This is a genomic window from Ochrobactrum sp. CGA5 (genome assembly GCF_006345815.1).
In the GTDB taxonomy this organism is placed as follows: domain Bacteria; phylum Pseudomonadota; class Alphaproteobacteria; order Rhizobiales; family Rhizobiaceae; genus Brucella.
Genome location: NZ_VCIG01000042.1, coordinates 55464 through 168632, shown reverse-complemented (window position 1 = coordinate 168632; position 113169 = coordinate 55464). Strand labels below are relative to the sequence as shown.

Genomic DNA, 113169 nt, shown 5'->3' with positions numbered 1-113169 from the left:
GATCGGCGCCGATCTTGTCGGCCAGTTGCAGACCATCGTGTCCCGCAACATTCCAGCTACGGAAGCCTGTGTCGTTTCCTGTACGCAATTCCATACTGGCAGCGCCTATAACATCGTGCCGGAAGTCGCCACGATCACCGGCACAATCCGTTACTTCGAACAGCGGGTCTGCGATCTCGCCGAAAGCCGCCTGCGAGAAATCTGTGCCGGCGTGGCAACAGGTTACGGCGTCACTGTCGATGTCGATATCCGCAATGTGTTTGATGTTCTGCGCAACGATCATGAATTGACCGACGCCTATATCGCGGCAGCGCGCGATGTGCTGGGCGAAGAAAACGTGACCGATGACTGCCCTGCCTTCATGGGCAGCGAGGATTTCGCGGACATGCTCGCCCGTGTGCCGGGCGCTTATATCAATGTGATGCATGGTGGCAAAGCTGCCCTTCACAACCCTGCCTTTACGCTCGATCCCGCGACATTGCCTATCGGATCATCGATCTATGCCCGGATCGTGGAAACTCGTCTGCCAGTAAATAAGGAACTTTCCGCATGAGTGCGCGTGAATTGCCGTTTGATCTCGATGACATGATAGCCCGCCTGCGCCCATGGATCGAAACAGAAAGCCCGACCTTCGATGCAACGGCCGTGAATCGCATGGTTGACGCCGCCGCCTATGATTTTGCCGCTGCCGGTGCGAGCGTCGAATTCATTCCCGGACGTATGGGCTTTGGTGGATCGTTGCGCGCCCGTTTTCCACATGCGGATCAGGGGAGTCCAGGCATTCTGGTTTCCGGCCATCTCGATACTGTCCATCCGCTCGGCGTCATCGATGTGAACCCCTATCGCCGCGAGGATGGCAAGATTTACGGTCCGGGCATTCAGGATATGAAGGGCGGCAATTTCGTGGCTCTTGAGGCAATGCGCCAGATCGTCCGTTCGGGACTGGCGGCAAAGCTGCCGGTGACATTCCTGCTGACGCCCGACGAGGAGGTGGGAACGCCTTCCACACGCGATCTGATTGAACAGGAAGCACTCAAAAACAAATATGTTTTGGTTCCCGAGCCGGCGCGTCGTGACGGCGGTGCCGTCGTGGGACGTTATGCGATTGCCCGCTATAATCTCGAAACGGTAGGACGTCCGAGCCATGCAGGCTGGCTGCTTAAGGAAGGACGCTCTGCAATCCGCCGCATGGCGGAAAAGATCCTGGAGATCGAAGCTCTCACGACGGATGACTGCACTTTCTCGGTTGGCGTCATTCATGCCGGACAATGGGTCAATTGCGTTTCTTCTAGCTGCAAGGCCGAAGCGCTCAGCATGGCGAAGACCCAGCAGGATCTGGAAGACGGTGTTTCTCGCATTATGGCGCTTGCTGGCGTAAAAGACGATGTGGAATTCATCGTCACGCGTGGCGTCACACGCCCGGTCTGGGAACACGGACAACCGCAGGATATGAAGCTCTTCAATTTCGCCAATGATATAGCGAAGGAGATTGGGTTCACGATGACAGCCCAGAGTTCAGGCGGTGGTTCTGACGGCAATTTTACAGGCGCACTTGGTGTGCCAACGCTCGATTCTATCGGCGTTCGAGGGGAAGGTCTTCACACCTTGGGTGAGCATATCTTCGAAGACAGCCTGATAGAAAGGGCGCGTCTCCATGCGGGCCTGTTTCTGCGGCTCAGCTAAACAAAGCGGGCACAGCCATGCGCGATGAGAAGCGACTTATAGCCCATGAGGTTCCGGGGCTGAAGGAAGATGTCACGATCAGGGTCGACCAGTGGGGTGTTGCCCACATTCGGGCGAACAATTCTCATGATCTCTTCTTTGCACAAGGCTGGAATGCTGCACGTGATCGTCTCTGGCAGATCGATATTGCGCGCAAGCGCGGTCTCGGCTTGCTGGCGCGCGATTTCGGTGCTGGCTATCTCGAACAGGATAGGGCGGCGCGGCTATTTCTCTATCGCGGTGATATGGCACCCGAATGGAAAGCCTATGGTTCGGAGTCGGAAGAAATCTGCTTCGCATTCGCCAATGGGATCAATGCCTATATCGATGCCTGCGATGCGGGTTCGATACCACTTCCGCCGGAATTTGGATTGCTGGGCCATCGTCCAGACCGATGGAAGGCAGAAGACGTGGTTCGTGTGCGAACCCACTCGCTGACACGCAATGCATCTTCCGAGTTGGTACGATCAAAGGTGATGGCCGCAGCAGGAAACGAACTTGGCGCAAGGCTTGATGGATTGCGCAAGCAGTTGTCTCATGGTGTCGTGCCGAAGCCGGCCGATGGGTTTGATCCGGCGATCATGACGGATCGTGTTTTGCGTGATTTCAATCTTGCTGTCAGTCCGGTAACGTTCTCCCGGAGCAGGCTTGCGGCCACGCTTGAGGAGGCGGCTCTCTGGACGACCGTTATGCCATCGGGTGAGATTGTCAGGGCTTCCTTCGAAGAAGGCTCAAACAATTGGGCGATCTCAGCTGAGAAGACTAGCACAGGACGCCCGATACTGGCGCTTGACCCGCATCGGACACATGTCCTGCCATCTATCCGTTACGTGGTGCATCTATCGATGCCTGGCCTTGATGTGATTGGCGCCGGTGAACCGATGGTGCCGGGTATATCGATGGGCCATAACGGGGTTGCTGCTTTTGGGCTTACTATTTTCGGCGCGGATCAGGAAGACATCTATGTCTATCGGACCCGTGAAGATGATCCTGAACAATATGCCTATCAGGATGGTTGGGAAAAAGTCGCGACCATCACGGAAACCATTCCAGTGAAAGGCTATCCAGACCAGTCGGTGACGCTCGAGTTTACCCGTCATGGCCCCGTCATTTATCGCGACGCTAAGAATAATCGGGCTTTTGGTTTGCGAACCGTCTGGATGGATGCAGGTATGGCGCCTTATATGGCCAGCCTCTCCGTTGTGAAGGCGAAGAGTTATGAGGAATACGCCGAAGCGTTGAATGGCTGGGGTTGTCCATCCGTCAATCATATTTACGCGGATAGGACCAACAAGATTGCATGGAAACCCTCGGGTGCGACGCCTCTTCGTGAGAATTGGGATGGCTTGTTACCTGTGCCAGGTGATGGACGCTATGAATGGAACGGCTATCTTGCACCGCAAGCAGGGCCGACTGAGGTCAATCCAGCGCGTGGTTTCATCGCTACAGCCAATGCGATGAACCTACCGAATGACTGGGCTTCTACCAGCCCGGCCATTGGTTTTGAATGGCTCGATAGCAGCAGGCATGACACGCTGCATCGGGAACTGTCGCGTGATACGCTGATTTCTCTTGAGGATTGCGTGCAATTGCAATGTTCGACATTTTCGCCAATTGCCGCACGCGCACTGAACTGCTTGAAATCGATGGGCTTGACCGGCAAGACACCAGCGTGGCGATTGCTTCGGAACTGGGATGGCGATCTGGCGGCAAGCTCAGCGCCCGCCGCTCTATTCGAGGTCTGGTTCAGCAAGCATCTCGGCCCGTTTGTCGCGCGTAGAGAAGGTGCAGAGCCCTACGTCATTCCGATGCTTGCGCCGTTCGATCCTCCAAGTATCGTGGAATGGCTGGAAGAGGCGGCGCCTAACCGCGAAGCCAATAAAGATATTGCGCAAAGTCTTGATGATGCCTGGGCAGAATGCACGTCATTGATGGGAGAGAAACCGGAGGAATGGTCGTGGGGCCGTGTTCATCAACTTAAGCTTTCTCACCCCTTGCAATCCCTGACGGATGAGGCTTGGTCGCCCGAGACTTTGGAGTTGGGCGGCAGCAGCTCCACCCTCAATTACGCCAATTACCGGCTCGCCGATTTTTCGGTTTTGGCTGGACCATCGGTACGGATGGTGATCGATGTGGGGGAATGGGACAACAGCCTGTTTGTCAACAATCCCGGACAGTCCGGCGTGCCGAGTTCACCCCATTATAAGGATCTTCTTGCCCGCTGGCATAATGGCTTCCATTGTCCGCTGGTCTATTCCCAAAAGGCTGTGGAGGCTGCAACCATACGTACAATCATGCTGAAAGCATAACCAGCTGGCATCGCTCAGCGCTCTGGGTTCTTCACCGAGAGAAGGGCGTGGTTGGTACACGCTAAATCTGGCAAATTATAAGCCATACTGGACATAACCGCAAACTTGTCCGTGATTTCTTGCGTTGAAAGCGCCTCAATCTATTCAAGAATGCCGAGTCTGTCAGTTGGCAGATTGCCTTGGCTTAACGGCGCAGGAAGAAAGATGCCACAACGTTGTGGCGCTAAAAGGCGAACGGATTCCTGGGCGAAGTAATGTCGTATCGCAACCGGTGCAACGTCGGTGCCAGGCTGAGGAAGCCAACCAGCGCAGCGCAAGTGCGCACCATCGCTCAACAGATGCTTGCTGTCATCTTAACTCGAATATCGCAATAATTTCAATGAGAACGAATGGTGGGCGTGACAGGGATTGAACCTGTGACCCCTACGATGTCAACGGCGGCTTGCTATTTCCCGATACTTCCCGGAATTTCACTAACTTACTGTATTTAATGAATAAAAATTTTATGCGCATCCTTGATCTTCCCGAATATTCTGTTCAAATCATGTGCTGAAAGTTGCTAATCTGTTGCTAGGATTTGATATGCCAATTACGAAAAACGACGTAGACGGCCTGACACCCGACACAATTTTGTGGGATGACGGCAGGGGTAGCGTGGCAGGTTTTGGGGTGAGGCGGCAGCGCGTCGCTCGAGTGTTTATTCTCAAGTATAGCGTTCGAGGGCGTTCGCGATGGATGTCTATTGGAAAGTATGGATCACCATGGACCGTTGAAACAGCTCGTCTCGAGGCAAAACGCCTTCTAGGCTTGGTAGCATCAGGTGGCGACCCGGCGGCCGCGAGAGACGAACAACGATCTGCTGAAGGTCCGTTGACTGTCGCGGAACTCTGCGACGATTATATGAAAGCTGCCCGTGCAGGTGCCATTTTAACTCGCTTTCACCGACCTAAGAAGGAGTCGACGCTTCAGATTGATGTGGGTCGCATTGAGCGACACATTAAGCCACTTATCGGAAAGAAGCATGTGATCGAGGTGGATTCTAAAGTTGTCAAGCGTCTGATCCACGATATCACGGTGGGAAAAACAGCTACGAGTATCAAAACTGGGACCCGCGGCAGAGCAATTGTAACTGGGGGTGCAGGTTCTGCTGCTCGCGTCGCGGATTTGCTGTCAGGGATTATGACATGGGCAGTCGATGAAGGCTTGATCCGCGACAATCCTGTTCACAGAGTTCGCAGATACCGAGGACAGCCACGGCAAAGATTCCTATCAGAAGTAGAACTGAAACAACTGGGAAAGGTGCTATCTGCCGGACGCGATTGTAATGAAAAAGCAATTCAGCGTTATGCTCTGACAGTCGTTCATCTACTTGTGTTGACGGGATGCAGACTAAACGAAATTGCTTCTTTGAGATGGTCTGAAGTCGATTTATCTCAGCGATGTTTGCGTCTCGGGGACACGAAGACGGGGCAAAGTCTCAGAGCAATTGGTAGCGCAGCAACGAAAATCTTATCGAACATCGATAAACTGTCTGGTTCAGACTGGGTATTCCCTGGAGCAAGGGGAGACGGCCCGTATCAAGGAACGAAACGTGAGGCTGCCCGAATATTTCAAACAGCGGAATTGGATAATGTCACTTGCCATACTCTCCGGCATACGTATGCGTCTTTTGCTTCGGGGTGTGGGTATTCTGATGGCACAATAGCTGGACTGTTAGGGCACAAGGGAAGAGGCGTTACTTCTCGCTATATACATCGTCCGGACAGCGCGTTGCTTGCGGCTGCGGAGGACGTCAGCGAGCATATCAAAGGGCTGTTGAACGTGACGTCTAACGACGCGAAATAGCCTAATTTATGACAACTGGCCAGCGGGTATACCTGTTCTAGCAGGCATTAGTTCGGCCTTGGGCGCGCTGCTAGACCGGGTTGAAGATGCTGCTCCCTTGGGCAGACGTTAGGTGGAATTGGCGAGCAAGATGGGCATTCTAGCCGGGCCGCCGAGATTTCAGAAAAAGGCCCTTGTTTGTCGTGTCCTGACTGTTCTTGAAGGCTTTATGGGGACATATTTGACAAACAATAAGAAACAGCCTGATTGTCGGTAACGCGCATTCAAGTCACCACCGGGGTGAATAAGGCATATACTAATTGGAACGCCGTGCGCAGGCCTTTTTACTGGGCGTTCTATGCCTCGTTCACGACCGGAGTAACTTCCCTAGCGCGGTTTCTCCTCCGGCTGCTGTTTCGGCGGTTAGGCCTATTGCGGTAGGCTGCCCGCCGATTGTACCGTCAACGGCTGCGTCTGCCCTTCATGAGCATGTAGGCCATTAAGGCCACCAGACCAACAGAAACCCACGCGGAGCGGTGCCTGGGACTTCTCGTGCGTATTGTACGACATGTTGGCCACGTTCACGTGCATCTTCGGCGAGAACATTTACAGCGTCTTTCGTTGATGCGAGCGCGTCATCAGTCGCGCTGGATAAATTGCTGAGATGATCTGACAGGCGGAAAGATAGGCTGCTGTCCTCTCTGCGCGTGCGTAGATCTGTTCGGAAAGCATGCTTTCGGGGTGCCATGCCATAAGATTCTCCTTTTAAATTATCGGACCGAAACGGCGAACAGTAAGGAATTGTTCGAGTTTTTGCATATTATGCCTGGCCATTAAGCGGCCATTTCCCGGCAAGTCGCGGCACATAGATCACAAGCGGCGACACATTCGTCCATCCCGTCGAGTGCCTCGCAGCTCTTGGAGCAGGCCTCGCATATTTCAGCACAGGCTCGACATACCGCTTGGTGCAAAGGCGTCCGCAAGAGCATGATATGGGCACAGCTCCTGCATATTTCGGCGCAAGTAAGCATGGTTCGAAAGTGTGTGGGTTCGACATGTTCCCCACCTTCTTCGAGGCAGTGTGTGGACGCCATTCCGATGCATGTCTGATAACAAGCTAAACATGCATCAATGCAGGCTTTCATCTCGTTATTGTTCATCGTTCCTCCTCCCTACTGTTCCTTCCTAAGGAACGCATCGAAACTATAACTGTTCCAAACGAAGATTTCTTGGTGCTGACCGCCCGGTGGCGCACTTGACTGGGGGCCAAGGTTTGATCCCGATACTTGCAACGAATTAAAGAGCAATTGACTCTTGATCAACAGTGCGAAGGCAAGCACGTCCAGACCAAACAGCCGTAGCACGGAAGCCGTAGTCTACCGCAAACTCTACGAGACATCCCGCGGGCAACGCTTACGTGCGCGACAACTGACCGCGGCATCCGTTGTGTGCCTATCGCTTGCAGCAAGAGGACGTCACGTCGTCACGTCAGCTACGGTATGTACCACGTGCGTAGATGGTCGACATGGATAAGACTTACAATAGACAAGAAAGTGTGTTCGAGGCGCTTTTGGAGGCGCTGATCGAAGTAATCGGGTATGTTGATAGGGCTGAACCCTTCAGGATTATTGTACTGGGTTGATGATCCCAGTGGCGCGCGAAAGCGTAGAGCCGCTGGCGGCGGTAACATCGCCGGGGCTGGTTTCTGCCAAGCATCAATCTCTGCTGCATTTCGTAGAGCAAGAGCCCTGGTCTGATGACGCCTTGATGTGGAGGGGCCTGAATTGTCATCGCCGACGCTCAATGAGGTCGGCGTAGCAAATTAATTGTGGTGATTATCAAACGCGCTAGAATGGCTATCTGCCCATTCGCTTCCGCCTGGAATTCCCAGAACTGAATTTGAAGAATGTCTATGGATTGCTTGAGCGCACCTTTCACCGAAAACAAAGGCGCTGCTTGCTGCGCAGAATGACTGAACCGCCTGACTATTCGTCGGCACGCACCTGTGCGTGCGAAATTAATCCGAAGATGAAAGTTCCTCCAACGACGTTCCCGAACAAAGTTGGGAGCCCGAATTTAAAGATGCTATCAAACGGGGTGACTTCTCCAATCATAAGTAAAAATAGCACCTCAATTGAACCCACTACGATGTGTGTTAAATCGCCGATAGCTATGAGGTATGTGATGAGAAAGATTAATGCTAGGTGCCCCTGCTTTGTACTGTGAAGCATCCAGACCAACGTAGCAATAAGCCAGCCTGACATTATTCCCTTACTGAATAGTTCATTGCTGCCGTTGGCTATAAGGTGCTTACCCATGTCAACAAACGTATTGGTCACTTCGTCCGAGAAAATCGGCATACTAACCATAACGAAGGCTGCAATTGCACCGCCAATCAAGTTCCCGAAGAGAACAATGGTCCACAACCTGATCATTTTCACGAAATGAGACAGCGTCGGCTCTGTCATAAAAGGCAAGACAGGAGTGATCGTATTCTCCGTGAATAGCTGCTGATTGGCGATGATGACGATGATGAACCCGACCGTGTATCCTGCGGAGCTCACAAGGAAGAAAAGATCGCTGTCTGGAAGGTAAGTCTCCAAAATTCCCCGAGCGATCATGGATGTGCTCATAGAAATTCCGCCTGCAATGGCTGACCAGAAAAGCGCCATTGCATCTCGGTTGATTTCCTTCTCACCATCACGTCGGATTAGCTCGTGGATGGCGGCTGACTTCGATGGAAGTCTTTCCTTCAGCCCGTCTGCCGTCGGCTCCGTCTCTTCCGAACTGGACATCCTGATCCCCTGACTATTTTCGCTTTCGGCAAATAGTGCGCTTCAGATGTTTGTCGATAGGACGGAACCCGAATGGTGGCGGTTCGTTTAGTCTGTCTTGGACAGGAGAAATGAATGCGTAAGTCGATATTGTTCTTAATTTTAGCCGTTGCTGTAATCTTGGGATTTATCTTCGCAACACCTTATTATTATGGGGTGTCTCCTCAGAACAGCGGCGAACAAGGCTCTTCTGAGGTTCAATAGGCCCTTCTTTCGTAAGATGCGGAGTGAAGATGTAAGGCAGTTCCATGATTTAAACTCGGAGTAGGAAAATGAAAAACTTAGTCATATTTGCGCTACTACTGATCGCCCCGAATATAGCAGTTGCACAGGAATCAGGTATGCCGACACAGTCAGGCACGCAAGAACCGGAGGTGCCAGGCAATCCGCCATCGTCTCCTAATCAGCCGCCGTCTGACCCAGATGCGGTTCACGTTCCGCTAAATTCCGAGCCACAGAAGCAGGACCGCGTGAAAAAAGAGGAAGACGAATGCGCACCGGGAAAGGATGCGAAGACCTGCGTTGAGCGCCAGCGCGGGCGAAAATAGAGCGCTGTTTGGGTGGTCCAGTTAGGCCCAAATATGTTGCACTATTAAGGACTATTTCACCGGATGTGCTTTTATGCGTATCAGAATATTCTCATGGCGAAACACGCTGACGTGAAAAAATTACACCGAGAAGATCCAATTGAACAGTATGGGCTGAATGATGGGCCAAGAAGATGACCAGCAAGAAAACACTTAAAATCAGAAACTTAAAGAAGCATATGGCGGAGAGGATGGGATTCGAACCCACGGTGGAGTTACTCCCATGCCGCATTTCGAGCGCGGTATTGTGCCGGGATTAAAGGTTAGACCTAACTATACGAACGGCTGTGGAAAGATCCTCTGTAAAAGACATGGCAAAAGTGCCGGTAGTGCACAGGTACAGTGAAGTGTATGACATATGGCAAAAGGGGAATTTTGCCATATGTAGTCGCGTCAAACTAGCGTTCATATTGACCGGAAAGGGGCCGACTGCGGACTGTCCGGTTCTCGCCGAAAATCCGAAGAAGCAGACATTCGGCATCCAACCCGATTGTAGTCATATTCGCTGTCGATCGGCAGCATGTCCGCGCTCAGGTGGTGACGGTCGATATATTCTGCCGCACCCCAAAGCGATCTCGTCCCTTCAGGTTTGTCAGGTTCTATCCGACGCATCACGTTCTCAAAAGTGGTAGTTGTCAATCGATTGCCTGCCCTCGATACTCTAAATCGACCGGAAGGGTCTCAATGAGATAGCCGGTTTTGGGCAAAGCCGTTGGTTTGGGTTTATGGGCTTCATAATCACGGATCAATAAACCCGAGCTTGCATAACCTTCTTGATTGGCAATGCGAGTTAGCGCCTGGTTCCAGGAATACCCTCTTCACGGCGAAGAAGTTTGGCTTTCCATTTCAGCTCATTAATAGTTGCAGATAGGCTATGTGAGCGCTCGAATAGAAAAAGCTCCAAGTCAGACCCTGTATGTTGAACACTTTCCCTTTGTAGGGGGACTGGGGTGTCGGACGAGTGTAATTTTAAAAACGAATATTTGGATTTCAAGGGAGTTCGGCCCGACCTGATCTTCTAGCAGACGATGAAGTGATTTCGATTGCAGCGGGTTGAAAGAGACTGCGAGCTTTGCGACATTGGAAATAGTAAACTTTACATTGACTTAAGAATTGGTGCCGCATCGGTTGCTAACTAATAGTGCACGAGGTTATTGATGGGTCCGGAGACGCTGTTCGATAAGTCGTTCTTCGAATGCTAACCGTCGACGAGGCGGCTAAACATAACGGACAATGCCAATGAATGCGGAGACGACGAATTCGGTTCGCTCGCTTTCGAACCGCAGGGGGACGCACTGACATGAAGCCGATAGGAATCATCGACTCTGAGCGTTTGCGGAACATTCCGAAAAAATCCCAAGCTCAGCACGAGTTTTGTTTCCATCTCCACGACCTCATGGCTGGCCTGCTAGTGCAGATGGAAATCCAGAAAGCGGGACATATCCATTTCGAGATCGAATCGGAGGACGATAAGCGTCTGCTTGAGAGCGGAGTCCATATCCTGGACTTCCTAGAAAAAACTGGCAGAGGGGAATTGGAGCGTCGTGCGGTGGTGAACCACGTCTGCAATGCGCTCTTTGCGGACATGCTTCACTTTATCTACGAAGCACTTCGCTCCTTGGAAAAAAGAAAATTCACGGTCGCGTTTTCGCTGCTCAGAAAACCACTCAAGGAAAGCCTGCTGATCGCGGCGCAAATGTGTGCGGACGAAAGAGCATTCTTCGACAAACTGAAAACGGATGCCAAAAACCTCCTGCGCAGAACCGAACTCGACGAAGCTGGTATCAAGAGCCTCCTTGAAGCAGCGATGACCGCCACGAAGGGCTCCAGTTTCACAAATCCCGATGCTGTCTACGATGCAGCCTTCAACTTCCAGAACGAAGCGGGATTTGCAGGACTCTTCGACAAGGCTACCCATTTGGTCACCGAGTTTCGGCGAAACCAGACAGAAGACTACAACCTGAACTTCATTTTCAAGAATCCACTGGATGATGACATCTATTCAGGTGGCACGTACTCGCAGCTGGCCATGCTGCTTTTGTTTTTGCACGTCATGCAGATCGAGCTTTATGGGCGCATGCGGGAGTCCAGTAAGAAGTATCAAAACTGGATGCTATTCACTTCGCTGGGAACGTACGAAGCTCTTTTCACCAAGGATCGATCCCGTATTACCAACTTCGTGAATTCGAACTTCGGGGAATTCATGCAGTGTCCGGTGTGCAACGCGCAGCTTCGCATCAAGAAGTCGGAAGCGCCGAGGCTATTTATCGCTGAGAGCATCGAGTGCGATGGATGCCTGACAAATCAACATTTTCCGTTTGGCTGGTTGCTCTCGAAAGTCGACCTCGATTTGTTCGATATTTAGATCGCTGGGTGGTGCGGAGGACAGAACGAGAACGAAAGCTATGCTGTAGACGCCAAGGACGATAATATACCGGACATGAGCGAGTCGACCGAGCATACACAGTCCGCCGAGCTTACCGCCGGCAGCGGATTCACCTATGAGGATAGGGTTGCTGGCGTCTATTTGGCGAGCCTGCTCGCAGAAACCGGTGCACCGAGCCTTGACGCATATGTCGTTGCGAGGGTGTCGTTCCAACAGTCGTCCTTCGGTCACCCACTCGACGATCTTATCGTAGATGCGAATGCCAACGATGGCTCCGCCGCGCAACTAAGCCTTCAAGTTAAGAGATCGCTTCGAATTGGGGCGGGAACGACCAATACCGACTTTCGAAGCGTCATCACAGCCAGTTGGGATACGTTGGCCAAGCCCGATTTTCGGGAGGGCATCGATCGATATGGCTGTGTGGTGGACACCATCTCGGCCGATCGTCTTCGCGCGCTACGAAATGTTTGTGACTGGGCACGCGCCAGCGCCGATGCAACACACTTTGCCAAACGTTTCGCAACAGACGGCCCCGCAAGCGCAACGCACCGCCAAATAAAGAATGCAATAGAGAGCATTCTGGCCGAGTACACAGGCGCGAAACTCGATGAAGCTCAATCGCATCGGTTTCTCAGGCATTTCGTGGCCATTCAGATGGATGCCTTGCATGAGGGCGAAGCCACCTCACCCCTGTTAGTTCAGCAGCTCCAAAGTGTTCTCGCCGATTCCAAGTCAGGACGCGGTCAGGACTTCTGGGAAGCCCTGCTGCGCCTCGCCAGCGAGAGCCGAGGACGGGCAGCTTCCCTTGAACGTCCTAACCTCTTGTTGGCACTTAAGGGACGATTCCAATTTCGCGGTAGCAGTGTATTGCGGAACGATATTGAGCTTGTAAAGACCATTGCCACGGACTGGCCGCAATCCATTGAAGTTCGGATTGGCGGTGTGGCGGTTCCACGCCCGAAACTACATGAAGCGCTGGACGAAGCCGCAAAAAATCATCGGTTCGTTCAAGTCCACGGGTTGCCAGGTACAGGCAAAACCGCCGCACTGAAACATCTTGCCCTGAACTGTCTGGCCGCGGGCCCGATTCTGTTTCTGACTCCCGACCGCTTGGCGGGGAACAGTTGGCAGGCCTTCGCGCAGTCCATCGGATTGTCCTGCCATGACCCGAAGACCCTGCTCGCGGAAATCGGGGCGCTAGGGACGCCCTATCTGTTCATAGACGGCATCGATCGCATTGAGTCGGCGCAACGCAACATTGTCACTGACCTGCTTCAACCGATCCTGCACTCCGAGGCGCTGAGCGACTGGCGCGTCGTTGTCACCGCTCGTGACATCGGGATTGAGCCGCTGCGCAACTGGCTCCCCGCTGAGCTTTTTGCCATGCAGGGTATCGGCATGGTGGAAGTCAGGCCATTCGATGACAATGAAGCCACCGCGCTTGCGGACGACCTGCCTGGTTTGCGTCCCCTGCTGTTTTCTACACCTCAGGTGCAGCAGATCGCTCGTCGTCCGTTCTTTGCATCGGTGTTGGCCCGAGAGCTGTCCTCTGGCGATACAATTTCGGCACCGCGATCGGAAATCGACCTGACACAACGCTGGTGGCGAGGCGGCGGCTATAACGCCTCCTCTTCCGAGGTCTTGCTGCGACAACGCGCGATCATTGACCTTGCGCGCGCTGCCTGCCGTCAGTTGGGACGGCCTTTTGCGCTTTCCCGGCTCAAGCATGCAACGATCGATACGCTTCAGGCGCTGATTGCGGACGGCATCATTGAGGAAGTTGAGGAAGGCCACAGCGCAAAATTCTCTCACGACATTTTTTTTGAATGGTCATTTCTTCACTCGCTTAAGGACGAAGACGATTGGATTGGGGCAATCAGCGCAGTTGGCGAACCTCCGGTACTCGGTCGTGTCGTTGAATTGCTGTCACAGTTGGAATTTGCCAACGAAGAGAATTGGCAATCAAACCTAGCGCGTATCGAGGCCTCAAACCTGAGAAGTCAGTGGATGCGCGCATGGCTACTGGGTCCACTCAGCGCGACAGATTTCAACGAACACGTGGAAGTGTTTGACCGGGTTGTCGACGCTGACAACTACCGATTGCTGGAAAAAGTGTTGGTTTGGTTTCAGGCGGAACGGACGCGCCCAAACGACTACATCCTATCGCACAACGCGGCGACCAAGGACCTCGATCGAAGTGAGATCATTCGATATGCCGACGCGCTCGGATGGCCATCCGACTTCACGATGTGGCAGCAAATGCTGGGCTGGATCTTTGCCAGGCTAGATGCTCTTCCGAAGACGCTCGTACCGCAAATTTTGCCGGTGTTTGAGGTCTGGCAGAACGCTCTTCGCGGAATTCCAAATGTCATCTCGGAGCGGATCGTCTCTCAAGCGTTCGCATGGCTTACAAGCATCGAGGCCGTTGAGTATCCTCGCCGCTTTTCAACGGATTTGGGGGAATGGGGTGATGTCGGCCGACGTGAAGCCCTTTCAGGGCTGGCATCCAAGCTTCGTTCCCTTGTGATTTTGTCTGCGGAGTCATACCCGAACGTGGTCAGTGACTATCTGGCTAGGTTTTCGACCCAGGAGCGTATCCATTTCGACGTCTATCAGGACATTATTGGATTCTCAGCCACGCTGGCGCAAACCCATGCCGAGGAGCTAGCGGCGTTTGCGGAGGCGCAACTCATAAAGGAGTTGCCGGAAGATACGCAAAATCGCCTGCGCCGCGAGGCACAGGAACACGCCGAAGAAAGGGAGCGACTACGTGCCAAACCGGAAAGTGAACTGACACAACTCGAACAGCGCATGTTGGACAGCCCACCGTCCCTTGGCCTGATTGGCGGCGTCTCTCACTGGGACTGGGATCATCTGGCGATCGACGACAGCAGGGGTACCTATTTTCCCGCTTCACCGCTTAGAGAACCATTTCGGTCATTGTTCCAACACAGCGCTGAAACCGCACTGCGCCTCACGCGCCGGCTTTGCAACCACGCCATCACCGCCTGGCGTCAATTGCATCGCCTCGATTACGATCGACGCGGTACACTCATTTCATCGGAGTTCGCTTTTCCCTGGGGCACGCAAATAATGTGGGGTGGCACCAGAGAATACCTTTGGGGCCGGGGTTGGTGGGGTCCTCAAGCCATCAAATGCGCTCTTCATGCAGTGGATTCGTGGGCCTTCGAGCAAATTGAGGCAGGCGCCGAACCGGACGAAGTAATCCGGCGCATCGTCGAAGGCCATGAAAGCGTCACACCGCTCGCCATCGCCGTTTGCATCGCTCTCGAAACAAAGCGCGTTTCTGAAGCGACGCTGCCGCTCGTGACCAACCAGCGTTTGTGGCACGCTGATGTCCAACGCTGGGTCAACGAACACGGCAGCTCACAGTCGATGTTGATCGGGTTCAGGGGGAAGCGCAGCGACCGACCCCATATCGAGGCCGTTCAAAAGGACTTTGAACGGCCATGCCGAAAAATGGAGCTGCGGCAATTGGCGCAGCTCTTTGTGCTTTGTGGCAACGATGCGCTTCGCGAAGCAGCACAGATAGCGATACAAAACTTCCCCAACGACCTGCCGTTCGAATACGAAGAGCAACGAAAAAACGATGTCCATGCTCAGCAATTGCGGGAAACCGCAGACAATTGGGCCGAGTGGGGCAAGTTGGAAAACTACCGCAGCCAAAAGCTCCCGGACGAGCCAGGCAAGCAGCTCGTCTACCTGGAGAACCCCAAGAGCGAAGAGCCTAAATCGGTAGAGGCTGCGCAGCGTCACGAACAAACCATGCGCGAAATGGCGCTGTTTAATTGGGTCACCGATACATTTCAGAACGGTACCATATCTGCACGGATGACTATCGGCGAGGCGTGGGAAACGGCAAAGGGTATCGACCACGCGCAAATGTTTACCCAGCGAGACAGCGGGGACATTAGCGATATGACGCGCGGCGCGGTAGCGGGAGCGGCAGCCGTCGCCTTCTGCTTTCCGGATGAGAGCAGCGACGATTTTCGGTCGTGGGCCAGGGATGTATTGGACCGTGCGTTCCGAACTCCTGAACCCGACGAAGACTGGTTCGCTGGCTCGATTATCCCGTGGCACCCGCTGCTGTTTGTTGCCAAGGCTCTGGCAAGCCAAGTTTCGCAAGAGTCCGAACATCACGAAGCAGCGGAACGACTTTTGGCCCTGACGGTGCATCCGTTAGATCAGGTAAGCCGTGAGGCGACCAAGCAGTGCCTTGCATGCTGGGACAGCGACCGGCGACTTGCATGGACCGGTCTCGATCTCGGATTACGCCTCTGCATTCGGCAACGGCCACCGCGCGGAAGTGGGGGGCGTTCGTTTGATGCTCAGCGTGAACAAACCGAGCGACTGGACGTCGCGCAAAGTTCGATCGAGGCATACCTCGCGTCTTCTGGCTACCCTGAACTGATCACCCCTCCAGCAGCGTGGGAGTTGGCCCCGCAAGAACGAATGAACTGGTTCGCTGAAGAAGGCGACGGCATTGACCAGGAGGACGATGACGCCGAAATGGTCTGGCAGGATCCTCGTCGCTACTGGGATTGGGATTCAGCTAGAGAAGTTCTTACGTTCATTCCAGTCGGCAAGCTCATGGTTGATGCTGAATTGCGTACGAAGTTCCTCACGCTGGCCGATAGCCTGCTGGATTGGACGTTGGAGCGAATGAACCCTAGCTGGCGAGAGGACGACCCGCACGGACGTGACGATAGGCATACCGACCTTCTTCAATGGATCGGTCAATTGTCGAACACACTTGCCTATGTCTGTACCCACCTCAGTGAAGAGGACGCGACCACTCGATATCTGTCAAAAATCTATCAGCTCGACGACGAGCAAAGCCTGTCGCTCCTCTCCGGCTTTGTCGATATTTTCATTTGCCTGACAGTGCTGGACGCCGATGAAGTGTCGCCTGATGCGATTGCCATTCTTGATTCCGCGTTGACCCGCGTCCTTCAAGACAGAACCTTCGAACGGCGTTCGTATCGGGAAGGCGAAGTCTACGGCTATGACCTTCCTCGTCTCATTCCGTCATTCATGTTCGTCCATGTCCCCAAGGCCGACATGGCCGCACGGTTTGCAAACGGCGACTGGTCAGAGATTGAAGTGGTGATGCCGCTCGTCGACAAGTTCATCAAAACGGCGGGTTGGGTGCCCTCTGTGGCAGAAGACTACCTTACACTTGTGGAAAGAGCTGCGGAACACTACCCGCCTGAGCGGTTTTCCGATCAGGTGATCGCAATTTTCGAGATGGAAGACCTGACCAGAGCGGGCTGGACCAACACCATGTTGCCCGCTCGTATCGCGGTCATGGTACAAAACCTGTCTGAGAAGAGGCAATCTCTCGATATCAGCCTAGCACAGAAGATGTTACGGATTCTGGATTTTCTGGTCGATATGGGCGACCGCCGCAGCGCTGCACTTCAGCTGAGCGAGACGTTCAAAAACATCAAGAGAGACATGCCTTTCACTGATGCCGCCCAGTGATAGGTGGGTTGCAGATGCAACCCTGCCCTTAGAATGGGATGTGAGGGGCAAGCAAAATCGCATGCGTTGGTGCGCGCGCAGTCGGGTCTGATGCAATGCGGCTTCCGACGGACCTCATCCTCCGCTCCGACATGCGCGTCAGATCGAGCGAATGTCCGCTTTTCAGGTGTTCAAGATCGGCTTCGAACGACTGAGATGAAGGCGCGTTACGGTCCGGCAGCTACCGACCTCATTGCAGACGATCGCGGACATTCTCCGGATCCTCGAAAGCAGCTCTTCGTGCAACGGATGAATATGACCAGATCGGGGCCGACTGCTTACAGTCCGCTTCCGATTAAGTGCCAGCAGACAACAGTCCCTTTAGTATGGCTTTTAATCAGACAAATAAAGCTACCGACAAATAGTCGCGTGAAAGAAGAGCCTTGGTTGCAATATTCGCTGCCTGATGACAAATTCTCGGCCGTGCAAAAAGGGGCAGTGAGCGAAAAATGACTTTGGTCGAAGGTGTGAGATTAATTGGCGATACCTCGGAATCCGATCCGATCTTTCAAGCCTGCCTTAATCAGCATGGTATGTATGAGACGATGCGTTTTGTTCTTCGGCTCAGTCCGGTAAATCATGCTTTAATTGAGAAACTAGACGATCACCCGATACGATTCGCCGATTTGTCGCCGGAGTTGATCGAAGCATTTTCTATATACCTGCATGAAACTGTGCATTGGTGGCAGCACGTCGGGTCGACTTCTGGCCTCGTATTAAGCCTCAGTTATTTAGCGCAAAGCCATTCGAATTTGAATGATCTTAAAGGTATTATCGCAACACTAGGATGTAAGAAGCCGCTTAAAGGGTATACAGATCAAATACTCCAACGGGAGGGTGAAGCTGCCCAAGCTAAGCTTGCTAGAGCCAATACTGTCGTCAATAACGCCCTAGATATTGAGCATTACAAGCTACTTGCCCTTGAGCCACGAGAAAAAGCCGAATGGCTACAGCAACAGACGCATTTTGAAGCGGCGGGGCACGACTATCTGATCACCTACGCTCAGGTTATGGGGTTGATCGAGTCCGTGGCGGGCGTGGGTATTTCACTCTTTGATGAAATGGAAACCATTGAGTCTTCACTCGAGCGTATGAAATCTCAAAAGATTGAGGGCTTTTATCATGGCTCACCCATTCGACTACCTGCCGTAGGGATGAAGGCAATCTATGAGGGGCAAGCGCGCTTCATCCAACTTCAATTGAGCCACGCCTTAGTGTCCGATCCTCCGTCGCTTGCCAGCATGAAGGATAACGGATCACTTTTTGGTATCTATTTGGAGGCATTTGAAGCGTTTCTAAGACTGACCGAGAGTGAGTGGCCTGATGCCATCGATTCTCCCACCGTTGGGCTTTTTTTGCTTATCTGTGACCTCTCAATAAATCCAACGAGAGGTATCCCCCTCAAAATTGAATCATACAAAGATTTCCTTCTGGACGTAGATGCTGGTAGTCGCTTCACGTTATTATGCCTTGTGGTCAAAGAGATGCCTCACCTAAAAAATGCGGTCATCGATTATTCGAGAGACGAATATGTCACAATCGCGAGTGAATTAACTAGAGCAGCTGGCTATGATGATCCGATTGAGGGCATCAGCGCTGTGATTAATTGGCTCAAAAGCGCACCCGAACTGCAACAACTCATGGAGGAATATCGGACATTTGAATACAATCCGATGAACGTGCCGATCCGGGTATTTGTCTCCCACTTTATTGCTTTCTACAGGGACAAACTTGCCCATCCAGAGTTTTTCTGCTGGCCGGGCATCTATTTGACTGGTCAGCGGCATCAGAAAGAAGCTGGGGAACTTTGGCTACGCCATCTATCGCTGTTTAGTGATCGTGGCGACAAGCAGGGGGTGTACCCACGAAAGCGGCCAGATAAGTCTGACGAAGCGATCATGGACATGTTTGAGAAGTTCTACGGGAACATGGCTCTCTACGATCTAACACGACAGTGGATTTTGCATGATGGAGCATTCGTCAATGACTTCCGCTGGTTGGCAGAGAACTACGATCAAGCTGGTGTAGAAGAGTGGGCAAATGACACCTTCAAGCAGGTTTACGGCGTGCATTTGAATGATTTTGAGATAGTCCAGTGAGTTTGTACATTCCAATCAAAATGCAGCGGATGCCTGACGGGTTGTTTCCTAATCCTGGCACCCCAAAAGCGGTCAGTCAGGAAACCACCCCGTCACCGACGTTTGTAATAACCTAAGCAGAACGGCCGCTTTTGGGACTCCCTAATGGTAGGCCAATGGCTGAAATGAAGGCGCAAAGCGGACTGGCAGCTTAGAGGCTACCGAAACCGCGTTCAGTCGGAGGCTATAGACCTTCAACGATATTACCTAGCTTGGGTATTTTCAGGCAAAATGAGGTTGGAATAAGTTGTTCCAAGCGCCAATGAAAGCTCGTAAATCGTTATGATTGTCGGGTTGCGCTGTCCCCTTTCAAGGCTGCTCAGATACTGCTGGCTGAAGCCTGAACGCTCCGCCACTTGTTCTTGGGTCAGGCCCTTTTCTCTTCGTATCCGGGCAAAATTATCGCCAACGATTTTTCGCACATCCATGCGTGGATTGTTGGCACTTTACATACTATAAGTTTATCAACTATAGTATGTAAAGTGGACATCAGATGGCAGCGCGGACGCTATGCTGTCGCGGCGTGTGCTGCGAGGAGGGACTCGATCACGTGAGGTAATAGTTGCGATGCGTTTAACGCGCTAACTGCGCTTCGGTTTTCGGCCCGCACGCATGGGCCGAGGCGCTTGAGCTCCGTCAGGCACTTTTGAAACTAAATCCACAATGTCTATCGACAACGCTTCAGCCAGTCGCTCGAGCAAATCGATAGTGGGGTTGTAGTCACCCGTTTCGATGCCGCTGATTGCGGTGCGATCAACATTTGCATCGACCGCAAGGTTCTCCTGCGTAATGCCCTGGTTTGAGCGTATTTGCCTTAAATTCCAAGCAATTCGGGTGCGTGCGTTCATGCCCGAACGCGACCACCTTGATCCTTATTAATCCATCGTATATATTCGACATATTAATCATAGGCGGCACCCTTCGGCACTTACGCACAGCTGAAGGCGTGCCGTTTCGTACATTTGGACACCATCTTGGGGGAGTAAACATGCATCATTATGTGAATGCCATGCGGCAGTATGCTGTGTTTTCGGGGCGCGCGACGCGGTCGCAGTATTGGCTGTTCAGCCTGGTATTGTTCGGAATGTTGATCATTGCCTTGATGATGGATCAGGTTTTTGGCGATACGACCACTGATGAGCCTGCGGGGGTAATTACCGGCTTGGTGTATTTGGCCCACCTGGTTCCGTCGATCGCTGTTGGCGTTCGTCGCCTGCATGATACCGACAGATCAGTTTGGTGGTTGTTGGCGGTGTTCGTGCCGCTGATTGGTCAGCTCGCCGTGCTGATTTTCATGTGCCTGCCATCGGCGCCAGGCCGAAACCGATTTGACCTCGCACCGGGATCCGAACCGGATGAACGATTTGCTGGATCCAAGCCTGCGACTCCAGCTTCGGGGGACTCTCTCGATCAGTTGGAAAAAATCGCATCGTTGCGCTCCTCTGGAGCGATCGACGAAGATGAATTCCAGCAATTGAAAGCCAATGTGCTGCCCCGCTCGTCCAGGTGAGGTGGGGCCATGGGGGAGCATTTTCTATCAAAGCGGCGGCGTTTGCCGCTGCTTGGCCTATCATCAACGATGACCTTAGCGTTATCAGAACATGCCTGGGCAGGGCAGGGTGATGCGCGATCATCGCTTCTGGCGTTTGCATTCATTGCTGCCATCATCGTTATCATGGCTGTAATATTCATCCCAACCATCGTTGCGTTTCGTCGACAACATCCGAACCGGTGGCTCATATTCGTCGTCAATTTTGCCTTCGGCGGCACGGTTGTCGGTTGGGTAGCCGCGTTGGTTTGGGCATTGCATTATGTGCACATTAGCGAAGACGGCAGCAATGGCGGAGAAAGCGGCATCAATCTCTTCGTCAATGACCCTGTTAATGTTCGCGTCGATCCCAGTATGAACGAGGATCAGAAGATCGCTTTGCCGGTTAGCCCGACAAGCAACCCAAATCCATCGAAGGACCATTCGGATGCTGAGACCGTGAATGCGTTGCAGCGTTTGAAGACGCTGTTCGAAAGCGGAGCGATTTCGGCTGAAGAATTTACAGCACTTAAGGCACCTATCCTCAAACGCTACATTCACAAGACGGGGTAAAATATGATCATGGAGCAGAATCATTCAGCGCCAGCGCTTGAGCTCGCACAAAGTTCGAACACTTTAAAGTTCGTTCTTGGTCAGGTTTTTTTACTCAGTTCATTCATTGCATCGCTGAGTTTTGCTGCGAGCGTCCTAGTGCCTTCAGTGAGCTACGCCAACGAACCGCAAATTATCTTCCAGGAAAACGGCTGGATCGCTTTTCCAAAGCAAAAAGACCCGGAAAAAGGCTGCGTCATGGGGCGTCACATCAAGAACAATGTGCACGCCATTATATATGTAAACAACAATGAGACTTTCCAGATTGGTTTGACGTCAGCTGATTGGCGCCTTGAACAAGGAACGGAGTGGAAGGGGGCGATTGCATTCGATAGCGACCGGTCAATAGCGACGACGGTGAGAGCGTCGTCACAAAACACAGTTGTCGTGCCATCAGGGGCGGGAGAAGACAGCCTTGAAAGCCGTATCCGTGCTGCAGCTAAGGTTCGTATAACCTTCAACAATGAAACCTTTAGCATTTCGCTCAAGGGCTCGAGCAACGCACTCGATATGCTTTGGTCCTGCGCCGAAGGCCGTATGGGGGCTTCGAGCTTCAGCTTGCCAATACAATCGGGATTTTACGCCATTGCTGACGGCAATTGTTCTGACGGTTTAGGGCCTAACGTCATTTATACCGATAGCAAATCGCTGAACTGGCCAAGTTCCGCTTGCCGTTTTGAGAATGTCGAGAAAATAAGCCAGTCGCAATATAGTGTGAAGCAAACCTGCGGGCGCAATCTCGATGACGTCGAGACGACCGAAGATATCTATACGATCCAAAGCGCGACGAGGTTTTCATTCAAGTACGGCGACCAATTGACAGCGCTAAACCGGTGTAACCCTAAAACCCTGCCGCAAGCTGCTGGGGTCACCTCGCCATTCTACGCATTGCCGACGACTGAAGAGATCGCCGAGTATGCTCGATCAAAGATTGAAGCCGATGATGAAAACGGCCCGCATTCAACAGAAACTGCAAATTCAACACCCAATCTTTCCGCCATTGATTGTCTCATTGCGGTCGGCGGCGAAACATATGCTGATGGCGCGTGCCAGTGGCGAGCCGATAAAAGTGGCAGCTTCTCTGTTTATTCGGGCAAGTACTCGGCTGCTGTGAATGTCGACCATGTCTCGACCGTTCATAGCGGATACTGGAACGCTGGCAAAGGTAGTTACAGTCAGCCCGATATTGCTATTGGTTATATGCAGCAGGACGGAGCTTGCTGGAAAAGCACAACAGCAACGATATGTGCCTGGAAAATTGGCGAGCGCCAGCGAGGGGGCGACCAACAATTTCCCGGAGAAAGTGTCGTCCAAAAAAGCATGACGGGGCGAATTGTCGTCGGTTCGACCGACAGTGCGTTCGAAATCACGGGGAGTGACGGCGGGAATTCCTACGGTTTCCTGACCCAATCTAATGTCGGCCAAGAAATCTTCAAAATCTGCCAAATGGACAATGAATGCCGGATTGAAGGCAATTTCAATGAAGAGCGAAAATGGATCGAAGCCGTCAGCCACGTCGAAAAAATGCCGTCTGCTCCGGGGAGCGTGCAGTCAGAGCAAACTTTGCTCGCAAAACACAGACCCGGGTGCATTTATTGTCAATTCTCCTACCGGCCAATCCGTCCTCGATGAACAGCAGCAAATGCAGATGAAGAAAGATAGCCCACTCATGTATTACATGTTTGGCATCGTAAACTACGGCCCTGGTAAGCCCGTTCAACTGGATCATGACGATATCGCTGTTGTGAAGAGCCAAGTCGGGCAGCAGCTTCGGGATGAGACGTCGGCACGTTTCCGGGATGATATCGCTGCGGCGAGGATCTTTGATGGCAGTTATTCCGTTTGTGGTTCAGTGAACGGTAAGAACCAGTTTGGCGCTTATTCTGGATATGCTCCCTTTTGGGGCATCTATAACGAACAAAAGAAGAGCTTCGATTTTGTTATTATCGGTAATACGGCGGTGCGTATGTGCCAGGAGACTGGTGTAACAAAGGCGACAAACATTCCGTTTTGATGTGGTTGGGTTTGGGTATGCTTTGTCAAATGGCATGACACGCATTTGGCAAAACCGTGTGAAAGCACGCGTCATTTTGTTCATACTCTTCCTCGAAGAATAAGCAGTGTCTCCAACGAGAAAAATGAAGTGGATACTACTAAGATATTGATATTGCTTCTATAATTATGGCTGCATCTTGACAAGCGATGAACTTTCGGCTTTAATGCCGACATCGTTTGTCAAGTCGAGGCCCAAAATGGCGCAGCACCGGCAAGCCCGCACGGTGAATACAACCCAGATAAAACAAGCGCTTCGAACAGCAAATACCCTCCGACATCCTGACCGCAATGCCGCCATGTTGCTTTTAAGCTTCAAGGCTGGACTTCGTGCAGGCGAAATCGCCAAGATCGAATGGTCAATGCTGCTCGACGCCAACAACAAACTCGGCACGTCCATCAACCTGCCGGGTCGTATTACGAAAAATGCTCATCCTCGGCGTGTGCCGATACACCCCGATCTTCGAAAAGCTTTGCAAAAGCTTGCAAAGGGTAGGGGCAATTTGAATGGCCCTGTCATCGTAAGTGAGCGGGGCAGGGCAATGTCAGCAAAATCCATCGTCAACTGGTTTAAGCATATTTATACGCTCGCCGGTTTGGAAGGATGCTCATCGCACTCAGGCCGCCGGACATTTGTTACGCAGGCCGCTAGGCTTGTTCACAAAGCCGGTGGATCACTGCGCGATGTGCAGCTTCTCGCCGGTCATCGATCGATCACCACCACCCAATCCTATATCGATGGCGACAGCGATGCCCAGCGCAAGCTCGTTCGATTGATCTGAGCCAGCGTTCAGTTACCTAACTCCAACAACAATGAAATGAGCCTAGATCCTGAACAGAGGAGAACCTCGCATGACCAACGGCCTAGAACAAAGCAAGAACATATTGCAATCTCAAATCATCGCGGCGCTCAATGATCGCTTGCGCAAATACGGGATCGGCGGTCGCATTATGATGACACAACGGATCGCGGCACTTCAGCAATCAGAGATACACGACATTGTTCAGGCCATTCGCAGCTTTGATAGTTTCACCGAGGAAAACGATCCCCATACCGAGCATGACTTTGGCTTCGTTCAAATCGCCCAGCATTCGGTTTTTTGGAAAATCGACTATTACGATGAGAGCTTGTCGATGCATTCACCTGACAAGGCAGATCCCAATGTGACCGTGCGGGTTATGACCATCATGCTCGCTGATGAATATTGAGCAACTGGCAATCGCAATCATGGCGGATAATCACCGGCCAAAGCTCAGGCCTTATCTCCAGGGCAACCTCGATTCACTTTGCGGTGTATATGCCCTGATCAACGGTATTCGCTGGGCCTTACGAAATGAATTGGTATCGGCCAAAGGCGAGCATTGGGAAGAGCTGTTTCGAAAACTGACTGATCACGCCATTAAAAGCCGCGGTCACCTTGAGCTGGTGAACGATGGCTTGTCATTATACGGCATGATCGCCTTGACGCATGTTGCACAAGATCACATGCGTGAATATCACAACATCGGGGTTGTGATGCGCCGACCGTTTGCACTCAGAAGGCCCTTAGAAGCAATGGAGTCGGTGAATACAATCAGCGATCACCTTGCGCAATCCAATACTGCGGTGCTGGCCGCGGTGTATGGAACGCTCAATCACTGGTGCGTCATTAAGCAACTCGACGAGCAGCGCGCGCATCTTTTTGACAGCGACCGCCAATCGCACTTAGCCATATCAGCGTTTCAGCCAGCAGGATTCATCGATCCGAAGCGGCGTCGTACTCACGTTCAGCCGGGTTCGATTATTTTGCTAGAGTTCGCATTGCGTATAGACGTATAAAGATTTCTTTATATCGCTTGCGATCTCTCTTGACGAGAATGAAATAGTATTGCAACTTACAAAAATTCTGCAGCCTTGAACAAGCTGCTGAACGCAAACGATCTAGATAATTAAGTTTATCAGACAGATCGGTGTACCCGTTTAGTGAAGGCTAAATGTAAGTGTTTCAATAGAAGCCGGTATATCCGACGCTTCGCTTTTTTGGATGCAGTTGTTCATGCATCCGCACAAGAAAAAGCAGAGTTGGCGAAAAGACTAAGTTGAACGTGGTTTTTTAACTGCGGGTGATGACGTCTTTGAGCTGACTCGAGATTCAGAGCTCTGCATTCAAAGACCTCGTCTTCCGCCTTTGTCGGGAGCACTGTCATGGTCGAGAAAAGAAGGCAGCTTTCTTCTCTTGAAAATTCATATCTTGAACTGACCGAACATCTCGTTCGTCAGTATGGGCTTTCTCTTGGCGTTTTCGCAAAGTCGGTTAAACGAAAGCCGCGAATGGCGAAGGCTATCTCGCCGCCGCCCATTACTTATCAGCCTGAACATCTTTTAACTTCGGAACAAGCGGCAGCGATCCTAGGGCTTCGCTCAAAAACGCTCGCCAATTGGCGCGTACAGGGCGTTGAGAAGCTGCCCTTTCGTCGGATCGGCGGCGCTGTTCGATATCAGTACGGCGATTTGCTGACCTTCATCGAAGCGCGCAAACACGAAAACACTTCCCAGTATTAGTTCAAAGCATGGAGGCAGAAATGAACAAGAGAGCGAAAATCGATCTTAGCGATGCAACCAAAGAAAAAATAAGTACGGCCCTTCAGAATATAAATAAGAAGAAGGATATTAAGATGGATTTGATAAAAGAATTGAATGATCTTAAAGAGGAAAGAAATAATCTAGAATTACGCACGCGAGAAAAGACATACAGTATAATTACTCGAGTTTATGGATTAGCTCGTGCATGTAAAAATGACAATGATTCTTGGCAAGATTTTTGCAGGGAAGAATTTTTTAGATCCAGAAAACAAAAACCAAAATCGCATAAGCCAGAAGAGGCGCTGCGTTTCTTTTTTGCGTACCTCTTTGATGGCTCAGCAAAGGAGCGACAAACGCTGAGCAAATACAATCGCGCTTTAGCGGCAGCATTTGCGGAAGATCTAGCGCCAGATGTTGTTGCTGAAATGCTTAAGAATGAAGGTATCGAAACGCTTGCGCGAAAAAATGCCAAAAAGAGAGGAGTCGGCAATTCGGAGACTGGTCAACCGATCATTATTTATCAGAAATCGCCCGCTTACATTAAAAGGCTGGCTGAAATGGGGTGTGAGGGTGAATTTATAATAACATCACATGTATCAGTCAAGAAAAAGAATGAGAATTCTACAAAAATAACACGTATTGGCACAGATATATCGCCCTTGTAACACACAAATAGCCCTTTAATAATCGGTATAACCAACATTATACCGATTATATTACTAGCCTAAACATCGATATTAACCAATAAGGGTGTCTTACCATGACGATGCCGGCGATACTGGACAAAGAAGCATTTGTTAATGCCCACAACAAGCAGCGCAGCAAGCTGCGTAAACTCATCCTGACAATTACCGGTTGGGATGCCCTACACAGCGAAGCTACGAAGAATTTGAAGCAATGTAATGCTTTGTCGCTTAAAGCGACAAATGTTGAAGCGCGAATTGCGTTTGCGGAGACAATGCATGAAGAATTCAGTAGCTATCTCGGGCGTAACCCCGAGTTTCGTGCTTTCTGGGTAACCATTGCTCCCAATACAGCAATTACCTCCCTAAATGGAGATCACCTCAATGCACTAAGGTGTTTAAAGCGGTGTTTATTTAGGTTCATTGAGTTTGACTATTGGGGATTGATTGAGCCTGGTTACTTTCCAAGAGGCGGGTTCAACGGCACAGGAAAGAAAACGGTGTCCTGGCACGCCCATTTATTTATATGGGTTAGATCGGGTATTCAAACGGCTGAGTTGGCTAAGAAAATACAAGAAATAAATCTTCAAAATGCCGATAAAATGCCATTGGGCTTATCAGCCGCCTATTGCGTCGAGCATCAACTAGAAGCCATTCTGAAGCGTGTTTGGTATGCGTGTAAGGCACCGTTGAAGCAATACTCGATCGCTCCGAACAGAAACGGACGCTTCAAAATTCAGAAAGCAGAGCTTCGCCCTGGTCAAGCCGCTGAACTGCATAACATACTTTGGGACACATATATTGACGACCTTTTGGTTGGTCGGGGAGAAGGCAATGAAATTCTCAAAAATGCAGCCTACCAGGTGAAACGGAAACTAAAGACAGCTGAGAATAAACGTCAGGAACGGTTGAGGTTACTCGCTGGTATCATTTAAGTTAATCTTCCGATAGCGTGCCGTCGGACGATAAATATCGAATGGATTATCGAGCAATTTCCAGCGTCACTGAGCTGGAAATTCATGGGTTGCTAACATATGGCGAAAACGTGATTTTGCCATATGTTGTAATTTGTTGAAGGCTTTGCTCTTTCAGTATCTGCCAAAAGGATCGATTTCATCCCTTTTGAAAAGCTAGATGTGATCGAGCTTTTTCTAGATAACTCTGATAACATCATAGATTCTTCAATTATCATTATAGATAGAATATTTATAATTACGCGTCGCTAAGCAATATCGGAACAATTGCGGCGTTCTCCGAGTTTGTCTCACGCAGCAAAATCTATGTCTTCAACGAACATAGGGGGAGAGTGAGATGGGTGAGTTGTTGTTTTGGATTGTTCTGGTGGGACTGCCAGTGCTTCTCGTAAGCGGCTTCGCATATGCACACTATCTGAAGCGTACTGGTGGTACCAAGCCAGGCGAAGATGGCGCTTAGCGGAAGAAGGGCTAAATCGATGGCACGCCGTGCAAACTGGAAAGGGCAGTTGAAAATTGATCAGCTTTTGTGCCCCGTTGCACTTTTCACAGCGGCATCAACGTCTGATCGTGTGTCATTCAATCTGATAAATCGCAAGACCGGAAACCGCCTCAACCGGGAATTTGTTGACGGTGACACGGGCAAATCGGTGCCGCGGGAAAATCAGGTCAAGGGCTATGAAGTGTCGTCGGGCACCTATTTGAGTTTCGACGAAGCGGAAATCGCCGCGGCCATTCCCGAAAGCGACAAGACGCTGAATGTCACCCGATTTGTCAAATGCGACGAAATCGACGATGTCTATCTCGACCGGCCATATTATCTTACCCCAGTCGGCGACAGCGATGGTTTCGTACTCGTTCGCGAGGGTATGAAATCTGAAAATGTAGCCGCAATTGCCGAGACTGTCCTTTTCCGCCGCGCGCGACAAGTTCTGATCCGTGCCGACGATGATGGTCTGATAGCCACGACGCTCAATTTCGAATATGAGGTACGAGCGGCAGCGGAGGCATTTGCCGACTTGGGCATTTTCAAGTTCGATCAAGAAATGCTCGACCTGGCGCAGCATATTATCGACACCAAGATGGGCAGTTTCGACCCCGCAGGCTTCGATGACCGGTACGATGCAGCACTGGCAGATTTGATAAAGGCGAAGATTGAGGGGAAGCCGCTCAAGAAGCCGGCTGCGCCGAAGACTGCCGAGGTTATCGATCTCAAGGAGGCTCTTCGCAAGAGTGCAAACCTAGGTCGGGTCGGGCAGGCGGCGACCAAAGCAATAAAAGGCAAAGCCAAGTCCGGGGCGGCATCTGGAACAAAGTCTAGAAAAAAGGCCGGCTGATCATGGGACAGTCACTCGAAACCTATCGCAGGAAACGCGATTTTACCCTGACTAACGAGCCGCGCGGTAAGTCTTCGCGCACAAAACGCGAGCTCTTTGTCGTGCAAAAACATGATGCTCGCAGACTGCATTATGATTTTCGCCTTGAGATGGATGGCGTGCTGAAAAGTTGGGCTGTGACGCGAGGTCCAAGCCTTGTTCCTGGCGAAAAGCGACTGGCCGTGCATGTGGAGGACCATCCGCTTGAATATGCGGACTTCGAAGGCACGATCCCTAAAGGCAAGTACGGTGGTGGTACAGTTATCGTCTGGGATACAGGGCGTTGGAAATCCACTGCTGATGCACATCAGCAATACAAGAAAGGGCATCTTGAGTTCGAGCTCACAGGGGAAAAACTCAAAGGTCGCTGGCATTTGATCCGGATGCACGGAAAGCCAGACGAGAAGCGAGAGAATTGGCTCCTCATCAAGGGGGAGGACGAATTTTCCAGAAATCCTGATGAACCTGACATTCTTGTAGAGATGCCGAAATCGGTAAAAACCGGCCGCGCCATCGCCGATGTCGAACACGAAGCGCCAGGATGGTCATCGAAAACTGGTTCGATCAACAAAAAGTCGAACGCTCAAGGGGATGGTGGGCGCGCAAATATCAAAAATGCGAAGAAGCGACCGATGCCGAGTTTCGTCAAACCTGAGCTCGCTACGCTCGTATCAGTTGCTCCAGATGGAAACCGCTGGCTTCACGAGATCAAGTTCGACGGTTATCGCATCCAGGCTCATATTGCGGGGGGCAAGGTCGCCCTTTATTCGCGTGGGGGACTGGATTGGACTGAAAAATTTGGCCAGCAGATTGCCAGAGATCTTGTTGGTACGAGCGTGAACGAAGCCATATTTGATGGGGAGATCGTTGTCGAAAGCCAGTCGGGACTGTCTGACTTTTCAGCTTTGCAAGAGGATCTAAGGGAGGGACGTTCTGATCGATTCGTTTATTACCTTTTCGATCTACTGCATGTTGATGGCAAAGACCTTCGCCAGACGCCTCTGGTTGAGCGCAAAACGCTGCTCGAAAAATTAATTTCTGCATCATCGTCAACACTTCGCTTCAGCGAGGCCTTTGATGCCGATGGGGCTGCGGTACTGAAGAATGCCTGCGGACTTGGCCTTGAGGGCATTGTGTCGAAGCTCAGGGAGGCATCTTATAGAAGCGGTCGCAGCAACGATTGGCGTAAGTCGAAATGCATTGGACGACAGGAATTCGTCATTGCAGGCTATGTTCCGTCGACGGTAACGCGAGCGGCAATCGGTTCGCTCCTTTTGGGTGTACAGGATAAGAAGGGGCTGGTTCCCGTAGGCCGGGTGGGAACAGGCTTTTCGGTCAGGATTGCAAAAGAACTTTACAAACGGCTGCAAGCCATGCGGCAGGGAGGGAGCCCATTCGCCGTGCCGCTGACGGCAGATGAAAGGCGCGGAGCCAAGTTCGTTACACCGCTGCTGGTAGCGGAAATCGAATTTCGTGCCTGGACTGCCGATAAGCGATTGCGTCACGCGTCCTTCAGGGGGGTACGAGACGATAAGGCTGCCAAGGACGTCATATGGGAGAAGCAAACCATGTCACCCCGTATTTCCAGTAAAGGCCCCGAGGAGATCGACGTGAAGCTCACACATCCCGACCGGGTTTACTGGCCGGGCGAAGGTGTCACAAAACAGGGTCTCGCAGATTATTATTCCGCTATCTGGTCCAGCATCGAACCTTTCATCGTCAACCGCCCCCTGGCATTGTTACGCTGCCCAACCGGAATTGACGGAGAACACTTCTTTCAAAGGCACGCGTGGAAGGGGTTGAATGAACATATTATCGAAGTTCAAGATCCAGAGAACAAGGAAGAGGAGCCTTATATCAGCATTCGGGACTTCAACGGGCTGATCGGTCTGGTGCAAGCCGCGACGCTGGAAATTCACCCCTGGGGTTCTACGCTCAAAAATTGGGAGCTACCGGATACGTTGACAATGGATCTCGATCCGGGTGAGGGCGTTCCATGGTCGCGCGTGATCGAAGCCGCAATCGAGACCAAGGAACGTCTGGAAAAACTCGGATTGAAGACGTTTGTTAAAACGTCCGGTGGCAAGGGACTACATGTGGTCGCGCCATTGAAGCCGAAGGTCGACTGGGACGCCCTCAAGAGCTTTACAAAGGCTATTGCCGACCAGATGGCTGCAGACAGTCCTGATCGCTATGTTTCGACGATTTCCAAGGCCAAGCGCAAAGGCAAAATTCTTATTGATTATCTGCGCAATCAGCGCGGCATGACTGCTGTAGCACCCTATTCGCCGCGGGCACGTCCTGGTGCTGCAGTTTCCATGCCGCTTGGGTGGGACGAAGTGACGTCAGCAATAGGCCCCGCCCATTTTACTATTGTCAACACGCCGAACCGGCTGGCCGCATTGAATAGCGATCCCTGGCAGGATTTTCGCAACGCGGAAACGCCGCTGCCTAAGCTGAAGAAATAGGCAGAACTCTTCGCATCAGCTTTTTGTATTTTCACCGGCAAGGCTTTTTCGTAGGGCATCCATGATGTTGATAACATTGCCTTCGGTTTCAGGTGCCGTCTTGCGCGGCTTCGATACCGATGCCGTTTTCTTTTTTTTCTTTGCAGCAATCATCGACTGAAGGTTCTTCTGCATTGGGTCCTGAAGAAAATCGGGTTTCCAATCTTCTGTCTTGCCCTTGATGAGCCTGCGGACCATGGAAAGAAGCTTCTTGTCGGGTTTGCTATCTTCAATAGTGGAAAAGTAGTCGGTGGCATTCCGCACTTCATCGCCGAAACGCAACGTCCACAAAACAATTCCGCGACCGCGCGGTTCGAGAAGCACTGCTCTTTCGCGTCGGTACATGACAAGCCGGGCCAGACCGAAGACTGCGCTTTTAACCATTGCCTCCCGGATGACGGAAAAGGCTTCTTGGCCCACCTTGTCGGAAGGCGCGAGATAATGCGGCTTGTCGTACCAGATCCAGCCGATACTGTCCCGCGGTACGAACTTGTCGATGTCTATAGTTCTTGTGCTCTCAAGCGCCACAGCCTCCAGCTCATCCTCTTCAAGAATGACATAACTTCCGTCACCTTTATCGAACCCTTTGACCTCGTCATCATCCCGCACTGGCTTGTGCGTAACCGAATCCACGTATCGGCTGATCACTCGGTTGCCGGTCTCAACATTCAGGGTTTGGAAGCGCACTTTCTCGCTTTCGCTGGTCGCAGGTGTCAGCTCCACTGCACAGGTGACGAGCGAGAGTTTGAGATAGCCTTTCCAGAAAGCGTGGGGCACGAACTGATCCTCCGGAAGAACAGGATAACCTGTTTGAAGCCCGATAGTTCCCGATTAGATTTTTTCCGTCTGGGAACCTGTTGTGGTTTGTAGTGGTTATTCGGCAAGGAAAGTACGACTGGGGTTGCAAATTGCTTAAAAAGTTTTCCGCTGTTCCGCTGCTACAAAACAATGCTGCTCATGGGTTGGTCCATGTCAGCGACACCGCGCCGGGAATTAGGCGCCTGCGTTGTGGAGCCGGGTTTCGTTATGTTCGGTTTGACAAAAAGGCGATTTCAGTCGCGGATCGAAACAGGATTGCTAAGCTTGCCATTCCGCCTGCTTGGAACGATGTCTGGATATGTTGCGATCAGCGCGGACATATACAGGCAACCGGGCGTGATACGCGCGGAAGAAAGCAATATCGTTATCACTCCGCGTGGATGGCGATGCAGGAGGAAACCAAATTTTCAAGTCTGCCAGATTTCGCCGGTGCACTCAGCCGACTGCGCAAAGTGGTCGATATCGATATGCGGCGACGCTCGCTCTGTCGTGAAAAGGTCGTTGCGACCGTCATCTGGCTAATGGATCGACTATTGCTGCGGGTCGGAAATCCAGATTATGCACGCGACAACAAGAGCTTTGGGGTCACTACGCTTCGCAATCGGCATTTGCGGGATGAGCGTGGCGGATTGCGGCTCGCATTTACTGGCAAATCGGGCAAAATGTGGAGTCTCAAGCTTGCCGATAAACGAATTGCGCGTATCATACGCTCCATACAGGAACTGCCTGGGCAGCAGTTATTTCAATATATTGACGGGGCGGGTGATCGCTGTCCCGTCTCCTCTCAGGATATAAATGACTATCTGCGAGTGACTATGCGGTCCGATTTCACGTCGAAGCATTTTCGAACTTGGGCTGCAACGGCAACTGCCCTTGAGTTGCTACGCTGTCTCGATTTGCCTGACAGTGACAGGGCGCAAAAGCAAAGGCTTAATAGCGCAATCGATAAGGTTGCGCACATGCTCGGCAATACAAGAACGGTATGCCGGCAGTCTTACATACATCCTGCCATCCCCGAACACTGGCTGGCCGGAAAACTTGGCTCGCAGATCGATGCCGCTGGAGCTATCCGGCTAGTTGCGCCCGAACTTAGCGATGCCGAGCGTCGCACTTTGAAATGGCTACTTTTCATCGATGCGGAAAAGAGCTGACCAACGGATGACGATGGCTGTTGACGGTCCGCGATCTCGCGGCACGATGCGGTTATGGATTGGCAGGCACAGAACGCCATTGGTCATCATGATGGCTCGATCAACATGTTTTAGGTTAGCGGAAAGACTTAATTAACTGCTTTTAACAGTAGGTGGCGAAATGTCGGCTCTCGATCTGGTTGTGACATTAATACTACAGACATATTTCATTCATGAGTTATCTTTTAAATAACGAAATAACCTTAGGCTTATTAGGTCACGGAGAAATGCCATGAAAATTAAGTCTCTTCTTTTGGCGTCAACTGTTGCTCTTATTGCTACAACGGGTGCGAAAGCTGCTGACGCTATCGTTGAGGAGCCTGCGCCGGTAATCGTTGCTGAACCTATTTTTAGCTGGACTGGCGCTTATATTGGTGGGCAGATCGGCTACGGGTGGGGAAAATCGGAATTCGAAGATGCTTTCCGTGTGAAACCGGACGGTTTTCTCGGTGGTCTTTATGCCGGTTATAACTTTGATGTCGGCAATAACTTCATTCTCGGTGTCGACGGCGATATCACCTATAATAATCTAAAGGACAACTACAGCGCTACTGACGGAGATATTGCTGGTGACCTTGAGAGCAAGTTGCGGTGGTCGGGTGCTGTTCGCGCACGGGCCGGTGTCGCATTTGATCGCTTCATGCCCTATATCGCGGGCGGTGTTGCATTCGGTAGTGTGAAAAACACGCTTTCAGCAACGGACGGTGTGGATGAAATCAGCGTATCGCAAAGCAAAACCTATACTGGCTGGACGGCCGGTGCGGGTGTGGACTACGCTGCTACTGACAACCTCATTCTGCGCCTTGAATATCGCTACACTGATTATGGTAAGAAGGACTTTGATTTTGGCACGGATGTAAGTGTCGAAGACAAGTTCAAAACACATGACGTTCGTTTAGGTGTAGCTTACAAGTTTTGACAAGCATTATCTCAGAGATATGAAAAGGCGGTCCACGAGGTCGCCTTTTTGTTGCGAAGTCTCATGAGTAACATTCGCCTGGCATTTACGCTTTGAATCCAATATGTTTTTCCTTGGTCGCCTTTGAATCTTCCGCATACCGGTATGGAAAAATTTATGGATAGTGCAGTGCTTTTCTTGCATGCGCGTGGACAGTCGGCCGATGAAATCCGGATGTTGGATTGGAACAGCAATCCAATCGGAAAGCCAGAAACTGGCCCACCTCTCTGATAACCGCGGTTCAGATGATGCCTGGCTTCGCATTTCCCAAAGGCCATTATCTGGGGACCGGAATTCACCACGATTTATAACGATGCCTTCCGACAGATTCTCGGTGAGAAAGAGAACTGCATGGGAGCTTCATTCCGCGATATTTGGGCCGAGGCTTGGGATGAAATTCAACCGATGGTCCAGAAGGCCTATGCGGGTGAAGCCATCTTCATTGAAGACTTTCCCTTGGTCATCGATCGGCACGGATACCCCGAGCAATGTTATTTTACCTTCTGCTATAGCCCGATTTATAATGAACGGGGACAAATAGCCGGCATGATGGATACTGTCATCGAGACCACGACAAAGGTTGAAGCGGAAAAACATGCTCGCATACTGAATGCCGAACTCGCTCATCGGATCAAAAATACCTTTAGCATAGTAGCGGCGATTGCTGGTCAGACTTTCAATAACAATGCTGATGAAGAAGTGATCAACACCTTTACCAGACGCCTGTTTGCACTCGGAAATGCACACGATGTGTTACGATTGGGCAAAAGCTCCGAAGGTTCGCTTCGTCAGATTGTGAGCGGAATAACAAACGCGCTGGCGGTGGCGGATCGCGTACAGATAAGCGGACCGGATGTGCTGATCGGCCCTAAAGGAGCTTCAACGCTGTCGCTTCTAATTCACGAACTGACCACCAATGCGATCAAATATGGCGCTCTTTCAAACAATGAGGGTCATGTGCTGTTGGAAGTAGCTGTGTCAAAAAAACAGGATGATGCAGTTTTCTCGTTGCGTTGGGCTGAATTTGGCGGGCCACCTGTTATCGCGCCAACTAAGACCGGGTTTGGTTCCAAGCTCATAAAAATGGGACTGTTAGGCGCCGGTGAGGTTGACGCTGACTATGGAACCGAAGGGTTTGTTGCGAAATTCTCTGCCCCTCTTCGCCAGTTGCAGGGTGAAGGTCGTCTTTTTGACTCTACTTAGTTGGCTCAGGAATGCTTAATTCTAGTCCCCCGCGTCATGAGCTTTATTAAACGGCTGACAGATGGGTATCTGACGTGTTTAGGTCGCTTTGAGATGGATTCTGAAAGGTCATGCTCAGCCAAAGAGTTAAGCCAGAATTCTTGACATCGAAGCGGCATTTCGAAAGCAAGTCTTGCGTCTTCGGTACTCCCAATGTCGTGCGTGCATAAAAGGCAGACCGTGATAACGACGCTGAGACTATCTAGTTTGAACCTATTCCATTGAGACAGCAATATATTCTCGGCATCTGCTACTGTTCTCACTGTCTGCGTGATGCCGTCCGCAATTTTAATGACCACAGCGTCATCCCGGTGTATCTGTTCCATGGCGAGCTTATAATCGCGGACAACAAGGGGAGCAGGTCAAAACCTTCATCAATTTGAAAGTCCCGTGGTTTGCCAAGTCTTATCGCCAGGAGTCGATAAGCTCATCCGTGCAGACGAGTTCCAATTGCTCACTAAATCGTTGGTGACAAAGAGAGATAATTGCGTCGTGGGTTTGATCGGAAACGCTGCATACTGCATCGTGGACAATGATCACCCGATATCCGCGATCTACGGCGCCCAATAGTGTTGCGAGAACACAAAGATCGGTCTCCGCTCCGCTAATGATCAAAGTATGAACGCGCTTTTTGTGCAGATATCGCTGGAGGAAGCCTTCGGTCCAGGGGGAGTAAACAGTCTTATCGAGTACAACAGCAGGCGGCGAAAAATCTCCCAACGGGTCGACGAGGTCCATGAATGACGGATCGATACGATTGAGAGTAAGGGTCTCCCACTTGCGGTAATAACCTCTCCATGCTCCCAGGGCAGCGTCGGGTGACCTTGGAGGTATAAAGCGGGTAAAGATCGTTTCTTCACTGCGCTGGGAGCAGATATCCACGATATTGGGCAAGATCGCGTCAATCCATGGCACGTGCCAAGGCGAAGCAGGTCCGAAAAGATTCTGCATGTCTATGCAAAGATGCATGCAGCCGCCTCGCAAATCTCCGCGTAGAAGCCCGGTTTCCAGAGGCATGTTATTCTTCAAGTCTTTCTACGACGATTTGCCCACAGGCTCCCTCAAGCAGACGCAACATCCGCGCAGTTGCTTCGTTCACCGCGTCGGCTGTTGACAAGTGAACATGCTGCGGGTTCTGGAAGTAGACAGAAACGGCAGTTCCTGCATCGTCATAAAACTGAACCGAATAAGCTTCATCGTCTTCCATCGAAACGACTTGGGTTTCCATAGCCATTTGCCAAACTCCTGCCAAATATGCCGAACCAGCCAGAATTGCTTTCGTTCCAGATTGAAATTCCCGGGGTTTCAGCGACGAGGCGAAGCCGAATACGGCTGGTTCCCACGCTCATCGCGCTCCGCTTCACAACCGTACGCTATCGTACAGACAGACCTTGCGGAGGAACTAACTGGCTGACTGGGCCTTACTTTACCTGGGGAAGGAGGAGACACATGCCCTCGATATCCGAGTTCGAAGAAGAGTTGCTGGCACTTGGACCTGCGCTTCATCAGTTCGCCAGAACGATGTACCATCAGCGTTCCGACGTAGAGGACCTTGTTCAGGAAACGCTATTAAAAGCTCTGTGCAATCGCGATAAGTTCGTCCCCTATGGATCGCTCAAATCCTGGCTGTTCACCATCATGAAGAACATTTTCTGCACCAGGATCAAGATATCCCGCCGCGAAGATGCAATTGAGGATCGGGAGGGACTAACAATCAACCCATCGCAGGATTGGGCCATGGAATTGCAGGATGTCGGGGAGGCTTTCTGTAAACTGTCGCCGGCACATAAGAGCGTTCTTGACCTAGTGATATTTCGCGGGCTGAGTTACGAAAAGGCTGCGATGGCGGCGGGCTGCACGGTCGGAACGATCAAGAGCAGGCTTAACAGAGCAAGAGCGCAACTCGAAAGCGACTTGTATCCGGCTGAAAAGAGTCTTCGGAAACGATAGCTTAAACGAATTTCTGCGAGTGATTGGTGTTGGCCGCGAAATCGTGATGCCGGATCTCAAATCGTGAGTGAGCGAGCCTTGCAGCTAGCTCTGAAATGTAATTAAGATCACGCAAGCCGCTTTCATATAGTCGTATTATGCACTCTGCGAGCTCAGTGGCCGAATAAGCACGGTCACTTTCTTCGAGAATTATTGCAGATTGAGCAAAGCAACTACGCATGAAATTAACTTCAGCTGATGAGTAAATTCTGCTGGCTTCATTAAATAACGGCATGTCAGCCTCCATCAAGAAACGAAGCTTCAACGATACGCCGTTTACCGGACTTAGATAGTCTTAAAACCTGTTCTTTCGCATTGGTGCGGTAGCGTACCGAAAAAAGCGTTTACCGATCGCTTCTCGGAACCAACCATCCTTCCGCGTGTTTCCACTTCATGATGATGGAATGAGGTTCACGAAATGCCGTTTCCTCCACAGAATGCCATTGCTAACAAACTTTTGGCTTTGCTTCCGCCCTCCGATTATGAAGCCCTTATCCAGGAAACTACTTATGTGGAACTTCCGCGTGGGACGGTGCTTGCAGAAACGGGGAAACCGATCGCGAAAGTTTATTTTCTTACGACAGGTATCGGCTCGGTTATTGTGACGACCGCCGAAGGAAAACGTGCAGAAGCGGGAATTTTCGGCTTCGATGGGTATATTCCAACGTCTGCAATCGCTGGTGTCGAAAACAGTTCTTATGACGTCCTGGTTCAGGTTGCTGCGCAAGGTTATGAAATGCCTTATGAGAAGTTTCGGCGGTGGATGGACGAAAGCCGCAGTTTTTCCAGGATCATGATCCGCTCTATCGAGGCGTTTTCCGTTCAGCTTGCCTATACCGCCGTCTCGAATGCCATTCATGAAGTCACGCAACGATTGGCCCGATGGTTGCTGATGTGTGATGACCGAATATTAGGCAAAGAAATAGCAATCACTCACGAGTTCCTGTCGATAATGCTTGCAGTTCGTCGGCCAAGTGTCACGAATTCTCTTCATGTTCTTGAAGGATTGGGCTTGATCAAGTCTGAACGAGGAGTTGTCTTTGTTCGTAATCGTCACGGGCTGGAACGCTATGCTCGAGATGCCTATGGCTGGCCGGAAAAGGAATACGTGCGGCTGATGCAGGGATTTGAACCTCTCGGTGACGTCTAGTTTTGAGCGCCGAAGAGCTGGCTATATTCTTCTTCGGGTTTTCCGTAGGCTTCGCCAGCAAATTCTTCGAGACCCCTACGGTCACGTATTGTGATGCGGCCTCGCTCTGATCGCACCAGTTTTTTGCCTTCCAGTAGGTGAAGTCCTGTCGTAATGCTGGGGCGTCTTACACCGAGCATGAGAGCGATGAAGTCGTGGGTCAGGATAATTTCATCCCCGTCAACACGATCATGTGACATCAAGAGCCAGCGCGCCAGCCGCTCGTGAACATGCAAGTTTACGTTGGCCCAGACAGTATAAGAAACCTGTGAGGCAAAAGTCTGAATGTAACGGGCCAACAAACTGGCAAACACGCTGTTGCGATTAATTTCCTCTCGTGCAGCACTGACGGCAATCCGATGACCATAGCCGCTGACTTGCATGATAATTTCATGAATGCTGGTTGTAGCGCCAACCGCTCCTGACGTTGGTGAAAACCCTTCGCGTCCGACCATGCCAGCCTCTGCCAGCTGACCTCTGGTCGATACGGCGATGACCGAACTGATCCCGCCGCAAAGAAAGTATAGATAGTCGATCGATTGATTGGCCCTGACAATAACTTGACCACGCTCAAGCGTGACAGGTTCCAGGGACGAACAAATACTATTGAGAATATCTGGAGGCAGGCTCTTCAACAGGCGGTTGTGCAGTTTAGATTCGTCGTACATCTGTGCTACTTCGGGCAAAGTACCAGCTATTCGCCGTTGTGCCCCCCAACTCTCTTTGACGGTTGGGGTTCTATAACACTCTGATCCGGCAAATGATTTTTGGTACGGTAGCGGACAAATCTGGAAATGAGTTGCGACCGAATTTTCCTTTGACGGCAAGCTGAAACTTTTTGTCCCGCTATTGGTTGCATCTTCAAAACCCGAAAACAGGAGGCACAGATAATGCAATTCAAATTGTTGGGAGAAGGAGCGGGGCAGCGGATCTTCGTCGTCATTCTCGCTCCGGAAGAAGCGGTGGTCGCGACACTTACCCGATTTGTCCAGAAAAGGGATTTAACGGCAGCCTCGGTGACCGCGATTGGAGCTTTCCGACGCGCTACGCTTGGATTTTTCGACCTTGAGCGACAAGACTATCACCGGGTCGAACTTGACGAGCAGTGCGAGGTACTCAGCTTGCTGGGTGATTGCGCTCAGGGCGAAGAAGGCAGTCCGATTCTTCATTTGCATGTGGTTTTGGGAATGCGTAACGGTGAGGCGAAAGGCGGGCACCTGATTGAAGCCTTGGTGCGGCCGACGCTCGAAGTAATGATTAAGGAAAATACCAGCACTATGGAGCGGACCTATCGACCGGAATTCGGCATAGCGCTGATTGATCCACGAAAATAACAATGCAATGGAGCCATGGCCGCAAAGCGAACGAGTACGCATCACAAAATCGGCTTGCCGCCAGTGACTGCTATTGTAGCGCCGGACGTGAAACTCGATAGCGGGTCTGCCAGCATGACATATGCGGAAGCGAGTTCCGCTGGTTGGGCCGGTCTTTTCATTGGCGTCTGTTTGCCAAAATTCCGTACCGCCTCCTCAGGAAGGGTCGACGGTATGAGTGGGGTCCAAACCGGGCCGGGCGCGACCGCATTGGCACGGATTCCCTTTTCTGCAAGAAGCTGGGCCAACCCAGCGGTAAAATTCTGGATCGCACCCTTTGTCGTCGCATAGGCCAGAAGAGTTGGATTCGGCATATCTGAATTGATGGAAGCCGTATTGATGATCGCAGCGCCGGGTCTCATATGAGAAAGGGCCGCTTTTGTCAGATAAAACATCGCATGAATATTGACGCGAAATGTTAGCTCCCATTCTTCGTCGCTGATATGACCGAGTTCGGTGAAACTTGCCTGATGAGCGGCGTTGTTCACCAGAATATCGATTCCGCCTAGTTCGCCTACCGCACGATCAATCAGGTCGCGACAGGTTTGGGCATGCTGGATATCGCATTTCATCAAGACGGCTTTTCGACCGTCTTTCTCGATAAGCGCTTTGGTTTCCAGTGCATCCTCATCCTCTTCCAGATAAGCAATCAGGATATCCGCGCCTTCCCGTGCAAATGCAATCGCAACCGCACGACCAATGCCGCTGTCTCCTCCAGTAATGATTGCCCTCAACCCCTTCAGTTTCCCCGAACCGCTATAGGTTGTTTCGCCGTGATCCGGTTTCGGATTCATCTTATTGGTTATGCCCGGCATCGGTTGCTGCTTTGTTTCGAATGGTGGCTTGGGATATTGGCTTTCCATATCGGCTTGTCCTTCCTTTTCACCCTGTCGCCCTAACAACGAAATACGCTGCTTGTTCCAGGCGTTCAGAAGCATTTGAAGGAGAAACAGTGATCAATCGATTTGGGAGGATTATTAATGTCCCACGTTACGATGAAGAAACAATGCTTCCGCTATTGTGGATAGGTCTCTGTGGCGCGCGCTGAGTACAAATCCTGCGAAGCCCAGGCTGTCCAGGATGGGGTTGTCTGATAGGGCGAATATGAAGGGTATGGCGCTCTGTTCCAGTTCGGCGACAACCGGAAGCACCGCTTCCGGTTCCAGAGTGACATCCATAACAACAGCGTCTACCCTCCCACGTTCCAGATAATACAGTGCTTGATAAGCCGTGTTTACCGGACCGAGAACGACAGCGCCAGCCTTCGTCAGACAGGCTCCTGCTTCCTCTGAAAGCAGAAAACCATCTTCAAAAACCAAAATGCGCTTTCCTGAGAATAAACGCATTGTATCATCGCTAGATCTAATCATTACAAACAGTTGGCCATGTCTGAAACCGAATGACAAGATGTCTCGTGCTGATTTCACATCACGAACCACAACGCGATTTTGCGAATGCAAATGCCTGGATAACATCATCTAGGCGCGTCCCACGATATCGTGGAGCTTATGACGAGCGCGATGCAGGCGGCTTTTCACCGTTCCGATCGAGCAATCGCAAAGCTGGGCCGTTCGTTCATAGCTTTTGCCCTCCAACACTACCAATGCCAAAACGCGGCGATATTTGTGAGGCAAGGTTTCAATTGCTGTTTGCACGTCGTGCGCCTCGAGCGTCAGCTCCTGCGATGCTTTGACTGAAGCTATGGGTGAAACGCACTCGCTCACGCCCGGTGCTTCACGGTTCTGGATGCGAATACGCGTGCAGAACGTGTTGCGCATGATGGTGAAAAGCCAGGATTTCAGGGGCGAATAGGGAACGTATTTTTCTCGATTGGCCAGTGCTTTCAGCAATGTTTCCTGAACAAGATCCTCAGCATCTTCTTTCTGACGGTAAAATGTGCGGGAAAACGCGCGCAAAGCCGGTATCATCTCAACGAGATGTTCTGGCTCCAGCATGTAGTCGGGATTTGGCTTGAAAGACATCGTCTTAGCCTTTCCGAACAAAAGTCCGGTTTGAGAATGGGGCGGCACAAGGCCGCCCCTTTGAATTACGAATTCTTATGGCTCTGTTGACCTGCCTTTACATGCTGCTCATGGGTTCCCCCACGGGAAGACGTCTGCTGCTGTTGCTTGTCGCCGCCTCCGCTGCTCGCATGCTTGCCATCGTTCTTGTGGCTTTGCTGGCCGGCTTTCACGTGTTGTTCGTGTGTGCCACCTTGCGTGTGGTTCTGTGCCATTCTCTTTCCTTTCAGTGGTTTTAGACCATTGATTGTTGGGAGTGGAATTTGTCGCGCGTGACATAAGCCTAACAAGACAGAGCAAATGATGTTCCGGGAAAACGACTGTAATAAACTTCACGTTTCGGCGGCGCGCTCGAACTCCGCGACTTTGGCCAGTTCTTTGAGAAACATCGCCCGTTCGCGATCAAAGCCGCTCTGGGCACGTAAGCGTAGCAGGTAGGATGGGTGGATCGTCACAAGGATAAGGTGGTTCTCGAACTCGAGAGGGATGCCGCGTATCGCTGCGATTTTCATCGGCTTTCCGAAAAGGGAACGGGCGGCAACTGCGCCCAGCGCAACGATGATGTGGGGTTCAACCAGTTCAATTTCCTGCTGGAGCCACCAGCGACAAGCTTCAATGTGGCTGGTTGACGGGCGCTGGTGAATGCGTCTTTTACCGCGCTGTGTATGTCGAAAGTGTTTTACCGCATTGGTAATATAGCATCGCTCGCGTTTGATACCGACTTCGTTTAGGCAGGCATCGAAGAGCCGACCTGCAGGGCCAATCAAGGGCCTTCCTCCAATATCCTCCTTGTCGCCAGGTTGTTCGGCAACAAAGAAAACTCGGGCGCCGGTGCGCCCTTCGCCAAAAACCGTCTGTGTTGCATTTTGATAGAGCTCACAACGCCGACAAGTCCGCGCTTCCGCGCAGACTTGTTCAAGATTCTGTTGGCGACGGGTGATTGCTGGTACTGTCATCGCCGACCTGTTGCCGAAGGCGGCGTCTGTGATTCCGTGGATGCAGGCGGCTTGCTATTGTCATCCATGAAACCGCGACCGGGGCGCATTTTCCCGTAAAATTCGACTGCGCCCCAGACAATCACGGCCAGTATCAGGCTGGAAATGAGTATCATTAGAATACGCCGTCCATTCAAACCTTGACGGGCCTTGCGCGGATCTACTTCTTTCATAGTCAATCCGCCTAGCCCCAGCGCTGACGTTCGCGTTCAATTTCGTCCGCAGTGTAGGGCGCGCCCGACGCATTGAAGCTCTCCCATCCTTCTTCGATATAAGCATCGCGTCTTTGGCCGATATTGACCCGCGCCCAATCATCAAGAATAGCTTCGACCTTCTCTCGCTCCGTCTCATCGCAACGAACGGCAACCAGAGTACTGCCACGGCGAATGGCTTCGCTATAGGCCTGCGCCTCTTCTTCGGGCACGCCGGTTTCCACGAGAGCGCCCACAATACCGCCTGCGACGCCGCCGGCAGTCGCTCCGCCGACCAGTCCGACCAGTGTGGCGGTGAGCCAACCGCCCGCCACGACCGGACCGACACCCGGTATGGATAGCAGGCCCAGCCCGGTCAACAGCCCGGCACCACCGCCTGCTACTGCACCAAGACCGGCGCCGGTTTCAGCACCTGTGACTGCGCTCTCTTCGTCCTTCAGGGCCTCGCCTGCATATCGACCATCTGTGTTATTCGAAATCAGGCTGATATTTTCAGCCGGAATCCCGGCTTCTTCGAGCGCTCTAACGGCATCGACGGCTTCGTCGTGATTGTCGAATAGACCCGTGATATAAGCCATTTTCATCTCCTTTATGGTGTTGCGACTACAACCGGTCACTGCGTGGTGATGTTTCCCTGAAAGTCGAGAAGAACTTTGACAGGCTGACCGTCACGCGCGGCTTCGGCGCGCCAGATGCCATCTTCGCCGAGTTGAAGATTCATAATGTTGCTGAACCCCTCTTCGGTCAGGCGTTCCTTTGCCTGATCCTCGGTAAAACTGTTCTGCCCAGGCACCGGTGCCTTCGGATTTTTCTCTCCGGGCGTGGTAACTGCGGGAGTCTGAGGTTCTTCAGTAGGTGTAGTTTGGGCAAACGCCGCTGGTGCGAGCAGCAAGAAGGCTGCGCCTGCGAGATTTCGAATAGACCGTTTCATCGTTGGCTCCCTTGTTTCTGAGGGACTGTCCCAACCAATGAACCCTTACATTGTTCCGTTAGCGTGCTCCGAGAACCATTTCTCTGATCCAACGGGTCAAAAGCTGATTGTAGACCTTTTGATGATGGTCTCCGGTAAGTGCGTGATCCGCGCCACCTATCATCCGAACGGTCAACGATTGAGAATTGATGAAGGCAGTTTGATAACTTGCGACCGTGGGATGTGGGACGATGATGTCGTGTTCGGACTCGACCAGCAGTACATCGCCAAGAAATTCTCGGGCCTGTCGAAGTGCGCGGTTATCATCAAACTTTACGAGTGTCGAACGATAGGATTGCAGGTCACTGCGGTCGAGCCGTGCTTTAGGGACTTGCCAAAGCTGGTCACGATAAAGTGCCGGGGCTCTTAATGCCAGCCAACGGACGGGCCGAAATTCGGTCAGCAATGTCGCGAGATACCCTCCATAGCTGCTTCCTATGACCACAATCGAACCGTCTTCGACCATTTTGAGGCTGGCCAGCCGGTCATATGCAGCAATAGCATCGTCAAGATTTTCACCGCGCGTTACGGTTTTGTTGCTGGACAGCAATTCCCCATGGCCGCGCATGTCGAAGGTAAGACAAACACAACCGAGCGAGGATATCGCATTTGCTCTTTCGATATCGCGTTCCTGGCTACCGGCCCAACCGTGCAGAAATAGAACGCCCGGAATGGTGGTATCCGGAGAGATGACAGTCGCGGCCAGTTCGTGCTGGTCGACGCTGACGGCGGTGGCGTTACGGATCATGATAGATTTTCTCTATTCGCGCATATTTGTGGAGAGGTCGTCCGAAATCGTCGTCGCCGACGTAAACGACGAAATCGTCCTCGTTGAATGTAGATGGCTGACCATAGCTCTCGCGCAATACTGCCTGTACGGCGGTAACAGTTTCGTCCTGCGCCAGTTTTTCCAATGCCAGAACTTCGGCAGGGGAGGCACCTCCCACACGCCATGATTGTTCCAATACGCCGCAGCGGACGCCATTTTCCGTTATCGGCCCGACAAGAACGTCGTAGTTTCTGCGCGACGCAACGAGACCGAGATGTTGAAGAGCTGCTTCATCGTAACGTCTGGCATTCTCTACGATCCTGCGTGCAACGGGCGATTGGACTTGGTGAAGCAGAGCGTCCCAGCCGCCGCGCACCACACGCAAACGGCTACCCGCATAAACTTTACTCCCGTCCTCGTCGCGCGAAGTATATTGACGGCCTAGATAGCTTCCGATGTGATCTTCGATCTGGACCTGTCCTACGGAATAGGTGGTAGAGTTTTCAACGTCCTCTTCGACGACGAGCCCGTTCGCAATTTCGCGATCAGATACGGTTTCCAGAAATCCGTCGAGGGCGCGAACGGTTTCGATGACGGTCTGGTCTTTGCCGCCGGACGCATAGGGATTTTTGAATCGAACCTTGTGCTTTTTTAGCAGGGCACCAGCGGCATCCAGTGCATGGCCATGTGAAAAGACCGAAAAGCCGGGTAGAACACAATCCTGTAAACAAGCTGCAAAGTTTCCTGCCCAACCTTCCGGCAAATTGTCATCGTCGTGCCAGTGTGGATGGGTAACGAGTTTCGTTGCCATAAAACCGTGGTGAACGATGCCGCCGTAGAAGTTCTCAATGCTCATTTCGGGGTGCCCGTCCTGGCGGACCAGAGCAAAAGTCGGTACGAAAAACGTTTCGTTGTTCTCGTCAAAGCTTTGCAGGGTGGGCCGCAATTGCCTGCCGGTCAGCGAACATAGGCGGGCAGCCAACGCTTCCACGCTGGCTACATTGTGAGGACTGTCGGAAGACTGGCAAACGACACGAATTTTTCCCGTAGGATCACCCCGGAATAGGGCACTTTCCATGTCATCACCTCGCTAGCGGTCTTGAAAAGTCTGCGCTCAGGCGGCTTCCGCACGGGGATTGGCAGAGGACTCCGCGAGTTTCGTCAGGTCCTTATCGGTCTGACCTTCTTCCTGCAGGGTCTGGTCGAGGAGTTTCGCCACATCCTTGTGGCCCAGGGTTTCGGCCCAACGCTTCAATGTGCCGTAACGCGTGATTTCGTAATGTTCGACCGCCTGGGCCGCAGATATCAAACCGGCATCAAGGGCGGGACTATTCGAAAACTCTTCGATGATCTCTTCCCCTTCAGCGATAATACCTTCAATGGCATCACAGGTCTTGCCTTGCGCACGCTTACCGAGAATCTCGAAGCATTGCTGCAAACGTTCGACATGTCCTTCGGTTTGTTCCCGGTGCTTTTCGAACGCGTTCTTGAGCTTTTCATCAGTGGCCGCTCGGGACATTTTGGGAAGCGTTTTCAATATCTTACGCTCCGCATAATAAATGTCCTTGAGCGTGTCGTAGAATAGGTCATCGAGATTGCGTTGCTTGGTGCTGGCCATTTCCGGCTCCTCCTTGTGGTTATGAACTGTTCTTGTCGTGCGGTTGAAAATTGCGACGACGGCGCACCTAACCCGCTAGGAATAATTTTGTTTCGCGCGATCGAAAAAAACAGGCGAGCAGTCGCGATCAGGGTTGCGTCGGGGAGCTGGACGGTTGGGTGGGACTTTCTGGAGAGACGTCCCCCTTGTCCGATGTGATGAACAGGGTTCCCAGCCCGAACAATGCGGCGGCGAACATGATGACGGCAAGCCACTTCAGGATAATCATCGTTATTTCCTGTCCGTTTTGTCAGGACTTCGACTTATGCTCCGGCTTGCCCTTCTGTCTGGTGGAGGCCAATTTTTCGAGCTCTTTCTCACTCATGGACTTGGCCATTTCCCTGGATGCTCCACGGAGTTGACTTTTTGATTTGTCTCCACGTTTTGCAGCCAAGGCCGCGCCGGCAGCCTGTTGTTGTGCTTTGGATTTCGCAGGCATCTTACATCTCCTGTAAGGGGTCGGTCAGTCTCGATCGCTGCGTTCGCGTCTCATTACACGCGGACCGGGATTGGCAAGGTCATTCGGACGCGCGCCATTGGGGTCGTCAAAATCGAAGTTCTTTTGCGGATCGTTCGGTTGGGGCTGGTGTGGATTGCCAGGTGCGTTGGACTGCTCATGCGTCGGGCGTGCTTGATGGTCCCGTGTTTCGCGCTGGGACGGTTCGCCCGCGCCGACTCGATCTTTGTTGAAAAAGAGCAACCCGCAGTTTGAAGGGTCAGTATTGAACATTGTACTTTCTCCATTGCGAAGACCCGGGTGGTTAATAATGGTCCGGAACAAGCTGGCAGATACTTTGTTCCATAAGAGCAGGAAGCTTTGCGAAGCTGCGCGTAATCCTGGGTCACGGCTGCAGAGCAGTGAAAGGGGAACATGAACTGCCCTCGACGGTTATCGAAACTTGCAACAGAGGAGTTTTGATATGGTCCAGGCAAAGAAATGGTCAGCCGACGTGACCGAACACAGCGACGCGTTAGATATCGAACCGCATGTGTTCGAGCAGGATGATCCGAAGGAAATCGCAGCTTCCCTGAAACGCTCGGCTGACAAGAGCCACAAACGCAAGGCGGAACCGTTTCGCTCGGCCATGTCCATGCTGACCTTCTACATCAACCGCGCTGGCAAGAACTTGCCGGAAACGCGCAAACAAGTGCTGGAAACCGCCATGGAAGAATTGCGCAAGGCTTACGGCAAACCAGATTGGACTTAACCTGCTTTGGACAAGGGAGGGACCAGTGAAAATCTATATCGCTGAATGGTGGACGATCGCTTTATCTGCGGGTTCCGGGGCAGCGTCCGACCCGCCGGAAATTCCTGAAAATGAACCTGAAGGCATTCCGGTTGAGCCGCCGGAGACCATTCCGCAACCAGATAAGGGGCCGTTCAGTCCCGACGAACCTGAACAGATACCGCCCCCTCCTATACCTGAACATCCATCACCCGGGCCGGTCAATCCGGGCCAGCCGACAATGCTTTGCGCGCCACCCTCCTGTTATTCTGAACCGGGATAAGGAGCGGCCTTCAACAATCGTGCCAGATGTCCGCAATTGGCAGCCAGTATTTTGGTAGCGGAAACCACTGTTTCGGGTACCTCTCCCAGATCGACGAAATTGGTTGATTGCATCGCCTCGCCCACCCAGTAGGTTACGCCGTTGGCAGGCAGGGTGAAGCCCACATCGTTCAACGCCTGATAGAGCTGCGATGACACGAAATGTGCCCCGTCCTCGTTCCCAACCACTGCCGCGACGGCGACATGCCCGTAAGACGGCATTCGGTTGGCATCATCGGTCTCTGAAAGAAATGCATCCATACGTTCCAGCACGCGCTTGCAGATGCTTGATGGTTGACCGAGCCAGATCGGCGTGCCGAAAATAAGAATATCCGCATCGAGGATTTTGGTTCTGAGTGCCGGCCACTCGTCGTCTTCGCTTTCGCGCGATGTAACGCCGGGATCGATGTTGAATTCACTCAGCCGCACATGCTCCGTTTGCACGCCATAAGGAACAAGATGTGTATCGAGATAATGTAGCATCCTGTCGGTCGAAGATGGATTCTGGTCTGCACTTCGCTTCAAGGTGGCATTGAGCGCGATAGCTTTGAGGGGAGGAAGGGAAGACACTGTCATTTTCCACCTCCCTTTCTCCTGGTGTGCTTGGGTTCACTCAACGCATCAGCAAGGTTTTTGCGGTCAGGATCGGCAAGATTGTGCCCCGCGGCATCGCGTTTCTTTGCGGGATCGTCGTCAGCGGGTTCGTAACCACGAGGCCGGTTTTCCGGCGGGCCTTCCCATTTCGGCTTCTGATCGGTGGTGCCGGTTTTCGGATCGTGTTTCATGGAAACCTCCGTTTATTGAGACGGCGGCCCAACCTTTCAAACCTCGGATTGTTTCATTGAGTGAAAAGGAGCACCGAATGATGGAGCGGGAAATGGCAAGGTTGAAGCAATGAAATTCTGCGGAACAATTGGTTTTCCTCATGGTTGGAGCTTAGAGGCCCATAATGATGAAAACAGTTCCACCGGATAAAAGCTCTGGCGCTCGCGCAAGAGGCGCGATCCAACGGGGTGAAACCGGCGACAAGGTTCCCGGCTTTGATCCTGCGGTAGCGCCAATGGAAACAGATGCAGAGGCTGGCGGCAGCGCTCAACCGGTTGAAGATCACGGGACACGGCCGTTAGCGGCTCCGGTAAAACCCGATGATAGCAATGCTTCCAGTCATGCGTCCGGCCTGCGCGCATGGCCACCGAAAGAGAATGCGCGATCCGCAAGAAAAACTACGCAGATGCGTGAAGGTCCAGCCTACATGGTCTGGTGGTTCATCATTGCCGTGGTTGTCATCGGATATTTTATAGTCTCATGGATGTGGTCATGAACAAGCGATCAGAACGTGAACGAGGGGAGAGACAGGCTTCGCCGCGAGCGCTCCGATATTTTCCGCGCTTCGTATTAGTCATAGTGGCAGTTCTGCTCCTTCTCCTTCTCGGGTGGAGCCTGACCGGTGGTGGATCGGTAACGCAAAAGCAAGGCATCCAGACACCTCCCGCCATAGGTTCCGCCGACCAGAAGACCAAGCCGCCGGTAGAAAATGACCGACCAGAGACCGGCACGGGCGGCGACCAGCCGGTGCAGGCGCCCGCTCACCAGAAATGAGGATCAATCATGAACGAGAAATCAACTACCCCACTGACGGATGATGAAGACATCAAGTTCCTGGCCGAGAACTCGGATATTTCTCCGCTGCAGGCTCGGCAGTTGATCGAGCGTTTTGGAAGAGATCGACAAAAATTGCTTGAAGAAGCAAAGAAATTTAAAGCGGAAGGGTAGAACCATGGCTCAGATCACACGTGACCACGATGAGATCCGCCAGTGGGTTGAAGACCCAAATGGGCGGCCCGCAATGGTGGAAACCGGTAGTGAAGGCGGTCTATTGCGTATCGATTTCGCAGAAAAAGACCAGAATCTGGAGGAAATCAATTGGGATGATTTCTTCGCCATCTTTGACGATAGAAAGCTGGCTTTTCTCTACGAAGAAACGGAGGATAGCCGCTTTAACAAGTTTATAGGTGCTGAGCAGAATTCCTGATTGCAACTAACCCGCAAACCCTAGTTCGGTTCGGAATTCAGGAAGGAGCCTTCGAACCGGGCAGAACGTTCACATTCGCTGCGACGGGCGTATCAGGGTGACGCTCCATATATCTCTTGTGAGCAAGTCGCGACGCCAGTTCCGCGATGTAGTTCAAATCCCTCAGCCCGTTCTGGTAAAGCATAACGATTGCAGACGAAAGGTCAGTCGCAGCATATTCCCTGTCGCTTTCTTCAAGAATGATCGCGGCGTTGGAAAAGCAGCTGCGCATGAAGTTCACTTCTTCTGGCTTATAAATGCGGCTCGCTTCGTTGAAGAGCGGCATCTCCTTCTCCTTTCCGAAGCATCGACGATACGCTTCCAGACTATTTAAGATAGCCCCATTTGATCACTTCGTGTTTCAAGCGCGCTGAGGGATCAAGGTAATCGTCCGCTGCCGTCTTCGGGGTGGCGTTCGAGATTCTGTCTGTTGAGACAGTCGAGAACCCGCTTTGCCTCTTCTTCGTTCAATGCGATCTGCAGCTTGCCTTCGAACGTGATCGGATTACCCTCGAAAGCGTCAATCACCGACCACGTACCATCGCCATTTTTGTGAAGTTTGTATCCGTTTTCTATCATGGTCTTCTCCCGTTCTTCGCGGCCAAAATCATATCAGTTCATGTCGGGCCAGGCCTTATTTCCCACAAGCGGTACGAACATCACACCGCCGAGATCTTCCTCGTCGAATTCCTCCGTAGATTTACGGGTGATGCACAAAAGGCGCTGGGTACCCGCCATACTGCCGACCGGTATGATGAGCCGCCCGCCTGGTTTGAGCTGCTCTTTGAGCGGGGAGGGGATTTCCGGAGCACCCGCTGCAACAATTATCGCGTCGAAAGGAGCTTCTTCTGGCCAACCATTGCTGCCGTCGCCCGTGCGCACATGGATATTATCGCAGCCGAGGTCTTCGAAGCGTTGTTGCGCGGCTTCGGCAAGGGTGGAATACCGTTCGACAGTAAATATCTGACCGGCAATCTGTGCTATGATCGCCGCAGCGTAGCCGGAGCCTGTTCCAATTTCGAGAACGTGTTCACCCCCACCCAGATGCGCCGATGCAATCATAAAGGCAGTCATATATGGTTGTGAGATCGTTTGGCCATTTTTGATTGGTAGAGGTGTGTCTTCATAGGCAAACTCGATAAAGCCTTCATCGATGAATTTCTCACGAGCCAACGTGCCCATCGCTTCCAGCACGCGCGTGTCATGGATACCGCGATGGACAAGCTGCTCCACCATTTGGACACGAGCTTTCTCAAAATTTCTCATTGTCGCTCTCTCGGGTCGAAATGGACCCAATCCATTCTCTGTAGACATCAGCACCAAGGCCAGAGAAACAGGAAAAACGAAAGGCCCGTCCAAATGGTTCCAATGAACGGCCCATAGGCGAGCGTGGCATCAGTACTACGCTAATCAAATGCGATGCAGCATTTCATGAGAAAGGCCGTGTGCTGATTGCGAGCTTTGCTCCCGGATCATCATATCGGTATCAACTGCTGGATTTCACGATAGACGGGTAGTATCCCGACTGGCAATGAGATGTGACGATTGAATACCGATCGTCAGAAGGAACGTCAGGGAAAATCAGCCGCGCTAAGGAGTCGGCGTTTGTCTGCGTTAGTACCAAAAAGCTATCATAATTTTCAAGTTGCTAGCGTGTTGCTAAGCTAAACTCATTCTGGGCGCAAACGTTCAGTTTGCAAAAATTATCTTAACAATTTCAAGGAGATCGAATGGTGGGCGTGACAGGGATTGAACCTGTGACCCCTACGATGTCAACGTAGTGCTCTCCCGCTGAGCTACACGCCCATTCGATGTGGCGCATACACCATATCGCGTTGCGCCCGTCAATGCCCTTTTATGAAGTTTTTTCGTCTTTCTGTTGACGACAAAACAAAGGGCCGCAAATCTGCGGGATCGCCTCAAGCGGCGATCAGCATTTTTTCGATTTCATTTACCAGATCACGCAGGTGGAATGGTTTGGAAAGCACCTTTGCATCGCGCGGTGCGTCCGAATCGGGGTTAAGCGCGACAGCGGCAAAGCCGGTAATGAACATGATCTTCAGATCCGGGTCGATTTCTGTCGCACGCCGCGCCAGTTCGATACCATCCATTTCCGGCATGACAATGTCGGTCAGCAGAAGGGAGAAAGGTTCTTCCTGCAATCTTTCATAGGCACTCGCACCATTGTCGAAGTGCGTTACGTGATAACCGGCTTTTTCCAGCGCCTTGACGAGGAAGCGGCGCATATCATTGTCATCTTCAGCTAGAAGGATTCTCTTCATTGTTCCGTCCGAATTCTGTGTCGTGTTCATCGCCCAAAAGCTGACCCTTAACGACTCAATATCCACCGTAGAAAACGCTTCTTTGGTAAATATGGAATGAATGCTCGCACGAATGTTAATTGTTATGGCGCGTATTTGGCAACAAGCTGTTCAGTGTGACAGGATTGTCGCATATCGCACGCCGTGCGAGGGTCGCAAGTTTCTTCTTCCGGCCATTTGCACGTATGCACTGTCTGACGTAATTTATTGCGTTACTGACGTCGATTGTTGTCGGACGACCGGAATGGTTGAAAACGGGTGAAGAATGAGTTTGGAGCGTGATTTTAGTCTGATACCGCCCTTCGAAATATGCGCTCCGGCGGAACAGCGTATTCCATTTGTCTTCAATTCACCGCATAGCGGGCGCTACTATCCGCACTCCTTCGTTGAGGCGTCGTGCCTCGACGCCTTAAGCATACGCCATTCGGAAGACTGTTATGTCGATGAGCTTTTTGCTTCGGCCATGCGGCTCGGTGCCCCTCTGCTCAAAGCGCATTTCCCGCGTGCTTTTCTTGATGTCAATCGCGAGCCATATGAACTTGATCCCCGCATGTTCACGGAGCCGCTACCGTCTTTCGCGAATAGTCAGTCGGTGCGCGTTGCAGGTGGGCTTGGCACCGTGCCACGACTGGTCGGTGAGGGGCAGTTGATCTATTCGGGACGCATTCCGCTTGCCGAAGCCTTCTATCGCATTGAAGATCTATACAAGCCCTATCACCAGACGCTTGATGCGCTGCTTCAGTCCACGCGCCAGCGTTTCGGCTATGCGGTTCTGGTCGATTGCCATTCGATGCCTGGCGGCAGCCGACCCGGTGAAGTTGGATCGCGCCCGGATTTTATTGTCGGTGATCGTTTCGGCCGCTCGTGCAGCGAAAGGTTGACGCAAGCGGCCATCGATCTATTGCGGGATCTGGGCTATACCGTTGCACACAACAAGCCCTATGCTGGTGGGTTTATAACGGAGCACTACGGACGGCCCGCTGTGGCCTGCCATGCCCTGCAGATTGAAATAAACCGCAGTCTTTATGTGAACGAGCAGAACCTGCAAAAACTCGCCGGTTTTGAAATGCTTTGTGCCGATCTGCATGGGTTCCTGAGCGACCTAACATCGCTGCCGGATGATCTCTTTATCGCTCCGCCTCTGGCCGCAGAATAATCCGTTCCGTTGGATGCCTCCAGCAGATAAAAAGAACCGCGCCCGAACAATACGAGCGCGGCCAAAGACTAGGGAGGAAATGCCCCGAAAGGCATCGACAGGAAAACCTGTCTGGGATTTAAATTACGTCTGAATGGCGATAACGTCAAGAAAATGCGCATATTTTTTGAGCTAATTGTGTTTCGCCTATTATATGGGCAATGTTAGTGCAGTTTGCATAAGTATGCACCATGTGTTGGAAACAGGAGTTCGGGGTTGCTGATCGATAAGGCATTTTTTTCTGAAGTGGCTGATGCCGCAGCGCGCGAAACACTGCCGCGGTTTCGCCAACTGACGGAAATCGATAACAAGTATAGCGTCGGTTTCGATCCGGTAACCGAAGCGGACCGGGCAGCGGAGCGTGCGATTCGTGCGGTTATTGGCGGGGCTTTTCCCGACCACGGTATTCTGGGGGAGGAATATGGGCCGGAGAATATCGACCGCAGTCATGTATGGGTGATTGATCCTATTGACGGAACGCGTGCCTTTATTTCTGGCCTGCCGGTCTGGGGGACGCTTTTGGGTCTTACTGTCGATGGCGATGCAAAGGCGGGAATGATGTCGCAGCCTTTCACCGGCGAGTTGTTTTACAGCGACGGCAACGGTGCCTATCTGGTCCGCAATGACAGCAGCGAAGCCCCGCGGCGTTTGTCGGTGCGCAAGAATGCGGCCTTGGCCGACGCAACGATGTTTACGACGACCCCGGCCCTCTTCAAAGATGAAAGCCGCAAGGGATTTGATCGCTTGGAAAGCGCTGTTCGACTGTCCCGCTATGGGGTTGATTGCTATGCCTTCGCCATGCTGGCAAGCGGTTTCGCTGATATTGTGGTTGAAGCGGGTCTACAGCCCTTTGACATTGTTGCTCTCATCCCACTGATTGAGCAGGCTGGCGGCGTGGTGACGCAACGCGATGGGTCCCCGGCGGAAAAGGGCGGTGATATCGTTGCGGCGGCTTCTCCTGAACTGCACCGCGCAGCGCTTGATCTGTTGAATAGCTAGCTAAATACCGGAGGCCATGGGTTCGATGGTCTCCGGCATCGTTTCCACTTGGGATGAACCGGGAATGAAGGCATCGAAGGCTGCCCAGAGTTGTTCACGGTAAAAGTCGGCTTCTTGAAGTACCTCATGACGCGCGCCGTTGATTGTCGTCAGCGAGACGTTACGAGTCCTTGCCACAAAGCGCTCGATCATCGGCGTCGAAACCACGCGGTCAGCGCCAGCGGCAATGATAAGGACAGGTACCGACGGTCCTGCGTAGAAATCCGGCTGATTGATGCGTCGCGAAGTTTCTAGTGCGCTCCAGAGCCAGCAAGCTGTCGGACCACCAAGCGCAAGTTCCGGGTGAATGCGTGGGATTTCCATATTGCGCATGAAGCGCGCCGGGTCGCTGGTTAGCGGATTGCCTGCAAAGGGACGTGACGCCAGCCTGCGTCCGCCGGAAGCATAAACCCGACCGAGACCGAGCCATCGAAAGGTGGCGGCGATGCGACGTACATTGTCATCGCTCAGCCTTTGTCCATCAAGCCCGAGGAAGGGCGCGCACAGCACCATGCGACTGATGCGCGATGTTAGCCTGTCCATGGAGGAAAGTGCCACAAGCGCACCCGCAGAATGGCCGAGAATGTACAATGGCGGGGGGCAATCAGGCAAAGCAATTTGATCCAAAATAAGGTCGAGATCGTCAGAATAGTCGTCAAAACTGCGAACATAGCCGCGCTGACGATCCTTCAGCAGCCGATATGAGCCGCCTTGCCCGCGCCAGTCGAAGGTCACGACGGTGAAGCCGCGCGCGGTCAGATCGCCCATGGTTTCGAAATACTTTTCGATGAATTCATTGCGCCCCTGAAGCAGGACAACCGTTCCCTGTACCGGCCTCGTTTCTGGTTTCAGTATGGCATAGCGCAGGGTCTTGCCGCTCTTTGCTTCAAGCCAGCCAGCCCTTATTCCGTGCGGAATGGGATTCGCATCGGTCTCGAAAAGCAGTTCCGACATCCGATTGCGAGCCTTTCTGTTTCAGATACGAAATCTTTGTTTCCAGCATAATGGGCCAATTGATGACAAAAAGTAACCGGAAGTTCGAGTACGAACTTCCGGTTTAAAGAACAGCCGGTGCAAGGGACGTTACACCGACTGGTCTGTAGAGAAAATTTACAGAAGCATTCAGTACCCACCAGGGCGGCGTTCGCCGACAATGCGGCCCGTATAGGCGTCAACCATAACGATCACACGGCGACCGCTCGGTCTTGTGGCACGAACGAAATAGGTGTCGCGTTTGAGGCGCATATCGCCCACATCATAGCCGCGGCGTTCCAGCGAGCGCGCGATACGGCGCGGTCCCATGATGTCGCGACGGCCATAATCATCGCCCCAGCCTGGGCGGCGGTCCGGCCCGCCGTCCCAACCGGGACGGGGACCCGGATAAGGACGCGGCGGACGATAGCCGTCATCATCATAATATTGAATCTGAACATGCAGTCCGCTCTCGGCTGCAAGGGATGATGTCGCAAAACCGGTTGCGACGGTGGCAAGTGCGGCAAAAGCAAGAACAGCTTTTTTCATAACCGTAATCCTTTGATGAACCTGCTTTGCAGCAGGCATGGTGGGACATTAGCCCCAAGCGGCTGAACGCTCGCCAAAGATGATGTTCATTTTGGGTTCATTGTGCGGCGAATCCCCAAAATGTAGGGCCCTATTGATCAGGAGTTGTTACGCAGCGTGACGGCGCGTGTAGGCCATCTTTTGTAATTGCCACTTGCCGGCGGACTTGAAATGAAAAAGAGCCGTTCCCAAATGAGTTTTGCGGTCGCCTAAAAGGGGCCGCCGGCATCAAGGAATTCGCCAGAAGGGAATTTCGCCGCCATGTATGATCTCGAATGCGCCAAGCGCTTTTCGGCAACGATCATGCTGAAACAAGCATTATGTCGCTCTAAAGGAGGGCTAACCCATGCGTCACGTAGATTTTTCCCCGCTCTATCGGTCCACGGTCGGTTTCGATCGGCTTTTTACTATGCTTGATACGCTCGCTTCGCCGGAAGGTAATCAGTCCTATCCGCCGTATAATATCGAGCGCACGGGTGAAAATGCCTATCGCATCACCATGGCGGTCGCGGGCTTTTCCGAAAGTGAACTCGAAATCGAGGCGCATCGCAACCAGCTGACTGTCAAGGGTCAGAAGGTAGATGAAAATGCTTCTGATGTAGGCGAGGTTCTCTATCGCGGTATTGCCTCACGTGCTTTCGAGCGTCGTTTCCAGCTTGCCGACTTCGTTGAAGTCGCTGGTGCGAGCCTCAAGAACGGGCTCCTGCACATTGATCTCAAGCGCGAGATTCCTGAACAGATGAAGCCGCGCAAGATTGAAGTTACGAAGGCTGCTGCCGATAACACTCAGCAGATCGAGGCAAAAACCGCGCATTAAGTTCGGTGTATTATGAATAGGAAAAGGCGACGCTTTAAGCGTCGCCTTTTCGCTTTTCAGAGGTGCCAAAGAGCGTCAGGCGATCAGATCAGCAAACTGGTCGATGTCTTCTTCCGTATTGGCAAAACTCGTCACGAAGCGGGCGAAAATCTCGCCGTCGCTGATGCGGTTCACTTCCGAATGCGGCGGGTTCCAGTCGTAGAAAATTGCTCCGTTGTTGCGTAAGCGGTCATAGACCGACTGCTTCATAATGGCGAAGACCTCGTTGGCTTCCGGCTTCCAGGCTAGGCGCATTTGGCTCGATGCATTGATATGACCGGCGAGGCGTGTTGCAAGTGCATTGGAATGGCGAGCCAGTTCCAGCCAGAGATTATCCTGGAGGTAAGCGTCAAACTGAGCTGCAACAAAGCGCGTCTTGGAAAAGAGTTGTGCTGCGCGCTTGCGGATGAATGGGAGGTCTTTTGCGCGGGTAGGGTCCATGAAGACCAGCGCTTCCGCGCACCAGCAACCATTCTTCGTACCGCCAAAGGATACGATGTCTACACCTTGTTTCCAGGTCATTTCGGCTGGCGTCATATCAAGTGATACAAGCGCATTGGCAAAACGTGCACCGTCCATATGCAGCGGCAGACCGGCATCGCGGCAGATCTTGGAAATGGTGGCGATATGTTCGGGCTGGTAGAGCGTACCAACTTCCGTTGCCTGTGTGATACTGACGGCCATGGGCTGTCCCGCATGGACAAAAGCCGGGTTGAACCGCTTCAGTTCGCGCTTGAGAAGCTCGGGATCGATACGGCCATGCGCGCCATCAATTGGATGCAAGCGGGCGCCACCGGTAAAATATTCAGGAGCGCCGCATTCATCCTCGATAACATGGGCTTCACGGTGCACCAGCGATACCCCGCCGGGTCGGTTGACGCTGGCAAGTGCCAGCGAATTGGCGGCTGTACCTGTTCCAACAAAGAACACGGCAACTTCACGCTCGAACAATTCGTTGAACCGCTGTTCTACGCGCTTGTCGATTTCGCTTGCGCCATAGGCTGCCGCAAAACCTGCAGCATGCAGCGAAAGGCTCTCGGCGATTCTCGGGTGGGCGCCTGCCCAGTTGTCTGACGCAAAATGCACGTGGTTCTCCAGATTGGTTGAATGGGCTGTCGCACAGTCGATGTTCTATAACCTGCCTGACAGAAACGGTTAAGGCCCGGATTGCGCGAAAAATCTCATCAGCTTGCCTATTTTTTAGGCATTCTGGCGGTATCCGAAAGCGCGCCAAACTGACGCAAGAGCGGCTAAACGTAATTAAAATCCAGTAAAGTAAAGCCTTTTGATATTTTATTACGGATGATGCTGAGAAAAATTGCGTTTCCATCTTGTGAGGCAATTTGAATTCTGTCATACGTAATTAGGACAGCAATGCTGTCCAATTAAATGCTGATGCAAACGGAAGCGGCACAACGCTCTCCGAAAAGTTTCAGAAAGAGGCGCCGTACTGGCAGGAAATAGCCTGGCGGTAACAGGCGCCCCGACTGCGACAGGAGGAATTCTAGTGCGCCATTGTCTGGTGGGCTGAGTGCCGTCTGTCCAAGCCTGATGAGAATAAGGCGCTAAACATCGTTCCTCGCACCGGCTCTGCCGCTTGCCCGGAACTTCGTCCAACGCCTTTTCGACAAGGCTTCCATATATCTAGAGCAACGGCGGGATGGTTGTCACATCATCTCGGTATATACTGATCGCGCGCCTCATGATGAGGGCCAAACGGAGGGAATGACGATGACGCATTTGACGCCATCTGTATTGAATGTGGTTTCTCACAACGTACAGAACGGAACGGTCAAAGCTGCAACGACCGCTCCCAACCGAACGACGCGAAAAGCGAATGCGGCGGGCACACCGCCCGCCCAAGGTCTCTATGATCCACGCAATGAGCATGATGCGTGCGGTGTTGGCTTTATTGCGCACATGAAGGGCAAGAAGTCGCATCAGGTCGTGGAAAATGGCCTCAAGATGCTTGAAAACCTCACCCATCGTGGTGCGGTTGGCTCCGACCCTCTGATGGGCGATGGCGCCGGTATTCTGGTGCAGATCCCCGATCGCTTTTTCCGTGAGGAAATGGCGCGTCAGGGCATCGATCTGCCGCAGCCGGGCCACTATGCCGTGGGCTATCTCTTCATGCCGCGCGATGAGACATTGCGCGCGCATTTCGAAGAAATCGTCAAGGAAGTCATTGCTGCCGAAGGCCAGACTTTCATCGGCTTTCGTCAAGTGCCGGTTGATAACTCTTCGCTGTCCAAGGCTCCCGATATTGCTGCAACCGAGCCGTTTCACGTTCAGGTTTTCGTTGGCCGCAGCGCGACGATTGAAACCGACGATGAATTTGAACGCCGCCTCTTTGTGCTGCGCAAGGTCATTTCCAATCGCATTTATCAGGAAAACGATGGCGACGATAAAGGCTTCTATATTGTCTCCATGTCGGCACGCACCATCGTCTATAAGGGCATGTTTCTGGCCTATCAGGTAGGAAGCTATTATAATGACCTGAAAGACCCGCGCTTTGAAAGTGCTGTGGCGCTCGTGCATCAGCGCTTTTCAACCAACACGTTCCCATCCTGGCGTCTTGCGCATCCGTACCGTATGGTCGCGCATAATGGCGAAATCAACACGCTGCGCGGCAACGTCAACTGGATGGCTGCTCGTCAGGCATCGGTCGATTCGGAACTGTTCGGCAACGACATTTCCAAGCTGTGGCCGATCTCCTATGAAGGCCAGTCGGATACGGCCTGCTTCGACAATGCGCTCGAATTCCTGCATCAGGGTGGTTATAGCCTTGCGCACGCCATGATGATGCTGATCCCGGAAGCATGGTCGGGCAACAAGCTGATGTCCGATGAACGTCGCGCGTTCTACGAATATCATGCAGCCCTCATGGAGCCATGGGATGGTCCTGCGGCTGTTGCCTTCACCGATGGTCGTCAGATTGGCGCAACGCTTGACCGTAACGGCTTGCGTCCGGCGCGTTATATTGTGACCGACGATGATTTCGTCATTCTGGCTTCGGAAGCAGGTGTTCTGCCTGTCGAAGAAAAGAAGGTCGTCAAGAAGTGGCGTCTTCAGCCGGGACGTATGCTGCTTATCGATATGGAAGAAGGTCGTATTGTCTCGGATGAGGAAATCAAGTCCCAGATCGCGCAGAAGCATCCATATAAGCAGTGGTTGGCAAACACACAGCTCATTCTGGAAGACCTCAACCCGGTTGAACCACGTGCGCTGCGCAAGGATGTGAGCCTGCTCGACCGTCAGCAGTCGTTTGGCTACAGTCAGGAAGACACCAGGATTCTGATGTCGCCAATGGCCACGACCGGTCAGGAAGCCATCGGTTCGATGGGTACGGATACGCCGATTTCGGCCATGTCGGACAAGTCGAAGCTGCTTTACACCTATTTCAAGCAGAACTTCGCACAGGTCACCAATCCGCCGATTGATCCGATCCGTGAAGAGCTGGTGATGAGCCTTGTCTCTTTCATTGGCCCGCGCCCGAACATTTTCGATCTTGTTGGCACCTCGCGCCGCAAGCGTCTGGAAGTGCGTCAGCCGATCCTGACCAATGGCGATCTCGAAAAGATCCGCTCCATTGGTCATACGGAAGATCGCTTCGACACCAAGACACTCGACATTACCTATAATGTCGGGGAAGGCGCTGCGGGAATGCAGGGTGCAATCGAGCGCCTGTGTGATCGTGCAGAAGCGGCCGTTCATGGCGGCTACAACATCGTCATCCTGTCGGATCGACAGGTTGGGCCGGACCGCATTCCGATCCCGGCGCTCTTGGCAACGGCTGCGGTTCACCATCACCTGATCCGCAAGGGTCTGCGTACATCGGTCGGTCTGGTTGTTGAATCGGGTGAGCCGCGCGAAGTGCATCATTTTGCCTGCCTTGCAGGCTATGGTGCGGAAGCAATCAACCCGTATCTCGCTTTCGACACGCTGCTCGACATGCATCGTCGTCGTGAGTTCCCACCGGAAGTCGATGAACATGAAGTGGTCAAGCGCTACATCAAGTCAATCGGCAAGGGCATTCTCAAGGTCATGTCCAAGATGGGCATCTCGACGTATCAGTCCTATTGCGGGGCGCAGATTTTTGATGCGGTCGGCCTTCAGACGAGCTTTGTCGATCAGTTTTTCTTCGGCACGGCAACGAGCATTGAAGGCGTTGGCCTTGATGAAATCGCGGAAGAAACCGTGCGTCGTCACACCGATGCGTTCGGCAACGATCCGGTTCTGCTGACGGCACTCGAAGTCGGTGGCGAATATGCCTACCGTATGCGTGGTGAAGCACATCTCTGGTCGCCGGATGCGGTTGCGAAATTGCAGCATGCCGTTCGCACCTCGAACCCGGATACGTTCACAGAATATACGTCGATGCTCGACTCGAAGGCGGCACAGGCAAAGACTATTCGCGGTCTGTTCGATATTCGCTTTGCGGACACAAATGGACGCAAGCCGGTTTCGATTGACGAGGTGGAATCCGCTGCCGATATCGTCAAGCGCTTTTCGACGGGTGCGATGTCCTTCGGTTCGATCTCGCGTGAAGCCCATACGACGCTCGCACGTGCAATGAACACCATTGGCGGCAAGTCGAACACGGGTGAGGGCGGCGAGGAGCCGGATCGATTCTATCCGTTGCCGGATGGCACGCCGAATCCTGAACGCTCTGCAATCAAGCAGGTGGCATCAGGCCGCTTTGGTGTGACGACCGAGTATCTGGTCAATTCCGATCTCATTCAGATCAAGGTCGCACAGGGCGCAAAGCCGGGTGAGGGTGGTCAGTTGCCGGGCCATAAGGTCGATGCAACCATTGCCAAGACTCGTCACTCGACGCCGGGTGTTGGTCTCATTTCGCCTCCACCACACCATGACATTTATTCGATCGAAGATCTGGCACAGCTCATTTACGATCTGAAAAATGTCAATCCGGTAGCCGATATTTCGGTTAAGCTGGTGTCAGAAGTGGGCGTTGGTACGGTTGCGGCGGGTGTCGCGAAAGCACGTGCTGATCATATCACCGTCTCGGGCTATGATGGCGGCACGGGAGCGTCTCCGCTCACCTCTTTGAAGCATGCCGGTTCGCCATGGGAAATTGGCCTTGCCGAAACCCATCAGACGCTGGTGTTGAACGGTCTTCGTTCGCGTATCGCGTTGCAGGTCGATGGCGGCCTTCGCACTGGTCGTGACGTGATCATCGGCGCGTTGCTCGGTGCTGACGAGTTCGGTTTCTCGACCGCGCCGCTGATTGCTGCCGGCTGCATCATGATGCGCAAGTGCCACCTCAACACCTGCCCTGTAGGCGTCGCCACGCAGGATCCTGTTCTGCGCAAGCGCTTCAAGGGCACGCCTGAGCATGTCATCAACTTCTTCTTCTATCTGGCGGAAGAAGTGCGCGCCTTGCTGGCAGAAATGGGCTTCACCAAGCTTGAACAGATCATCGGCGAAACCGACCTGCTCGAAAAGCAGACTATGATCGATCACTGGAAGGCCAAGGGTCTCGACTTCAGTCGTATTTTCTACAAGCCGGAGGCGGAGAAGCACGAAATCTACTGGACCGAACGTCAGCATCATCCGATTGAAGATATTCTGGATCGCAAGCTGATTGCTGAGGCTATGCCTGCGCTGGAAAACAAAACACCGGTCAAGATCAATGTCGACATCAAGAATGTGGATCGTTCAGCAGGTGCTATGCTTTCCGGTGAAGTGGCAAAGCGTTTCCGCCACAAGGGGCTACCGGAAGACACCATCGCCGTTACGCTACGCGGTACGGCTGGCCAGTCTTTCGGCGCGTTCCTGGCCCGCGGCATTTCGTTCGAGCTGATCGGCGATGGCAATGATTATGTCGGTAAGGGTCTTTCAGGTGGTCGCATTGTCATCCGCCCGCCGGAGGATACGCGTATCGTCGCTGAAGATTCCATCATCGTCGGCAATACCGTGCTTTACGGCGCGCTTGAAGGCGAATGTTACTTCCGCGGTGTTGCAGGCGAGCGTTTTGCCGTACGCAACTCCGGCGCTGTCACGGTTGTTGAAGGCGTGGGCGACCACGGCTGCGAATATATGACGGGTGGGGTTGTTGTGGTCATCGGGCAGACAGGCCGTAACTTCGCAGCAGGTATGTCAGGCGGCGTCGCCTATGTGCTTGATGAGGAAGGCGACTTTGCACAGCGCTGCAACATGGCGATGGTCGAGCTGGAACCGGTACCGGAAGAGGATGACATGCTCGAAAAGCTGCATCATCACGGTGGCGATCTGATGCACAAGGGTCGTGTTGATGTATCGGCAAACATGACGCGCCACGACGAAGAACGTCTGGTGCAGCTGATTGCCAACCATCTGCATTACACGGGATCTACGCGTGCCAAGGACATTCTCGATAACTGGGAGAGCTATCGCCCGAAATTCGTGAAGGTCATGCCGGTCGAATATCGTCGCGCTCTGGAAGAGATGGAGCGCATGCAGACCGGTGTTGCAGCGGAATAATTATCATCAAACGCGGTGCTCGTGCGCCTGAAATGGCGAATGGCACCGCGATAGGAGCATAGAATGGGTAAGGTTACTGGTTTTCTTGAGATCGACCGGCAGGTGGCAAAGTACCAGCCGGCATCTGATCGTATTCGTCACTTTCGTGAATTCACCCTCCAGATGACGGATGGTGAAGTGCAGAAGCAGGCGGCGCGTTGCATGGATTGCGGCATTCCGTTCTGCCATGGCCCGACAGGCTGTCCTGTGCACAATCAGATCCCCGACTGGAACGATCTCGTCTATAACGACAACTGGGACCAGGCGATCCGCAACCTGCATCTGACCAACAATTTTCCCGAGTTTACAGGTCGGGTTTGCCCGGCTCCTTGCGAGGAAGCCTGCACGTTGAACCTTGAGGACGCACCTGTTGCGATCAAGACGGTTGAACAGGCGCTTGGCGACAAGGCTTATGAGCTGGGGCTTATCGTGTCACAGCCTTCGGCGCAAAAGACTGGAAAATCGGTGGCGGTCATTGGTTCAGGTCCGGCAGGTCTTGCGGCTGCACAGCAGCTGGCACGTGCGGGTCACATGGTCGATGTCTATGAACGCGAAAGCCGTCCGGGCGGTCTGCTGCGTTATGGTATTCCTGATTTCAAGATGGAAAAGCATCTCATCGACCGTCGTGTTGCGCAGATGGAAGGTGAGGGCGTCCGCTTCCTGTGCGGTGTGAATATCGGTGTAGACAAGCCACTGCGCGGTTTGCTCGATACGTATGATGCCGTACTTTATGCGGGCGGTTCGGAAAAGCCGCGTCCAGCCGGTATTCCCGGTGCAGAGCTTGAAGGCGTGCATGATGCCATGCCTTATCTGGTTCAGCAGAACCGTCGTGTTGGCCGCGAAAACATTGAATCGGTTGCCTGGCATGAAGCGCCGATCCTCGCCGGTGGCAAGCATATTGTTGTTGTTGGCGGCGGTGACACGGCATCTGACTGCGTTGGTACGGCTTTCCGTCAGGGGGCGGTCAACGTCACCCAGCTCGACATTCGCCCGCAGCCGCCTGAAAGAGAAGATAAGCTGAGCGTCTGGCCTTATTGGGCTACGAAGATGCGGACGTCTTCCAGTCAGGCTGAGGGCGCAAACCGCGAGTTTCAGGTCGCCACACTTGAATTCATCGGCGAAGACGGCAAGCTTACGCATGTGAAATGCTGTCAGGTCGATGACAAGCGCAAGCCGATTGCCGGAACGGAGTTCTTCATCAAGGCTGATCTTGCGTTCATCGCTATTGGCTTTTTCGGCCCGGCAGAAAACAGCGTGCTCAAGGAGCTGGGAGATAAGCTTGAAATTGCAACGGATCGTCGCGGTGGTACATCGGTGAAAGCCAATGAGAAGGATTACCGCACCAATGTCGATAAGCTCTATGCAGCAGGTGATGTGCGCCGTGGTCAGTCGCTGGTTGTCTGGGCAATTCGTGAAGGCCGTCAGGCAGCCCATGCAATTGACGCTGATTTGATGGGAAGCTCGGTTTTACCGCGTTAGAGCGCGTTTCGGTTTGATTGGATCAGATCCGCGCTCTAGCATTCCAATGAAAAGCCCGGCTCAAAGCCGGGCTTTTTGTACGTTTATCTTGGTCCGAAAACTGTTTTCCATTTTTTGGATGCGCGTTAGCTTTTCTGGCGATTTTTGTGAATTGCCAGATAGACAATACCCAGGAATACAAACCACACAGGCGTTATTTTCAGAGCGACAGCCGTATCCGGTTCCTGTGCCAGCGCCCAAAGGATGAAGGCGAAGAAGCCAAAGACCATGGCAACGGCAGCGCGGCCACCGGGCATCTTGAATGTTGACTTCTCATGCAGATCAGGCTGTTTGCGGCGATATTGAAGATAAGATGCCAGAATGATCGACCAGATGAAGATGAAGAGAAGTGCGGAAATCGTCGTGACGATGGTGAAGGCTTCTATGATGCTCTGGCCTGCATAAAGCAGAACAACGCCCGTCAGCAGGAAGATACAAGAGAAGAACAGCGCATTCACGGGGACTTTACGGCTGTTGAGCTTTCCGAGGGTTTGCGGTGCGAGGCGTGACGTTGCCAGACCATAGATCATGCGCGAGGTCGAGTAGATGCCCGAATTGGCGCTCGATGTGGCCGAAGTCAGCACGACGAAGTTTATAACGTGAGCTGCAATGCCAAGGCCTGCCAGCGAGAACATGGCAACGAACGGGCTGGAGTTTGGATCAACCTGGTCCCATGGGATCACGGTGACGATGACGAACAGGGCGCCTACGTAGAAAAGCACGACGCGGATCGGGATCGAGTTGATGGCTTTTGGCAGATTGCGCACTGGGTCCTTGGTTTCCGCAGCAGCAGTGCCGACCAGTTCGATGCCGACGAAGGCGAAAACCGCGATTTGGAAGCCAGCAACGAAGCCGAGGAAACCATTGGGGAAGAACCCGCCATGGTTCCACAGGTGCGCGACCGATGCCTGGCTTCCATTCGGAAGCGTAAAACCGGTTGAAAGCATGTACACGCCAGCAATGATTAGCCCGACAATGGCGACGATCTTGATGAGGGCGAACCAGAATTCAATTTCACCAAAATTGCGCACGGTTGGCAGATTGAGCGCCAGAAGCGTGAAAATCAGACCGAGTGCCGGTATCCAAAGCGCAAGTTCCGGGAACCAGAACGAGACATAGCCCGAAACAGCAACCACGTCGGCCACACCGGTCACAATCCAGCAAAGCCAGTAGGTCCAGCCGGTGAAGAACTGCGCCCACGGACCGAGATAGTCGCCCGCGAAATCAGCAAATGAACGATATTCGAGATTGGACAGAAGGATTTCACCCAGCGCACGCATCACAAAGAACAGCATAAAGCCGATGATCGCATAGACCAGCAAAATCGATGGTCCAGCGAGCGATATGGTTTTGCCCGAACCCATGAAAAGGCCGGTGCCGATTGCACCACCGATGGCGATCAGCTGAAGATGTCGATTGGATAGGTTGCGTGCAAGATGGGTTTCCTCCTCCCGATGTGGATCGACAGAAGGCTTTGATGCGATGTTCATTCAAACGCCTCTTGTGGTTGGCCGACGCTGACAACGACCTCGCTCATGCGGGGAAGAGCGTCTTTCCGCTCTGCCGCTTCAGGCAGACGGGCCTTCTGATAGACGATACGAGTGCTTCTGTGAACAGCGCGGAATGTAACAATTGGCATCATATTCAATAGAGAAAGACGCTGCTGGACAACAAGCTAGCAGCTCAATCGTACCATCAGGAAAGAAATTTTAGGGATTTCCGCTCTTTTGTGGCCAAGAAAAATCGTCTGCCCGTCCGGGTGAAGGCTTGCGCGTATTCCACGCTGGGCGCACAGTTTCTGGACGCGCGACGATGTTGCCGCCGAGTAGAACGCCACTCTCATCCTTGTCAACGTCCCGAATGCTGACAGGCGCAACGCGATCAACCGGCTTGGACGGATCTTGTGCGCCCGCGTCGGGCAGAGGCCGGTCTTCTTCCTTTGCTCCGTCGAGATAGGCGCGGAGCGGCTTTTCTGCATAGAAAGCGAGTTTGCGCTTGCCCGCCGAAGTAATGTTGATGCCGTCATTGCCACGCAGACGCGCGGTCTGACCATTAATATCGAAACCTGTCTGGGTAAAGTTGCCATCTTCATCGACGAAACCATCCCAGACATCGGCAAACTTTCCGCCCGCCTTTTCAGTGGCGCTACGATAGATTTCATTGAGCGCTAACATATCCTGTGACATGCCTTTCGGGCGGAATGGCAGTTGCCCGATCCAAATCAGCGGAAAATGCTTGTCATTGATCACCTTGATGAAAGTGGCGACGCGCTTTTGATATTCTTCGTTCCATTCCGGTGACCGAAGCGGCAGGCTCGCGCCCTTCTCGGTGATCGCCTGCCTGTCGTTGGAGCCGATCATCACTACGACAGCAGCCGGTTTTTCCTCGTCCAGTATCTTGCCGATGTTGTCGGGCCAATCAAAATGGTCGTTACGCACAAAGCCGGAGGAGCCGTTTATCCGGGTTATGACCTGAAGGTCGGGGTCGGATGCAAAAGCGACGTCGAGACCTTCGGCAAGGCCGTTGCCGATGAAATCACCGACGACCAGAATCTTCTTTGCATCCGGCTTTTTCTCCACGATTTCAACAGCGGGGCTCGCTGTCGGTGGCGGTGCGGGGCGTGAAGCGGGAGAACTTGCTTTGGAACGCTTTGCCTTCGGCCGAGCGCGCTGTGGTGCGGGCTGCTGATATTGGCGTTGCGGCTGCACTTGCCGCGAGCCGAACAAGAGATCGAAAAGTGTGCGCGGACGTTCTTGTGCGGAGGCTGTAGCAATGCCTGAAAATAGCATCGCTAACACAGCCAGCATAATGCCCGCAGGCTTCAGCAACCGTCTCACAATCCGACTTTCACGCATCCCTCTTGCCTTCTTGGCTGGTGAGCTCGGTTAGGCGAAAAACGAAACGGGTCGCACTGCTGTTCAAGTGCGCCCATTCAATCAATCCGATAGTTTCGTCCTATAGTCTAACGACGTCGCAGAACCGACAGAACTTCCTTGCTTGGATGACCATCCGGTTGAAGTCCGTTGCGCTGCTGGAAGGCTTCGATAGCGGCGCGGGAGGTGGAGCCGATCTTGCCATCGATATTGCCGTCATAATAGCCGAGTGCCTTTAGATGTGTCTGCAACTCCTGCTTCTCGTCCATGGTAATTGGCGTGAACGGGCGGTTCCAGTCTTGGCGCAATCCCTGATAGCCGCCGATCCGATCGGCAAGCAGGCCAACGGCAAGGGCGTATTTGTCGGCGTTGTTATAACGCTTCAAGACAAAGAAGTTCTTCGTCATCAGGAAGGCAGGCCCTTGACGGCCATCCGGCACCTTCAGCGTAGCCTTTTCGCCAGGATCAGGGAAAGCGCGTCCGTTGGCGCGTATCAGACCAATCTTCTGCCACTCGGCGATCGAAAGCGAACCCGAAGGGAACTTGCGCCCTTGCGGCAGGACAACCTCATAGCCCCAGGTACGGCCTGGCTGCCAGCCATTGCGATGCAGAAGATTTGCGGCTGTACCAAGCGCATCGGGAATAGAGTTCCAAATGTCGCGCTTGCCGTTACCATCGATGTCGACGGCATAGGCCTGATAACTGGTGGGGATAAATTGCGTGTGGCCGAGCGCGCCAGCCCAAGAGCCGGAAAGATGACCTCGATCAATGTCGCCGGTCTGGAGTATTTTCATTGCGGCAATGAGCTGTGTGCGGCCGTATTTGGCGCGGCGCTTGTCTGCATAGGCAAGGGTTGCCAGCGAGCGCACTGCATCGCGCATCACGTCATCGCGCTTGAGAATTTCGCCGTAATTGCTTTCCATCGACCAAATGGCGAGAAGAATATTGCGGTCCACCGAGAAACGCTGCTCGATGCGCTTAAGCCATGGACCCCATTTGCGGGCCATGTTCTGGCCGACCGAGACGGAGTGCTCGTTGACGCGGTTATCGACATAGTTCCAGACCGGTTCGGTGAATTCGGGCTGATAGCGTGCTTTCTGCAGTACGACCGGGTCTGGCGCATCCACGCCGCGAAACGCGTGGTCGAAAGTGGATGGTGAAACACCTGCTTTTATGGCGACAGGGCGAAAACTGGCAACCCATTGGCGAAACTGCGCGTCAGCCAGTGCTGAACCGGCCGTCAGCGTTGAGGCGAGCACGACTATCGCAACCGTTGCGGCTGTTTTCAGCTTCATCGTCTGGCCCACCGTGAATGGAAATCGCAGCATTCTGTGTTTCCCTTCTGCAATCAAATTTAGCCGATACCGGCGCGTTTTCCTTCGACCTGGATTCTGCTTGCCCCGGATTGCATTAACCAATTAATAACATCCGGTGTGGAAGTTGAGCCAGCAGAAAATCCCGGATCGAACCGTCGAAGGTTCAAATTAGAACCTGTCGGTTAGCAATTGGTTTACCATCGCTCGCTCGGTTTAAAATTTGCCCGAAGTTTCGAAAAATTTTTGAATCAAGCAACATTAAGGTCGGGTCACTGAATGTGATGGGACTGGCCAGGTAATTTCGTCGTTCTTTAATGAAAAGGCCTTATTTGAAATTCAGTCGGTTCAATGCTTTGATAGCAAACCTGAAATAGTGAAATCGAGGAGAGGAATGAGTTCGATCCGAAAAATTCGCAAGGCCGTATTCCCTGTCGCAGGTCTTGGCACCCGCTTCCTGCCCGCCACCAAATCAATTCCAAAAGAAATGCTGACGGTCGTCGACAAGCCCGTCATCCAGTATGTGGTCGATGAGGCACGCGAAGCTGGTATCGAACATCTGATTTTCGTCACCGGACGCAACAAAGCGGTCATCGAAGACTATTTCGATGCGCAGGTTGAGCTCTATTCCACGCTCGCCGAGCGCGGCAAAACGGCGGAACTGGAGCATCTTCAGGATATCCAGCCGCAGCCGGGAACGACCAGCTTCACCCGCCAGCAGGTACCGCTCGGCCTCGGCCATGCGGTGTGGTGCGCCCGCGAGCTCGTTGGTGACGAGCCGTTCGCTCTCCTGCTCCCGGATATGGTCATGCAGTCCAAGAAGGGCTGTTTGAAGGAGATGGTCGAACTTTATGAACGGACCGGTGGCAACGTCATCGCCGTACAGGAATGCGACCCGGAAGAAGCGCATAAATACGGCATCGTCGGCAAGGGGGAAGCCATCGGCAGCGGTTTCGAGATCACGCAGATGGTGGAAAAGCCCGCCAAGGGCACGGCGCCTTCCAATCTCTACATCAATGGTCGCTACATTCTGCAGCCGGAAATCTTTGAACTGTTAAGCAAACAGGAAAAGGGCGCGGGCAATGAAATTCAGCTTACCGATGCAATGCTGAAGCTGGCCGATGCCCAGAAATTCTTCGGCTTCAATTATCAGGGCCTGACATTCGATTGTGGCTCGAAAGCCGGTTTCATTGAAGCCAATGTTGCCTTCGCGCTGTGGCGCAACGATATTCGTCCTTCGGTAGAGGGGTCTATTGGCAATCTGTTGAATACCATCAAACCTGCCTGACAGAACCGATCTGATCCCTGATAGCGCCCCCTGGAAAGGGGGCGTTTTTTATAGCGGCGCGAAAGATTTCCGTGAAACTTGCTGTATTTGACAATGACAATAGGTCTTTGAACCAGTAGGTCCCTCTCAAGAAGTACGAAAAATTTTTCGGGTGCAATAGATCAAACCGTTTCCTCCCCACATAAGGAATAAAGCATGCAGGAATTCCAGCAGACGTTGGGTGCAGGCGCGCTCATCTCGATAGCGGTTGGCGCAGTCCTATTATTGCTTTTGCTCATCATTCGATTTCGTGTCCATGCGTTTGTGGCGCTTGTGATCGTCAGCCTTCTGACGGCGCTGGCGACAGGCATTCCGGCGGGAAATATTCTGACGACAATCACTTCCGCCTTCGGATCAACCCTTGGTGGGGTCGCGCTGTTGGTCGGCCTTGGAGCGATGCTGGGACGTATGCTTGAAACATCCGGCGGCGCGCAGGCGCTTGCCGACGATCTCATCCGGCGGTTCGGTGAAGAACGCGCGCCCATGGCACTGGGTATCGCATCGCTCATCTTCGGCTTTCCGATCTTTTTCGATGCAGGGCTGGTTGTGATGCTTCCCGTGGTTTTCACCGTTGCGCGGCGCCTAAAGGGAAGTTTGCTTCTCTACGGTATTCCAGTCGTCGCAGCTTTTTCGTTGATGCATGTTTTCGTCCCTCCGCATCCGGGACCAGTCGCAGCATCTGAGCTTCTGGGTGCTGATGTAGGTTTGCTTATTCTCGTCGGGATTGTGGTCGTCATACCTGTCTGGTTTATTGCCGGGCACTTGTTCGGCGCGTGGATTGGCCAGCGGATCAATCTCCCTATCCCTGACAGTTTTGATGCCGGGAAAAAGGCAGAAGAGGCCGTAAACCCTCCAAGTGCCGGCCTGGTCATATTGCTCCTTCTGCTGCCGCTGGTCCTCATCTTCGTCAATACGGGTCTCGATTTTGCCCGCGCGCAAGGTTGGGTGGACGCCAACGCCAACTGGTATCAGTTGGCGCGAATGATCGGATCAACGCCAGTCGCTCTTCTGATTTCGGTGTTGGTGGCATCCTATGTTCTGGGGCTGCGGCGCGGCAGAGACCGTGCCAGTGTTGAACGCATTCTCGATTCGGCGCTCGGGCCCGTATGTTCCATCATTCTGATTACGGGCGCGGGCGGCATGTTTGGCGGGGTCCTGCGTGCCTCCGGCATTGGTGACGCCCTGTCAAATGCATTTGCCGATACCGGACTGCCCGTCATCGTGGCAGGCTTTTTGATCTCTACCATTCTGCGTGTTGCGCAGGGATCGGCAACGGTGGCGCTGATAACGGCTGCGGGGCTTATTCAACCTGCCGTTCAGGCTGCCGGTTATAACGAACTTCAGGTTTCGGCAGTGGTGATCGCACTTGCGGCGGGATCGGTCATGCTTTCCCATGTCAACGATTCCGGCTTCTGGCTCGTTGGCCGCTTCTTCAACATGGATGTCAAAACAACGCTGAAAACCTGGACTGTTCTGGAAACCCTTATCGGTCTTCTTGGGTTCGGGATTGCGTGTATCCTGTTCTGGCTCGCTTAAACTCACGACAATTCGGCATTCAAAAAGGAAGGCCGAATTGTCTCCGTTCTAGCGTTGCACCTTCACGCCGAGATAGACGCTGTCAGCCGTATATTCACGGTCGGAGATCCTGCTCGTCAGGAACTCGTGACGCAAACGCGCATCCAGTCCGACGAAACGGTTGATCCAGTAGGTTGCTCCGATCTGGGCGCCGATCGTGTAGTCGGTTCCGGTGCCATCCTTGTTCTGCCGGATATTCGCGTCGAGTCTGCCATTAAGGCTTAGATCGGAACGTATGCGCCGGGAGACATCGAGGCTTGCAAAATGCATTAACGACCCGGCAATGCCGGGCGTGGTTGAGGTGTCGACCATTGTCTGCGCATAAAGGCGTACATCAGTTCCACGCAATGGCGACCAGTTGAGCGCCGCATTGATCGACGGGCCGCTGATGGCGCTGAGGCGGGAATCATCGCTGTTCGCACGCATGTAACCGGCTGCGAACTCGCCGTTCAGCTTCTCCCCCATGTCCAGCATCATGCCGCCGCGTAACGCAAACTGCGATCCGCTACGCTCATAGCCGTTGCTGTCCACTGCCTCGTCAAAGATACGCCTGCCCAATTCGACTTCGGTGAAGGGCTTGATTGCCGGGGACAGGCTGAAGCCGCCGCGCAAAGTAATACTGGCATAGGTGTTGTCACGATCTTTTTGGCTGACTGTGCCGCCGGATGACAGCTCCGCATCGCCATAGATGTTGTGCTCTACCCGTCCGGTTGCACTGCCGAAGATCAGGCCCATGTCGCGTTCGACGCCGAGACTTCCATTGAGCGTGTGAACCAGAGGCCGCTGCAAGGCGCCGACAACACCATTGGGACTCGACGCACTCTCGCGGCGCAGCCGGTAGCCTGCGCCAGTGTTGACGGTTATCTGGTCTCCGAGGTCGAAGCGGAGTTTGCCCTGAATGTCGACTTGTGGCTCGGAGACGTCTTCTCCTGAAATGGACTTGGCCCAAGTGCCGGATGCGTCGAGCGTTGCCTGATGCCGCGCCCAGTCTGATTGGGCGTTGAGTCGCAAAGTGGTTTCGTTGAGAACGGCGCTGGAACCGGTAGCGCTATTGTCGCCGTTGGTCGTGACTCGAATACCCTGTTCGAGCGAAGGGCGTAGGACAAACGAACCAGTGCGAATGCCTATCGGCGCGAACGGATCGGCTTCTTGCGTGGAGCCGCGCCCTTGCTCCGGTGTCTGCCGGAGATTTTCGCGCTGCACGCGTCCTGCTTCCTCGCTCGTCTCGGCATCGATCGAGCCGACACGAATATTGTCGGGCTGAAAAGGCCGACGTTCCTGCGGCGCGGAAACCGTGGGAGCCGCCTGTGCGGCGGTGGCCGGGTCTGTCGCTGTCGTGTTTTCAGGTGGGGTGTAACTGTTGTCGGCCGCCTCGCTGGCGCCGTCGTCATATCCCGGCGCGGCAAGTCCGCGACTTGCGAGCGTTTCCGGCGAGGAAGCCGAAAGTACGTCCTCGGCGACGCTTCCGCGCAGATAGGCTTCCTGAGCAAAGGCAGAACAATGAAACATTGCCATAGCCACGCCCGACAAAAACAGGCATCGCAGCCTGCGGGCAATGGGCGTCGAACCGCCAGATGGGGTCTTGGCAAAAAGCATGTCGTGTTTTCAAACCGTCGCAACGTGGTGGATGAACGGTAAAGGCACATGGTTAATTCTTGGTTGCCGCGGTCCAATTCATGACCATGTGCGCAACACAAATGTTTGGACAACCGGCTGCGAAAAAGCTAACCCTTGCCGCCATGGAAAAGCTCGATCAGATCATCCCACCGGCAGATGCGGAAGCGGCCATTGCTTCGGCGCTGCGCACCATCAAGACCGAAAATGCAGGCCTCGTTGCGCTGGAAGAAGCTCTGAATGATGGCCTTTCCGCTCCTTTTGTCGAAGCGGTGAAGCGTATCGTTGCCTCACCTGGGCGGCTGGTCGTCACGGGTGTAGGTAAAAGCGGCCACATCGGCTCCAAGCTTGCTGCCACCTTTGCATCGACGGGAACATCGGCATTCTTCGTGCATTCGGCAGAAGCCAATCACGGTGATCTCGGCATGATTGGACGCGACGATGTCATTCTGGCCATCTCTTGGTCAGGTGAAACATCGGAACTGAAGGGGATCGTCAATTATTCGCAGCGCTTCCGCATTCCGCTTATCGCGATTACCGCAGGTGAGAACTCGGCACTCGGCCGCGCGGCGGATGTCGTGCTGCTACTGCCGAAAACTGCAGAGGCTTGTCCGCACGGTCTAGCGCCCACGACTTCGACCATGATGCAGCTTGCCATTGGTGACGCGCTGGCGATAGCGCTTCTGGAAGCACGCGGCTTTACCCCGAGCGACTTCAAAACATTTCACCCTGGCGGTTCGCTGGGCGCGAGCCTGATCCACATCCGTGATATCATGCATCGCGGCGAACGTCTCCCGCTAGTAAAGGTGGGCACGACCTTGCCGGATGCGATGAAGGTTCTGGCGCAAAAAAGCTTTGGCTGCGTGGTGGTTGTGGATGAAGGCGGTGATCTGGCCGGTATCGTCACAGATGGTGACATCTCACGCAATCTGAGCCGCAATCTTGCGGCTCTTTCGGTTGACGACATCATGACACGCAAGCCAAAGACGGTCGACCAGAACATGCTGGCTACAGCCGCGCTCAGCACGATCAATGAAAATCACATAGGTGCGCTTATCGTGGTAGACGCCGGACGCCCGATCGGGCTGGTGCATTTCCACGATCTGTTGCGGATAGGTGCTGCTTGATAGGGTATCACGCCTAGCATTTTGTAGTGTAGGCGTACTACTCTATTCGGCGACTTCAATCTCCAGCGATACCGGATCGAAGGCAATTATCCGGACTTCTGTTCCGGTTGGCAGATCAGGACCTTTCACGCGCCACGTCGTATCGTTGATACGGATACGCCCGCGTCCATTGACGATTGGCTCCGTCAAGGTGGTGCGCTGACCGACGAGTTGTTCGCCGCGACGATTGAGCAAGGGCTCATCGCCATCGGTGCTGCGCGAGCCGAAGAAACGACGTCCAGCGAGCACGAAAATTACGGCCAGAACCAGAAACACAACGGTCTGAAACTGCCAGCCAAACACTGTTGTCGAAGATAGGAGAAAGGCGAGTGCGCCAGTCACGAGTGCAGCAAGCCCGAACCAGATGAAGAAAAAGCCGGGCGCCGAGATTTCCAGAATCAGCAGGATCAGCCCGAAAACGAGCCAATTCCAGATGCCGAGACCAGACAGATACTCAATAATCATGGCGCCCTCTGTTCTTATTTGCGAGCAGTTTTAGCGCCCGGTAGATGGAACGCTGCGTGTGCGGGAAGGGGTCGGTGGCTGTGGTGCCGGTTCTACTGGCCTGCCGCTGTCACCAAAGACTTCTTTGGCGATTGCGCCAATACCGCCAAGCGAGCCAATGAGAGAGCTTGCCTCAAGTGGCATCAATATGACCTTCTGGTTTTTGGCGCTGGCAATATTGCTGAGAGCCTCTGTATATTTCTGCGCCACGAAGTAGTTAAGCGCCTGCACATTGCCGTTGGCAACGGCGTCGGAAACCATGGTGGTGGCCTTCGCCTCTGCTTCGGCCAGGCGTTCGCGTGCCTCTGCTTCGCGCTTGGCCGCTTCCAGCTTGCCTTCGGCTTCGAGAATTTGTGACTGCTTCTGCCCTTCAGCACGCAGAATCTGTGCGTTGCGGTCGCCCTCTGCTTCGAGAACCTGCGCGCGCTTATCACGCTCCGCCTTCATTTGGCGCGCCATAGAGTTGACGATGTCTTCCGGCGGATTGATATCCTTGATTTCCACACGCGTCATTTTAAGGCCCCACGGATGGGCAGCCTCATCGACGACACGCAGCAGACGATCATTGATCGCATCGCGGTTCGATAGCAGCTCGTCGAGATCCATCGAGCCCATAACGGTACGGATATTGGTCATCGTGAGATTAAGGATTGCATATTGCAGGTTTGCCACTTGATAGGCCGCCTGCGCTGCATTCAGCACCTGGTAAAAAGCCACGCCGTCAACGCCAACGATGGCGTTGTCGCGGGTGATGACTTCCTGGGTCGGCACATCAAGTACCTGCTCCATCATATTGAGGCGCGCACCGATACGGTCGAAGAACGGTACGATCAGGTTCAGGCCCGGATTGAGCGTACGCGTATAGCGTCCGAAACGCTCGACCGTATAGTTAAATCCCTGTGGTACGGTTTTGATGCCGGCAAACAGCGTCGCCAGAACCAGTGCGGCCAGAATGAGCAGCGTAATATCGAAACCGGTCATTGATTGTTTCCCTTTTTAGGCAGTAGGGCAATATGGCAATAGATGCTTTAGCAAGGCAAACATACTGTCATAATTACCTTTTGCCTCACACCCATCCCTGCAATTCGCGGCGCACCAGTGTCTCGATGACTTTCATGCCATCCTCGCTGTCGTTGAGACAAGGAATATGGCTGAAATTCTCGCCGCCATTTTCAAGAAACTCTTCAGCGGCTTCGTTGCCGATTTCGTCCACTGTTTCCAGACAGTCGACTACGAAACCCGGATTGAGAACGGCCATGGATTTGACCCCGTGCTTGGCAAGCTCCTCCACCGTTTCGTCAGTGTAGGGCTGGAGCCATTCTTCGGGACCGAAGCGCGACTGGAACGTGGAGCGAAACTGGCTGTCATCAAGGCCCAGCCGAGCCTGCAACAGGCGCGATGTTTCAAGACATTGCTGGCGGTAGGGGTCACCCTTGTCGGAATAGCTTTTCGGAATGCCGTGATATGATGCAAGGATCACTTCCGGCTCGAAAGAAAGCGTTTCCAGATGCTTTTCAATGGAGCGTGCCAGCGCTTCAATGTAAACGGGTTCCGTTTCATAGGATGGCACGATGCGCACCGCTGGCTGGAAGCGCTTCTTCATGAGGACTTCAAAAAACTTGTCGTTGACCGTCGCGGTCGTTGTTGCCGAATACTGCGGATAGAGCGGGAACATGACAATCCGCTCACACCCTTGCTGCAGCAGACGGTCGGTTACGCTTTCGATGGAAGGCTGGCCATAGCGCATGGCCCAGTCCACAACCACGTTTGGATAATCGGCAAGTGCTTTGGCAAGCTTCTCACCCTGCGCGCGCGTATAGGTCCGCAGCGGGGATTCGTTTTTCTCCCGGTTCCAGATGCGATCGTAAAGCTTCCCGGAACGCTTCGGGCGAGTGTTGAGAACGATGCCGTAAAGGATCGGATACCAGATAAGACGCGGCCATTCGATAACCCGGCGATCCGAAAGAAACTCGGCCAGATAACGGCGCATTGGGCCATAACTCGTGCCATCCGGCGTACCGAGATTGACCAGCATAACACCAACCTTCGGCAGCTTTGTCTGCACCCCCGGCTTGACCGTCTGGCCGGATTGCTCCGGTGCTTTATCCATCTCACTCATGTTCCGACTCCTGTTCAGCCGGAAAACTAGAGAAAAAAAGACAAATTACAATCCTGACAATTGCCGCTGGCGAAATTCTATTGGCGCGGGCGTTCCCCGCGCCGTAAGTACGTGAAATCCAGGCAATATATCGTGGGTTTATGCTGGTGTACGACGTGTCAGGGAGAAGCGCGAGCCCGACGACGACGTGCAGTTGAGCTGCGTCGGCGAGACGAGCGCGCAGTTCACCTTGGAAGATGTCCCGCGCACGATTGAGCGCATGTCGATTTCAACAAGCTGCGGCGACTGGTACCGATAGTTGCCTTCCGCAAGCTTTTCGTTCGTGTCGGTGGCGCGTGTCTCGAAAATGCCGCCGTTGAACGACGAGACGATGCCGTTTGGATCGACCCATCTGCCTTCGATGCCAGCGGGGGCGCGAGAGACGGTTGGAACATTGCCGCCAACCGGGCCAGTCGTTTCACACGCGGCCAACGCCAGCGACATGACTGCAAGAGGGGCAATGATGCGGAAGCGTTTCATATCGGTGCTCTCCATTAGAGCATTCCCGGGCCAGAACCACACAATGGCTGGCCTCTGAAATGCGTAAACCAAGTATTTAGAGCGGCTTCAACGATTCCGCGCTGATTAGAACCGCTCGTGAATGACTAGTTTGATGTATTGAAACTTGCACGAAAACAAGCCCTCAATGTGAGGATTACGCGATTGTTGCGAAACTGCCGCAATGAAAATTGCCTAATTTCGTTGGGCAGTTATTCAGTTTAGCGAACCAGAATATTCCGGAATTGCCATGGGTCTTTGGCATCAAGGTCTTCCTTGAACAAGTGACCTCGACCTTCCAGCGGTGTCCAATCGGTGTAATAACCGTTCAACGGACCCAGATATTGCGTCTGGACTTCAAGACAGCGGCGGTAATCCATCTCGTCGGTCTCGACGATGCCGCTACGCGGATTTTCCAGTGCCCAGACCATACCCGCAAGAACGGCCGAGGAAACCTGTAGGCCGGTCGCATTCTGATAAGGTGCAAGCTTACGTGCTTCGTCGACGGTCAACTGCGAGCCATACCAATAGGCATTCTTGTCGTGGCCATAGAGCAGAACGCCGAGTTCGTCGCCGCCATCCAGAATTTCATGCTCTTCCAGAACATGCTGCACAGGTTGCGCCTTACCACTGGCACCGAACATTTCGTCAAGCGCGAGGATGGCATCATTGCTCGGATGATAAGCGTAGTGGCAGGTCAGGCGGAAGTCGAGCTTGCCCTTCTTGTCGCGCAGCGTGAAGAAATCAGCGATGGAGATCGCCTCATTGTGCGTGACCAGCAAGCCGTACTGCGCACCGAGCGTCGGGCACCAGGTGCGGACACGGGTATTACCGCCGGGCTGTTCGAGGAAAATGGCCGCCTTGTTGCCCTTTTTCTGCTTGCGGGCGTTCTTGGGTATCCATTTTTCATGGCTGCCCCAGCCAAGTTCTGCTGGTTGCAAACCTTCGGCAATGAAGCCTTCGACAGACCATGTATTCCAGAACGTGTTGAAAGGCTTCGGCTCTTTTGCGCGCTGTGTATCCCGCTCCGCGATGTGGACGCCCTTGACGCCAGCCTTCTTCATCAGTTTCGCCCAACCGCGGCGATCATCTGCCGCCGGTTCGGTGAAATCGAGCTTCAGCTCCGTAGCAAGGTCGATGAGCGCCTTTTTGACGAACCAAGAGACCATGCCCGGATTGGCGCCGCAGCAGGAAACGGCGGTTGGACCGCCGGGGTTCTTGCGCTTTTCAGTGCGAACCGTTTCGCGTAGCGCATAGTTGGTGCGCGATGCATTGTCGGCCTTTTCATCGAAATAGAAGCCGAGCCAAGGTTCCACCACGGTGTCGATATAAAGTGCGTCGTGCTCGCGGCTATAACGCATCAGATCAAGTGATCCGGTATCGACCGACAGATTGACGATGAAGGGCTGGCCTTCTGCTTCTTTCAGAAGCGGCCCGAGAATTTTTTTGTAGTTGTCCTTGGTGATTGCTTCCTTGAGGAAGCGAATGCCTTTTTCATCAAGGATTTTGCGGTTGGCGTCGCTTGGATCAATCACGACCATGCGCGACTTGTCGAATTTGAAATGACGTTCAATCAGCGGCAGGGTACCGCGCCCGATCGACCCGAAGCCGATCATGATTACAGGGCCGGTAATCTCGCCATAGACTTGCCATTTCGCTTTCGCCATTTTCTTCCTCTAGGTGGCCGCAGAATTGCGGCGTTGGGTTATCTCCAACCCGGTTTAGCTTATGCGCGGGAACGATAACACAACTTCATACAAAGAAAGAAACGTCACAAGCCTATGACATGAGTACATGTTTAATGCGGATTAGCTTTTGAGAGCACGATCCGACCGGCGTGAAATGGGAATCGATAAGATTATGCTTGAAAAAACAGGATGCTAGAGCGCCAGACTGACTCGATAAGATCGAAGCGCGGTATAAAGCGTGTCGCCCCAAAGCGGGGGCCGGTTTAGGGACAAAACATGTGTGAAAACAACGGTTTAAGCCTCGATCAACTGTGCACGGATCATGCCGCGCAGCGAATTGCCGACAAGGATGTTGCGCGCGCTTTTGAGCGCTTCAACGGTAACGATACCCTCTTCGACAACATTGTTGTTCAGCAATTCGCGGCGCAGCACACCGTTAAGGAGGCCGCATGAAAGGGCGGGGGTGGTGCAGGTCGTGCCGCCAATATCGAGAAATATCGACGTAATTGTTCCCTCACAAACTTCCCCGCGATCATTGAGCAGGATCACCTCATCGACCTCGGCCGGTGAATACTCCTCACGTGCGGCGATATACGCCTGTCGCCGCGTCGTTTTGTGATGCAGCAAGGGATCGTTGTGATCGAGATGTGTGCTGGCGATTGCGATCCGCCAGATCGTTTGGCAGGAAAGGGGTTCATATGGGGTGCTGGAGATTGTGATAACCCCGTCTGGCGTAAGCGTAAGGCGCAGTTTCAAGGCTTGTTCACCTGTCCCGCTTTCCGCAATCTTCTGCCGGACGGCTTCTATATTGCAGGAAAAGCCAAGTTCGCGGGCGGAATTCTCAAGGCGCGCCATGTGTAGATCGAAGCGCAGAACGCCCGAGAGCGGTTCCCAACGCATGGTTTCGATAAGCTGATAATCCGGTTCCATAATCACGGCTTGCGCCCCATGTGGCTCGACAATGCTGCGAACCGTGCTTTCAGAAGACATTCCTCGTACTCCGCTTGCGCCGTGGAATCGAAGACCACGCCACCCCCGACATTGAAGATCGCACGATTTTCATCCAGAAGCGAGATCGTGCGAATGGCGACATTGAAACGCATTCGTCCGCTTGGCTCGACCCAGCCGAGCGAGCCGCAATAGATGTCGCGCGGCCCGGTCTCCAGTTTACGCAGGATTTCCATGGCGCTGATCTTCGGCGCGCCGGTGATGGAGCCGCACGGGAAAAGGGCGGCAAAAAGCGAGCGCAATTGCAGGTGTTTTTTCAATCTGGCCCGCACGCGGCTGATCATCTGGTGAACTGTGGGATAGGTCTCAATGCGGAAGAGTTCTGGCACGTCGAGCGACCCCACCTCGCTAATAAGCGAGATGTCGTTGCGCAACAGGTCCACGATCATGCGATTTTCGGCTTGGTTCTTTGGATCTTTTAGCAGGAACTGGCGGTTCCGCTCGTCTTCTTCGGGCGTTGCCCCGCGGGGCATGGTGCCTTTCATCGGATGGGTTTCAATCCACCCGTTGCCGTCGACTTCGAAGAAAAGTTCCGGCGACCGTGAAAGTACGACCGGCCCTCCAAGATCGCAATAAGTCGCATAGCGGACTGGCTGATGCAGCGCGAGCATGTTGAACAGGCTCAGCGGATCGCCGCCCCAGTCTGCATGGATCGGAAAGGTGAGGTTGCCCTGATAACAATCACCTTCGCGTAAGTGCTGGTGCAATCGCTTGAAGCGGAGCGCGTATTCCTCGAATGACCATTGCGCAACCGGGTTGCGCAAAAAGGTGGCATTGTTTTCGCAGTGGCTGCGCATGCGCTGGTCGGAAGGCCCATCGAAAACGCCGAAACAGAGAAGCGGTGCCTTGCGTCCCTCCGGCAGCAGCGACTTCAGCTTGGGTTCAAGAAGATAGCCGGCTTCATAGGACAAATAACCCGCGAGCCATTTTCCAGCATTGTGGGCCGCCTGCATGGCATCCCAAGCGGTTTCGAACTCATCCGGTGTGTCGGCGCGGATGATCGATGAGGGGGCCGTGAAAAGCACATCGCGGCCCGCCTTGTCATCCCGGAAGAGGATAAGCGGCTTGTTCCCCGATCGGCTCACAGGTTTGCTCAGTCTTCCATGGCTTCAAGCTCGTCGATGATACCTTCGATCACCGACAGGCCCTTGCTCCAGAAGTCTGGGTCGCTCGCGTCCAGACCGAATGGCGCAAGCAATTCCTTGTGGTGCTTGGTGCCGCCAGCCCTCAGCATATCAAAATACTTCTGCTGGAAGCCTTTTTCCGAGTTCTGGTAAACCGCATAAAGGGAGTTCACAAGGCAATCACCGAAAGCATAGGCATAGACATAGAAGGGTGAATGGATGAAATGGGGGATGTAGGTCCAGAAGGTCTCGTAACCCGGATTGAGGTTGACGGCATCTCCAAGGCTTTCGCGTTGTACATCCATCCAGATTTCGCCGATGCGTTCGGCGGTCAACTCCCCTTCGCGGCGCTCGGTGTGGACACGGCGCTCGAACTGGTAGAAGGCGATCTGGCGCACGACCGTGTTGATCATGTCCTCCGCCTTCTGTGCCAGCATGGCCTTGCGCTCGCGCTTGTCCTTCGTGCGCTCCAGAAGCGAACGGAAGGTCAGCATTTCGCCGAACACGGACGCGGTTTCAGCAAGCGTCAGCGGCGTTGAAGCCATCAGAGCCCCCTGATCGCCCGCCAGAACCTGATGCACGCCATGGCCCAGCTCATGTGCCAGCGTCATCACATCGCGCGGTTTGCCCATATAATTGAGAAGCACGTAAGGATGCGCAGACGGGACTGTCGGATGCGCAAATGCGCCGGGTGCCTTGCCGGGGCGGACTGGCGCGTCAATCCAGTTCTTATCGAAGAATTTTTTCGCAATCTCGGCCATTTCTGGCGCGAAATTGCTGTAGGCGGAAAGTACGGTCTCGCGCGCGTCGTCCCAAGGGATAAGCGCCTGTGGCGTTTCTGGCAGTGGTGCGTTGCGATCCCAGTTTTCGAGCTTTTCAAGGCCGAGCCACTTGGCCTTCAAAGCATAATAGCGGTGCGAAAGGCGTGGATAGGCATCTTCAACCGCCTTGGCGAGTGCGTCTACGACTTCCCGCTCGACACGATTGGCAAGGTGACGGCTGTCGGCGATATCTTGGAAACCGCGCCAGCGATCGGATATTTCCTTGTCCTTGGCGAGCGTGTTGGTGATCAGCGTGAATGTGCGGAGATTGGCTGCAAAAGTCTTGGCCAATGCCTCGGAGGCCTTCTTGCGCACCGCGCCATCGGCGTCCTGAAGCATGTTGAGCGTCGGCTCGATGCTCAGCTCCTCGCCGTCTATTTCAAAGCGAAGACCGGACATCGTTTCATCGAACAGGCGGTTCCAGGCGCTATAGCCAGTAACGGACTTTTCATGAAAAAGCTGCTCCAATTTATCATCAAGCTGGTATGGCTTATCCATACGCAGATCCGTTAGCCACGGGCGATAATGGCCGATGGCGGCATTGTCGTTCATCGCCTTTTCGAGAACAGCATCGTCGATACGGTTCAGTTCCAGGCCGAAGAAAATGAGATGTGTACTGGCATCGGTCAGCTTTTGCTGCACGTCACCGAAAAGCTTCATACGCTTCGGATCAGATGTGTCGCCATAGTAATAAAGGCCGGCGAAGGAGCCAATACGGCCCATCAATTCGTCCAGCGCCTCGAATTGCTTAATAGCATCGACGAATTTGCCGCCATGGGCCTTGGCTGCTTCATCGCCGAGTTTGCCTTTCCAGCGTTCCTCGAAAGCTGCCGCATCCGTCATGGCTTTTTCGATGTCGTTTTTCAGTTCCGCGCTGTCCGCAGACGGATAAAGATCGCCAAGATTCCATTCCGGCAGGGTGCCGAGGTTGGTCTTTTCGGCGGCAGCCGCATCGCCAGCCGGTGCATGTAAAACTTTGTTGAAGGAAACGGATTCTGAAAAGCGGGTCATGAATATTCTCCAAGAGCATTTCCGACAAAGTGCGTAGCGTCGACGCGGGGAAATCGGTTGACTGAACTGATTTCTTATCTCACTTCGATGCGACGAACCATGCATACAAACAAACTGATAGATCAGTTTCACGATTCCGCGTTAACCGGAACCGCTCTGTCGGGCTTCTTCTCGCACGTCTTGCCAGGATCGCCAAGAGCTGTGAAAAGGCTTCGACTATCTGTGATAACGTGTTCGTTGTTGGATTGCAGGGAAGCAAATCTATGAACCAGAAGTTGGATTCAGGATACAAATTTGTGAATGGGACGATGGGGCACATTTTAGTATCTTGCATTCGTTGAAGGCTTGACCGCAAATAACACGCCTAGAATATAAGACACTTAAACTGTTTAAATATTTTGGGCGCGGGAACCCCATAGGTGATGATAACTTTTAATGGCCACGCGCATACTCATAGCGGATGACGATCCGATCCATCGGCGCAATCTCGAAGCGATAGTCATGCGTATGGGCTATCGGACCATCCTGGCGGATGGCGGCGCAAGCGCGCTCGGCTTCGTAAGCCAGCGTAAGGACATTGTCCTGATGCTGCTCGATCTGTCTATGCCGGACATGGATGGCCTGACGGTTCTACGGCGCATGCGCGAGGCGGGAAATAGTGTTCCGGTTATCGTTCTCGTTCAAAATCATGATCTTCAGCCAGTTCTGCAGGCAATGAAAATGGGCGCGGTCGATTTCGTGACCAAGCCGGTCGCCTTTGAGCGTGTACAGGTTTCTGTTTCCAATGTGCTGAAGATTGATGCGCTCACGCAGGAAATCCGCCGTGCTCGGTCCTCGCTGAAGTCTCATCTCACTCTATCCGACATGGCAGTCAAGAGTCCTGAGATGGAGCGGATCAGCATTCTGGCGCGTCGTGCTTCAGCGCTTGATGCGCCGCTTCTGATTGAAGGGGAACCCGGCAGTGGCAAGGAAACGCTGGCCCGTGCCATTTGCAGTGGCGGCGCCCGCTGGCGCGGTCCCTTCGTAACGGTCGATTGTCGCACCTTGACGACGGATAATGCCGACGAAGTCTTCTTCGGCGTTTCGATAGCGCGGCGCGACCGCCGCGAGGACAATGTCATCCGCAGTTTGGGAAAACTTGTGGAAGCCGATGGCGGTACGCTTTTTCTTGATGAGGTGGGCGCGCTACCGCGGCATACGCAGATCAAGCTTTTTGCCGCCATGCAGTCGGGTCAGTTTGAGGCCAGCGGTGGAGGTGAACGTACGCTTTCCAACGCCCGCATCATGGCATCGAACAGCCGCCCTTTGGCCGACCTCGTACATATGGGGCGGTTCCATGCCGGTCTTTACCATCTGCTTGGTTCCTTTGCCGTCGCTATGCCGCCGCTGCGTAACCGCCTGGAAGACATCCCGATCCTGCTGCATCAGTTCATGATGCGCTATGTAAACGAGGAACGGATGGGGCATATAACCGGTATCACCACTCATGCGCTGGAAAGGTTGAAAGCCTACCACTGGCCCGGCAATGTGCGGGAGCTTAAAAATGCTGTTTATCGGGCTGTGCTTCTTTGTCAGACTGGCGAACTGACGGCGGCTGACTTCGCGCAGATCGGTACAGGAACTGAAGCGGCAAGAGCTGTACAGCAGTCCGCACGGTTCAATCTTGTTGATCATGATCCCAGCACAAGCGTTTCGGCGGGCTTATTCAGCGGAATTGATGGAGCGGGTGAGGTGCGTACGCTTGCTGCGGCCGAAGAGGAAATGATCCGGTTCGCGATCGCTCATTACGATGGCCAGATCAGCGAAGTTGCCCGGCGTCTCGGCATCGGAAGAACCACGCTTTACCGGAAGCTGAAGGAATATGGCATCGATGTGGCATCGATATCCGGTAAGGTGCCGAGTGGTGAGGAAGAGGAGGAAGCCACTCCTCTCAACCATGCAGCCAGCCAGTCAAAGCATGCCTAACTGATTGAATTTTAGTGACTTATAATAAGTTTCTGCTGTCCTTCCCAGGTGGTGTTGCCGATTAAAGACTGTTAGTAATTTTTTAACCATGGTGAAAATAGGTGCACGTGTGTGGCTTTTTTGCCATGGTGTTTCCTCATTTGTTGTTCACTAAGCGTCCATTAACCATTAAATCCGACAATCGGAGCTCAAGCGGAACTTGGACGCAGGCTTATTGTGGCATCACAAAGAAAGTCCCGAGGGGCGCTTGGAGAATTCCTCTGGGGGCGGAAAACGGTAAGGCGATACGATTCGATGAACAGCATATCGACCATTAAAGCGCGCTTTGCGAGGGTTTGGACCGGGGTGAAGGCCCTTGCGTCCGTGCCATCCGCCCTTGCCGCAGCTGCGGTTCTCATGGCGTTGTCTCCTTCGCAGGCTTCGGCTGAAACCCGTTCTCTCAAGCTTTATTACGTCCACACCGGCGAAAAGGCTGAAATCGTCTTCAAGAGAAATGGGCGCTTCGATGCCCAGGGTTTGAAGAAGCTGAACGTTTTCCTGCGCGACTGGCGCCGCAACGAGCCGACAAAGATGGACCCGCGCTTGTTCGACCTGATCTGGCAAGTCTATCGCTCCACCGGATCGAGCCAGTATATCAATGTCGTCTCTGCTTATCGTTCACCGGCAACCAATTCCATGCTGCGTTCGCGCTCGGCGAAGTCCGGTGTTGCGAAGAAGAGCCAGCACATGCTTGGCCGCGCAATGGACTTCTACATTCCCGGCGTTCCACTGGCGAAGCTGCGTGGCATCGGCATGCGCTATCAGATCGGTGGCGTCGGCTATTATCCGCGTTCCGGTTCGCCCTTTGTCCATATGGACGTCGGCAATGTTCGTTCTTGGCCACGCATGAGCCGTCGCGAGCTACTTGCACTGTTCCCGGATGGCAAGACGGCTCACCTTCCTGCCGACGGCAAGCCGTTGCCTGGTTATGAGCAGGCATTGGCCATGATCGAAAAGCGCAAGGCTAGCGGTGGCGAGATCATGGTGGCTAGCAATTCTGCCCCGCGTCGCAGCAAGAGTCTGTTTGGGGCGCTGTTTGGCGGTGGAGCTGATGAAGAAGAAGACACTGGCGATGTAAGCGCCCCGCCGGCCCGCGCAACGCCTGCACGCCGTGCTCCGGCTGCGGTTCCTGAAGAGCCGGTCCAGCAGCCGCGCGAAACAATGGTTGCAGCTCTGCCTGCCCGTGACGCTCCGCTTCCAGTGCAGGCGCCCCGTCCGGAAACAGGCCTTGGTGCCCAAGCGCAGGCCGCAGCCGAAGTTCCCGTTGCCGCGCTCAATGTTCCGATCCCAGCCCGCAAACCTGCGATGGCGCCGCAGGATGCTGTTGCGTTGGCCGCAGCCGAACCTGCCGCTGATGCTGCGGCAGCAGCCCGAGCCAATGTCGATGCAAACACGCTTCAGATCGCTGATGCCGGTACGCCTTCGCCGCTGATGAATGGTTTCGTGCCAATCCCATCGGCCCGCCCACAGCTTGAAACGGACAATGTGCAGCTTGCAGCCGCGGTGGTCCCTTCGGCGCGTCCGACACGCCCGGATGAAACGTCCGTCGCAAGCGGTCAGGATGCTATTGCCGGGCTGGTCAATCGCGAGCAGACCGAACCGACCCAGGTTGCTGACGCAGGCAATGTGGCTGTTCCGCAGCCAGGTGAAACGGCAGCTTTCCCGCTGCCGCAAGCAGCGCCGAGAGCCAACACGCAGCTTGCTTTGCTTTCCAAGAAGGATGAGATTGGTGAACTGATCGCGCCGCCATCCGACGACTACTATGACAGTAAATCAGTTGCAGATGCTGCGCCAAAACAGGCTCCAGCACCGGTGCAGACGGCCTCTGTTGCCCGCACGGCACCGGCAAAACCCACCGCAAAACCGTCTGCCGCAATCCATAAAAAGGTCGTGGCGATTGGCAAGTCAGCCGAAACAGGCGTTCGTACCACCGCAAAGGGCGGACGTTATGTGGCCAAAGCTCAGTCCAAGCCGCGTGCGGTTATCCAGCCAGCCGTGATGCCGACTTCGGAAGTTGCCATGTCGACGGAATCGGTATCCCGCACCGTGCCGGTGACCAATCCGGTCCTCCGCAACGATGCGATGCGTTCCGCGCCCGCCATGGTCTACACGGCAGGCTTCCAGCGAGGCAATCTGCCCACCGAACGCGCCAACCAGTTCAGCGGCAACGCCGTTACCTTCCTGACAGTGGCCAAATTCACGGAAACTAATTAATCGTCGATCAGACGAAAACAAACCAAAGGAAAGGGGCCTTAAAGGCCCCTTTTTGCATTGGGATATAGGTATGTTCAGCTTTTCAGATTAGCCGCTTCGCTTGCAAGATCGGTGATTGCATCCCAATCGCCTGCCTCGACAAGTTCTTTCGGTGCAACCCAGGAGCCTCCAACGCAGACAACGTTCGGTAGCGACAGGTAATTTCTGGCGTTTGCAAGGCTGATGCCGCCTGTGGGGCAGAAGAAGGTTCCAGCCAGCGGCGAGGATAATGCTTTCAGGAAAGATGCGCCGCCGGCTTGTTCCGCGGGGAAGAATTTCAGATGTGTGTAGCCTTCCTCGCGTAGCGCCAGCATTTCGCTTGGTGTGATGGCAGCGGGCAGAAGCGGCACGTCGCTGTCATTGGCTGCGGCGACGATATATTTTGTGGCGCCCGGGCTGACAATGAAGCGCGAACCGGCTTTCTCGGCATCCTCGTACTGCCTTGCATTCAGGATCGTGCCGGCGCCGACGATTGCTTCAGGCACTTCCGACGCAACTGCGCGGATGGCATCCAGTGCGGCCGCCGTGCGCAAGGTGATTTCGATTGCGGGCAATCCGCCCTTGGCAAGCGCGCGCGCCAGCGGAACAGCATGTTCTATCTTGTCGATCAACAAAACCGGAATGACCGGCTGGCCTGTCATGATGGGAACGAGAAGATCTGTTTTCTGGGACATCGGCTTGCTCGGCTGTTTGAGTGCATAAATCGATTTAAAGCATTCTTAGCAAAAGTTTGAAACGGTTTCGCGTCGGATCATGCTTTAAAACTGATGATTAGAGCGGTTCTGTCTTGACGGGAACCGCTCTAAGCCCCCTTCGGCCGTTTGTCCACCACAGAAGGGCTGCGTTCATGCAGCGTTTTTAAAGTTGCTGAGCTGCTTTTGCCAGCGCTGATAGGCGTCGGCCATGCGGTCGTCATATTTATTGCGCGCAAAAGCCGGGCCATTATAACGCCGGGCAAATTCGCGCCAATGATGGTTCTTCAGTACGTTGAGAAGCGCTGCTTTTTCGATAAAGCGCAGCATCAATCGCACTTGCCCGGAAATCGACCCGCGTGCTTCCGCTACAAGATCATCGACGGTAGCATAACCAAGCCACTCCCAATGCGCACCCATGACCTGTCCCAATCCCCAGGAGGTGGATTCAAGCGCGGCCTTTGTGTTCAAGCCCATCGCACGTTCAAGCAGAAGCCAGCGCGCAGCTTGCGATTTCGGATTGCGTATCTGGCCTGCGACCGGGGCCGAAAGCCCGTTGCTCCTTGCATAGTCGCGTAGACGACCGGACAGCCTGCGGTCGAAATAATGCCCTTCGAACCGGATGGCCGGTTCCTTGTTTCCGCTTATATCAAACAGCGCCCGCCCGCCACTTTCCACTTCAGCAATTGCCAGCAAGGCCGCCGGGTGGACTTCCGCTTCATTTGCCAATGTCGTCAGGGCTGTAATCGTCTGGCTGTCGAACATGTATTTCTCCTCGAAAAGTTGCTCTTCGAAGCAGATTTTGAGATGACTTGGCCGGATGGGGATAAAGTTGACTTGAATTCGCCGTTTACGGGGATTAGTTGCGAGGTAAATTTCAAAGAAGATAGAACCGATGAGTAATTTGCCTTTCACCGTTGCCGCCCTTTATTGCTTCGCGCCGCTCCCGCAGTATGAAAGCCTGCGCGAGCCGTTGGCGCAGCTTTGTTGCTCGAACGGCATCAAGGGAACTTTGCTTCTGGCAGCCGAAGGCATCAATGGGACGGTTGCGGGCACCGCTGAGGTGATTGACAAGCTCGTCCAGCACATCACGGCTGTTCCCGGGCTGGCTCGGCCCGAGCTCAAATATTCCCACGCCACCGAAATGCCGTTCCATCGCATGAAGGTGCGGTTGAAGCGCGAGATCGTCACCATGGGTGTCGAGGGTATTGATCCGCTGAAAAGCGTCGGCACTTATGTCGCGCCGCAGGACTGGAACGCTCTCATCGCCGATGAGAATACTGTCGTGGTCGATACGCGCAACGATTACGAATACGCCATAGGTACTTTCGAAGGGGCGCTCGATCCGCAGACCAAGACATTCCGTGAGTTTCCCGATTGGGTTGAACAGAATCGCGACAGGCTGGAAGGCAAGAAGATCGCCATGTTTTGCACAGGCGGAATTCGCTGCGAAAAGGCGACGGCCTTCGTCAAGGGGCTCGGTTTTGACGATGTCTTTCATCTCAAGGGAGGCATTCTCAAATATCTTGAGGATGTCCCGCGTGAAGAAAGTATGTGGAACGGCGATTGCTTCGTATTTGATGAGCGCGTGGCCGTAGGCCATGGTCTTATTGAGAGTGATGTTGAGTTGTGTCGCGCCTGCCGTCGACCAGTTTCGCCGGAAGACAAGCTTTCGCAGTTCTTTGAGGAAGGCGTTTCCTGTGCCGGTTGCTATGACGAGCGAACGCCCGAAGACCGAGCCCGCTACGCGGAACGCCAGAAGCAGGTAAAGCTTGCCGAGAAACGCGGAGCGCACAAGCATATCGGTAGCTGATGCCGCATGCTCCTCATGGGGCTGGTCAAACAGATTTCGCTGCATTATGGTGGCATAGGTTTCGGAACGGTCTGAATTCGTTACGGAATTTTGGGCGGCTTATGGATGGACGCCCGTGCATCAAGGGTTTGACGGCATCCGGGTCGCGTTTGCCTCCATCACACCCATCATCGCAAGTCGGGGCATTGGAGTTCTCCAATGTTCGCACAGGAACAACGCCGGCTTTCCGGCGGATGATGGATTTGTCTGTGGCTACGGGCAATATGGAGGGTACTCATGAAAAAACTCATCGCTGCATTTCTAATCACGGCCGCCGCTGGTGTTGCCTCGGTTGCTCACGCTGCCGAGAAGGTGACTGTTTTTGCCGCCGCCAGCATGAAAGATGTGATCGAGGAGGCTGCCAAGCAAATGAACGCCAAGGACGGAACCGAAGTGGTTGCATCGTTCGCGTCTTCGTCGGTTCTGGCCAAGCAGATTGAGCAGGGCGCTCCGGCGCAGATATTCATTTCCGCCGATCTCGACTGGATGGACTATGTCGAAAAGGCCGATGTCATCGACAAGGCTTCGCGCAAGGTCATCGCTGGCAATGCGCTGATAATTGCAACGCAGAAGGACACGCCAAAGGGCGAGGCCAATGCGCTTTTAAGCGTCGGTCGTTTCGCTATGGGCGATCCTTCGAATGTCCCTGCAGGCAAATATGGCAAGGCAGCGCTGGAAAAGCTCGATATCTGGAAGGATGTCGAGAAGAACGCGGTTTTCGCTGAGAATGTGCGTGTGGCGCTGCAATATGTCAGCCGCGCCGAAGTGAAGGCCGCCATCGTCTACGCATCGGACCGTGCCGCAGCACCTGCACTGGTCGAAGCCTATCGCTTCCCTGCGAGCAGCCACGCACCGATCCTTTACCCAGCAGCGCTTGTTGCGAAGAACGAGACCGATGCCGCCAAGGCTTTCCTTGCGTTCCTTGAAAGCGATGCCGGACAGGCGATCATCAAGGAAAAGGGCTTCGTGGGCGCTGCGGAAGCTGCCGAATGATGATGGCCAAAGATGATTGAGACAAATGTCTGGCAGATCGTGTCTCTGTCGCTCCGGGTTGCCGGAATAGCCATCATTGCCGTTCTGCCGGTTGCCTTTATCGTCGCTTGGATTCTTGCCCGGTTCAATTTTCCGGGGAAGTCGCTGGCGCAGGCTATCGTCACCATGCCGCTGGTCTTGCCGCCGGTGGTGACGGGCTATCTGCTTTTGATCCTGTTCGGGTCACGGGGCGCACTCGGCGCACCTTTGCTGGAATGGTTCGGCGTTTCCTTTTCCTTTCGCTGGACGGGTGCGGCCCTTGCCGCCGGTGTCATGGCGTTTCCGCTGCTCGTCCGCCCGATCAGGCTTTCGATAGAGGGACTGGATCGCGGGCTTGAAGAAGCGGCGCGCACGCTTGGCGCCAGCCGCTTCACGGCCTTCTTCACGGTCATTCTGCCGCCTTTGCTGCCGGGAGTGCTTGCAGGCGCAGTGCTTGGCTTTGCCAAGGCGCTGGGCGAGTTTGGTGCGACGATAACCTTCGTGTCCAATATTCCAGGCGAAACGCAGACCCTGTCGCTTGCTATATATGCCTTGATGCAGACGCCATCGGGCGATGCCGAAGCATTCCGTCTGATTGCTGTATCGGCTGCCATTTCAATTGTTGCCGTGGTGCTTTCAGAATGGTTGCAGCGCAGGCTTGCAGGAGCAACCAAATGAGTGGGCTTGCCGTTTCGATTGCGGGCCGTAATGGCAATTTCCTTGTCGAGGCTGATTTTGCCGCCGACTGGGGCGTAACGGCTTTGTTCGGCCATTCCGGCGCGGGCAAGACGACGCTTCTGAAAATGATCGCCGGAACGCTCCGCCCCGAACGCGGACGCATTGCGGTCGGCGATTTCACGCTGTTTGATGCGGGAAAAGGCATCGATCTGCCCCCGGAAAAGCGCCGCATCGGCTATGTGTTTCAAGACGCGCGGCTTTTTCCGCATATGAACGTTAAACACAATCTGACTTATGCGCGCTGGGCCGGACATAGACAAGCCACCCGCAGCTTTGACGAGGTCGTGGCGCTGCTCGGTGTTGACCGTCTTCTCTACAGGCGACCATCGACGCTTTCCGGCGGTGAACGCCAGCGTGTCGCCATTGGTCGGGCGCTATTGTCCGATCCGGCGCTGCTTTTGCTGGACGAGCCGCTTTCCTCGCTCGATCATGCGCGAAGGCAGGAAATCCTTCCCTTCATCGAGCGCCTTCGTGATGAAAGCCACGTGCCAATCGTCTATGTGAGCCACGAAATTGATGAAGTCGCACGGCTTGCCGACGAAATTGTGCTTCTGTCCGCTGGGCGGGTGATGGCAAGCGGTGCAGCGGCGGATGTGTTCCCGCTGATCGACGCCGAGGGCGAAAGCGGCGGCGTCCTGTTGGAAGGGACGGTTTCCTCTTACGACGAGCGCTACAAGCTGGCGGAGATCGATCTGGGCGGGGCGTCGTTTCAGCTCAGTGATGCAGGGCTGAAACAGACTATGCATGTGCGGCTGCGCGTGCGTGCGCGCGATGTTTCCATTGCGCGCAAGGTGCCAGAAGCGATCAGCATCCGCAACCTCTTGCCCGTCACGGTGACAGGTATCGAGGCGGGCGAGGGGCCGAATGCCTACGTCACGCTTGATTTCCAGGGCCGTCGCCTCGGTGCGCAGCTCACGCGGCGTTCGGTTGACGAACTGGTTCTGCGAACCGGAGATCATGTGGTTGCGTTGGTGAAGGCGGTTTCGGTGGATCGGACAGCGATCCGGGAAAAATGACACAGGGACAATAATCCAGTTTTCGCGCTTCTTCATTTATGTTCCTGTCTCGGCCGAATTGGAGATTGTGTATGACTGATTTGCAGAACTGGACGCCTCGCCCGAAGCCCGAGCGCATAGTGCTTGAAGGTCGCTATGTGCGGCTGGAGCCGCTGGATCCCGCGAAACATGGCGACGAACTTTTTGCCGCTTCATCGGTGTCCGATGCGGCTCAGCGCTTTACCTGGCTGTTCGAGTCTCCGCCCGCAACGCGGGCGGATTTCGAGCCGTGGCTGGAAAAAGCGTTCAAAAGCGAAGATCCGATGTTCTTCGCGGTGATCGACAAGGCAAGCGGCAAGGCTGCCGGGCGGCAGGCGTTGATGCGTGTTGACCCGGCAAATGGCGCAATCGAGATCGGCAGCGTCTATTGGGGACCGCTGATTTCGCGTAAGCCTGCCGCTACGGAAGCGCAGTTCCTGTTCATGCAGTATATTTTCGACGAGCTTGGCTATCGTCGCTACGAATGGAAGTGTCACAACGAAAACGGGCCTTCCAAGCGAGCCGCTGAACGTTTCGGCTTTACGTTTGAGGGAATTTTCCGTCAGCATATGGTGGCCAAAGGCAAGAATCGCGATACGGCGTGGTTTTCCATTCTCGACAGCGAATGGCCTGCATTGAAGAAAGCCTATCAGGCATGGCTTGCGCCGGAAAACTTTGATAGTGACGGTCAGCAGAAGAAGAAGCTGGAGGAGTTCCGTGATCTTGGCTGAGCGTAAGAAGAGCAATCCGGCAATCGCAGCCGCCATCATCTTGCTTGGCTTTGGGACGCTGGCCTATTTTGTGCCAAGCATAATGTTGGCGCTGGGCGAACGCTCGCAAATCGCGGCGATTATTTTCGCGATCGTTTTCGTTCTTGGCTTCTTCGCCATTTTCTGGTTGCGCTCGCGCCGCCAGAACAAGGATTAACTAACCAGCGAAGCGCTCAACAACAGCGCACCTGTCAGCGCGATGAACAGGGCGGCGGCGACTTCGATTGCCGCCTTCAGACGGCCTGACATGGCATTGCTGCCTGCAAATCGCAGGGCCGTGTTCTTTGCGGTGACGGCGAGCGTTGCAAGAACAGCCACTGTGATGAATGTACCGAACGCCATGGCGAAGACCGAGAGAATGCCGCCTACCATCAGGCCATTCAAAAGCGCAAATGTCAGCACGATCAGTGCGCCGGAGCAGGGACGCAGGCCCACCGACAAGATCGCAGACCATGCTGTTTTCCAATTGAAGTCGTCGCCGAGTGTCGATGGATTGGCGATATGGGCATTGCCGCATGCAGCACAAACATCAGCCTGGCCGATGAAGACGTGATCCGGTGCAGTAGCGGCTGTGGGTTTGTAATTGAGCTTTACCGTGCTGCCGGTGGCTGCCGCACGCGTGGCCTGCGAAATACTGCCTTGCCAAGCCGGACCGGAAGCTGTCACCGGTTCTGGCGCTGCGGCAAAAAGCGATGAGGCAGGGCTAGGGTTTGCTTTGTCCTGCGTCTTGAAAAGCAATGGCAGTTTGCGCGCCAGAAGCCAGAGGCCAAAAAACAGGACAAGCGCAAAACTGGCGATTTCCATGTAGCGGGCGGTCTGGTTCATGGAAATGCCGGTGCCGCGCAGCAGGAACCATGCGAGGCCCACGACCGCAATCGCCATGATTGCCTGCAAAAGCGACGAAATGAACGAGAGAAAGATACCACGACGCAGTGCCGTCTCATTGGCGATCATATAGGAGGAAATCACCGCTTTGCCGTGGCCTGGCCCCGCCGCATGGAAAATGCCGTAAATGAATGAAAGTCCAACCAGAACTGAAGCCTGCCATGGGTCGTCACGCATGGCTTTCAGCGCATTCGTCATTGCGAGGTAGAATGCGCGTTGCTGCTCGTTCATCCACAGAATGATGTGGGCAAAAGGCCCGGTTGGCTTCATTGCCACCTCATTCGCGCCGATACCAAGCGATGATTGCGCATAGGCTTGCGCAACGATCATTGTAAGGCACAGGGTTAGAATGAGGGTAGCCGGTCTTTTCATCAGCCTGAGTTTCCTTTCGGCGCACAGTCGATCTCAAGACGAGTTGCGAATATTTTGGACATGTCCGTGCCTGCGGGATCGTTGAAAAAGGCATCGGTCAGCGTCGCCTGGTTTTGGGCTAGCGCCTCATCTGGATCGGGACGCACGACCTTTGAGCTGCAGCCCGCTGGCAGTCCTTTCACAACCAGATCGTTGTCGTTCAAGTAATCGATCGCAGTATAGAAAGTGGGGTCATAGACACCGAAACTGATCTTGTGGCCCGCCGCTAGCTTCAAAGGTTTTTCAGGTTTGCTCGTGAAAATGATGAGCAGGCGATTGTCGGTAAAATCTGCTGCGAGGTCGGTTGGCCTCGCCATTTTAACATCCTTACCGTTATCCAGAACGGTCTGGAAATATTTGAACTCGGCAATCGAACCATTGATGACGTTGCCGAGGTCCGCCAGCTCTTGTCTGTCGAGCTGTAGATCGCCGTTCTTGTCGAATTCCATTAGCACGGTCGAGGAGAAAACGTCGTCGAAGCGCCAGACATGTGCCAGCTGTTGCACAGTGCCGTCAGGTGCGATGGTCAGTTCCAGTCGTGCGTCCGCAAAAACATGCGGGTGAGCGAGCGCAGTCGTCGGCAGAACGCTGGCCAGCAGCGCAGTTGCGGCAGACCGGATAAACCTGCTTTTCAGCCAAGACGACGAAGCCAACATAAAACTTTCCGTTAGAGTTTTCTTACGCTTATGCCCGAAGACGGCGAAAGTACGACGCTGGAGCATGCCCTGCCCAGAAGCTTCACACTTTTCAAGATGTGTTTATTCCCGTTCCTTGAACCACTGGGTCAGAAAATCAACCAATGCCCGGATTTTCGCCGGAAGATAGCGCCGATGCGGATAGACTGCGTAGATGCCGCCATCCTTCACGATGAATTCGTCCAGACACGCGACCAGTCTACCGCGTTCGATTTCCTCTTCGGCGATGAAAGCCGGCAGCATGCAGAAGCCCAGTCCGGCGAGTGCGGCATTCTTGGTGGCGACAGGACTGTTCACCTCGATCGGACCGTTGACGGGAACGGTCATCATCGAACCGTCGGTATTGCGGAAATGCCAGTTGTTGCGCGAGCGAGCATTTGTGTCGATGATGCAGGGCCGGTCGGCCAGATCTTCTGGACGTTCAGGCTTGCCGACGCGGGCGATGAGTTCCGGCGCGCCGCACAGGATGGAATGGAAGGGTGACAGTCTCTTTGCAATGAGGGAAGAGTCCTGCAAGCGGGTGATGCGGATTGCAAGATCGAAGCCTTCTTCCACCAGGTCGACAAAACGATCATCTAGCCGCACGTCGAGCACGATTTCGGGATGGGCGAGACAAAAGTCGATCAGCGACTGGCCGATAACCGCATCAGCAAAAGTGCGCGGGGCCGACAGTTTGATGCGCCCGCGCGCATCTGAGCTGGTTTCGCTGACGGCATCCTGCAGCGCATCGATCTCGCGGATAATCTCTACGGCCCGGTGATAATAGGTGTGTCCGGCTTCGGTCAGCGAGAATTGTCGTGTGGTGCGGTTAAGAAGGCGCGCACCGAGTTCGTCCTCCAGTTCCCGCACGTATTTGGAAAGAAGTGCTTTGGAGCGCCCGATTTTTCGCGCGGCGGCGGAAAAGCCTTCCGCCTCGACTACGTCGATGAAGGCGCGCATACGTGTGAGGGTGTCCATGGTCTAGCCCTGCTTCCCAATGATGTTTCTGGCCAATGCGATCAGCGCCCGGTCGCTGCCGCGTGGTCCGATGAAGGAAATGCCCAAAGGTGCGCCCTGCACCTGTCCCAAAGGTAATGTGATCTGAGGCAAGCCCGAAAGTACCGAAAGGCAGAGCAGACGCAGGGCCTGCTCTCGATAGGCCTGCAACGCCTCGAAAGGTTCGTTTGCCAGCGGAGCCGCACCCGGTACGGTGGGTAGCGCCAGCACAGCATCGTTACCGATAATCCGTTCAAGTTCCTGTGTGAATTGCGCCCGACGCTTACGCTGGCTGGTGACGAGATCAGCGTGGATCTCCGCACCGAAAGCAAAACGGTCAGCGACGCCGGGGCCGAGCTTGCGATCACCCGAAGAAATCCAGTCGCCATGCGTCGCCCAGGCTTCCGCACCCTGGATATGGCGGAAAACCAGATAGAGTTCATCGAGTGAGAGCGTCGGCTGACTCGCCGCCTTGAGACTCGCGAAATGCGGACGCACTTCGGCAAACACGGTGCGGTAAGTATTCGTTTCGGCCTCACCCAGCAAAAGCTGTTCCAGAACGGGCATATAGAGAAGCTGTGTCAGCCGGAATTCTCGGGCGTCGTCGCCAAGCAGAACAGAGCCGACCCGATCGTACAGGTCGATGTCGCGCGCAAACCAGCCGATCGTGTCGAGCGACGGCGCAAGCGGCATGATGCCTTCGAGTGGAACGCGACCATGGGTCGTGCGCAGGCCAATCAATCCGCAAAAACTGGCGGGCGCACGAATGGAGCCGCCGGTGTCGGAGCCGAGCGCAATGTCGGCAAGCTTGCCCGCCACAGCGGCAGCCGAGCCGGAAGAGGATCCACCGGTAACGCGATCCGGGGCTGCCGGATTAATCGGATGGGGGAAATGTGAATTTTGGCCCATCAGGGAGAAAGCAAGTTCATCCGTCTGGGCCTTGCCGATAAATTCGGCACCGGCGGCAAGCAACTTTTCCACTACCGGAGCCGATTTCCCGGCGAGGGGTGATTCGGCTTGAATTTGCGGATTGCCACATCCGGTCACCATTCCGGCGACATCATAAATGTCTTTTACGGCCAGCCTTTCGCCCTTGAGTGGCCCTTCCGATGCGTGAACGGACGGCTTTGCAGCTTTTGCAATAAGGGCGTTGAAGGGGTCGAGACTGAACATTGTTCACAACATGCGGCGAATAGAGGGGTTTCGGAGGCATCAGAACCGAAGCAAGCGGCTCGAATGTTTCACTTATAATGAACAATGGCAAGCACGCCGTTCAATCGGGTTCCAGGAAAATAAATTCGTTCAACGAAATATTTGTCATTGAATGGTCACGAGTTTGCGCTTATATCGCGCTTGCCCAAAGTCGCACGTGCCTGTGGGTGTCCGCCGATCCTCGAATGGTGAGGAATTCGGTACGGTACCTGGACCTAACCGCTCCAGTCGATCTGTTGGCCAACCGCCAGATCGAGGACATCTTGAAGCAACGACGGTGCGGGCCTTTCTAGTGTCTTTCGGCTGTCCAAAAGCCGAAATTACTGAAGAGGCACACCTTCATTGCCAGAAGTGCGGATGCGGTTCTCCAATTCCAATCCAAGGCAGACAAAGCGGAGTAACGCGGACTTAGCGTTGTTCCATCGCCGCATGAGTTTTCGCTTGACATCAGCACCTCCAAAGGCTGGCATCACGGCGGATACGTTCATGTACACTTTGTCCCCTTACAAACGGCAGAGACAGGCCGTGCGGGAGAACGACCATGGCAACGCAGCGTATCATCGACTTCCTTAACACCCGCCGTCCAGACGGTCCTTGCCTCGTCGTCGACACCGACGTCGTGCGCGAGAACTATGAAAGCTTCGAGAAGGCTTTGCCTTATTCGCGCATCTTCTATGCTGTGAAGGCAAACCCTGCGCCGGAAATCCTGCGCCTGCTCGCTTCGCTCGGCTCATGCTTTGACACCGCTTCGGTTGCGGAAATCGAAATGGCGCTCGAAGCTGGCGCAACGCCAAACCGCATCTCCTATGGCAACACCATCAAGAAGGAGCGCGACATTGCGCGCGCTTTCGAGTTGGGTATTCGCCTTTATGCGGTCGACTGCGTTGAAGAGGTGGAGAAAGTTGCTCGCGCTGCCCCTGGCAGCCGCGTGTTCTGCCGCGTGTTGACAGATGGCGAAGGCGCCGAATGGCCGCTGTCGCGCAAGTTCGGTTGCGTGCCTGCGATGGCCATCGACGTTCTGCGCCATGCGAAGGCCCTCGGTCTCGATTCTTACGGCGTATCGTTTCACGTCGGCTCGCAGCAGACAGATCTCACCGCATGGGATCGTGCGCTTGGTGATGCGGCTTCGGTGTTCCGCACGCTTGCCGATGAAGGCATTGTTCTGCGTATGGTCAACATGGGCGGGGGGTTTCCGACGCGTTATCTCAGGGATGTGCCGACTGCTCAGGCTTATGGCATGGCGATTTTCGATGCGCTGTCGAAGCATTTCGGTAACCGTATCCCGGAAACCATTATCGAACCTGGCCGTGGCATGGTCGGCAATGCAGGCGTGATCAAGACCGAAGTGGTTCTGGTCTCGCGCAAGGCGGACAACGATAATGTACGCTGGGTCTATCTCGACATTGGCAAGTTCGGCGGTCTCGCAGAAACCATGGACGAGGCGATCCGTTATCAGATCGTGACCCCGCATGACGGCGGCGAAACCGAACCTTGTGTTCTGGCTGGCCCAACCTGTGACAGTGCGGACGTGCTTTATGAAAAGACGCCGTATCCGCTGCCTATCTCGCTGACCATCGGTGACGAAGTCCTGATCGAAGGCACGGGCGCATATACCACCACCTATTCGGCGGTGGCGTTCAACGGCTTCGAACCGCTCCGATCCTACGTTATCTGATCGATCGGATTTGGTATGCTCCTGAAAAGTGGGAACCGGTTTTCGGATTAGGTCATACCTTTAAGTGTCGATTGATCCTCTCAATCCGCCCAGTGCTGCAAGGCGCTGGGCAGGGTGTGCTGCTGCCGCTTTGCGGGGATAGATGTCATGAACGCAACTCTGGAAATTCAGGAAAACGCTGTAATCGTTGTCGCTTCGGCTTTCACGATAGCGTGTGAAGGGTTGGAACACGTGCTTGCGCGCGAAGCTTTGCTTGATCGCGCCATGGGTGAGGGCCGTCGCCGGAAATCATCGGAAAAGCTGCGCCGTGGCCGGTTGCCTGCTGATGGGCTGGCTTTTGTGACGGAAAGCGTGGATGGCTCGCTTGCGGGTACCGTTCGACTATGGGACGTCCATGCCGGTCTTGATGCGTTTGGTTTTCCCGTGTCTGCCTTGCTGCTCGGTCCTCTGGCTGTCGATCCTTCCGCTGCGGGTTGCGGTATCGGTTCAGCCTTGATGCGCCATGCGATCAGCGAAGCGCAGCGGCTCGGCCATGGCGCGATCCTGCTCGTGGGCGACCCGGAATATTATGAACGCTTCGGCTTTACTGCCGAAAAGACAGGTGAACTAGCCATGCCTGGCCCTTATGAAAAGCGGCGCTTTCTGGCACTTGAACTCGCGCCCGGCCATCTCGACGGCGCGCATGGTGTTCTGCGTGCCAGCGGACGCAAGGTGCCGCGCGTCGAGACCTCTTTGCGGCAGTCTGTCTAAGTTAGGATAAACGGAGCAGCCGCCCGAAGTTGCGGGCGGCTGTGATTGCAAGGCCCGCGAGGAAACCTGCAATCAGCCCTGCAATGACGATCAGCTTGCGCGATGTGCCTGCCGGATCAAGTGGGGGGCGTGCCTCTGAAAGAACCCTGACATTGGCCGTATTCAGCCCTTCCTGTTCGTTCGTTTCACGCGAGCGCAAGAGAAAAGCTTCGTAGACCGAGCGCCGTGCTGTGGCTTCGCGCTCAAGCTCACGCAGTTTCACCAGATCGCCGCTACTGTTCGCTTGCTGTGATTTGAGTTGTGCCAGACGGGCGGTAAGGTCTTTTTCCTGTTGTGCGGATCGGGCGGCTTCGACTTGTAGTGAGGAGCGAATTCGACGCAACTCGGCATCAATGTCGTTCAGGACGGTGCCTGCCTGCGACTGTGCCTGAATGAGGGCCGGATGGCGTGGCCCGAGCTGGGTGGAAAGGCCGCTTGCAGTCTGGCGAGCCTGCGCATATTGCGCGCGAAGCGCCGTCAATGTGTTGGACCGCAGATCTTCCGGTAAAGTCCCGGATACCACGCTGTTGGGAGTGGCGCTATTCAACACCTGCACGCGGGCTTGAAGCCGCATGGTTTCGGCGCGCTGATTGGTCAGTTGATCGTTGAGCCGCGTCAGGTCGTTATCGCTGATCAGCTTGCCGTCGACATTGACGAGATCATGCGAGGCGCGGAAATCGGCTGCTGCGCGCTCAGCTTGCTCAACATCGGCGCGCATATCGGCAAGGCGGTTCGACAATTCGTCCGAAGTACGCCGTGCGGCATCGGATTGCAGCGATGCAAGCTCAATTTGGAAAACAGAACTGATCGTGTTCGCAAGCGATGCCGATTTCTGCGGATCACGTGTTTTCACCGAGATCGAATAGATGAAGGTCTTGGCATCGCGACCGATAGCGATGCTCTTGTGCAGATTATACAGAACGCGTGTTTGCAGCGTCTGGCTGTCGCTTGCCTTTTGGGGAGACAGCATATCTTTGATCTGTGCAAACAGCCCGGCGATGCCGGTCGGGACCAAGGTACCGTTGAATTCAGGGTCTTTTGTAAGGTCTTTCTTGTCGATCACCTTCAGCAGCACACTGCTGGATTCGATGATACGTGCCTGACTTTCAGCAACGGCGAGCGACGCATCGGTCGGGAGCTGACCCGGCGTCAGCTCATCTCCGACGGTCTTGATGTTGCGAGGGTCGACCAGAATATCCGTCGACGCGACATACAACTGAGGCAGGGACAACGCATAAAGCGTGGCCACCACACCGCCCAGCAACGTGCTGACAAGCAGGAGTTTCCGCGATCCTCGCAGCACGTCGATGGCCATCCGTGGATCGATCAGCGGTTTCCACTCAGCATCCGGTGCAGGCCTGTCAATGACAGGGCGCTCGTGCTCGATCAGTTCGCGGGGCTGCGCGGACGCTGGAGCGGCGGTTTCGATGATGGCTTTACGGCGTTCGCGTTCCTCAACTTTGCGTTCCAGCTCCGCTTCGATCAGCGCAATGCGTTTTTGCAGTTCGGCGACATCAACATCATCCAGCTCTTCGTCGAGAGCGGATTCTGGTGTGTGCTGCGCGGCGTGATCGTGCTGGCGAAAAAATGCAGCGCGTTCAGCCGATGTCGCGGGCGGGGTCCATGGTGGTACGGTTTCATTAGTAGGACGATCAGCCGGACGAGCGTCGGAGAATGCGAGAAGAGGTTTCTCCACCCCCGCCTTTCTGCGCTCCTCGTGATCGCTCATTGCCGAAATCGTCCGTATCTGTAAGCGTCTCAACCGCGTCCGGTTTCAACTGCAGCTTTGAAATCGAGAAGCCAAGGTTCCCGCATGCCAAAGCGGAATCCGGTTAGCCCACACCTGAAGGCTGAATGTAATTTTTTATAGAAAACAAAACGTTAAAATAGTGGCGTGGCGAGGTGCCAATTCTCTCAATCTGCAACCTCAGCTTTTGCTTGATTGCTCTTTGAGCTTGCAAAGAAGAGTTTAAGCCTTTTTAGCTAAATCTCTATTTTACGTCCCCGTTTGGCAAAACGGCAAACGCACCAGACCACGGTAGATGAGGCTCCTGTTGATAGCGAAAGCGCTGCGGAAACTGTCAGGCAACAATGCCAGAATGGTGCGTGACTACCTGTCCCTGTTTTCCGGCTCCGCTGGCAGGCTTTTGGTTTCACTCGTCTATTTCATCGCGCTTGCAAACACGCTTCCAACCGGTGATTTCGGGATATTTGCTACCGCATCGGGCACGGGCGTGGTTCTGTCACGCCTCGTTTCTCTAGGCTTCAGCTCACCACTTTACCGCATATCGACAGTGAAGCCGCGCTTGCTTGGTATCTATACAGCGGGTTTTCTGGTGGCCCTTCTGGTTTCCTTGCCGCTGTTTGCGCTGGCGTCCTGGCTGGTCTATCTCATCTTTTTCAGCCGCGACATTTCCTTTCTGCCTTTTGCTGTTGTGGTGTTTGCCGAAGCCTTGCTCTGGCGTTCGACGGAAATCATTATCATCGTCAACAACGGCCTGCGCCGGTTCGGCATATCGGCGGGGCTGGTGATTTTCGGGACGGCCGCGCGCGCCGCGGCTGCAGTGTTGTTCATGTGGCTGGCGAGTGTTCATGACATTGCGCATTGGGCGTGGTGGTACGCGGCTGCCAATGGCGTTGCGCTGCTTACGGCGCTGCAGTTCTACCCGTCTATCCGTCTTCGGTTCAAACCGGCACTTTATATGCGGCGGTTGTCCGATGCGATTGCGGTCATGGGGGCCGAACTGCTGTTCTATATTCAGGCCGAGCTTGACAAGCTTTTGGTGTTGACTGTCGGCGGGCCTGCGACGGCCGGTCTTTACGCGATCATCATGCGACTTGTCGACCTGACGGCGTTACCGGTGCGGTCCTTCAACATGATGCTGGTGCAAAAGCTCATGCGCACGCCTGATATGCTGTCCTCGTTGCGCATCCGCGCCGGGCTGGAACTTGCAGTCTTTGTCGTCTCGGTGGCAGGTCTTGGTGCAATGGTCGTGTTTCTGCAAATCTTCCCGAATGCACTCGGTTCAAGTGTTGCGCCTATTGTCGGATTGCTGCCCCTGGTGCTGCTCGTTCCGGGGTTCCGCAATCTCATAGAATATCAGACGGAAATTCTTTATGCGCGCGGACAGTCAGGACTGCGGACACTGAGCATGGTGCTGATGACCACCGCCAAGGCATTCTTCGTCTGGCTTCTGTTGATGAATTATGTCGATAACCACGCATGGATTCTCGGGCTAAACGTCGTATTCGCCGGGCTATATCTTTTATCGCTGGTCTTCACTTATACAAGCATTCGTTTGCCGGCAAAACGGGTTTGAAACTTATGCGCCGATGATGCGCCGAATGTCGTCAACCGAAAGACCGAGGAAGGACTGCATGCCGATGGCGACCTGATGCGGTTCCATCTCGGCGATGAAGGTGTGGAACTCCTCTTCGCTCGGTGGTGGTGCGAACCATTGCATCCGGCAAAGATCGCGGGTATCGCTGTAGTGGCCAGAGCCGTGTAGTACGTCATCGACATAACGGCCATAGATGAAGCACTCGGAAAAACGGCGTATGTTGCCAAGTGCGGCTACCCAATGCTGTCCCGTATGGGCTTCGATCCTTTCGCACATCGAAATCACGCTATCACGTCGCCATGAGACGAGCTGGCCGATATAGTCGTTCAGACCGCTTTTCCCGTTGTTGATACCAAGCAGCTTTGCCGCATTGGCCGCCCAGACCGGATGCTCCGGCCATTCAGGATTGGAAAGCGCATTCGGACGCACGAAAAGCCGAAGCCTTTCGCCGCGCCAAAGCGTGCCACAATCGAAGGCACGTAGAAAGGCGGTGTCGGAATCCGTATAGAGAAATCCGTCTTCCTCCACCGCACTGGCAAGCGCTATGCGGCGCAACTGTTGCACATGCCATCCACGCAGCGGCTTGGTCCGAAGCGAGAGCCAAACCCGTCTGCGCCACAGATAGGTCGGGTCCCAGAAGGCATGCAGCCACGAGGGCAACAGATCGCGTTCATCAATGATGACACGTTGTGGGCTTTCGAGCTTGCGGAACAGGGCCACATCCTTGCCGTCGACAAGGATATAGTGCTTCGTGAAACCGCCGACATACTTGTCGATGGTCTCGCAAAGCAGTTTGCAGCGCTCGAAATCTTGATCCCAACTGGCTGTGACGATTGCGGTTCTCACCGAGGTTCTCCCTTCATCCAGCCTTTGGCGACACGCCACAGGAATACGGGATTACCGATAAGATAGCGTTTTGCGAGCCTGCGGGGCTCCTGTAACAGACGGTGCATCCACTCCATCTGGACCTTGCGCACCCATTGCGGGGCGCGCTGCACGCGACCCGTATGCAGATCGAACAATGCACCAACGGCACTGGCGACGGTGCAATGTTCCGCCGTGATGTGTTTGTCGATGAAGAGTTCCTGGCGCGGCACACCCATGGCCACGAGCAAGATATCTGGATGAAAATCTTTGAGCTGACCAAGAATGCTGTCGAGATCTTCGGGCTTGAAGAAGCCGTCGGAAATGACGCGATAGTCATGGCGCGGTATTTGCTGGATGAAAAGCTGCGCGGCATCCGCAGCAACGCCCGGGCCACCACCCAGAAGGGCGACTTTCAGAGGATGCTTCATGTGCTCCAGCAGGGCCGGAATGAAGTCGGTTCCATTGAGATTGGCGGGGAACTTGCTACCGTAGGCGACCTTGCTGGCAATATCGACCCCAACGCCGTCTGGCAGGATCAGGAATTCCTCCAGCGCGGCACGATAAGTCGGGTCGGTGTCTGCGATGTTGGAATTATTGGCATTGAGCCAGCCCTGTTTCATGAACCGGCCTTCATTGATGCGGTTCTCGAAAAAGGTGAAGGCGCTGTCCCAGTCGAAACAGGCGACCTTTACGCCAAGGATTATGCGGTAAGTGACATTCTCGGAATGCATCATGCCTGGTCCGTCATTTTCTCTTCGCCATGAAGCGCTTTCAGACCTCTGGCAACAGCGCGGTCCATGCCTTCGATTTGTGACCGTGTGAAGGCTTTGCCATCCAGTCTCTGGCGATCCCCCGATCTTATTGTTTCAATGCGCTCGACGATTGCCGCAGCAAATGCCTGCGGGTCGTCGGCTATGGTGCAATTGCCCGGAATACTGCCGATACCGCGCACGGAATGTGATGTGGCGACGCTTGGCATGCCCAGCTCGAATGTCTCAATGGTCTTGAGCTGCACGCCCGTTCCCGCACGGCTGATAAGCGGCACGAGCGCGCCGCTTTCCACAAATTCGGTCGCGTCCGGCACCTTGCCAACAAAATCAACTCCGGGTCCCAGACCTGACCATGCCGCTATCAGATCGGCAGGCGTGTTGCCTGCAATCGCAATAGAAATATCGTCGGGAAGATGCGGCTTTACCTCGCGCAGGAACCATTCCAGTCCGATGCGGTTCGGATGCCATGTCCATGTGCCGATCAAGGCAAGGTCGTATTTTACAGCCCGCGGCTGTGCTATCTGCATCCCTCCGGGCGTGACGAGCGGCATTGTTGCAAACCGGTCAGGGCCGAGCCCAAGCGCCAGACCGTCATCTTCTGCGAAAGTGAAGACGAAACGGGCATTCCCGATGAGGCGGCTTTCCAGTCTTTTGAGAATACGGGCTTCGCGGCCGAACAGGAATTTCTGGATGGCGCTGTCGGCATCCGCGGCGTTTTCCTCCGCCGAGCGATACTCCACATTATGCGCCACGAAAAGCGACGGTTTGTCCTTGAAGATGTCTTCAAACGCGCCGGGCAGGGTAACGCCGTTCAGCACATAGGCATCGAAAGAGCCGATCTTTGCGATGGCCGCGTGCAATGCCTCAGCCTGAATCACCCGTAACTTCGCCGAGGAAATCGTCAATCCGGTCAGGAATGATTTCAGCACCCAGCCAATTTTACGCCTGATGCCGGCGCCTTCGGTCCGCACCTCGACTTCACCCAAAACGACGGTGTCTGCGGCATCGGCTTTCAACCCCGGCCATGTGAAGCCAAGAACGGTGACTTTTATCCCTGACCGACGCAGGCCGTCGACCACAGCCGCGTTTGCCACTTCATAGCCGGTCGTCGGTACTCCGTGTGGAACAATCGATGTTACGAAAACAAGGTGAGGGGACGGCAATTCAACTCCTGAGCAGTCATTCTGGCGCGCGCAGCATGAAAAATCATGGGGGTACGTTTATGCATTTTCTAATGCATCATTCATCTTAAATCCCTTAACAATTCGGGCTGGCATGCTCTATGAAAGTTTTGATCAGTGTTTAGAGCCCCTCGGTGAACTTTTCTTTAAATGTTTTTCAATAGTGGCGGATAAACAAATATAGAAGTTCGGAATATCCGGTAGCGTGTATGTCTGATTTACCAAGTCATATAGAAGTAATTGCTAAAACACCTGGGCTTCGTTTCGATGAGGTCGAGGTGGTGGTGACGCTGCCGACGTTCCGTCGGCCGGAACATGTCATCCGCACCCTGGATACGCTCAACGCCCAGGTCACAGGCCGCCGCTTTGCGGTCGTGGTGATCGAGAACGAGGCGGAGGACCGGGAAGGTGCGAAGGTTGCGGCACCACAGTTTGAGGCCGGGAAATATACCGGCATGCTGATCGTTGAATCCGATCGCGGCAACTGCAACGCATATAATGCGGGGTGGCTGACCGCGATGACCTACTTCCCGAACTTCAAGTATGTCATCGTCATCGATGATGATGAACTGGCTGATCCGGCCTGGATCGAAAACATGGTAGCCACTGCGGAGCGCTATAACGCCAGCCTCGTTGGCGGCCCGCAATATCCGATTTTCGAGAAGCCGGGCGCGGAAAAATGGGCGAGACACCCCGTCTTCCTGCCGCATTACAACAAGACCGGTCCGGTTCCGATCATCTATTCATCCGGCAATCTGTTGATTGCGCGTCCGGTGCTGGAAGCCATCGGCTATCCGTTTATGGACCTGAAGTTCAACTTTACCGGGGGCGGCGATTCAGATTTCATCAATCGCTCGCGAGCAAAGGGCTTCAACATTGCCTGGTGTAATGAAGGCATTGTCCGCGAGACCATTCCGGCGCGACGTCTGGAAAAGGACTGGATCACTGCACGCGGTTTGCGAAACGGCGTTCTTTCGACGCTGATCGAACAGCGCCAGCGCAAGAACGAGCCGTTCGGACAGGTCCGCGTCTTTCTGAAAAGCCTCGCCCTTCTCGGTTATTCTCCGATCAAGGCGCTGCGGCGCGGCTTTGCTGCGCGTTTCGTGCCGGTCGGGACCTATTTCATCCATATCGGGCTGGGCCGCGTCATGGCCCATTTTGGATATCTGAATGAGCAGTACCGCAACCCGGATAAGAACTGACACCCGTTCCGACGTTGCGACGCAAACCGATATGCGGGCGACAATCCGCACGATTGCGCTCGTTATTGCCACGATAACATTCTGCATCCTGCTGATTTCGTTCCGTCCGTTCAATCCGTTGAGCGCTGTGGCGGATGGGGACGCATCGAGCGGCGGCGACGTCATCAATCAGCTTGGTTTCGGCTGCCTCGGCGCGGTGGCGCTTCTGTCGCTCGCGATGTTCGCGGACCCCAAAAAGGTGCTCAAAATCGTCAGTCCCGGCTGGCTGCTGATGTTTGCTTTCCTGTTCGCATCCGTCTTCGCAAGCCCTGATCCGTCAACCGCCATACGCGGTGTGCTTTTGACGATGATCGGCATTCTGACCGTCATTGCTGTTTTGAGCCTGCCACAGGACGGTGACGCCTATGCGTCGATGCTGGTCACGGTGGCTTCGATCGTGATTGTCATTTCCTATGCGGGCGTCGTCCTCCTGCCCAATCTCGGCACCCACGGCGCCGACGCGCTGGAACCGCAAAACGCCTATCTCTGGCGCGGCGTCTTCACGCACAAGAATATCGCCGGTCCGGTCATGGCTGCCTTTGCCTTTGCCGGTGTCTATCTGTGGCGGCGCGGCTGGCGCGTGAGCGGCTTTCTGATTGCGGTCTCGGCATTGATCTTCGTTTCGCAAACCGGATCGAAGACCACGGCGGCGCTGGTGCCTCTCGCCATGCTGCTCGTGATCGTCCCCGGCATTTTCGGTCTCCGTTTTCTTGCACCGGTGGCAGTCTTCACGATCCAGTTTCTGCTTGCGCTGTTCACCTTCGGTACGGTTCTTTTCGAGCCGATGCATCCGTTCGTTCTTCAACTTGATGTCGACCCTACTTTTACCGGGCGCACCTCCATCTGGGCCTTTGCCGTTGAAGCGCTTTCCCAGCGTCCATGGACCGGCTTTGGCTATGAAAGCTTCTGGGGCACGCCCATCGTGAAAGAGGCAGCGAACCCCTACTATCTGGATTGGGATGTGCGCGGCATCGTACATGGGCACAATGGCTATCTCGATATAGCGCTATCAATGGGGATTCCGGCGCTGATATGCGCCATCTTCGTCGTCATCGTCATGCCTCTGGTCAACTATATGCGATGCCGTCCGGTACGCGAAAATCTGCTGCTTGCCGATTTTTTCCTGATGATCGTGTTTTTCGGAACGTTGAATGCCATGTTGGAAAGCTTTTTCTTTCGGCGTATGGACCCGGTCTGGCTCACGCTCATCCTTGCGGTCTTCGGCCTCAGGCTGACCGCGAAAGTCATCATTCACAAAAGGGTCGTCGGAGCCACCGCATGAATATCGCAATTGTTGGAACCGGGTTCGTTGCCGACTATTACATGACCACGCTGCGCAATTATCCCGAACTCAAACTGCACGGTGCCTATGATCGCTCGCCTGAACGGCTGAAAGCATTCTGTGCGCATTATTCTGTTGAGGCTTATGAAAGTTTCGAGGCTGTTCTGGTCGATCCAGAGGTGCAGATCGTCGTCAATCTGACCACGCCTGAAAACCATTTTGAAGTCTCGCATGCAGCACTCTCCGCCGGAAAACATGTCTATTCCGAAAAACCGTTGGCGATGAACTACGACGATGCGGAAGCGCTGGTCGCTTTTGCACGGCAATCCGGTCTCACGCTCGCCGCAGCCCCGGCAAACGGCCTCAGCGAAGCCTATCGGCTGGTAGCAAGCGTAATCAACGGCATAGGCACGCCACGTCTGGTTTATGCTGAAATGGAAGATGGCCCGGTGTTTCGTGACAAATGGTCGACCTGGCGTTCGCAGTCGGGCGCGCCGTGGCCGGGCCTGCACGAATTCGAGATCGGTTGCACGTTGGAACATGCAGGCTATGCGCTGTCATGGCTGGTGTCGCTATTCGGCCCGGTCGAGCGCGTATCGGCATTTTCCGCCCTAACCTTTCCCAACAAGGGGCCGGGAACCGAGCATCTGCACATGGCACCCGATTTTTCGGTCGGCTGTCTTGTTTTCAAGTCTGGGCTGGTTGCACGGCTCACATCCGGGCTTGCGATGCCGAAGAACCGCAGCCTGACAATCGTCGCCGACAAGGGTTCGATTGTGGTCGACGATCTATGGGATAATCGCTCCGCTGTCCGTCTTGAGTGCACGGAAGAAAAACGTCGTTTTTTGGCGCGCATGTTCGGCATTCTGGAAATGCGCATCGGCAAGTTCATGTCGTGGAAACCGACCGTCGGGACAAAACTGTCCTACCCGAAGGCCGACAAGCGGTCGCTGCCCATGTATCCCTCGCAGATCGATTTCGTCCGCGGCATCGCCGATCAGGCACGCGCTATCAAGACCGGCGACAAGGCGTTCTTCTCCGGTGATGTGGCTCTGCATATCACTGAAATCGCGCTTGCCTTGAACAATGCCGGTGAGAATGCACAGCCATACATGATGAGAAGCAGTTTTTAGAGGGCCGATCTGACTTTATCCGCTCGACTCTCTAAAAATCTGCCTTAGCACGCATCTTATCCGAAACCGTTTTGCACTTCTTGGGATGCGCTTCTAACCTTTCGACAGTACCTTGCGGACGATGTCAGCTACGGCTGCACTCTGGTCAAGCGGCATGATCGCATTGGAGATTTGGCCGCTGCGCACCGCATCGCGGACCGCTTCGGCCTGAAACTGTAGCCCGCTGCCGGAAAAGGCATAAGTCTCGATTGTGCGACCCGGCAGGGGCAGGCGGTTCATAACCTTTCCGATAAGGCCTTTACCGCTATTCGGCCCGAGCGATGACCGCGCAGCGAAGGCTGAAAACAGGGTCAGCCTCTGGGCTTTCAGAAACGGCGCATGGATCAGGATCGTGCCCTTGGTTCCCTTGATCAGCATGCGATTGTCGCCATCGCGATCGAAACCGCAGGAGAGGCTGGCCGTGGCACCCTGCCAGCCAAGCTGGAACTCGGTGCGCATGTCCACACCGCTTCTGGCGCGCTGCCAGCGACCATCAACGTGATCCGGCAGACCTAGAAAATACAATGCCAGCGATACCGGATAGACACCGAGATCGAATGCAGCGCCGCCTCCAAGGTCTGGCTTGAAGAAACGGCTTTGCGGGTCGTAGGCACGGATGTAGGACAGATCGGCCTCGATGCGCGTCACTGCTCCGATACGCCCGCTGTCAATATGCTGCTTGACCGCCTGGATCGCCGGCAGAAAGCGACTCCACATCGCCTCCATGGCGAAGACGTTTTTTGCTTTTGCCGCAGCTTCAATCTGGTGCGCGCCAGCGGCATCCAGGGAAAGCGGCTTTTCGATCAGGCAGGGCTTGCCCGCTTCGATTGCCTGCAAGGCTTGCAACACATGCATGGCGCTTGGGGTTGCAATATAGACTGCATCAATATCCGGCGCAGAAAGGAACGCGCCTGAATCGCCAAACGCCTTGTCGGCGCCGATACGTCGCCGGAATGTTTCGGCGGTCTCTGACGCCCGCGAGCAGACTGCGGTAACGCGCATTCCAGTACTTGCCTGTATATCGGCAGCAAAGGCAGCGGCTATCGCGCCTGTGCCCCAAATGCCCCAGTGGAAATCCGTCTTTGCCTGCTTGTTGCGATTCACGTGCTTGCCCCGCAGCTTCATACAAGTGCTATATAACCCATATAATGCGGCTAACGAAGTTGCTTTGTCCTGTCAGGATATCCTTCATAACAATCGGGAGGGAAACGTGATGAGTGGATTTGTTGTGGCTGTGGCGCGGGATGACAAGCACCATTTTTCAAAACGGGTTGTGCCGGAAATCCGCATTGTTACAGGGCTCGGCGTGGAAGATGATGCCCATCAGGGCGTGACGGTGAAGCATCGTTCACGCGTGCGTGCTGACCCGACGCAACCCAATCTACGGCAGGTCCATCTCATTCATGCCGAGCTGTTTGACGAGCTGGCTGAAAAGGGCTTTGACGTCGCGCCTGCCGATCTTGGCGAGAACATCACTACGCGCGGCGTCGATCTTCTGGGGCTGCCACAAGGTGCTTTGATCCGAATTGGCGACGAGGTTGTTCTGGAAACAACAGGCCTGCGTAACCCTTGCGCCCAGATAGAGAATTTCCAGACCGGTCTTCTCAATGCCGTGCTGGATCGCACGCCCGATGGCGAACTTGTTCGCAAGTCCGGCATCATGACCATCGTTCTTGCAGGCGGCACGGTGAAGGCGGATGACACTGTTGCTATCGAACTGCCGCCTCTTCCGCATCGCAGGTTGGAAAGGGTGTGAAAATCGCGGAATACGGGGTTTTGGAGTGAGCCAACCGATTTAACGCGGCACTTGCAGGGGCAAAACCGGTGATTTTCGTCTAGGGAGGTCTATCAACTTTGCGTCATATGCCCTAGATCATCCCACAATAGGATACAGATTGACATGCGCTGCTGCCGAAGTCCGGCTTGCAGCCTATTCTTATCGGTTCGGCTTGTCGGCGTTCGATGTTCTGCATGTGTCTAGACGACGG

General features: G+C 54.0%; 111 protein-coding genes, 1 tRNA gene and 1 pseudogene (1 of these 113 cut by a window edge). 57 read left to right on the top strand and 56 right to left on the bottom strand.

Annotated elements, in window-relative coordinates; all coding sequences use genetic code 11:
* The 4 genes from FJQ48_RS19150 to FJQ48_RS19135 all read left to right on the top strand — a co-directional run.
* A protein-coding gene (locus FJQ48_RS19150; RefSeq protein WP_139976514.1) for a M20 aminoacylase family protein crosses the window boundary here: on the top strand, positions 1-553 show its final stretch. 629 nt of this gene lie to the left of the window's left edge; the window shows 553 of its 1182 coding nt (coding positions 630-1182); its start codon lies beyond the left edge, outside the window; the stop codon is at positions 551-553.
* On the top strand, positions 550-1683 hold the full coding sequence (locus FJQ48_RS19145; protein ID WP_139976513.1) for a M20/M25/M40 family metallo-hydrolase: 1134 nt from the start codon (positions 550-552) through the stop codon (positions 1681-1683). The genes FJQ48_RS19150 and FJQ48_RS19145 overlap by 4 nt, the downstream gene beginning before the upstream one ends.
* A gap of 17 nt (positions 1684-1700) precedes the next feature.
* Positions 1701-4031, top strand: a complete 2331-nt coding sequence (locus FJQ48_RS19140; protein ID WP_139976512.1) for a penicillin acylase family protein — start codon at positions 1701-1703, stop codon at positions 4029-4031.
* 582 nt (positions 4032-4613) lie between these two features.
* Positions 4614-5876: a site-specific integrase gene (locus FJQ48_RS19135; RefSeq protein WP_139976511.1), complete on the top strand. Its 1263-nt coding sequence runs from the start codon at positions 4614-4616 to the stop codon at positions 5874-5876.
* An 812-nt stretch (positions 5877-6688) separates the two neighbouring features.
* On the opposite strand, the gene FJQ48_RS22790 is transcribed toward FJQ48_RS19135, so the two are convergent.
* Together FJQ48_RS22790 and FJQ48_RS19115 are read right to left on the bottom strand one after the other, a co-directional pair.
* Positions 6689-7015 (bottom strand): four-helix bundle copper-binding protein, encoded by a 327-nt coding sequence (locus FJQ48_RS22790; RefSeq protein WP_012093623.1) that lies wholly within the window; start codon positions 7013-7015, stop codon positions 6689-6691.
* A gap of 825 nt (positions 7016-7840) precedes the next feature.
* Positions 7841-8650: a formate/nitrite transporter family protein gene (locus FJQ48_RS19115; RefSeq protein ID WP_139976510.1), complete on the bottom strand. Its 810-nt coding sequence runs from the start codon at positions 8648-8650 to the stop codon at positions 7841-7843.
* A gap of 114 nt (positions 8651-8764) precedes the next feature.
* Between FJQ48_RS19115 and FJQ48_RS22875 the strand changes: the two genes are divergently transcribed.
* The 5 genes from FJQ48_RS22875 to FJQ48_RS19095 all read left to right on the top strand — a co-directional run bounded on the left by FJQ48_RS22875 (position 8765) and on the right by FJQ48_RS19095 (position 19305).
* On the top strand, positions 8765-8893 hold the full coding sequence (locus tag FJQ48_RS22875) for a hypothetical protein (protein WP_255412161.1): 129 nt from the start codon (positions 8765-8767) through the stop codon (positions 8891-8893).
* Between the two features lie 68 nt (positions 8894-8961).
* Complete coding sequence (locus tag FJQ48_RS19110) at positions 8962-9237, top strand: hypothetical protein (RefSeq protein WP_012093621.1); 276 nt, start codon at positions 8962-8964, stop codon at positions 9235-9237.
* Positions 9238-10576: 1339 nt separating this feature from the next.
* Positions 10577-11641 (top strand): hypothetical protein, encoded by a 1065-nt coding sequence (locus tag FJQ48_RS19105; RefSeq protein ID WP_139976509.1) that lies wholly within the window; start codon positions 10577-10579, stop codon positions 11639-11641.
* A 75-nt stretch (positions 11642-11716) separates the two neighbouring features.
* Positions 11717-17167: an ATP-binding protein gene (locus FJQ48_RS19100; protein WP_139976508.1), complete on the top strand. Its 5451-nt coding sequence runs from the start codon at positions 11717-11719 to the stop codon at positions 17165-17167.
* Positions 17168-17655: 488 nt separating this feature from the next.
* On the top strand, positions 17656-19305 hold the full coding sequence (locus FJQ48_RS19095) for a hypothetical protein (RefSeq protein WP_139976507.1): 1650 nt from the start codon (positions 17656-17658) through the stop codon (positions 19303-19305).
* 242 nt (positions 19306-19547) lie between these two features.
* Here the strand turns inward: FJQ48_RS19095 and FJQ48_RS19090 are convergent, their stop codons facing one another.
* Both FJQ48_RS19090 and FJQ48_RS19085 read right to left on the bottom strand, forming a co-directional pair.
* On the bottom strand, positions 19548-19772 hold the full coding sequence (locus FJQ48_RS19090) for a helix-turn-helix transcriptional regulator (RefSeq protein WP_125303090.1): 225 nt from the start codon (positions 19770-19772) through the stop codon (positions 19548-19550).
* 153 nt (positions 19773-19925) lie between these two features.
* Complete coding sequence (locus tag FJQ48_RS19085; protein WP_125303093.1) at positions 19926-20192, bottom strand: helix-turn-helix transcriptional regulator; 267 nt, start codon at positions 20190-20192, stop codon at positions 19926-19928.
* 140 nt (positions 20193-20332) lie between these two features.
* On the opposite strand from FJQ48_RS19085, the gene FJQ48_RS19080 reads away from it, so the two are divergent.
* The 13 genes from FJQ48_RS19080 to ligD all read left to right on the top strand — a co-directional run bounded on the left by FJQ48_RS19080 (position 20333) and on the right by ligD (position 31600).
* Positions 20333-20854: a DUF805 domain-containing protein gene (locus tag FJQ48_RS19080; RefSeq protein ID WP_139976764.1), complete on the top strand. Its 522-nt coding sequence runs from the start codon at positions 20333-20335 to the stop codon at positions 20852-20854.
* A 9-nt stretch (positions 20855-20863) separates the two neighbouring features.
* Positions 20864-21445, top strand: coding sequence for a superinfection immunity protein (locus tag FJQ48_RS19075; RefSeq protein WP_125334585.1), 582 nt, complete (start codon positions 20864-20866; stop codon positions 21443-21445).
* Positions 21446-21448: 3 nt separating this feature from the next.
* Positions 21449-23116, top strand: coding sequence for a hypothetical protein (locus FJQ48_RS19070; RefSeq protein WP_139976506.1), 1668 nt, complete (start codon positions 21449-21451; stop codon positions 23114-23116).
* A gap of 16 nt (positions 23117-23132) precedes the next feature.
* A complete protein-coding gene (locus FJQ48_RS19065) occupies positions 23133-23498 on the top strand; it encodes a hypothetical protein (protein WP_139976505.1) in 366 nt (121 codons plus the stop codon).
* A 205-nt stretch (positions 23499-23703) separates the two neighbouring features.
* On the top strand, positions 23704-24318 hold the full coding sequence (locus FJQ48_RS19060; RefSeq protein ID WP_348770744.1) for a site-specific integrase: 615 nt from the start codon (positions 23704-23706) through the stop codon (positions 24316-24318).
* A 70-nt stretch (positions 24319-24388) separates the two neighbouring features.
* Positions 24389-24745, top strand: a complete 357-nt coding sequence (locus tag FJQ48_RS19055) for a DUF3768 domain-containing protein (protein ID WP_125303105.1) — start codon at positions 24389-24391, stop codon at positions 24743-24745.
* Positions 24735-25355: a hypothetical protein gene (locus FJQ48_RS19050; RefSeq protein ID WP_139976504.1), complete on the top strand. Its 621-nt coding sequence runs from the start codon at positions 24735-24737 to the stop codon at positions 25353-25355. The genes FJQ48_RS19055 and FJQ48_RS19050 overlap by 11 nt, the downstream gene beginning before the upstream one ends.
* 366 nt (positions 25356-25721) lie before the next feature.
* Positions 25722-26078 (top strand): helix-turn-helix domain-containing protein, encoded by a 357-nt coding sequence (locus tag FJQ48_RS19045; RefSeq protein ID WP_125303111.1) that lies wholly within the window; start codon positions 25722-25724, stop codon positions 26076-26078.
* Positions 26079-26098: 20 nt separating this feature from the next.
* Positions 26099-26764 carry a hypothetical protein gene (locus FJQ48_RS19040; protein ID WP_125303114.1) on the top strand — a complete coding sequence of 222 codons (666 nt, stop codon included), beginning with the start codon at positions 26099-26101 and terminating at the stop codon, positions 26762-26764.
* Between the two features lie 95 nt (positions 26765-26859).
* Complete coding sequence (locus FJQ48_RS19035) at positions 26860-27717, top strand: hypothetical protein (RefSeq protein ID WP_139976503.1); 858 nt, start codon at positions 26860-26862, stop codon at positions 27715-27717.
* A gap of 376 nt (positions 27718-28093) precedes the next feature.
* Complete coding sequence (locus FJQ48_RS22870) at positions 28094-28216, top strand: hypothetical protein (RefSeq protein ID WP_255412162.1); 123 nt, start codon at positions 28094-28096, stop codon at positions 28214-28216.
* A 19-nt stretch (positions 28217-28235) separates the two neighbouring features.
* A complete protein-coding gene (locus FJQ48_RS19030; RefSeq protein WP_012093603.1) occupies positions 28236-29093 on the top strand; it encodes a Ku protein in 858 nt (285 codons plus the stop codon).
* A gap of 2 nt (positions 29094-29095) precedes the next feature.
* The gene (gene ligD, locus FJQ48_RS19025) at positions 29096-31600 is read left to right on the top strand and encodes a DNA ligase D (protein WP_139976502.1); all 2505 of its coding nucleotides are present in this window, start codon (positions 29096-29098) and stop codon (positions 31598-31600) included.
* A gap of 15 nt (positions 31601-31615) precedes the next feature.
* On the opposite strand, the gene FJQ48_RS19020 is transcribed toward ligD, so the two are convergent.
* The gene (locus FJQ48_RS19020; RefSeq protein ID WP_139976501.1) at positions 31616-32416 is read right to left on the bottom strand and encodes a Ku protein; all 801 of its coding nucleotides are present in this window, start codon (positions 32414-32416) and stop codon (positions 31616-31618) included.
* Positions 32417-32547: 131 nt separating this feature from the next.
* Between FJQ48_RS19020 and FJQ48_RS19015 the strand changes: the two genes are divergently transcribed.
* The 3 genes from FJQ48_RS19015 (at position 32548) to FJQ48_RS19005 (ending at position 35809) form a co-directional block, all read left to right on the top strand.
* Complete coding sequence (locus FJQ48_RS19015) at positions 32548-33609, top strand: DNA topoisomerase IB (RefSeq protein ID WP_180350252.1); 1062 nt, start codon at positions 32548-32550, stop codon at positions 33607-33609.
* Positions 33610-33880: 271 nt separating this feature from the next.
* The gene (locus FJQ48_RS19010) at positions 33881-34567 is read left to right on the top strand and encodes an outer membrane protein (RefSeq protein WP_012093599.1); all 687 of its coding nucleotides are present in this window, start codon (positions 33881-33883) and stop codon (positions 34565-34567) included.
* A gap of 291 nt (positions 34568-34858) precedes the next feature.
* Positions 34859-35809 (top strand): HWE histidine kinase domain-containing protein, encoded by a 951-nt coding sequence (locus tag FJQ48_RS19005; protein WP_348770745.1) that lies wholly within the window; start codon positions 34859-34861, stop codon positions 35807-35809.
* A gap of 5 nt (positions 35810-35814) precedes the next feature.
* On the opposite strand, the gene FJQ48_RS22785 is transcribed toward FJQ48_RS19005, so the two are convergent.
* From FJQ48_RS22785 to FJQ48_RS18990, 3 genes are all read right to left on the bottom strand, one after another.
* Entirely contained in the window at positions 35815-36174 is a 360-nt protein-coding gene (locus FJQ48_RS22785) for a DUF982 domain-containing protein (RefSeq protein WP_247870416.1), read from the bottom strand.
* A 79-nt stretch (positions 36175-36253) separates the two neighbouring features.
* The gene (locus FJQ48_RS18995) at positions 36254-36865 is read right to left on the bottom strand and encodes an isochorismatase family cysteine hydrolase (protein ID WP_139976499.1); all 612 of its coding nucleotides are present in this window, start codon (positions 36863-36865) and stop codon (positions 36254-36256) included.
* 1 nt (position 36866) lies between these two features.
* Entirely contained in the window at positions 36867-37082 is a 216-nt protein-coding gene (locus FJQ48_RS18990) for a hypothetical protein (protein ID WP_139976498.1), read from the bottom strand.
* A gap of 215 nt (positions 37083-37297) precedes the next feature.
* On the opposite strand from FJQ48_RS18990, the gene FJQ48_RS18985 reads away from it, so the two are divergent.
* Together FJQ48_RS18985 and FJQ48_RS18975 are read left to right on the top strand one after the other, a co-directional pair.
* The gene (locus tag FJQ48_RS18985) at positions 37298-37798 is read left to right on the top strand and encodes a sigma-70 family RNA polymerase sigma factor (protein WP_139976497.1); all 501 of its coding nucleotides are present in this window, start codon (positions 37298-37300) and stop codon (positions 37796-37798) included.
* Positions 37799-38255: 457 nt separating this feature from the next.
* A complete protein-coding gene (locus FJQ48_RS18975) occupies positions 38256-38987 on the top strand; it encodes a Crp/Fnr family transcriptional regulator (RefSeq protein WP_139976495.1) in 732 nt (243 codons plus the stop codon).
* Here the strand turns inward: FJQ48_RS18975 and FJQ48_RS18970 are convergent.
* The gene (locus FJQ48_RS18970; RefSeq protein ID WP_012093593.1) at positions 38984-39694 is read right to left on the bottom strand and encodes a Crp/Fnr family transcriptional regulator; all 711 of its coding nucleotides are present in this window, start codon (positions 39692-39694) and stop codon (positions 38984-38986) included. The genes FJQ48_RS18975 and FJQ48_RS18970 overlap by 4 nt on opposite strands.
* Before the next feature lie 222 nt (positions 39695-39916).
* Here FJQ48_RS18970 and FJQ48_RS18965 point away from each other — a divergent pair, with 222 nt between their 5' ends.
* Positions 39917-40360, top strand: a complete 444-nt coding sequence (locus FJQ48_RS18965; RefSeq protein WP_139976494.1) for a PPC domain-containing DNA-binding protein — start codon at positions 39917-39919, stop codon at positions 40358-40360.
* Positions 40361-40401: 41 nt separating this feature from the next.
* Here the strand turns inward: FJQ48_RS18965 and FJQ48_RS18960 are convergent, their stop codons facing one another.
* The 3 genes from FJQ48_RS18960 to FJQ48_RS18950 form a co-directional block, all read right to left on the bottom strand.
* On the bottom strand, positions 40402-41262 hold the full coding sequence (locus tag FJQ48_RS18960) for an SDR family oxidoreductase (protein WP_139976493.1): 861 nt from the start codon (positions 41260-41262) through the stop codon (positions 40402-40404).
* A gap of 114 nt (positions 41263-41376) precedes the next feature.
* Positions 41377-41718 carry a transcriptional regulator gene (locus FJQ48_RS18955; RefSeq protein WP_247870415.1) on the bottom strand — a complete coding sequence of 114 codons (342 nt, stop codon included), beginning with the start codon at positions 41716-41718 and terminating at the stop codon, positions 41377-41379.
* Between the two features lie 159 nt (positions 41719-41877).
* Positions 41878-42381 (bottom strand): sigma-70 family RNA polymerase sigma factor, encoded by a 504-nt coding sequence (locus FJQ48_RS18950; RefSeq protein ID WP_139976492.1) that lies wholly within the window; start codon positions 42379-42381, stop codon positions 41878-41880.
* 77 nt (positions 42382-42458) lie between these two features.
* Between FJQ48_RS18950 and FJQ48_RS22605 the strand changes: the two genes are divergently transcribed.
* The gene (locus FJQ48_RS22605) at positions 42459-42659 is read left to right on the top strand and encodes a hypothetical protein (protein WP_036588048.1); all 201 of its coding nucleotides are present in this window, start codon (positions 42459-42461) and stop codon (positions 42657-42659) included.
* A gap of 93 nt (positions 42660-42752) precedes the next feature.
* Here the strand turns inward: FJQ48_RS22605 and FJQ48_RS18940 are convergent, their stop codons facing one another.
* From FJQ48_RS18940 to FJQ48_RS18900, 10 genes are all read right to left on the bottom strand, one after another.
* Positions 42753-43376: a UdgX family uracil-DNA binding protein gene (locus FJQ48_RS18940; RefSeq protein ID WP_012093587.1), complete on the bottom strand. Its 624-nt coding sequence runs from the start codon at positions 43374-43376 to the stop codon at positions 42753-42755.
* Positions 43373-43588 carry a hypothetical protein gene (locus FJQ48_RS18935; RefSeq protein WP_036588045.1) on the bottom strand — a complete coding sequence of 72 codons (216 nt, stop codon included), beginning with the start codon at positions 43586-43588 and terminating at the stop codon, positions 43373-43375. The genes FJQ48_RS18940 and FJQ48_RS18935 overlap by 4 nt, the downstream gene beginning before the upstream one ends.
* Before the next feature lie 11 nt (positions 43589-43599).
* Positions 43600-44205 (bottom strand): hypothetical protein, encoded by a 606-nt coding sequence (locus tag FJQ48_RS18930; protein WP_012093586.1) that lies wholly within the window; start codon positions 44203-44205, stop codon positions 43600-43602.
* A gap of 35 nt (positions 44206-44240) precedes the next feature.
* Positions 44241-44558: a PepSY domain-containing protein gene (locus tag FJQ48_RS18925; RefSeq protein WP_012093585.1), complete on the bottom strand. Its 318-nt coding sequence runs from the start codon at positions 44556-44558 to the stop codon at positions 44241-44243.
* A gap of 58 nt (positions 44559-44616) precedes the next feature.
* Entirely contained in the window at positions 44617-45345 is a 729-nt protein-coding gene (locus FJQ48_RS18920; RefSeq protein WP_036588041.1) for an alpha/beta hydrolase, read from the bottom strand.
* The gene (locus tag FJQ48_RS18915; protein ID WP_139976491.1) at positions 45335-46444 is read right to left on the bottom strand and encodes a DUF3182 family protein; all 1110 of its coding nucleotides are present in this window, start codon (positions 46442-46444) and stop codon (positions 45335-45337) included. The genes FJQ48_RS18920 and FJQ48_RS18915 overlap by 11 nt, the downstream gene beginning before the upstream one ends.
* Positions 46445-46480: 36 nt before the next feature.
* The gene (locus FJQ48_RS18910) at positions 46481-46984 is read right to left on the bottom strand and encodes a ferritin-like domain-containing protein (RefSeq protein WP_012093582.1); all 504 of its coding nucleotides are present in this window, start codon (positions 46982-46984) and stop codon (positions 46481-46483) included.
* A 127-nt stretch (positions 46985-47111) separates the two neighbouring features.
* Positions 47112-47252: a hypothetical protein gene (locus FJQ48_RS22495; RefSeq protein WP_155269255.1), complete on the bottom strand. Its 141-nt coding sequence runs from the start codon at positions 47250-47252 to the stop codon at positions 47112-47114.
* Positions 47253-47273: 21 nt separating this feature from the next.
* Positions 47274-47462, bottom strand: a complete 189-nt coding sequence (locus FJQ48_RS18905) for a DUF3008 family protein (RefSeq protein ID WP_043061992.1) — start codon at positions 47460-47462, stop codon at positions 47274-47276.
* 24 nt (positions 47463-47486) lie between these two features.
* Positions 47487-47753, bottom strand: a complete 267-nt coding sequence (locus FJQ48_RS18900) for a hypothetical protein (RefSeq protein WP_036588037.1) — start codon at positions 47751-47753, stop codon at positions 47487-47489.
* A 190-nt stretch (positions 47754-47943) separates the two neighbouring features.
* Between FJQ48_RS18900 and FJQ48_RS18895 the strand changes: the two genes are divergently transcribed.
* On the top strand, positions 47944-48231 hold the full coding sequence (locus FJQ48_RS18895; protein WP_139976490.1) for a DUF3175 domain-containing protein: 288 nt from the start codon (positions 47944-47946) through the stop codon (positions 48229-48231).
* Positions 48232-48256: 25 nt separating this feature from the next.
* Complete coding sequence (locus tag FJQ48_RS18890) at positions 48257-48532, top strand: chitin-binding protein (protein ID WP_139976489.1); 276 nt, start codon at positions 48257-48259, stop codon at positions 48530-48532.
* Here the strand turns inward: FJQ48_RS18890 and FJQ48_RS18885 are convergent.
* The gene (locus tag FJQ48_RS18885; protein WP_139976488.1) at positions 48514-49146 is read right to left on the bottom strand and encodes an NAD(P)H-dependent oxidoreductase; all 633 of its coding nucleotides are present in this window, start codon (positions 49144-49146) and stop codon (positions 48514-48516) included. The two genes, FJQ48_RS18890 and FJQ48_RS18885, sit on opposite strands and share 19 nt — an antisense overlap.
* A complete protein-coding gene (locus tag FJQ48_RS18880; RefSeq protein ID WP_012093577.1) occupies positions 49143-49355 on the bottom strand; it encodes a hypothetical protein in 213 nt (70 codons plus the stop codon). The genes FJQ48_RS18885 and FJQ48_RS18880 overlap by 4 nt, the downstream gene beginning before the upstream one ends.
* 164 nt (positions 49356-49519) lie before the next feature.
* Here FJQ48_RS18880 and FJQ48_RS18875 point away from each other — a divergent pair, with 164 nt between their 5' ends.
* Positions 49520-49891, top strand: coding sequence for a hypothetical protein (locus FJQ48_RS18875; RefSeq protein WP_139976487.1), 372 nt, complete (start codon positions 49520-49522; stop codon positions 49889-49891).
* 74 nt (positions 49892-49965) lie between these two features.
* Here the strand turns inward: FJQ48_RS18875 and FJQ48_RS22490 are convergent, their stop codons facing one another.
* Positions 49966-50160 (bottom strand): hypothetical protein, encoded by a 195-nt coding sequence (locus tag FJQ48_RS22490; protein ID WP_155269254.1) that lies wholly within the window; start codon positions 50158-50160, stop codon positions 49966-49968.
* An 18-nt stretch (positions 50161-50178) separates the two neighbouring features.
* Here FJQ48_RS22490 and FJQ48_RS22485 point away from each other — a divergent pair, with 18 nt between their 5' ends.
* Entirely contained in the window at positions 50179-50343 is a 165-nt protein-coding gene (locus FJQ48_RS22485) for a hypothetical protein (RefSeq protein ID WP_086000501.1), read from the top strand.
* A gap of 4 nt (positions 50344-50347) precedes the next feature.
* The gene (locus tag FJQ48_RS18865; protein WP_139976486.1) at positions 50348-50602 is read left to right on the top strand and encodes a hypothetical protein; all 255 of its coding nucleotides are present in this window, start codon (positions 50348-50350) and stop codon (positions 50600-50602) included.
* A 37-nt stretch (positions 50603-50639) separates the two neighbouring features.
* Here FJQ48_RS18865 and FJQ48_RS18860 read toward each other — a convergent pair whose 3' ends face one another.
* From FJQ48_RS18860 to FJQ48_RS18840, 5 genes are all read right to left on the bottom strand, one after another.
* On the bottom strand, positions 50640-50927 hold the full coding sequence (locus FJQ48_RS18860) for a hypothetical protein (RefSeq protein WP_043061995.1): 288 nt from the start codon (positions 50925-50927) through the stop codon (positions 50640-50642).
* A 92-nt stretch (positions 50928-51019) separates the two neighbouring features.
* Positions 51020-51220, bottom strand: coding sequence for a hypothetical protein (locus tag FJQ48_RS18855; RefSeq protein ID WP_139976485.1), 201 nt, complete (start codon positions 51218-51220; stop codon positions 51020-51022).
* Positions 51221-51253: 33 nt separating this feature from the next.
* Complete coding sequence (locus FJQ48_RS18850; RefSeq protein WP_043061996.1) at positions 51254-51907, bottom strand: protein-L-isoaspartate(D-aspartate) O-methyltransferase; 654 nt, start codon at positions 51905-51907, stop codon at positions 51254-51256.
* Positions 51908-52372: 465 nt separating this feature from the next.
* Positions 52373-52447 (bottom strand) — tRNA-Val (locus FJQ48_RS18845).
* 113 nt (positions 52448-52560) lie between these two features.
* Positions 52561-52923 carry a response regulator gene (locus FJQ48_RS18840; protein ID WP_002966536.1) on the bottom strand — a complete coding sequence of 121 codons (363 nt, stop codon included), beginning with the start codon at positions 52921-52923 and terminating at the stop codon, positions 52561-52563.
* Positions 52924-53227: 304 nt separating this feature from the next.
* Here FJQ48_RS18840 and FJQ48_RS18835 point away from each other — a divergent pair, with 304 nt between their 5' ends.
* Positions 53228-54118, top strand: coding sequence for an N-formylglutamate amidohydrolase (locus FJQ48_RS18835; RefSeq protein ID WP_139976484.1), 891 nt, complete (start codon positions 53228-53230; stop codon positions 54116-54118).
* 255 nt (positions 54119-54373) lie between these two features.
* Complete coding sequence (gene hisN / locus FJQ48_RS18830; protein WP_139976483.1) at positions 54374-55156, top strand: histidinol-phosphatase; 783 nt, start codon at positions 54374-54376, stop codon at positions 55154-55156.
* Here the strand turns inward: hisN and FJQ48_RS18825 are convergent, their stop codons facing one another.
* Together FJQ48_RS18825 and FJQ48_RS18820 are read right to left on the bottom strand one after the other, a co-directional pair.
* On the bottom strand, positions 55157-56149 hold the full coding sequence (locus tag FJQ48_RS18825; RefSeq protein ID WP_139976482.1) for an alpha/beta hydrolase: 993 nt from the start codon (positions 56147-56149) through the stop codon (positions 55157-55159).
* A 168-nt stretch (positions 56150-56317) separates the two neighbouring features.
* Positions 56318-56716 carry an antifreeze protein gene (locus FJQ48_RS18820; protein ID WP_139976481.1) on the bottom strand — a complete coding sequence of 133 codons (399 nt, stop codon included), beginning with the start codon at positions 56714-56716 and terminating at the stop codon, positions 56318-56320.
* A gap of 385 nt (positions 56717-57101) precedes the next feature.
* Here FJQ48_RS18820 and FJQ48_RS18815 point away from each other — a divergent pair, with 385 nt between their 5' ends.
* The gene (locus FJQ48_RS18815) at positions 57102-57572 is read left to right on the top strand and encodes an Hsp20 family protein (protein WP_139976480.1); all 471 of its coding nucleotides are present in this window, start codon (positions 57102-57104) and stop codon (positions 57570-57572) included.
* 75 nt (positions 57573-57647) lie between these two features.
* Here FJQ48_RS18815 and FJQ48_RS18810 read toward each other — a convergent pair whose 3' ends face one another.
* Positions 57648-58697 carry a low specificity L-threonine aldolase gene (locus FJQ48_RS18810; protein WP_139976479.1) on the bottom strand — a complete coding sequence of 350 codons (1050 nt, stop codon included), beginning with the start codon at positions 58695-58697 and terminating at the stop codon, positions 57648-57650.
* Between the two features lie 645 nt (positions 58698-59342).
* Here FJQ48_RS18810 and gltB point away from each other — a divergent pair.
* Both gltB and FJQ48_RS18795 read left to right on the top strand, forming a co-directional pair.
* Positions 59343-64094, top strand: a complete 4752-nt coding sequence (gltB, locus tag FJQ48_RS18800) for a glutamate synthase large subunit (RefSeq protein ID WP_139976478.1) — start codon at positions 59343-59345, stop codon at positions 64092-64094.
* Positions 64095-64157: 63 nt separating this feature from the next.
* Positions 64158-65612 (top strand): glutamate synthase subunit beta, encoded by a 1455-nt coding sequence (locus tag FJQ48_RS18795; protein WP_139976477.1) that lies wholly within the window; start codon positions 64158-64160, stop codon positions 65610-65612.
* A gap of 125 nt (positions 65613-65737) precedes the next feature.
* Here the strand turns inward: FJQ48_RS18795 and FJQ48_RS18790 are convergent, their stop codons facing one another.
* The 3 genes from FJQ48_RS18790 to FJQ48_RS18780 all read right to left on the bottom strand — a co-directional run bounded on the left by FJQ48_RS18790 (position 65738) and on the right by FJQ48_RS18780 (position 69852).
* A complete protein-coding gene (locus tag FJQ48_RS18790) occupies positions 65738-67141 on the bottom strand; it encodes an amino acid permease (protein WP_139976476.1) in 1404 nt (467 codons plus the stop codon).
* Between the two features lie 219 nt (positions 67142-67360).
* Entirely contained in the window at positions 67361-68506 is a 1146-nt protein-coding gene (locus tag FJQ48_RS18785) for a DUF459 domain-containing protein (protein WP_139976475.1), read from the bottom strand.
* A 107-nt stretch (positions 68507-68613) separates the two neighbouring features.
* Complete coding sequence (locus FJQ48_RS18780; protein WP_139976474.1) at positions 68614-69852, bottom strand: lytic murein transglycosylase; 1239 nt, start codon at positions 69850-69852, stop codon at positions 68614-68616.
* Between the two features lie 379 nt (positions 69853-70231).
* Between FJQ48_RS18780 and galU the strand changes: the two genes are divergently transcribed.
* Both galU and FJQ48_RS18770 read left to right on the top strand, forming a co-directional pair.
* Positions 70232-71125: a UTP--glucose-1-phosphate uridylyltransferase GalU gene (gene galU, locus FJQ48_RS18775; RefSeq protein ID WP_139976473.1), complete on the top strand. Its 894-nt coding sequence runs from the start codon at positions 70232-70234 to the stop codon at positions 71123-71125.
* 195 nt (positions 71126-71320) lie between these two features.
* Positions 71321-72700, top strand: coding sequence for a gluconate:H+ symporter (locus FJQ48_RS18770; protein WP_139976472.1), 1380 nt, complete (start codon positions 71321-71323; stop codon positions 72698-72700).
* Between the two features lie 48 nt (positions 72701-72748).
* Here the strand turns inward: FJQ48_RS18770 and FJQ48_RS18765 are convergent, their stop codons facing one another.
* Entirely contained in the window at positions 72749-74335 is a 1587-nt protein-coding gene (locus FJQ48_RS18765; protein WP_139976471.1) for an outer membrane beta-barrel protein, read from the bottom strand.
* A 143-nt stretch (positions 74336-74478) separates the two neighbouring features.
* Between FJQ48_RS18765 and FJQ48_RS18760 the strand changes: the two genes are divergently transcribed.
* Positions 74479-75480, top strand: coding sequence for a KpsF/GutQ family sugar-phosphate isomerase (locus FJQ48_RS18760; RefSeq protein WP_139976762.1), 1002 nt, complete (start codon positions 74479-74481; stop codon positions 75478-75480).
* A 42-nt stretch (positions 75481-75522) separates the two neighbouring features.
* On the opposite strand, the gene FJQ48_RS18755 is transcribed toward FJQ48_RS18760, so the two are convergent.
* From FJQ48_RS18755 to FJQ48_RS18715, 8 genes and pseudogenes are all read right to left on the bottom strand, one after another.
* Entirely contained in the window at positions 75523-75984 is a 462-nt protein-coding gene (locus tag FJQ48_RS18755) for an NfeD family protein (protein WP_139976470.1), read from the bottom strand.
* 30 nt (positions 75985-76014) lie between these two features.
* Entirely contained in the window at positions 76015-77004 is a 990-nt protein-coding gene (locus FJQ48_RS18750) for an SPFH domain-containing protein (RefSeq protein ID WP_139976469.1), read from the bottom strand.
* Positions 77005-77089: 85 nt separating this feature from the next.
* Positions 77090-78079: pseudogene (gene hemH, locus FJQ48_RS18745) on the bottom strand (ferrochelatase); the annotation flags it as partial.
* 201 nt (positions 78080-78280) lie between these two features.
* The gene (gene omp10 / locus FJQ48_RS18740) at positions 78281-78661 is read right to left on the bottom strand and encodes an outer membrane lipoprotein Omp10 (protein WP_139976468.1); all 381 of its coding nucleotides are present in this window, start codon (positions 78659-78661) and stop codon (positions 78281-78283) included.
* Positions 78662-78900: 239 nt separating this feature from the next.
* Positions 78901-80346 carry a homospermidine synthase gene (locus FJQ48_RS18735; RefSeq protein WP_139976467.1) on the bottom strand — a complete coding sequence of 482 codons (1446 nt, stop codon included), beginning with the start codon at positions 80344-80346 and terminating at the stop codon, positions 78901-78903.
* 315 nt (positions 80347-80661) lie between these two features.
* Positions 80662-81357, bottom strand: coding sequence for an aminotransferase class IV family protein (locus tag FJQ48_RS18725; protein WP_139976466.1), 696 nt, complete (start codon positions 81355-81357; stop codon positions 80662-80664).
* Positions 81300-82460: an aminodeoxychorismate synthase component I gene (locus FJQ48_RS18720; RefSeq protein WP_139976465.1), complete on the bottom strand. Its 1161-nt coding sequence runs from the start codon at positions 82458-82460 to the stop codon at positions 81300-81302. The genes FJQ48_RS18725 and FJQ48_RS18720 overlap by 58 nt, the downstream gene beginning before the upstream one ends.
* An 8-nt stretch (positions 82461-82468) precedes the next feature.
* On the bottom strand, positions 82469-84331 hold the full coding sequence (locus FJQ48_RS18715) for a M3 family oligoendopeptidase (protein WP_139976464.1): 1863 nt from the start codon (positions 84329-84331) through the stop codon (positions 82469-82471).
* Between the two features lie 435 nt (positions 84332-84766).
* Between FJQ48_RS18715 and FJQ48_RS18710 the strand changes: the two genes are divergently transcribed.
* Both FJQ48_RS18710 and FJQ48_RS18705 read left to right on the top strand, forming a co-directional pair.
* A complete protein-coding gene (locus FJQ48_RS18710) occupies positions 84767-86296 on the top strand; it encodes a sigma-54 dependent transcriptional regulator (RefSeq protein ID WP_139976463.1) in 1530 nt (509 codons plus the stop codon).
* A 294-nt stretch (positions 86297-86590) separates the two neighbouring features.
* Entirely contained in the window at positions 86591-88549 is a 1959-nt protein-coding gene (locus FJQ48_RS18705) for a DUF882 domain-containing protein (protein ID WP_139976462.1), read from the top strand.
* A 74-nt stretch (positions 88550-88623) separates the two neighbouring features.
* On the opposite strand, the gene FJQ48_RS18700 is transcribed toward FJQ48_RS18705, so the two are convergent.
* The gene (locus FJQ48_RS18700; RefSeq protein WP_139976461.1) at positions 88624-89262 is read right to left on the bottom strand and encodes a 2-dehydro-3-deoxy-phosphogluconate aldolase; all 639 of its coding nucleotides are present in this window, start codon (positions 89260-89262) and stop codon (positions 88624-88626) included.
* 171 nt (positions 89263-89433) lie between these two features.
* Complete coding sequence (locus FJQ48_RS18695; protein WP_139976460.1) at positions 89434-90045, bottom strand: N-acetylmuramidase family protein; 612 nt, start codon at positions 90043-90045, stop codon at positions 89434-89436.
* A 130-nt stretch (positions 90046-90175) separates the two neighbouring features.
* Here FJQ48_RS18695 and FJQ48_RS18690 point away from each other — a divergent pair, with 130 nt between their 5' ends.
* The 6 genes from FJQ48_RS18690 to FJQ48_RS18660 all read left to right on the top strand — a co-directional run bounded on the left by FJQ48_RS18690 (position 90176) and on the right by FJQ48_RS18660 (position 94842).
* The gene (locus FJQ48_RS18690; RefSeq protein ID WP_139976459.1) at positions 90176-91093 is read left to right on the top strand and encodes a rhodanese-related sulfurtransferase; all 918 of its coding nucleotides are present in this window, start codon (positions 90176-90178) and stop codon (positions 91091-91093) included.
* 276 nt (positions 91094-91369) lie between these two features.
* Positions 91370-92125, top strand: a complete 756-nt coding sequence (gene modA / locus FJQ48_RS18680; RefSeq protein WP_139976458.1) for a molybdate ABC transporter substrate-binding protein — start codon at positions 91370-91372, stop codon at positions 92123-92125.
* 12 nt (positions 92126-92137) lie between these two features.
* A complete protein-coding gene (gene modB / locus FJQ48_RS18675) occupies positions 92138-92821 on the top strand; it encodes a molybdate ABC transporter permease subunit (protein ID WP_139976457.1) in 684 nt (227 codons plus the stop codon).
* Positions 92818-93897 carry a molybdenum ABC transporter ATP-binding protein gene (modC, locus tag FJQ48_RS18670; protein WP_139976456.1) on the top strand — a complete coding sequence of 360 codons (1080 nt, stop codon included), beginning with the start codon at positions 92818-92820 and terminating at the stop codon, positions 93895-93897. Before modB ends, modC begins: the two co-directional genes overlap by 4 nt.
* Positions 93898-93968: 71 nt before the next feature.
* Positions 93969-94646, top strand: coding sequence for a GNAT family protein (locus FJQ48_RS18665; RefSeq protein WP_139976455.1), 678 nt, complete (start codon positions 93969-93971; stop codon positions 94644-94646).
* Complete coding sequence (locus FJQ48_RS18660) at positions 94633-94842, top strand: hypothetical protein (protein ID WP_139976454.1); 210 nt, start codon at positions 94633-94635, stop codon at positions 94840-94842. Before FJQ48_RS18665 ends, FJQ48_RS18660 begins: the two co-directional genes overlap by 14 nt.
* On the opposite strand, the gene FJQ48_RS18655 is transcribed toward FJQ48_RS18660, so the two are convergent.
* From FJQ48_RS18655 to FJQ48_RS18640, 4 genes are all read right to left on the bottom strand, one after another.
* Entirely contained in the window at positions 94839-95942 is a 1104-nt protein-coding gene (locus FJQ48_RS18655) for a nickel/cobalt transporter (protein WP_139976453.1), read from the bottom strand. The genes FJQ48_RS18660 and FJQ48_RS18655 overlap by 4 nt on opposite strands.
* Positions 95942-96637 (bottom strand): DUF1007 family protein, encoded by a 696-nt coding sequence (locus FJQ48_RS18650; RefSeq protein ID WP_139976452.1) that lies wholly within the window; start codon positions 96635-96637, stop codon positions 95942-95944. The genes FJQ48_RS18655 and FJQ48_RS18650 overlap by 1 nt, the downstream gene beginning before the upstream one ends.
* A 102-nt stretch (positions 96638-96739) precedes the next feature.
* A complete protein-coding gene (locus FJQ48_RS18645) occupies positions 96740-97633 on the bottom strand; it encodes a LysR family transcriptional regulator (protein ID WP_061347625.1) in 894 nt (297 codons plus the stop codon).
* Positions 97634-97636: 3 nt separating this feature from the next.
* Positions 97637-98824 (bottom strand): amidase, encoded by a 1188-nt coding sequence (locus FJQ48_RS18640; RefSeq protein ID WP_139976451.1) that lies wholly within the window; start codon positions 98822-98824, stop codon positions 97637-97639.
* A gap of 580 nt (positions 98825-99404) precedes the next feature.
* Between FJQ48_RS18640 and odc2 the strand changes: the two genes are divergently transcribed.
* Complete coding sequence (odc2, locus tag FJQ48_RS18635; RefSeq protein ID WP_139976450.1) at positions 99405-100538, top strand: ornithine/lysine decarboxylase; 1134 nt, start codon at positions 99405-99407, stop codon at positions 100536-100538.
* Between the two features lie 147 nt (positions 100539-100685).
* Positions 100686-101288: an N-acetyltransferase gene (locus FJQ48_RS18630; RefSeq protein ID WP_139976449.1), complete on the top strand. Its 603-nt coding sequence runs from the start codon at positions 100686-100688 to the stop codon at positions 101286-101288.
* Between the two features lies 1 nt (position 101289).
* Here FJQ48_RS18630 and FJQ48_RS18625 read toward each other — a convergent pair whose 3' ends face one another.
* On the bottom strand, positions 101290-103056 hold the full coding sequence (locus tag FJQ48_RS18625) for a GumC family protein (RefSeq protein ID WP_139976448.1): 1767 nt from the start codon (positions 103054-103056) through the stop codon (positions 101290-101292).
* Between the two features lie 325 nt (positions 103057-103381).
* On the opposite strand from FJQ48_RS18625, the gene FJQ48_RS18620 reads away from it, so the two are divergent.
* The gene (locus tag FJQ48_RS18620; RefSeq protein ID WP_139976447.1) at positions 103382-104647 is read left to right on the top strand and encodes a lipopolysaccharide biosynthesis protein; all 1266 of its coding nucleotides are present in this window, start codon (positions 103382-103384) and stop codon (positions 104645-104647) included.
* 3 nt (positions 104648-104650) lie between these two features.
* Here the strand turns inward: FJQ48_RS18620 and FJQ48_RS18615 are convergent, their stop codons facing one another.
* Genes FJQ48_RS18615 through FJQ48_RS18605 form a run of 3 tightly spaced genes read right to left on the bottom strand, consistent with a single transcriptional unit; the run spans position 104651 to position 107468 of the window.
* The gene (locus FJQ48_RS18615) at positions 104651-105514 is read right to left on the bottom strand and encodes a DUF6492 family protein (RefSeq protein ID WP_180350251.1); all 864 of its coding nucleotides are present in this window, start codon (positions 105512-105514) and stop codon (positions 104651-104653) included.
* The gene (locus FJQ48_RS18610; protein WP_139976445.1) at positions 105511-106269 is read right to left on the bottom strand and encodes a WecB/TagA/CpsF family glycosyltransferase; all 759 of its coding nucleotides are present in this window, start codon (positions 106267-106269) and stop codon (positions 105511-105513) included. Before FJQ48_RS18610 ends, FJQ48_RS18615 begins: the two co-directional genes overlap by 4 nt.
* Complete coding sequence (locus tag FJQ48_RS18605) at positions 106266-107468, bottom strand: glycosyltransferase family 4 protein (protein ID WP_139976444.1); 1203 nt, start codon at positions 107466-107468, stop codon at positions 106266-106268. Before FJQ48_RS18605 ends, FJQ48_RS18610 begins: the two co-directional genes overlap by 4 nt.
* Positions 107469-107695: 227 nt before the next feature.
* On the opposite strand from FJQ48_RS18605, the gene FJQ48_RS18600 reads away from it, so the two are divergent.
* The 3 genes from FJQ48_RS18600 to FJQ48_RS18590 are packed head-to-tail and all read left to right on the top strand — an operon-like array spanning position 107696 to position 111142.
* Positions 107696-108688, top strand: coding sequence for a glycosyltransferase (locus FJQ48_RS18600; protein ID WP_139976443.1), 993 nt, complete (start codon positions 107696-107698; stop codon positions 108686-108688).
* A complete protein-coding gene (locus FJQ48_RS18595) occupies positions 108657-110009 on the top strand; it encodes an O-antigen ligase (RefSeq protein WP_139976442.1) in 1353 nt (450 codons plus the stop codon). The genes FJQ48_RS18600 and FJQ48_RS18595 overlap by 32 nt, the downstream gene beginning before the upstream one ends.
* On the top strand, positions 110006-111142 hold the full coding sequence (locus FJQ48_RS18590) for a Gfo/Idh/MocA family oxidoreductase (protein ID WP_139976441.1): 1137 nt from the start codon (positions 110006-110008) through the stop codon (positions 111140-111142). The genes FJQ48_RS18595 and FJQ48_RS18590 overlap by 4 nt, the downstream gene beginning before the upstream one ends.
* Before the next feature lie 93 nt (positions 111143-111235).
* Here the strand turns inward: FJQ48_RS18590 and FJQ48_RS18585 are convergent, their stop codons facing one another.
* Complete coding sequence (locus FJQ48_RS18585; RefSeq protein ID WP_139976440.1) at positions 111236-112285, bottom strand: Gfo/Idh/MocA family oxidoreductase; 1050 nt, start codon at positions 112283-112285, stop codon at positions 111236-111238.
* A gap of 109 nt (positions 112286-112394) precedes the next feature.
* Here FJQ48_RS18585 and FJQ48_RS18580 point away from each other — a divergent pair, with 109 nt between their 5' ends.
* A complete protein-coding gene (locus FJQ48_RS18580) occupies positions 112395-112937 on the top strand; it encodes an MOSC domain-containing protein (protein WP_139976439.1) in 543 nt (180 codons plus the stop codon).
* The last annotated feature ends 232 nt before the right edge of the window (positions 112938-113169 follow it).

Coding starts and splice junctions, on each gene's coding strand:
- FJQ48_RS18790 (WP_139976476.1), bottom strand. CDS start 67,141: ATGAACATCGCATCAAAGCCTTCTGTCGATCCACATCGGGAGGAGGAA.
- FJQ48_RS18925 (WP_012093585.1), bottom strand. CDS start 44,558: ATGAAACGGTCTATTCGAAATCTCGCAGGCGCAGCCTTCTTGCTGCTC.
- FJQ48_RS19145 (WP_139976513.1), top strand. CDS start 550: ATGAGTGCGCGTGAATTGCCGTTTGATCTCGATGACATGATAGCCCGC.
- FJQ48_RS18630 (WP_139976449.1), top strand. CDS start 100,686: ATGAACGCAACTCTGGAAATTCAGGAAAACGCTGTAATCGTTGTCGCT.
- FJQ48_RS22790 (WP_012093623.1), bottom strand. CDS start 7,015: ATGAACAATAACGAGATGAAAGCCTGCATTGATGCATGTTTAGCTTGT.
- FJQ48_RS18595 (WP_139976442.1), top strand. CDS start 108,657: ATGAGCAGTACCGCAACCCGGATAAGAACTGACACCCGTTCCGACGTT.
- FJQ48_RS19050 (WP_139976504.1), top strand. CDS start 24,735: ATGAATATTGAGCAACTGGCAATCGCAATCATGGCGGATAATCACCGG.
- FJQ48_RS19090 (WP_125303090.1), bottom strand. CDS start 19,772: ATGGATGTGCGAAAAATCGTTGGCGATAATTTTGCCCGGATACGAAGA.
- FJQ48_RS22485 (WP_086000501.1), top strand. CDS start 50,179: ATGAACGAGAAATCAACTACCCCACTGACGGATGATGAAGACATCAAG.
- FJQ48_RS18715 (WP_139976464.1), bottom strand. CDS start 84,331: ATGACCCGCTTTTCAGAATCCGTTTCCTTCAACAAAGTTTTACATGCA.
- FJQ48_RS18780 (WP_139976474.1), bottom strand. CDS start 69,852: ATGCTGCGATTTCCATTCACGGTGGGCCAGACGATGAAGCTGAAAACA.
- FJQ48_RS18860 (WP_043061995.1), bottom strand. CDS start 50,927: ATGCCGCTCTTCAACGAAGCGAGCCGCATTTATAAGCCAGAAGAAGTG.
- FJQ48_RS18765 (WP_139976471.1), bottom strand. CDS start 74,335: ATGCTTTTTGCCAAGACCCCATCTGGCGGTTCGACGCCCATTGCCCGC.
- FJQ48_RS18995 (WP_139976499.1), bottom strand. CDS start 36,865: ATGCCTCTGGAAACCGGGCTTCTACGCGGAGATTTGCGAGGCGGCTGC.
- gltB (WP_139976478.1), top strand. CDS start 59,343: ATGACGCATTTGACGCCATCTGTATTGAATGTGGTTTCTCACAACGTA.
- FJQ48_RS18645 (WP_061347625.1), bottom strand. CDS start 97,633: ATGGACACCCTCACACGTATGCGCGCCTTCATCGACGTAGTCGAGGCG.
- FJQ48_RS19085 (WP_125303093.1), bottom strand. CDS start 20,192: ATGAACGCACGCACCCGAATTGCTTGGAATTTAAGGCAAATACGCTCA.
- FJQ48_RS19065 (WP_139976505.1), top strand. CDS start 23,133: ATGAAGAAAGATAGCCCACTCATGTATTACATGTTTGGCATCGTAAAC.
- FJQ48_RS18650 (WP_139976452.1), bottom strand. CDS start 96,637: ATGTTGGCTTCGTCGTCTTGGCTGAAAAGCAGGTTTATCCGGTCTGCC.
- FJQ48_RS18760 (WP_139976762.1), top strand. CDS start 74,479: ATGGAAAAGCTCGATCAGATCATCCCACCGGCAGATGCGGAAGCGGCC.
- FJQ48_RS19045 (WP_125303111.1), top strand. CDS start 25,722: ATGGTCGAGAAAAGAAGGCAGCTTTCTTCTCTTGAAAATTCATATCTT.
- FJQ48_RS18640 (WP_139976451.1), bottom strand. CDS start 98,824: ATGTTCAGTCTCGACCCCTTCAACGCCCTTATTGCAAAAGCTGCAAAG.
- odc2 (WP_139976450.1), top strand. CDS start 99,405: ATGGCAACGCAGCGTATCATCGACTTCCTTAACACCCGCCGTCCAGAC.
- galU (WP_139976473.1), top strand. CDS start 70,232: ATGAGTTCGATCCGAAAAATTCGCAAGGCCGTATTCCCTGTCGCAGGT.
- FJQ48_RS22870 (WP_255412162.1), top strand. CDS start 28,094: ATGGGTGAGTTGTTGTTTTGGATTGTTCTGGTGGGACTGCCAGTGCTT.
- FJQ48_RS18610 (WP_139976445.1), bottom strand. CDS start 106,269: ATGATGCATTCCGAGAATGTCACTTACCGCATAATCCTTGGCGTAAAG.
- FJQ48_RS19110 (WP_012093621.1), top strand. CDS start 8,962: ATGAAAAACTTAGTCATATTTGCGCTACTACTGATCGCCCCGAATATA.
- FJQ48_RS19075 (WP_125334585.1), top strand. CDS start 20,864: ATGGGGGAGCATTTTCTATCAAAGCGGCGGCGTTTGCCGCTGCTTGGC.
- modA (WP_139976458.1), top strand. CDS start 91,370: ATGAAAAAACTCATCGCTGCATTTCTAATCACGGCCGCCGCTGGTGTT.
- modB (WP_139976457.1), top strand. CDS start 92,138: ATGATTGAGACAAATGTCTGGCAGATCGTGTCTCTGTCGCTCCGGGTT.
- FJQ48_RS18940 (WP_012093587.1), bottom strand. CDS start 43,376: ATGACAGTACCAGCAATCACCCGTCGCCAACAGAATCTTGAACAAGTC.
- FJQ48_RS22605 (WP_036588048.1), top strand. CDS start 42,459: ATGGCTCTGTTGACCTGCCTTTACATGCTGCTCATGGGTTCCCCCACG.
- FJQ48_RS18950 (WP_139976492.1), bottom strand. CDS start 42,381: ATGTCTTTCAAGCCAAATCCCGACTACATGCTGGAGCCAGAACATCTC.
- FJQ48_RS18755 (WP_139976470.1), bottom strand. CDS start 75,984: ATGATTATTGAGTATCTGTCTGGTCTCGGCATCTGGAATTGGCTCGTT.
- FJQ48_RS19055 (WP_125303105.1), top strand. CDS start 24,389: ATGACCAACGGCCTAGAACAAAGCAAGAACATATTGCAATCTCAAATC.
- FJQ48_RS22495 (WP_155269255.1), bottom strand. CDS start 47,252: ATGATTATCCTGAAGTGGCTTGCCGTCATCATGTTCGCCGCCGCATTG.
- FJQ48_RS18865 (WP_139976486.1), top strand. CDS start 50,348: ATGGCTCAGATCACACGTGACCACGATGAGATCCGCCAGTGGGTTGAA.
- FJQ48_RS18975 (WP_139976495.1), top strand. CDS start 38,256: ATGCCGTTTCCTCCACAGAATGCCATTGCTAACAAACTTTTGGCTTTG.
- FJQ48_RS19135 (WP_139976511.1), top strand. CDS start 4,614: ATGCCAATTACGAAAAACGACGTAGACGGCCTGACACCCGACACAATT.
- FJQ48_RS18785 (WP_139976475.1), bottom strand. CDS start 68,506: ATGCGTGAAAGTCGGATTGTGAGACGGTTGCTGAAGCCTGCGGGCATT.
- FJQ48_RS18880 (WP_012093577.1), bottom strand. CDS start 49,355: ATGAAACACGATCCGAAAACCGGCACCACCGATCAGAAGCCGAAATGG.
- FJQ48_RS18885 (WP_139976488.1), bottom strand. CDS start 49,146: ATGACAGTGTCTTCCCTTCCTCCCCTCAAAGCTATCGCGCTCAATGCC.
- FJQ48_RS19060 (WP_348770744.1), top strand. CDS start 23,704: ATGCCGACATCGTTTGTCAAGTCGAGGCCCAAAATGGCGCAGCACCGG.
- FJQ48_RS18665 (WP_139976455.1), top strand. CDS start 93,969: ATGACTGATTTGCAGAACTGGACGCCTCGCCCGAAGCCCGAGCGCATA.
- FJQ48_RS18705 (WP_139976462.1), top strand. CDS start 86,591: ATGAACAGCATATCGACCATTAAAGCGCGCTTTGCGAGGGTTTGGACC.
- FJQ48_RS18695 (WP_139976460.1), bottom strand. CDS start 90,045: ATGTTCGACAGCCAGACGATTACAGCCCTGACGACATTGGCAAATGAA.
- FJQ48_RS18725 (WP_139976466.1), bottom strand. CDS start 81,357: ATGTCTTCTGAAAGCACGGTTCGCAGCATTGTCGAGCCACATGGGGCG.
- FJQ48_RS18895 (WP_139976490.1), top strand. CDS start 47,944: ATGGTCCAGGCAAAGAAATGGTCAGCCGACGTGACCGAACACAGCGAC.
- FJQ48_RS19140 (WP_139976512.1), top strand. CDS start 1,701: ATGCGCGATGAGAAGCGACTTATAGCCCATGAGGTTCCGGGGCTGAAG.
- FJQ48_RS18690 (WP_139976459.1), top strand. CDS start 90,176: ATGAGTAATTTGCCTTTCACCGTTGCCGCCCTTTATTGCTTCGCGCCG.
- FJQ48_RS18970 (WP_012093593.1), bottom strand. CDS start 39,694: ATGTACGACGAATCTAAACTGCACAACCGCCTGTTGAAGAGCCTGCCT.
- FJQ48_RS18935 (WP_036588045.1), bottom strand. CDS start 43,588: ATGAAAGAAGTAGATCCGCGCAAGGCCCGTCAAGGTTTGAATGGACGG.
- FJQ48_RS18770 (WP_139976472.1), top strand. CDS start 71,321: ATGCAGGAATTCCAGCAGACGTTGGGTGCAGGCGCGCTCATCTCGATA.
- FJQ48_RS18985 (WP_139976497.1), top strand. CDS start 37,298: ATGCCCTCGATATCCGAGTTCGAAGAAGAGTTGCTGGCACTTGGACCT.
- FJQ48_RS18625 (WP_139976448.1), bottom strand. CDS start 103,056: ATGAGCGATCACGAGGAGCGCAGAAAGGCGGGGGTGGAGAAACCTCTT.
- FJQ48_RS18580 (WP_139976439.1), top strand. CDS start 112,395: ATGAGTGGATTTGTTGTGGCTGTGGCGCGGGATGACAAGCACCATTTT.
- FJQ48_RS19100 (WP_139976508.1), top strand. CDS start 11,717: ATGAGCGAGTCGACCGAGCATACACAGTCCGCCGAGCTTACCGCCGGC.
- FJQ48_RS18900 (WP_036588037.1), bottom strand. CDS start 47,753: ATGTTCAATACTGACCCTTCAAACTGCGGGTTGCTCTTTTTCAACAAA.
- FJQ48_RS18920 (WP_036588041.1), bottom strand. CDS start 45,345: ATGATCCGTAACGCCACCGCCGTCAGCGTCGACCAGCACGAACTGGCC.
- FJQ48_RS18590 (WP_139976441.1), top strand. CDS start 110,006: ATGAATATCGCAATTGTTGGAACCGGGTTCGTTGCCGACTATTACATG.
- FJQ48_RS18700 (WP_139976461.1), bottom strand. CDS start 89,262: ATGTCCCAGAAAACAGATCTTCTCGTTCCCATCATGACAGGCCAGCCG.
- FJQ48_RS18815 (WP_139976480.1), top strand. CDS start 57,102: ATGCGTCACGTAGATTTTTCCCCGCTCTATCGGTCCACGGTCGGTTTC.
- FJQ48_RS19035 (WP_139976503.1), top strand. CDS start 26,860: ATGACGATGCCGGCGATACTGGACAAAGAAGCATTTGTTAATGCCCAC.
- modC (WP_139976456.1), top strand. CDS start 92,818: ATGAGTGGGCTTGCCGTTTCGATTGCGGGCCGTAATGGCAATTTCCTT.
- FJQ48_RS18850 (WP_043061996.1), bottom strand. CDS start 51,907: ATGAGAAATTTTGAGAAAGCTCGTGTCCAAATGGTGGAGCAGCTTGTC.
- FJQ48_RS19040 (WP_125303114.1), top strand. CDS start 26,099: ATGAACAAGAGAGCGAAAATCGATCTTAGCGATGCAACCAAAGAAAAA.
- FJQ48_RS19115 (WP_139976510.1), bottom strand. CDS start 8,650: ATGTCCAGTTCGGAAGAGACGGAGCCGACGGCAGACGGGCTGAAGGAA.
- FJQ48_RS18930 (WP_012093586.1), bottom strand. CDS start 44,205: ATGGCTTATATCACGGGTCTATTCGACAATCACGACGAAGCCGTCGAT.
- FJQ48_RS18960 (WP_139976493.1), bottom strand. CDS start 41,262: ATGGAAAGCCAATATCCCAAGCCACCATTCGAAACAAAGCAGCAACCG.
- ligD (WP_139976502.1), top strand. CDS start 29,096: ATGGGACAGTCACTCGAAACCTATCGCAGGAAACGCGATTTTACCCTG.
- omp10 (WP_139976468.1), bottom strand. CDS start 78,661: ATGAAACGCTTCCGCATCATTGCCCCTCTTGCAGTCATGTCGCTGGCG.
- FJQ48_RS18905 (WP_043061992.1), bottom strand. CDS start 47,462: ATGCCTGCGAAATCCAAAGCACAACAACAGGCTGCCGGCGCGGCCTTG.
- FJQ48_RS19105 (WP_139976509.1), top strand. CDS start 10,577: ATGAAGCCGATAGGAATCATCGACTCTGAGCGTTTGCGGAACATTCCG.
- FJQ48_RS18750 (WP_139976469.1), bottom strand. CDS start 77,004: ATGACCGGTTTCGATATTACGCTGCTCATTCTGGCCGCACTGGTTCTG.
- FJQ48_RS18855 (WP_139976485.1), bottom strand. CDS start 51,220: ATGATAGAAAACGGATACAAACTTCACAAAAATGGCGATGGTACGTGG.
- FJQ48_RS18820 (WP_139976481.1), bottom strand. CDS start 56,716: ATGAAAAAAGCTGTTCTTGCTTTTGCCGCACTTGCCACCGTCGCAACC.
- FJQ48_RS22785 (WP_247870416.1), bottom strand. CDS start 36,174: ATGGAACAGATACACCGGGATGACGCTGTGGTCATTAAAATTGCGGAC.
- FJQ48_RS18735 (WP_139976467.1), bottom strand. CDS start 80,346: ATGGCGAAAGCGAAATGGCAAGTCTATGGCGAGATTACCGGCCCTGTA.
- FJQ48_RS19095 (WP_139976507.1), top strand. CDS start 17,656: ATGACTTTGGTCGAAGGTGTGAGATTAATTGGCGATACCTCGGAATCC.
- FJQ48_RS18600 (WP_139976443.1), top strand. CDS start 107,696: ATGTCTGATTTACCAAGTCATATAGAAGTAATTGCTAAAACACCTGGG.
- FJQ48_RS18910 (WP_012093582.1), bottom strand. CDS start 46,984: ATGGCCAGCACCAAGCAACGCAATCTCGATGACCTATTCTACGACACG.
- FJQ48_RS18835 (WP_139976484.1), top strand. CDS start 53,228: ATGAGTTTGGAGCGTGATTTTAGTCTGATACCGCCCTTCGAAATATGC.
- FJQ48_RS19010 (WP_012093599.1), top strand. CDS start 33,881: ATGAAAATTAAGTCTCTTCTTTTGGCGTCAACTGTTGCTCTTATTGCT.
- FJQ48_RS18655 (WP_139976453.1), bottom strand. CDS start 95,942: ATGAAAAGACCGGCTACCCTCATTCTAACCCTGTGCCTTACAATGATC.
- FJQ48_RS19080 (WP_139976764.1), top strand. CDS start 20,333: ATGCATCATTATGTGAATGCCATGCGGCAGTATGCTGTGTTTTCGGGG.
- FJQ48_RS18875 (WP_139976487.1), top strand. CDS start 49,520: ATGATGAAAACAGTTCCACCGGATAAAAGCTCTGGCGCTCGCGCAAGA.
- FJQ48_RS18795 (WP_139976477.1), top strand. CDS start 64,158: ATGGGTAAGGTTACTGGTTTTCTTGAGATCGACCGGCAGGTGGCAAAG.
- FJQ48_RS18825 (WP_139976482.1), bottom strand. CDS start 56,149: ATGTCGGAACTGCTTTTCGAGACCGATGCGAATCCCATTCCGCACGGA.
- FJQ48_RS18965 (WP_139976494.1), top strand. CDS start 39,917: ATGCAATTCAAATTGTTGGGAGAAGGAGCGGGGCAGCGGATCTTCGTC.
- FJQ48_RS18710 (WP_139976463.1), top strand. CDS start 84,767: ATGGCCACGCGCATACTCATAGCGGATGACGATCCGATCCATCGGCGC.
- FJQ48_RS18840 (WP_002966536.1), bottom strand. CDS start 52,923: ATGAAGAGAATCCTTCTAGCTGAAGATGACAATGATATGCGCCGCTTC.
- FJQ48_RS19030 (WP_012093603.1), top strand. CDS start 28,236: ATGGCACGCCGTGCAAACTGGAAAGGGCAGTTGAAAATTGATCAGCTT.
- FJQ48_RS18915 (WP_139976491.1), bottom strand. CDS start 46,444: ATGGAAAGTGCCCTATTCCGGGGTGATCCTACGGGAAAAATTCGTGTC.
- FJQ48_RS19070 (WP_139976506.1), top strand. CDS start 21,449: ATGATCATGGAGCAGAATCATTCAGCGCCAGCGCTTGAGCTCGCACAA.
- FJQ48_RS22875 (WP_255412161.1), top strand. CDS start 8,765: ATGCGTAAGTCGATATTGTTCTTAATTTTAGCCGTTGCTGTAATCTTG.
- FJQ48_RS18990 (WP_139976498.1), bottom strand. CDS start 37,082: ATGGCTATGGAAACCCAAGTCGTTTCGATGGAAGACGATGAAGCTTAT.